Consider the following 115343-nt stretch of genomic DNA (forward strand, 5'->3'; position numbering starts at 1 on the left):
TCAGGGCCTTTCAACAAACAGTGTCCCGCCGCTGCATGGGGCAGGGCGGGACAACAAGGGCTGAACGAACCCTGCAGCGTGCGTTCAGCGCGTGCGACGCGTCATCACCAGCCGATAGAGCGCGAGCAGTACGATCGCGCCGACAGTGGCGGCGATGTAGCTGTTGAGCGTATTGGTCAGGTCGACCCCGACCGACGGTGCGGCGAACCCGGCGAGCAACGCGCCGGCGATACCGATCAGAATGGTGACGATGATACCACCCGGGTCCTTGCCCGGCATGATCAGCTTGCCAAGGACGCCGGCCACAAGGCCGATGAGGATCCATTCGAGAATGTTGTCCGGCATGTTTCCTTCCTCCAGTCGCCTCCGTCCCCGATCAGGCTGGAGCCAGCGACAGCCGGAGATTGCCCGATGGGCGCCCCGCTGAATACCCCCATTTGGGCGCGACTCCGCCTTGCGCCGAGTGGTCAAAACGGGCATCTGGCGCGCACTGTAAAACTGCCCTTGAGGCAAGTGACTTATTCAGATAATACAGCGCGACGGGGAGTGCCCGCGTCGACCTTTGGGTCGGGGGTGAAAGAGGTCGCGCATGAATTACGAGGCTCGGATGTTCGGTGGGGAAGAACGGCTCGCTCTGACGGGTGAGGGAGAGAAAAGGTCGCGCCGCAAATGGTGGATCATCGCCGCTGTGATCGCGCTGGTCGTGATCGTGGCCGCGTGGGTCGCATTCGCCTCGGGCGGGGCTGGCGACAAGGCTGATCCGGCCAAGGCTGGCGCCGCCAATGGCGGACAGGGCGGCGACCGTCAGTTGCCGACGGTCACCGTCGCGATTCCGGGCCGCAACACCATCGCCAGCGTGATCACCGGCACTGGCTCGCTCGCCGCGCGCCGTGAGATGCCGGTCGGCGTCGCGGGCGAAGGCGGTATGGTCACCCGCGTGCTCGTCGAGCCGGGCGACTGGGTCGCTGCGGGGCAGGTGCTCGCCACCGTCGACCGTTCGGTGCAGAGCCAGACCGCCCAGTCGCAGGCCGCCAGCATCCGCGTCGCGCAGGCTGATCTCAGCATCGCGCAGGCCGAGCTCGATCGCTCGCAGCAACTGCTCTCACGCGGCTTCGTGTCCAAGGCGGACATCGATCGCAAGACCGCCACCCGCGACGCCGCCGCCGCCCGCGTGCGCGTTGCCCAGTCGCAGCTGTCGGAAACGCAGGCGCGCAACCGCCGCCTCGATATCCGCTCGCCCGCAGCAGGCCTCGTCCTCACCCGCTCGGTCGAGCCGGGTCAGATCATCAGCTCGGGCTCGGGCGCGCTGTTCCGCGTCGCCCAGGGCGGCCAGATGGAGCTGCGCACGCAGCTGAGCGAAGCCGACCTCCACCGCATCCCCGCCGGCGCCCGCGCCGAGGTGAATCCGGTCGGGATGGACGAAGTGTTCACCGGCGAAGTGTGGCAGGTGTCGCCGATCATCGACCCACAGACCCGTCAGGGCATCGCCCGCATCGCGCTGTCGTTTGACAAGGCGCTGCGCCCGGGCGGCTTTGCCTCGGCGCGGATCATGGCCGGCGGCGCGGTCGCCCCGCTGCTCCCGCAGTCGGCGATCCAGAGCGACGCCAAGGGCAATTTCGTATATATCCTCAATGCGAAGAACGAGGCGGAGCGTCGCGGCGTGACCACGGGTGAGGTGTCCGATGCGGGCGTCGCGATCACCAGCGGCCTTGCCGGAAGCGAGCGTGTGGTGATCACCGCCGGCGCCTTCCTCAACCCGGGTCAAAAGGTTATTCCCAACCTCACCACCCTGAAGCGGTAAAGGCACGGATATGCGCAACATCTCCGCCTGGTCGATCCGGAACCCGGTTCCGCCGATCGTCCTGTTCATCGCGCTGACCATTGCGGGCTTTGTCAGCTTCGCGCGGATGGACGTGAACAACGATCCGGACATCGACTTCCCGATCGCGATCGTCGTCATCAGCCAGCCGGGTGCGGCGCCGACCGAGCTGGAGACCCAGGTCACCCAGCGCGTTGAGTCGGCGGTGCGCGCGCTGCAGGGCATCGACCAGATCGAATCGAACGTGACCGAAGGTCAGTCGACTACGGTTATTCAGCTCGACATCGGTACCCCGATCGACCGCGCGGTTCAGGACGTCCGCGAGGCGGTGAACCAGGTCCGTGGCGATCTGCCCGACGGGATTCTCGAGCCGCAGGTGTTCCGCGCCAACACCACCGACAACGACATTGCCAGCTTCACCGCGATCACCACCGACATGACGGTGGAAGAGCTGAGCTGGTATGTCGACAATGCGGTGGCCAAGGAGCTGTTGTCGGTTCCCGGCCTGACCGCGGTCGACCGCATCGGTGGCGTCAATCGTGAGATCCGGATCGTCCTCGATCCGACCAAGGTCCAGTCCTACGGCCTGACCGCGAGCCAGGTGAACCAGCAGCTGCGTCAGGTGAACCTGAACGCTGCGGGCGGTCGCGCCGAGATTTCGGGCACCGAACAATCGGTGCGCGTGCTCGGCAACGCCGCCAACGCCTATCAGCTTGGCCAGACCCAGATCGCGATCGGCGGCGGACGCACCGTGCGCCTCGCCGACATCGCCGATGTCCGCGACGCCTATGCCGAAGTGCGCAACTCGGCCGAGTGGAACGGCAAGCAGGTGCTCGCCTTCGACATCAAGCGCGGCAAGGGCGCCTCCGACGTCTCGGTGTTCGCCGAGGCGCAGGAGAAGCTCAAGGAGCTTCAGACCCGCAATCCAAAGGTCCAGTTTGAGGTGTTGTTCAACAACACCAAATACGCAAAGGACCAGTATGAATCGGCGCTGTGGGCGCTGATCGAGGGTGCGGCGCTCGCCGTGGTCGTCGTGTTCCTGTTCCTGCGCGACTGGCGCGCGACGCTGATCTCCGCGCTCGCGATTCCGCTCTCGGCGATTCCGACCTTCTTCTTCATGGAGCTGCTCGGCTTCAACCTCAACCAGATGACGCTGCTCGCGCTCAGTCTGGTGGCGGGCGTGCTGGTCGATGACGCGATCGTGGAGATCGAAAACATCGTCCGACACATGCGCATGGGCAAGACCGCCTATCAGGCATCGATCGACGCGGCGGACGAAATCGGCGTCGCGGTGGTCGCGACCACCATGTCGATCGTCGCGGTGTTCCTGCCGGTCGGCATGATGCCGGGCATTGCGGGTCAGTTCTTCAAGAATTTCGGCCTGACCGTGGTCGCGGCGGTGCTGATGAGCCTTGCCGTCGCGCGTCTGCTCACGCCGATGATCGCCGCCTATTTCCTGAAGGCCAAGGGGCACGCCACGCATGGCGAAGGCTGGCTGATGGACCAGTATATGAAGGTGCTGCACTGGACGCTGCGCCATCGCTGGTCGGCGGTGGTCGGTTATCTGGCGTCGCTGGGCCTGACGCTGGTCATGTTTATGACGCTGCCGCAGACCTTCCAGCCCAATCAGGATCAGGACGCGGTCACCGCCAGCATCGAAATGGTGCCCGGCACCACGCTCGAACAAACCAAGCTGGTGGTCGACCGTGTGCGCGATCTGCTGGCCAAGCAGGAGGGCGTCGAGAACACCTATTCCCGCGCCTTCGTCGGCAATGGTCGCGTCACCGCGATGCTGGCGGACGAGCGGTCGTTCAAGAGCGACGAGTTCGAACGGCGGCTGACTCCTGAACTGGCGAAGATTGCCGATGCACGCGTGTCGTTCCGCAACCAGCAGGGCTGGGGCGGGTCGGGCCGTGCGCTGACGATCACGCTTGGCGGCGAAGATCCCGCGCTGCTCCAGGCGACGGCGCAGAAGATCGTCGAGGAGATGGAGGGGCTCAAGACGATCGTCGCGCCGCGCGTTTCGGGCGACCTCAAACGGCCTGAAATCGTGATCCGCCCGCGCATGGACCTGGCGGCCGACATGGGCGTCACCACTGCGGCGCTGTCGAGCGCGATCCGCATCGCAACGCTGGGCGATATTGACCAGAACAGTGCGCGCTTCTCGCTTTCGGACCGCCAGATTCCGATCCGCGTGGCGTTGGATGAGGATGCCCGGACCAAACTGTCGACGATCCAGAACCTGCCGGTTCAGACGCAGGCGGGCGGTTCGGTCCCGCTCAGCCTCGTCGCCGATATCGGATTTGGCGCAGGCCCGACGCGCATCGACCGCATCAACAAGCAGCGCCGCATCATGATCGGTGCCGACCTCGCCCCCGGCGTGGTCAGCGGCGACGCCATGAAGCAGATCGACGCGCTGCCCACGATGAAGAATCTGCCGCTCGGCGTCGGCAAGCTGACCGTCGGTCAGGCCAAGTGGCAGGCCGAGATGATCCAGAACTTCATCGTCGCGGTGATCGCGGGCGTGTTCCTGGTCTTCGCGGTGCTGGTGCTGCTGTATCGCCGCTTCATGTCGCCGCTGGTCAACATGGGCTCGCTGCTCAACGCGCCGCTCGGCGGACTGTTGCTGCTGTGGCTGGTTGGCTCTGCAATCTCGATGCCGGTCTATATCGGCATCCTGATGCTGCTCGGCATCGTCGCGAAGAACTCGATCCTGCTGATCGACTTCGCGCTCGAGGAGATGGAAAAGGGCGTCGACAAGCTGACCGCCATCGCGGACGCAGGGCACAAGCGCGCCCAGCCGATCGTGATGACCACGGTGGCGATGGTCGCCGGTATGGTCCCGACCGCGATCTCGCTGACGGGCGACAGCTCGTGGCGTTCGCCGATGGGCATCACCGTGATCGGCGGTCTGGTCGTCTCGACCGTCCTGACGCTGCTGATCGTGCCTGCGCTGTTCAGCCTGGCGATCGGGGTCGAGCGGTGGATGGGGCCGCGCCTGCGCCGTCGTCTCCTGACCTACACCCCCGGCGACGAGAACGGACCGCAGGATCCGGCGGCGATCGGCCAGCAGCCCGCAGGGCGTATCGGCCAGCGCGGAACCGAAGGCCCCGAGCCTGCCGAGTGAACTAAAAGACGGCACGCGGATTGTTCCGGCTATGAACCCGGCAATCCGCGTGCTTTCTGGTCCAGTGATTCGCGACCGTGACCCCGTTCCGCCCGGCCTGAGGCGCATGCGTGTTGTTGCCACCGGCTTGTTGGTGGCAATGGCGTGCGTCTATTTCATCGCCCGCGGCTATGAGCCCGACTACAGCGTCGCGGGCTTCATTCGCGCCTTTGCCGAAGCGGCGATGGTCGGTGGCCTGGCCGACTGGTTCGCGGTCACGGCGCTGTTCCGTCACCCGCTGGGCCTGCCGATTCCGCACACCGCGATCATTCCGCGCAACAAGGAGCGGATCGCGACTTCGCTCGCCAATTTCCTGCGCGACAATTTCCTGATTCCCCGGGTGGTCGCACGGCGGATGCGGTCGATCGATGTCGCGGGCGCAGCGGGCCGCTGGCTCGCCCAGCCGCCCGAAAGCTCGGGGCGCCTGCGCCGTGGCGCATCGCGCATGGCCGCGTCGCTGCTCGAATCGCTCGACAAGGATCAGCTCGGAGGCCTGATCAAGGGCGCGGTCGCCAGCCGTCTGCGCCAGACCGACATCGCGCCGCTGCTCGGCCAGGCGCTGGGTGCAGCGATTGCCGAGGGACGGCACCTCCCGCTGATGGATTCGATGCTGCGCTGGCTGGCCAAGATCATCGACCAGAATGAGGCGCTGATCCGCAAGATGGTGCATGAGCGCGCCGGTTCGATCATGCGCTGGACTGGCCTCGACGAGACACTCGCCAATGCGATCATCGACGGGCTGTATAAGCTGGTGTCCGACGTCGCCGAGGACCCCGGCCACCCGCTGCGCGCCAAGGTGGAGGAGGGGCTGGAAAAGCTCGCCTTCGACCTGCAGTTCGACATCCCGACGCGGCTGAAGGTCGAGGAATTCAAGGCCGACATGCTCGACAATCCGGCGCTTGCCCGCTGGATCGAGGGGATGTGGGAACAGGCGCGCGGCGCGCTGCTGCGGGTTGCGCGCGACCCGGATGCTGCGCTGGCAGGCAAGCTCGGCGACGCGCTGCGCCAGCTTGGGGCAACGCTGCAAAGCGACCCGCGCCTAGCCCATATGATCAACCGTTTCGTCCGCCGCGCCGCCGTCGGCACCGCCGCCGATTATGGCGACGGCATCGTCCGGCTGGTGTCGGACACGGTGCGCGGCTGGGACGCGCGCACGATCACCGGGCGGCTCGAGAATGCGGTGGGCAAGGATCTGCAGTATATCCGCATCAATGGGACTTTGGTTGGTGGCCTGGTGGGGCTGACGCTGCACACGTTGCATACGGTGTTGTGAGCCTCACCTCCGTTTGCCCTGAGCTTGTCGAAGGGCGATCTCCCGTCCCACCAAACGCGGGACTGGTGCTTCGACAAGCTCAGCACAAACGGCGTGAGGTCATCCGCCGTGATTGGGCGATGCTTTAATCGAAGCGATGGCAGCCTTCTTCTTCTTTTGGCTCGCGCACCAGAAGGCAGAAGAAGACCCTCCCCAACCCCTCCCGCAAGCGGGAGTGGCTAAGAAGACGCTTCACCCCTCCCAGTCCAGCACCGGCCACCCCTTGACCGCCGCCAGCTTGCGCAGCGGCCCGTGCGCGTTGACCGCGAACGGCTCGTCGGCCCATTCCAGCACCGGCGCGTCGGAGACATGATCGCTGTAGAAGCGTACGCGGATTTCGTCGCGCGCCAGACCCTCACGCGCCATCCACGCTTCAATCAGCCGCAATTTGGCCGGGCCATAGCAATTCTCGCCCTCAAGCCCCGCCAGCACATTGCCTTGCGGATCGCGCCGCGCGGCGGTGGCGATCACCGTTCCGATGAGCAGCCGCGCGGCGATCGCTCCGGCGTAATAGCCATGGCTCGCAGTCGCCAGCACCGGCTCCCACCCTGCCGCGCGATCCGCTTCGACGCGCGCACGCGCATCGGCGAACAGGTTGGTCGCGGCCATATCGTCGGCAAAGGTCTCGGCCACCGCCGTCAGTTCGGCCGGCGGGATCGCGCGGCCGATCATCAGGCGATGGGTGATTTCCTTGAGCCGCGCCCGGTCGATCGCCTTGGCGAGATAGGCAAGGCTCGCGAGTCCCGCGAGCGGTAGCAGGGCCAGCCGCCAGGGCGCGCGTGCCTTCGCCGCATGGATCAGAAACGGCGTCCACGTCGCACGCTGCGTGATCGTCTTGTCCATGTCGTAAATGGCGAGCCGGCGCATCGGAACCTTTCGTCGCAGTCCGGAATTGGTCCAGACCAAGTCTTACCCTCTACCTACAGGTGCTTGCCGTTCCAGTCCGAATCAACGATGGATGGCAGCGATGAACGCGCCAGCCGACTTCCAGCACGACGCGGCCGAAGGGACGCTGCGGTTCAGCGGCAATTTGTCGCTGCGCAATATCGACGATCTGCCGAGCCGGCTCGGTGCGGTCGAGGGTGAGGTGCGTCGGCTCGACATGCGCGGGATCGACCGGATCGATACGGTCGGCGCCTGGCTGATCCATCGCTTCGCGCGCGACCATGATGCGCAGGTGACCGGGCTCGACCCCAATCAGCAATTGCTGTTCGACCACGTCGCCGCCGCCGACCATCCGATCGAGGCGCCGCCCAAGCCGATGGGCGCCTTCGCCCAGCTGCTTGCCGAAATCGGCGAAGCGGTGGTTCAGGCGATCAAGACCATGTACGGCCTGCTCGGCTTCATGGGCGCGACCGCAGTGGCGGCGGCGCGCGTGATCGCCAACCCGCGCCGCTTCCGCTATCACGCGACTGTTCATCGTTTTGAAGTGGTCGGCGTCTCTGCGCTCGGCATCATCGGGTTGATGAGCTTCCTGATCGGCATCGTCATCGCGCAACAGGGCGCAGTGCAGCTGCGCCAGTTCGGTGCTGAGGTGTTTACGATCAACCTCGTCGGGCGGATCACCTTGCGTGAACTCGGCATCCTGATGACCGCGATCATGGTCGCGGGCCGCTCGGGATCGGCCTTTGCGGCCCAGCTCGGCACGATGAAGCTGACCGAAGAGATTGACGCGATGCGCACCATCGGGGTCAACCCAATGGAGGCGCTAGTGCTGCCGCGCGTGATCGCTGCAGTACTGATGCTCCCGTTGCTCGGCTTCTACGCCTCGCTGCTCGGGATGATCGGGGGCGGCCTGTTGTGCTGGATCGCGCTCGATATTCCGCCGATCACCTTCGTTCAGCGGCTCCGCGAAGTGGTGCCGATCACCGACCTCTATGTCGGCCTCGTCAAGGCGCCGGTGTTCGGCGCGATCATCGCCATCGCCGGCTGCTATCAGGGGATGCAGGTCGAGAGCGACGCCGAACAGGTCGGCCTGCGCACCACCACTGCGGTGGTTCAGGCGATCTTCCTCGTCATCGTGCTCGACGCGTTCTTTGCGGTGTTCTTCACCGAAGTGGGGTGGAACTGATGACCGCCCCCATTTTCGACGGCGAAGAGGCGGTGATCCGCATCCGTGGCCTGCGCAACAGCTTCGGCGATCAAGTGGTGCACGAGAATCTCGATCTCGATGTGCGGCCGGGCGAGATTCTGGGCGTGGTTGGCGGATCGGGCACCGGCAAATCGGTGCTGATGCGATCGATCATCGGCCTGCAACCGCCCGATGCGGGCGAGGTCCATGTGTTCGGCGAATCGGTGATCGACGCCGATGAGCGTCAGGCGATCGAGATCCGCCGCCGCTGGGGCGTGTTGTTTCAGGGCGGCGCGCTGTTTTCGACCCTGACCGTGGCCGAGAATGTTCAGGTTCCGCTCAAGGAATTCTACCCCCAGCTCGACCCGCAATTGCTGGCGGAGATCGCTGCGTACAAGGTGGTGATGACCGGTCTGCCGCCCGAAGCGGGCCCCAAATACCCGTCCGAACTGTCGGGCGGTATGAAGAAGCGCGCCGGCCTGTCACGCAGCCTGGCGCTCGATCCCGAACTGCTGTTCCTCGACGAGCCGACCGCCGGGCTCGACCCGATCGGCGCGGCGGCGTTCGATGAACTGACGCGCTCGCTCCAGCAGACGCTGGGCCTGACCGTCTTCCTCATCACCCACGACCTCGATACGCTCTATGCGATTTGCGATCGGGTCGCGGTGCTCGCGGACAAGCGCGTGATCGCGGTGGGAACAATCGACGAGCTGCTCGCTTTGGATCATCCGTGGATCCAGGACTATTTCAACGGCCCGCGGGGCCGCGCGGCGGTGGCCAGTGCGGAACGGGCCGTCGCCAAGGGGGGCGAGAGGGACTGAATGGAAACGCGTTCAAACCATGTGCTGGTCGGCGCCGTCGTGCTGATCCTGCTCGCCGTGCTGGCGCTGTTCACCGTCTGGCTCGCCCGCGTGAATACGACCAGCGAGAAGGAATATGACATCTTCTTCAAACAGGCGGTCGACGGGCTGAACAAGGGCTCGCAGGTCGCCTTTTCCGGCGTCCCCGCCGGGCAGGTCAAGGAAATCGGCCTGTTCAAGCCCGACCCCAGCCTGGTGCGCGTGCGCATCGCAGTGAACAGCGATGTGCCTATCCTTCAGGGCACGACCGCGACCATCCAGGGCGTCGGCTTTACCGGGGTCAGCCAGATCCAGCTCGACGGCGCGGTCAAGGGCGCGCCGCCGATCGTGTGCCCCGATGCCAATCCGCGCAGCGTCTGCCCGCTCGGCGTCCCGGTGATCCCGACCAAACAGGGTGGCCTCGGCGCACTGCTCAACTCGGCGCCGCGCCTGCTCGAACGGCTTTCGACGCTGACCGAGCGGCTGACCGAATTGCTGTCCGACCGCAACCAGTCGTCGATCAGCGGCATCCTCGCCAATACCGAGAAGCTGACCGGCGAACTCGCCAAGGGCGCGCCGGACATGCGCGCGACGCTCGCCGAACTGCGCATCACGGTGCAGAAGGCGGGCACCGCCGCCGAGCAGATCGGTACCCTCGCCAGCACCACCGATCGCGTCGTGGGTCAGGAAATCTCGCCGGCGATGAAGGATTTGCGCGGTGCGATTGCCTCGGCCGACAAGAGCATGAAGGCGCTCGAGCGCACGCTGGGCAAGGCCGATGGCGGAATCGATGAGGTCACGACCAAGACGATTCCCGAGATCAATCAGCTGGTTCAGGACCTGCGCCAGATGACCGCGGCGCTCGCCTCGGTCGCGGAGAAAATCGACCGCGAGGGCGCCGGATCGCTGATCGGATCGCCCAAGTTGCCCGACTACGAACCCAAGAAGAAGTGAGCCCGATGATGCGCAAGCTCCTCCTCGCCCCCGTTCTGCTTGCCGCGCTGCCCTTGGGCGGCTGCATCAAGTTCGGTGCCGAGCCGCCGCCCTCGCTGCTCAAGCTCGAGGCGGACGCGGCGATGCCGACCGGACAGACGGTCAGCTCCGCGACGGTGCGCTCGATCACGATCACGGTCCCGTCGGTGCCGCAGGAACTGGCCGTGACCCGCGTGCCGGTGCGCAGCAGCGACACTGCGGTCGCCTATCTCAAGGACGCACAATGGGTCGAAGCGCCCAACCGCATGTTCGCGCGCGTGCTCGGCGATACGATTTCGGTGCGCACCGGGCGCGTGGTGCTGGGTCTGCGCCAGTCGCTGTCGGACCCCGGCGCGCGGCTCGGCGGCGAGCTGCGTCAGTTCGGCGTCGATGCCGACAGCAATGCGGCGGTGGTGGTTTATGAGGCGACACTGGTGCGCGACCGTCCCGCCGCTGCCGATGGCATTCGCCCGGCGATGACGTTCGAAAAGCGCCGCTTTGAAGCGCGCGTGCCGCTGGCGGAGCTGACCCCTGCCGCCGCCGGTGCCGGCCTCAATCAGGCCACGAATCAGGTGGCAGGCGAGGTCGCCGACTGGGTCGGGAAATAGGCTTTATTCCGCCCGGCGCACCGGCGGCATGACATTGCAGATGTCTGCGCCGCCCGAGGGCAGGTTGAAGAAGGGCGGCTGGCGATTCTCGCGCGCCTTGATCCATGCGGCGAAGCGGGCGTTGTCGGCGGCGCGAACCTGAAAGCGCGGGCGTTGGGCCTCGGGCAGTGCGCTGGCGAGGCGGCCACTGGTAAAGGCGACATGCTGGCTCGCCTCCTTGTAGAGGCCAAGCCCGCCTTCGGTGCCGCGCGGCAGCGCCGAAAGATGCTCGATCCCCTCGAGCACCCGCCCGACGATCGCGATATTGCGGTCGAGATGGCGCGGGCCGTGGCCGATCACTGCGTACAGATCGCCGCCACTCCCCGTGCTCGGCGCCAGATCGCGCGCGACGCCGACCATGCCATAGCAATGCGGAATCCACGCGACCGTGCCGTTGGTCGCCAGCGGCCAGCCATCGGCGCTGTGCCCGGTCGCGCTCGAATAAGGATCGGTGCGGGTCAGCCGCGTCACCGCGTCGAATTTCGGCCAGTCATATTCGGCGGGCGGCTGCGCGATCACCCCTTCGGGTAGCGGCTTCTTCTCGGTCGGGTCGCCCCATTGCACGACATAATTGTCGTGGACGCGATAGACGCTGGCTGCATCCCACCAGCCCGCCGCGGCGAGCGTGCGGATATTGGCGACATGCACCGGCGCGTAACGCGGGGCGAGGCGGATCACGACCCGCTTGCCCTCGCCCAGCGTCATCACCAGCAACTCGTCCGCCGGAATATCGCGCCAGTCACCGGGCAATGGATCGGACGGAAGCGGGGCGGGGGCGGCGGCCGGTGCAGCGGCCTGAAGGGCAAGCGCGAGGGAGAGGGTCAGCATGGCCCCAAGCTGTCACGCCGCGCGCGCCCGCGCAACGCGCTTGCGCAGCGCCCGGCAAATCTCTACGCAGCGCGCTTCCAGCGATTGCGGAGCGGTGGCCGAGTGGTCGAAGGCGCTCGCCTGGAAAGTGAGTATACGCCAAAAGCGTATCGAGGGTTCGAATCCCTCCCGCTCCGCCAGATGCCATTGAAATCGTTATATTTTTTCCGATTTCTTTGGCTCTGCCCTATCATCTGCCCTAACAGGTAATCACCCACCCATCGCCGACTTGAATGTTCGCGGGTTCTCCTGCACGAAATTGAGGATCGCGCGGCCACCGGCCGGGGTCTGCAGTGCGGCCTCGATCGCGGCGGCCGAGTCGAACACGTTCACGACGCGGGTCTCACCGCTGCCGTTTCCACCGTCGTGATAGCGAGGTCGCGAATCGGCCCGCGTCAGCACTTCCTCGTCACGTCGCAGAATCGCAGGCACCTCGTCGGGTGCGAGGCCGGCGATGCCGCCGGTGTGATAGCGCGCGGCATCCTTGAACGAACCGAGGTCTGCCGCGCGCTGGGCGTTCGCGACATCGACGATGCCGCCGTTGTGGAAACGGCTCGCAGCGAATCCGGCAATGCCACCGCCGGCTCCACCACTGCTGGAGCTTGCGCCCCCTCCGGCCGCACTGACTGCGTTGAAGGCCGCCTGCTGACTGATCATCTGTGCGATCTGCCTCGGGAAGTCGGCGGCGAACTGGAGGAACGCGTCCTTCAGCGACTTGAAGACGTTCTTCCCTTCGGCGATGTCCTTGGCGAACCGGTCGAACGCGCTGGCGGCACCGTTCGCGATCGACTCATTGATCTGCTTCCCGGCCATCAGGAACTGGCGGCCGGTATCGCCGACCGTGATTTGGATGCCCTTCAGCTTCGCAATAGCAGCCTCGGCTTCCGGGCCGCCCATGGCCGACCAGAACGCAATCGCCTTACTGATCGCCTGGTCGAGCGCGGTGTTGACGCCGCCCAGTTCTTCTTCGAGCATCCCGGCGAGGTTGGTATTGCCGCCGCGCTGCGCCGCATCGATCTGCTCCTGCAGCGCCCGACGCTGCTTGACCAAACGATCGACCGGCGCCGTTGCCGCCTCACGCTGCACCCGGGCGCGCGCCGCGGCGCCCTTGGTCGCTTCATTCGAGTTCGACCTGCTGCCGGATTGCCTCGGCCTGTGCGTTGTTGAACCGGACCTGATCCTTAGCCGCCTTGTCGCGTGCAGCGGCGATCGCGCGCTGCACTTCACCCTCGCGCTCGTCATCGATCAGTGCCTCGCCAATGAGGCCGCGCTGCTGGTCGGCGATCTCGGTGTTCAATTCCCCGGAACGTGAATTACTCTCCACGAACTTCGAAGGGGTATTCGAAGCGCTTTGCGACGGACTTCGCAACAACCGTAGCGCGCAAGTCCAGGGCCCGTGCTACTCGGGAAAGCTCAAGATGCTCTGCGATCTTGTCGCGCTCTACAAGGAGCGCGGTTCTGCTCGGGCACAGCAAGATCGAGAACACGATCCGCTTTCTGGGTGTCGACGTAGAGGATGCGCTCACGCTCGCCGAGCGAACCGAAATCTGACTATCGAGGCGGCTGTCGGGCATCGCCCGATGGCCGCTATTGGTGGGCGCGGAGCGCCTCAGGCTCGACGGAAACTGGGTGGGAAGCCGAAAGACCGCTTTCGACCATCGTCATGGCCAGTGACGCCTTTGAGCAATCGGAACGTCTAGGTGCTACTGCGCAGCAGCTTGATCTTGACGATTCCATAGCGATCGGAGGGCAGCAGCCTCAAACGCTCATCGCCGTTCAATACTTGGCCAGGCACCCATCTGCCGTCCTGGTAAGCGCCTTCCTCGACGTGCGAGATTTCCACCTCGCCCTTCCGGTCGGCCAACGCGAAGTCGATGTCGACATCACGACCGACCAGTACGAGTTCGTTTTCGCTCAACCGCACGATCAGTCCAGAAGGGCGCATGTCAGTCATGTCCGGTGCAAGCGGCGAATCGGTTTGGGCTTGTTTGATCCGGCGATCGACGGGGGGCGGAACCCCCATATCGACCAGCTTCTTCTGCAGCGTTTCGTACGCACCGCGCAGCGTCACGCGAACGTTGCCAAGGTTCAGCGTCTCGGTGGTGCCGGGTTCAAGGACGAAACCGTGAAGCGTCCCGCGCGCCTGCGCTTCGGCGATGAGAGGCAGCATCCCGCCCAATACGCGATAGGCATCGGCAATCTGGTTGGTGGCGACGCCGTCCTCGATCCCGAATGGCGCGAACCCCATGCCCCGGAAACGCCCGACCGTTTCAAACAGGTTGCCAACGACGAAGCGGGCTTCGGGCACGAATAACGGGTTAGTTGCGGTCGCATAGCGCGAGGCCCATCCGCGAAAGTCGTCGACATAGACGTCGGGCGAGACCCAATCGAGGTGCCGGCCAGCTGCGGCCCATACATCGAACACGCGTGGCACCGGTCCGCCGGACGGATAGTTGCCCGCTTGATCTTGTTCACGCTGCGGCCCGAGCCATGCGTTCGCGTACATCGGCAGCGCGTACTCTGCTTTCCCCGCAGCCGCGACCGAATCGACAAAGCGCGCGACGTGCCACGCCATGAATACTTCGTCGGCCTGCCAGTCCGCGCCGAATACCTCGGCCCAGCTACCCGCGGTCCGATACCCGCGCGCGGCCCATAGTCGTTCGAGGGTCGGCGCAAGCCTTCCCTGGTGCTGGCGCAGCCGGTCCATCAGCGCTGCCGGAACTGGGCCTCGCCAGGCGCGCTCCGCCGCCGCTGATCGGTCGCGGCTGTCGCCGAGAAGGCCGGATTCATTCTCCACTTGCATCGCGATCACGCGGCGATCGAGATCGACTTGGCCAAGGTGGGTCATGACAGCTGCAAAAGCACGTGCGTCCGACTGACGTATCGCGTCGCTGAACACACTCAGCACGACACCGCCAGCCCGCCCACGAGCAGGCGATGCGGGGTCCACTTGAACGCGCGGGAAGCGCTTGCGATCTGCGCGAACCCATTCAGGCGCGTATGTCGATTTGGCATTTTTCATCGTGCCGAACCAAAGGAAGACGACACGCATATCATGCTCGCGCGCCTGACTCAGATGGTCATCGATCAGGCTGAAGTCGAAACGCCCTTCGTTCGGTTCGATCTGCTCCCAGTAGATAGGGATGATCGCCGTATTCAGGTGTTGTGCGACAAGCTTCGGCCAAACGGTTCGCATATGACTGATGCTCGAAGCGGCGGAATTGTGAACCTCGCCAGCTAGCGCGATGTGTGGTTTCCCATCGACCATCAGTTGGATGGCTTTGCCGTTACGCGCCAGCGAAGGAACGGGACGCTGCTGCGCGATGGCAGGGCCAGCGATAACCCCGACGACTGCTGCAATCGTGCAGAGCAGCAACCATGCTCGCACGATCAAACGCCGTTGATGGTATGGCATTCGTCCCCCTCCGAAGTGTCCATATAAGAATGTAAATTCTAATAAATGAATGACGCAGCAATTGCATCAATTATCCGCTCAGCTCTCCAGTCGGCCGTGATCGGTCGTGAGCACCGCGCACTACGGACGAAATACCGCTGTTTGCATTTGAGGGCGTCAGTCGGAGGGCCGCTCTGGGGTCGGCACCTGAATGGCAGGAAATCGCGGCGGTTGCGGAAAAGCCGCCCTTCAGGTGCCGATCGAGGTGGTGTGTGCGGCCTTCTCGCAGGTGCCGTGGATGGTCGCCGGATTGACCCGCCTCGCGCTGATGCATGAACGCCTTGCGCGCGAACTGGCCCCCCGGCTCGGCCTGTTGATCCAGGAGCCGCCATTCCCGCTCCCGGTGAAGCGGGAGATGATGCAGTTGCACAGCGCCCTAAAGATGGACCTCGGCCTCGCCTCGCTGTGCGAACGGCTTCAGGCGGTCGCGCGGGCGGGCGAGCAGACATTGCGTACTGTGGAGACGTAGAGGTTCGAGAACCCGCCATTCCGGTGTTCTGGTCGGAGGTGGTGCCCCTTACCGCAGTCCCGGGGATCGATGCCCATGGCGCATGGAGACACTCCCGCCCGTCATCGGCGCACCGGGATACCTCTCAGCCTTCATACTGCAGATAGGCGAGCGCCATGGTCGAAAGTTCCGACTTGAGCGTGGCCCAGATCGCGTCGTCAGCCGATTCAGCGGTCGATCCCAGGCCGAATTGGCGGGCGGCCGTGGCGAACACGATGCGGAACACCGAATGGGCGGCGCGCTCGGGATCCTTGGAGCGGATTTCGTCGCGGAACGTCAGGATCGCCTTGGCCGAAAGATCGGCCGAGCGCTGCGCGGTCTCACGCCCGGGGGCCGAAACGGCGGGGTCGATCGACGCGCGCTGCATGATCGTGCGCAGCAGTTGCGAATGGGTCGAGAGGAAATTGCTGTATCCATCCACATAGCGCGGCAGAAATTGGGCAAGCGAGCTGGATTCGCTGAGGAGCCCGGCGATCATCTCGCCCTCCTTCTCGACGATCGACTGCAACTCCTCCGCGATCACGGCGTGGAGCAGCCGGTCCTTGCTCTCGAAACGCAGATAGATCGAACCGATCGATACCGCGCCGCGCTCGCTCACGTCCTGCAGCGTGAATTCCTCGCTCCCCCGTTCGAGCATGAGCGCCTTGGTCGCATCGAGCATGCGGCGAAATGAAGCAAGGCTGCGTCCCTGGCGGGGCTTACGGCTCAGCGCGCTGGCGGCGAGGGCCTCGGTAGGCGACGGAGCGGCACTTGACATGCGGGTCATAAGGGATATCAAAATACGAACGTCAATTCTAATTTAGACAACAGCGAAAATTCTGATTCGCGGGGGAGAGGTCATGCGGTTCTCGGTTTTTCTCAATGCTCGTTCGATGCGTCCCGAGGACGACCGCGCGTTGATGCACGATCTGGAGCGGCACGCGACGCTTGCCCGCGATCTGAACTTCGACGCGGTGTTCATGCCCGACCACCATTTCAACGGGTACATGCCGCTGGCGAGCGACAGCTTCATCTTCGCCGCCTATCTGGCGGCCAAGCTGCCCGAACTGCATTTCGGCTTTTCAGTGGTGTCGGTTCCGCTGCACCATCCGGTCCGTTTCGTTGAGCGGATCAACCTGCTCGATCAGCTCACCGACGGGAAACTGCTCGTCGGGGTCGGTAGCGGCACGACGCCGGAGGAGATGATCGGCTTTGGCGTCAACTACAAGGACGCCGGTGCGGTTGCCGAACGCAACCTGGCGCTGGCCGAGCAACTCTGGGCCAAGCGCATGGAGGATCCGGCAGTCGAGATCGACAATGGCCCGCATCAGGGGCGGGTACTGCAGCGGATCGCGCCGGCGGCCTATACCCGAGGCCATGCGCGGCTGATGCCCGTGGCGCTCAAGGAATCGAGCGCACGTCGCGCTGCGACCCATGGCTGGCCAGCCTTCATCCCGGCCTTTACGCCGCCCCAGATCGGCGGGACCGAGCCGTTCGTCCATGTGAAGAAGTATTTCGACACCTATCGCGCGATGTTGGACGATGCGGGTCACGACGCGGCGACGATCGCGTCGGCGCTTGACTGGACCACGCACACCTATCAGGCGGTGCATGTCGCGGAGACCGACGAACAGGCGCGCGACGAGTTGATGGTGATCCTGCGCCACTATCAGGATGCGATCGAGCGCGAGGCGGAGTTCAATGCACGCGCCGAGTCGGACGATGCCAATCGCAAGACCGATCGCACGCCCAACGCGCTGACCGATGACTGGATCGGAACCTGGTGCCTCTATGGATCGCCCGAGACGGTGATCGAGCATCTCAAGCCCTATGAGCAGTTGGGCATCGGCAACATCCTGTGCGGGACCCTGACCGGCCCGCTGACCGAAGAGCGGATGCGGCTCGGTAATCAGACGCTCGACCTGTTGTCGCGCAAGGTGATGCCGGCATTCGGTGGCGGTCGTCGCGCATGACGCATGTCGTGGGAATCGGTGGCACGCTGCGCGAGGGGTCATCCAGCGAGCGGCTGGTGCGGGCAACGCTCGACCGCTGCGTGGCGCGCGGGGCCTCGGCACAGATGTTCGACGGGCCGTTTCTGGCGCAGCTGCCTCATTATGACCCCGCCGCCCCGGTCCGCGGCGCGGCGGAGCGCGACCTGGTCGAAGCGGTCCGCGCCGCCGATGCGCTGGTGATCGCATCACCGGGTTATCACGGTGGTATTTCCGGGTTGGTGAAAAATGCGATCGATCTGCTTGAAGAACTGGCGCGGGATGCCCGGCCCTATTTCGATGGACGGCCGGTAGGATTGATCGTGTCGGCGGCGGGGTGGCAGGCTACGGGCGTGACGCTGACCGCGCTGCGCGGTGTGGTGCATGCGATGCGGGGTTGGCCGACGCCGCTCGGCATCGCGGTCAACTCGGTCGAACAGCGTCCGTTCGACGGATCGGGCGCGCTCGCCGATCCCGCGATCGCGGCGCAGATCGACATGCTTGCGGCCCAGTTGGTGGCACCAGTGGGAGCGCTTGCCCGCGCTTGACTCGGGTTTCAAATGAATTAGAATACCAATTCTACTTAAATCCAGATGCGGGAGAACCCGCGCTGAAGTGAGGGAGGGGATATGATGCGTAAGCTCATGTTGAAGTCGTGCCTGTTTGCCGGTGCTGCCATGATTGCAGGGTCACCTGCACTGGCGCAGACATCGCAGGCCGAAGAAGAAGAAATCGTCGTTACCGCGCAGAACCGGGTCGAGAACGTCCAGGACGTGCCGATCGCCATTCAGGTAGTTTCGGGTGAAACCCTTGAGAAGGCGGGCATCTCCGACTTCAGCGGCATCCAGCAGGTCGCCCCTGCGGTGCAGATCGTTCAGGACACCAATCTGACGCGCGTGACCGTCCGTGGCGTCGGCACCAACGACAATGCCGAAACACAGGACACGTCGATCGCGGTCAATATCGACGGCGAGTATATCAACCGGCCGACGGTCCTGAACGCGGGCCTGTTCGACCTCGCCCGGGTCGAGGTGCTGCGCGGGCCGCAGGGCACGCTGTATGGCCGGAACGCCACCGGCGGCGCGATCAACTTCATCACCCGCAAGCCGGGCAAGGAACTGGGCTTCAACCTCACGGCATCCTACGGCAATTTCGATCATTTGTTGGTGCAGGGCGGGATCGATCTCCCGTTCGGCGATATCGGCGGCATTCGCGTTGCGGGGACCTATTCGAAGCGGGATGGGTATTTCTCGCATCCCAACCTCACCATCAGCACGGGTGACGACTATACCCGTGGCGGCCGTGTCAGCCTGGTCCTTCGCCCGACCGATGCGCTCACGATCGACGCCGCTGTCGAGCATGTGGCGTCAGACCGCCATCTGGCGGCACAGGCTTTTGCCAACTTCAATTCGGGCCTGGGCTATAACGCAGCCAACGCACCGGGTGCGACGTGCAACCAGAATGGCTTTGTCCGCGTGGGTGCGGATACCCGCCTGGTCGTCTGCATTCCGCAGAACACCAACGCGCTCGCCGCGGTCGATCGGGGCAACTACCTCGCACCGGCGCGTAGCCCGAGCATTCAGGAGCAGCGGACGACGGCTATTCGCGGGCGCGTTTCCTATGATTTCGGCGGTGCTGCCCTGACCTATACGGGTGGCTATCGTACGACGGACGAGAGCTTCGACGCCGGGCTCGCTCCGGCCTACACTTTCAAGAACTTTGCCAACGATGTGGACACGCAGAGCCATGAGCTGCGGATCAATGGCGGCAAGGCCGGCGGTATCCAGTGGCAGGCTGGCGCGTTCCACTTCAAGGAAGAGCTTGATATCGAACGCGGCCTGTTCAACGGCCCGCCGTTCCTGCCGGCGTTCCTGCTGGGCGCCAATGGCGGCTACATCAACTATTTCGACCGTCAGGTAAGCAGCTCGAGCTGGGCCGTGTTCGCCCAGACCGACATTCCGATCACCGAGACGCTCACCGCAGTCGTCGGCGGACGGTACACGTGGGACGATCGCAGCGCGGTGTTCAACGTCTATGGCAGCGGTATCGCCAACCCCACCTCGCCGCTGAACAACACCGGCCCGGTTCGGATCACGGCGGCACCGCTGTCGGTACAGCGGCCGAGCGCGAGCGCGGAGAAGTTCACCTGGCTGGCCGGGCTCAACTACCAGCCCGACGCCGACACGCTCGTCTATGCCAAGGTGTCGACGGGCTTCAAGGCCGGTGGCTTCGACTCCGTTGGATCGTACGCTCCGGAGAGCAACACCGCCTATGAAGCCGGTATCAAGCGCAGCTTCGGCGGCGGCGGGGCAAACTTCGTCAACCTCTCCGGCTTCTATTACGACTATAAGGACCTGCAGGCATCGGTGCTGCTCGACAACTCGATCGGCGGCCAGGTGTTCAACGCCGGCAAGGCGCGGATCTGGGGCATCGAACTCGACGCATCGTTCAAGGTGCTTGAGAACGGCCGCTTCACTGCCAGCGTGAACTATCTCGACTCGAAATATCAGGACTTCCTGGCTTCGTACGCGGTGTTCTGCGCCTCCTCGACCTTGCCCAGCGGCTGCATCACTGGCCTTGGCGACATCGATAGCAATGCGACGGCGGCGCCGATCGTGCAGCCCAACCTGGCTGGCAATCGTCCGCCGCAGTCGCCGCGCTGGGTGATCGCTGCAGGCTATGAGCATCGCTTCGATCTGGGCGGCTCCGGTAGCATTACGCCGAGCGTCTTCTCGCGCTACAAGAGCTCGTACTTCGTCGACATCTTCAACTATAATGACTCGCGCCAGAAGGCGTTCTTCCAGACCGATGCCAACATCGAGTGGCGCTCTGCGGACGACAAGTTCGGGGTGCAGGCATTCGTCCGCAATCTCGAAGACAACCAGCCACTGACCTATGCGGGCTTCACCGCTGCGGGCAACGACGACATCTATGTCTGGCAATTCGGCACGCCGCGTACCTACGGCGTCCGGCTCAGCCTCGACTTCTGATACAACCCTCCTGGGGGCGACCGGAAACGGTCGCCCCTTCCTTTTCAAGGACGTGTCGTGACGCTTTCCCCTTGTGGCGAACGGATCGTCGCCGACCTGCATGACCTGACGGTGACGTCCCTTGGCGCCTGAGATGCAGCGAGGCGGGGCGCGCCTCTCGCTTACCGAGCGGCTGAGCTATGGCGCGGGCGATTTCGGCTTCAGCCTCGCCTACAACATGGCGGGCGCGTTCCTACTGTTCTACTACACCAATGTGGCGATGCTGCCTGCGGCCGCGGTGGGGACGATTTTCCTCGCCGCGCGGCTGCTCGATGCGGTCATCGACATCTTCGTGGGCATTGCCGTTGACAAGACGCGCACGCGCTGGGGGCGTACGCGACCCTATTTCCTGTTCACCGCCATTCCCTATGCGCTGGTGTTCATTCTCGTCTTCACCGTGCCCGACTGGTCGCAGAATGCGAAGCTGATCTACGCTTTCCTGACCTTCAAGGCGCTCGGCATCCTGATGTCGCTGGGGTCGATCCCCTATACCGCGCTGATGCCGATGATGACGACCGATACCGGCGAGCGACTGAAGCTCGGTGGGATGCGGTCGATCGGCACGTCGATCTCGGTCATCCTCGGTACCGCCGCGACGATGCCTTTGGTCGGGATGTTCGGCGGCGGCGATATGCAGCGCGGATTTCTCGCCACCGCGATCCTGTTCGCTGGCCTGTCGCTGATCGCGCTGTTCCTGCTCTTCCGCAATTGCAAGGAACGGTACGAAGATCATGCCTCGCCCAGCTTCGCGGTCCTGCCCGCAATCGGGGAGATGCTGCGCAACCGCGCCTGGCTGGTGTGCTTCGGCTTTACCTTGCTCTATTTCGTGCGGTTCGGGACGATGATCTCGCTCACCGCCTTCTTTGCGATCGATGTGCTCGGGCATCCCTGGATGATCTCGATCCTGCTGCCCGCCATTTCGGGCACATTGCTGATCGCCGCCTTCATCGCGCCGCCGATCCTCGCGCGTACCGGTATCCGCAAAGGGTGCTTTGCCGCCTGCCTGATCGCGGTCGCGCTGTTTCTCTTGCTGCCGCTGACCGAGGCGAGCCCGCCGGCGTTCCTCGCGCTCTACATCGCTGCGTCGGTCGTCACCTCTGTCACCATCACCGGAATCTTCACCATGGCGGCGGAGACGGTCGATTATCACGAGGGACGCTTCGGCACGCGCAATGAAGGCCTGTTGTCGGCCGGGATCAGCCTGGCGACCAAGGTCGGCATGGCGCTCGGATCGGCGGCCATCGCCTATTCGCTGGGTGCGGCGGGCTATGTCCCGACCGCCGTAAGCGACGCCGCGCGCGAGACGATCCGCTGGTCCTATTATGGCTGGCCGGTCGTGCTGCTCGCGCTGCAGGCGCTGGTCGTGCTTGCCTGGCCGATGGAGCGCGCGCGCCGGCCTGCCACCGCCTGACCGTCCCGGAGACCTATCGATGCGTGTCACGATGGCCTTGTTCTGCACCGCCCTGATCGCCGCCGCCGCATTCGCACAGACCGCGCCGGTCGCCGACATCCCGGTGACGGTGGATAATGTCCCCTATGCCCCGCCCGAGACGGTGCAGCGGGTCGCGACGCCCCTCAATCCGAAGGATGCCCGGCTCAAGGTGCTGATCATCAGCGGCCAGAACAGCTATGAGCATGACTGGACCGGCGTGAACAACCGGCTGCGTACCCAGCTCAAAGACACCGGTCGCTTCGACGTCCGCGTGACCGAGGATTTCGACCACGGCACGCTGGCGATGCTCAAGAAGTACGACGTCGTCATCCTCAACTATTCCAGCCGCTGGAACTATGGCGACAAGGATCAGCACATCTGGTCCGGCGGGGCGTTCAACGCGCTCTACACCTATGTTGCCGAGGGTGGTGGGCTGGTCGCCTATCACTCGTCCTTCACCTGGGGGCGGGACATCCCCGAATATCGACGCCTGGTCGGCGCGGTGATGGTGCCCGGGGTCAGCCGGCGCTCGCCGCCCGACGCATTCAGCATCGAACTGGTCGATCGCGAGCATCCGATCACCAAGGGGCTGCGCCGCTATCACTGGAACTTCATGGAGGACAAATACACCAACATGGTGTTCGATCCTGCCGCCAAGGTGCGCGTGCTGGCGACTGCGATTGACGATCCGGCGGATTACGATCCCGAGCGCGCCGGGCCGAAATACGACCCGAAGGCCTACTCTGCCGAAAACCTCGCCAAGATGCAGAATATGGGCAGGCCGAACCCGCAGATCTGGGTGCAGGACTATGGTAAGGGTCGCGTCTTCTCGATCACGCTGGGCCATGGGCCGGACACGATCCAGTATGACGGCTTCAGGACGCTCTTCGCGCGCGGCACCGAATGGGCGGCGACGGGGAAGGTGACGATCAAGCCTTATGACAAGGCAGCGAATTTCACACATCCATAACGGGATCGCTGGAGCGCATACGCGCGCGCCCGCAGCTTGCCGAGCTTTCTAGGAAACAGTGCATGGATCGAATCTCGCGACGCAATCTGTTCGGCAGTGCCGGAGCGGCGATGCTGGCCCCCGCGATCGCCACGTCCGCTCCGCTTGCCACGCGCGGCGATCGGGGCGTCGGGTTTGAAGGGCAGCGGTGCGCGGATCGTGGCGACGGCACCTTTCTGAACCCGATCTTGGCCGGCTCCTATCCCGATCCGTCGATCCTGCGCGATGGCGAGGATTATTATCTTACCTTTTCCTCGTTCGAGGCTGATCCGGGCCTGATGATCTGGCATTCGCGCGATCTGGTGAATTGGCGGCCCTTTTCCGTCGCGTTGCCCGCGCCGCTGGGATCGGTCTTTGCGGTGGACCTGATCAAGCATCAGGGTCGCTACTACATCTATATCCCCTTCATCCCGACCGCCTGGTCGACCAGCGTGCGCGGAAGCGCGGCGATCTACGTCATCCATGCCGATCGGATCGATGGGCCGTGGAGCGCACCCGTCGATACCGGCATTCGCGGCTACATCGACCCGGGCCACGCCGTCGGCGAAGATGGGCGCCGCTACCTGTTCCTGTCTGCGGGTCACCGGGTTGCGCTGTCCGACGACGGGCTCAAGGCAGTCGGGCCGGTCGAGAAGGTTTATGACGGCTGGCGCTATCCCGATGACTGGGTGGTCGAAGCCTATGCGCTCGAGGGGCCAAAGATCTTCCGCCGCAGGGACTATTTCTATCTGGTCAGCGCCGTCGGGGGAACGGCGGGTCCGCCGACCGGCCATATGGTCATCGCCGCACGATCGCGGTCGATCCACGGCCCCTGGGAAAACTGTCCGCACAATCCGATCGTGCGCACCAAATCCGCGACCGAAGCATGGTGGTCGCGTGGCCATGCCAGCCTGGTGCAGGGGCCGGCGAATGACTGGTGGATGGTATATCACGGGTTCGAACACGGTTTTCGCACGTTGGGGCGGCAGACCTTGCTCGATCGCGTGGAATGGACCCCGGATGGCTGGCTTCGCGCCGTGGGGGGTGATTTGTCGCGACCAATGGCCAAGCCCCGCGGGGGCCGTGCCCAGCCGCACGGCCTGCCCCGCTCCGATGATTTCAGTGTGTCCGCGCTCGGCACCCGCTGGACCTTCCACGCGCCGCAGAAGGACGAGGCAAAGCGCGCCGCCTTCGGTCCCGATGGACTGTTGCTCACAGCGCGGGGAAGCGGTCCGCATGACGGGTCGCCGCTGACGGGCGGCGCTGGTGATCGCAGCTATGAGGTGCAGGTCGATGTCGAGCTGGAGGGTACGGCGACGGGAGGGCTGCTGCTGTTCCTGTCGAGCCGACTCTTTCTGGGCATCGCCATCGATGGCGATCGCATGATCACCTATGGCGGCGGAGGGCAGCATCATTGGCGGGAAAAGGTGCCGCCCGCTCGGCGCATGTATCTGCGGCTCGAAAACCGCGAGCATATCGTCACCTTTCACTACAGCCTCGATGGGAAGAACTGGATCCGGCACGGATTGCGGCTGGAAAGCTCGGGCTATAACCTCAACACATCGGTGCCCGGACAGGGCGAAAGCCTGCGACCGGCGCTGTTCGCGTCGGGCGATGGCGCGGTCCGGTTCCGCAATTACCGGTACCGCGCCATCTGACGGTCAGCAGGAGAAGGTCTCCGCTAAGGTCCGATGCGGCTCGGGCGGACGCGCTTCGAGGGCTTGGGGCACATGCACGGCTTTTAACACTGGAAGGGGCGTCACGGCCGGGATCGACGGCTGCTTCAGAACTGTCGTCCCATTGTCTCCTCTGGCTCGGCGCGATGCGAGCGCGCCGCGAGGATGATCAGCAGTGCCAGCCCCGCCAGCAAGGCGTTCTGGGGCAGCGCGGCGCTTTCCCCGCGCGCGATATGGACCAGTGCGGCGCACGCCTGATTGAGGATGGCATAGAGCGCGACACCAGCAGCGACCCGGCCCCGCGCGGGCCGGATCGCACCGAAGATCAACAGCAGCGCAGCGGCCAACAGTTCGCTGAGCCCGACCGCGCGTCCTAGCAAATCGGGCAGGGCGGTTGTCCAGGCATGGTGCTGCTCAAGCACGGCGCGCTCGGCAAAGCTTTTGAAATAGCCGAAGAATCCGAATGCGGTGGCCAGCAGCAGCGCAGCACTACGTGCGAGAATTCGACGCCCGGACGCCATGACTATCGATCCCCTCACACTTTCGAACTTGACCCGTACGGCCGTTTATAGAATGAAGGTTCTAATTAAGAAGTGCGGTGGCTGCAAGCGCCGCGCCGAAGATGAGAGCGGCCATGCCGCACGCAAAAAAGCGAGAGGGTCGATGGGTACGATCAAGCGGGGTGTGAGCCTCTACAGCTATCAGAACGAGACGTTTCAGGGCAAAATGACCCTGGAAGACTGTATCCGGACCAGCGCCGAATTCGGCGCGAACGGGATCGAGATCATCGGTGAGCAGAGCTTCTGGGGCTGGCCTGAGGTCGGGGTCGAGGATGCCGCGATCGAGAACTGGCACCAGCTGATCGCCAAATATGACTGCGTGCCGAGCGTGGACGGCGAGAAGATCGCGCGCGAGGATGTGCGCTTCTCGGTCCGCGGCAAGATCTACACGCTCGACGAGATGGAAACCGTCTATAACGACCGCTGGAATTTCGGCGAGAAGGCGCGGATCATCGCGCTGAAGCCTGGCGGCCTCGCGCCAGGCAACCATCGGATCGAGTTCGCCGTGCGGATGCGCGTGTCCTATCTGCCCTTCGTCCCGACGACCAAGGACAGCAAGGAACTGGCGCTTGCCGCCTGACCCCATGCGGGCGGTGGCGGCATCGCGCCCCGCCGCCCGCCTGCCGTGCGTCCGCGCGCGGCGCAACGGATTGAATTCATGACAGATCTGACTCTCGATCAGGCCGCTTCGCTGACTGCTGGTGGTGCCATGTGGTCGTCGGTGGCGATCCCCGGAGCGGGGATCCCAAGCTTCACGATGAGCGACGGCCCGATGGGCATCGCGAGCGGCAAGGTCGACGAGCGCGACATTGCGCGCCTGTCACCCTGCGCCACCGCGCTAGGGGCGAGCTGGGACGTCGATCTTGCGCGGCGCATCGGCGCGCTGGTTGGGCAGGAGGCGGTCGGGCGCGGTGTCGATGCGGTGCTCGCCCCCAACATCAATCTGGCGCGCAGTCCGCTGGCCGGGCGCGCGTTCGAATATTTCTCCGAAGACCCGCTGCTGGCCGGAGTCCTCGGCGCGAGCTGGATCGCGGGGCTGCAATCCACCGGCACCGCATCGGTCGCCAAGCATCTCGTCTGCAACGACAGCGAGACCGACCGCGACACGGTCGATGTCCGCGTCGACGAACGGACGTTGCGGGAAGTCTATCTGCTGCCGTTCGAATTCGCGGCGGAGGCCGGGTGCGCGGGCATGCTCGCCGCCTATAACCGCGTGAATGGATTGCACTGCGCCGAGCAGCATCATGTGCTGACGACAGTGGTGAAGGGCGAGTGGGGCTATCGCGGCGCGATCATGAGCGACTGGTTCGGGACGCATTCGACCGAGCCGACGCTCAACGCCGGTCTCGACCTCGAAATGCCCGGTCCCGCGCGCTTTCTGGGCGCAAAGTCGGCAGCAGCGGTGGAGACGGGGCAGGTCCAACGCGCGCGGATCGACGATGCCGCGGCGCGGGTCGCCGGACTCGCGCGTCGCGCGACCGGCACGAAACAGTCGCCGCTGAGCGATGCCGATATCGACGCGCTGCTGGTCGAGGCGGCGGCAGCGGGCTTTGTCCTGATGCGCAATGAAGGTGATCTGCTCCCGCTTTCGCCCGAGTCGATCGGCACGCTGGCGGTGATAGGCCCCAATGCTGCGGCACCCTGTTTCCAGGGCGGTACCTTCGCGAAGATTTCGGTCTCGCCCGATCTCGCATCACCGGTCGATGCGATCCGCAGGCGTTTTGGCGGCGCCCGCGAGATCCTGTTCGAGCCGGGCGTCGATCCCGCGCCGCGCCTGCCGGGCATGCCGGTGCGCCCCGCGCGCGATCTGGGCGATGGCGCGACGCGCGGCATGACGGTTGAGTATTTCGAGAGTCGCGATTGCAGCGGCACCCCGCTGTCGCGCGAGACGCGCGACACCAATTCGCTGGTGTGGTTCGTCGGCGTGCATGAACAGGCGCGCTTTGCGGCAGGCGGATCGATCCGTGCGAGCGGCGTGTTCACGCCGACCCGCGACGGCGTCCACCGCTTCCATCTCGGTGCCACCGGCGTCTCGCGGATGCGGGTTGACGGTGAAGAGATTGTTGCGACGACCGAATGCCCGCCGGGTGACGTGATGGGCGTGCTCAAGGCCGGGGATTCGGTGATCGCCGAACGCGCGCTGACCGCCGGAAAGCCGGTGGAGGTCGTGGTCGAATTCAGCTTCGACCCCGCGCGCGTCCACGGCCTGTGGTACGGCATCCGCGCGCCGGGCAGCCGCGAGGAACTGCTCGCCGCCGCGGAAGCCGCCGCGCGGCGCGCCGATGCGGTGGTGCTGATGGTCGGCGAAACGTCTGACTCCAGCGTGGAGAGTAAGGATCGGTCCGACACGAAGCTTGCCGTCGACCAGATCGAGCTGATCGAGCGGGTGACCGCAGCCAATCCGCGCACCGTCATCGTCGCCAATGTCGGCCATGCCTTCGACACCGCGTGGGAAGAGCGCGCCGCTGCGCTGATCAGCGCCTGGTATCCGGGTGAGGGTTTTGCCGAGGCGATCGCTCAGGTGCTCGCCGGCGATCGCGAGCCGGGCGGTCGAATGCCGGTGGTGATTGCGCGCGATGAGGGCGACTATCCCGGCTATGGGCTGAAGCCTGATGCCGATGGGCAATTGCCGTATCGCGACGGGGTCCGCTTCGGCCATCGCGGCATCATCGCAGCCGGGCTGCGCGCACGGCATACGCTGGGTGCGGGCATGGGCTATGCCCGGTTCGCGTGGAGCGATGCGGCGGTCGAGGATGGCGCGATTGTCGTCACCGTGCGCAACATCGCCGAACGCGCCGGGAGCGATGTGGTCCAGCTGTATCGCAATACGCCCGAGGTTGCGCTGGTCGGCTTTGCCAAGGTCATGCTGCAACCTGGCGAATCGCAACGCGTGCGCATTCCGCTGGTCCGGCGTCGATTCCAGCACTGGGGCGACGGCGGGTGGGCCGATATCGGCGATGCGGTGGCGGTTCGCGTTGCGCGGACAGCCGAAGACGCCGGGTTGGCGCTGACGGTGGACGTCGCCGCGATAGCTGTCACCGGTCTGTAGCGGGAGAGGGCGAATGCGGCTGCGGATGGGGATGATCGGCGGCGGGCCGGGGGCGTTTATCGGCCCGATCCACCGTATCGCGGCCGAGTTGGACCGCGAGATCGAGCTGGTCGCGGGCGTGTTCAGCAGCGACCCCGGCCGCTCGCGCGCCGCTGCGACCGACTACCGCATTGATTCCGAACGCGCCTATCCCGACCTCGCCGCGATGTTTGCAGGTGAAGCCGCGCGTCCGGACGGGATCGATTTCGTCTCGATCGTCAGCCCCAACTATCACCATCTGCCCGCCGCGCGCGCCGCGCTCGCGGCGGGCGTCGCGGTGATGAGCGACAAGCCGATGACCGCATCGCTGGTCGAGGCACGTGAGCTGGCCGATCTCGTGACGCAGGCGGGCCGGCCCTATGGGCTGACCTACACCTATTCGGGCTATCCTTTGGTGCGCGAGGCGCGGGCGCGGGTTGCCGCTGGCGCGATCGGCGCGGTGCGCAAGGTGGTGGTGGAATATCCGCAAGGCTGGCTCGCCGGTCCCGCCGAGGGAAAACAGGCCGAATGGCGCGTCGATCCGGCGCGCTCGGGCGCGGGCGGATGCATCGGCGATATCGGGGTTCACGCCTTCCAGCTGGCCGAGTTCGTCACCGGGCTGCGCGTCACGCGCCTGCTCGCCGATCTGGCGGCGGTGGTGCCGGGACGTGCGCTCGATGACGATTGCGCGATCCTGCTGCGCTTCGACACTGGCGCGCGCGGCGTGCTCCTCGCTTCGCAGATCGAGGTGGGGGAGCTTAATGGGCTGTGCATCCGGGTCTATGGCGACAAGGGCGGTCTGGTGTGGCGGCAGGAGACGCCCAACGATCTGACGCTGCACGGCATTGACGGGCGGACCGAGATCGTCCGCGCCGGCGATGCCTCGCTCGGCGCCGATGCGCGCGCGCGGACGCGTACGCCAGGCGGGCACCCCGAGGGGTATCTGGAGGCGTTCGCCAATCTCTATCGCGACTTTGCCGGCCTGTTGCGCGGCGCTGATGCGCCGCTGCTGCCGGGCATCGCGGACGGCGTGCGCGGCATGGCGTTTATCGAGACCGCGGTGGCGGCCAGCCGCGATGAGGCGGGCTGGGTCGACCTGACGATTTGAGGAGCGTGCGATGAAGACGATCAAAGGTCCGGGCATCTTCCTCGCGCAATTCGCGGGCGATGCCGCGCCGTTCAACTCGCTCGACAGCATCGCGGCGTGGGTCGCGTCGCTGGGCTACAAGGGCATCCAGATTCCGAGCTGGGACAAGCGCCTGTTCGACCTCGACCGCGCGGCCGAGAGCCAGGATTATTGCGACGAAGTGGCGGGCATGGCCGCGTCGCACGGCCTCGCCATCACCGAGCTGTCGACGCATCTTCAGGGGCAGCTGGTCGCGGTCCACCCGGCCTATGACGCGCAGTTCGACGGCTTTGCGCCCGAGCAGGTGCGCGGCAATCCGGTCGCGCGCCAGTCATGGGCGGTGGATCAGGTCAGGAAGGCGGCGACCGCCAGCCGCCGGCTGGGCCTCACGGCGCATGCCAGTTTCTCGGGCGCGCTCGCCTGGCCCTATGTCTATCCCTGGCCGCAGCGCCCCGCCGGGCTGGTCGAGGATGCGTTCGACGAACTGGCGCGCCGGTGGAAACCGATCCTCGACCATTTTGACGGCGAAGGCGTCGATATCGGCTACGAGATCCACCCGGGGGAGGATCTGCACGATGGCGTGACGTTCGAGATGTTTCTCGAGCGGGTCGGCAACCATCCGCGTGCCAACATCCTCTACGATCCCAGCCATTTCGTGCTGCAACAGCTCGATTATCTGGCGTTCATCGACATCTATCATGACCGCATCAAATGCTTCCACGTCAAGGACGCCGAGTTCCGGCCGACTGGGCGGGCAGGGGTCTATGGCGGGTATCAAAGCTGGGTCGATCGCCCCGGCCGGTTCCGCTCGCTCGGCGACGGGCAAGTCGATTTTGGCGGCATCTTCGCCAAGATGGCGGCGAACGATTTTGCCGGCTGGGCCGTGCTCGAATGGGAGTGCGCGCTCAAGCATCCCGAACAGGGCGCAGCTGAAGGCGCGCCGTTCATCGACCGGCACATCATTCGGGTGACCGATCATGCGTTCGATGACTTCGCCGCGGGCGGGGCGGATCGCGCGCTGAACAAGCGCATCATGGGGATCAGCTGATGACGGTGGCCGAGCGCGCAGGGACCTTGCCGCCGCTCGGCTGGCCGACCCGGTTCGCCTTCATGGCGTGCGCCATGCCGGAGCTGATCAAGAGCTTCGCATGGGACGCCTTCGTCCTGTTCTTCTATGCTCAGGTCGTCGGGCTCGACGGCATGTTGCTGGGTGCCGCGCTGGCGATCATCCTCGTCTTCGATGCGGTCGCCGATCCCTATATCGGCGCGCTGTCCGACCGGATGGACCGCGCCCCGCTTGGGCGCCGGCACACGCTGATGGCTGCCGCGGTGGTGCCGTTCACGGTCGGAATCGCGATGGTGTTCCGCGTGCCCGCAGGTATGGAGCAATGGCAGATATTTGCCTGGTTGCTCGGCTTCGGGCTGCTCGCGCGTGTCGGCATCTCGTTCTGGACCGTGCCCGCCTATGCGATGGGCGGCGAGCTGACGCGCGAAACCGGGGAGCGCAACATCGTCGCGGTGATGCGCAACATGGGCAATCAGCTCGCGATCCTGACTGTTCCCTACGCCGCGTTCGCCTGGTTCTTCGTGCCCGGCGGCGGGTACAGCAAGCCGCAGCTCAACCCGGCGCCCTATCCAGATTTCGGGTTGTTCATCGCCATTTGCGGCGCGGGCCTGATGATCATCGGACTGCTCGGCACGCGCGCGCGGATGCGCGCGGTGGAGGCGCTGGACCGCAGCGTAGCGAGCGAAGCGCCCGAGACGCTGCCGCAATTGTTCCGGCGGCTGGTCGCGGCGATCCGCACCACGCCCAATGTCGGGCTGTTGCTCCTGGTCGCCTTGCTGGTGCTGTTCACCAATTCCGTGGTGAATCAGCTGACGCTGCACCTCGCCACCTATTTCTGGCAGCTCGACGGAAGCTGGACGCCGCGCCTGCTGATTGCCGGGGTGATCGGGTCTCTCGCCGCCATGTTCCTCGCGCCCGCCTGGATGAAGCTAGTGGGAACGCGGGTAGCGATGATCTCGGGCCTCGCGGTGTTCTTCGTGCTGCAGGCCGGGGCAGTGCTGCTGCCGTTGCTGGCGCTGTCGCCGCTGCCCGCGACCGCCGCGATCGGGGCGTTCGTGTTCGCGTTCCGCGTGCTCGGCGGAGTCGCCTATGGGCTGTATGTCGTGCCGTTCAACACGGTCACCTATGACATTGGCGACGAGCATGAGGCGAATACCGGCAAGCCGCAACAAGGTCTGGTCGCGAGCTTCATGTTCATTGGGCTTCAGGTCGGCAGCGGGCTGGTTGCGCTGTTCGCCGGGTCGTTCCTCGGCATCATCGACTTCCCTGTCGGGCTGCCGGTCGATCAGATGCCGCAGGACAAGGTGCGCGCGCTTGCCTGGTTCGTCACCGCGCTGATCGTCATCGCTGGCGCGGCGATGGCGTGGCTGGTCGGTCGGTTCGACGTGTCGGCGGAAAAGCAGGCGGCGATTCGTGACAAGCTCGCGGCGCTGCGGTCTGGACGCGATTAGTCGAGATCGGCGAAGCCAGCCCCAGCGCCGTAGAAGCGGATCGTCCCGTCGCGTTCCGGCGCAGTGACTCCGACGCACAGCTGCACCCCAAAGCGCAGCGGCAGCAGGGGGTCGAACGCGATCGTCGTCAATCGCCGCGCCGACGACGGATAGTATTGCCGCCATTGCTCGGGCGGGTCGAACGGCACAGCCACGCTATCCGGCTCGGTCTCGCGCTCGGTCAGGGGAATGCGGTCCATCCCGCCATGCTGCAGCACCAGCCAGTGGATGCGTGCGCCATCGGTGACCTCCCACATCAGTGAGACCTCGGCCAGCGCCTGTTGCCGCCCATCGCGCAGGATCGAGGTGGGCAAAGGAAAGTGGAACCACGCCTCACGCCCGGCGCGCAGGCGAAAGCTGGAGAAGAAGCCGCGATGCCAGCCGAACCCGTCCGACCAGTCCGCGCCATCGACCGGCGCGAAATAGTCGGTTCCGCGCTCCTGCGGAACGGCGGCGGCGGCGGGGAGCCAGATGCGGTTGGCAATCACGCCCATGTCGGGGCATTCCCCTCGAGCCATTTGATCGAGCAGCCCGCGCTCGGCCGCTGCGGCTGGGGCGGAGGATCGTCAGCCAGCAGCGCGTCGGCGGCACGGCGCATGTCCTCGCCGGTCACGGGCAGGTCGGTGCGTAGTGGCGGAAGGCCCGGCACGGGCGGGCGATTGATCTTGGGTCGGCTGGCATCGAACTGGCCCGCGTAAAACAGGCGCAGGTCGGAATCGAACATGAAGAAGTCCGGCGTGCAGATCGCTTCGTAGGCGATCGCGACCTGCTGGTCCGCGTCATGGAGATAGGGGAAGGGGAAGCCGCGCTCCGCTGCGAACAGCTTCATATGGTCGTAATCGTCCTCAGGAAACTCGACGATATCGTTGGACGAGATCGCGACCACGCCGATGCCGCGCGCCTGATACTCGCGCGCAAAGTCCACGAAAGCGTCGATCACGTGCAGCACGAACGGGCAATGGTTGCAGATAAAGGCGACGATCAGCCCGTTGGGACCGGCGACATCGGCCAGCCGGACCGTTCGCCCTTCAGTATCCGGCAGTGCGAAATCGGGCGCGGGCGTACCCAGCTCCATCATGCGCGATAGTCTGAGCATCCGACACCTCTCCGCTAGAAATAGAATATCCATTCTGATATCAGGCGGAATCGGAGCCGGCAAGAACCGGCGCGGAGAGGGTGGAGCATGAGTCAGGCGGGCTGGACGCGGCGCGAATTCGGCGGAGGTGTGGCGTTGCTCGCCGCGGTCGTGGGGATGCCTGCGGTCGTTGCGACATTGTCGAAACAGGACGATGCCGACGCACCGAGCGACCGCCAGCGCACGATGATCCGCGACGTCAGCCAGCTGGTTATCCCGCGCACGGCTACCCCGGGCGCGGGGGACGTGGGGGTGGGGGATTTCGTGATCCTCGCGCTCGCCCATGGCCTCGACAAGAGCCGTGCACCGCTCGTGCGCGATACGGCTTCGGCAGCCGCCAGCGGGTACCTGCGTAGCGACGGCAGCCTGCGCCACCTCGACTGGCTGGAAGCCGAACTCGATCGTGCGGCGAATGGTGACTGGATGGGCAAGCCCGAGCCGCGCCGAGCCGCGATCCTGACGCGGCTGGACGCCGACGCGTATGCCGCGAAGGATCATCCGTGGAAGACGGTGAAGGGGCTGATCCTGACCGGCTACTACACCTCGCAAACCGGCGGCGCGCAGGAGCTGCGCTACGAACTGACGCCGGGACGCTTCGAGCCCGCAGTAGCCGCCAAGCCAGGCGAGCGCGCCTATTCCAGCGATTGGACCGCGGTGGATTTCGGCTGATGGTGGACAATATGCAATTCGACGCGATCGTGGTCGGCTCCGGCATCACCGGCGGCTGGGCGGCCAAGGAACTGACCGAGGCGGGGCTCAAGGTTCTGATGCTGGAGCGTGGGCCGATGATCGCGCACCAGACCGGATATGTGAACGAAACCAAGGCACCGTGGGACATGCCGTTCCGCGGCATCGGCGATGCCGAGAAATATGCGCGCGACTATCCGGTGCAGCGCGGCAACCGCCATTTCACCGAATTCACTGAGCCGCATTTCGTCAACGATGCCGAAAACCCTTATGCGACGGAAGACGGCACCGCGTTCAACTGGTTTCGCAGCTATAATCTGGGCGGGCGGTCGCTGACCTGGGGGCGGCAATCCTATCGCTGGTCGGACTATGACTTCGACGCCAACCGGCGTGATGGCAAAGGCACCGACTGGCCGATCCGCTATGCCGACCTTGCCCCGTGGTATGACAAGGTCGAGGAGTTTATCGGCGTTTCCGGCGCGGCCGAGGGGCTGGCGCAGCTCCCCGACGGGCGCTTTCAGCCGCCGATGGCGCTGAACGTCGTCGAACAGGCGGTGCGCGAGAAAATCTCCGCGCGCTGGCCCGAGCGGCGGCTGACCATCGGACGCACCGCCAATCTGACTGAGGCCAAGGACGGGCGCGGCGAATGCCAGCGCCGGTCGATCTGCGCCCGCGGCTGTTCCTATGGCGCCTATTTCTCGACCCAGTCCTCCACGCTGCCCGCGGCGCAAAAGACCGGCAACCTGACCCTGGTCACCGACGCGGTGGTCGAGAAGATCGACTATGACCCCGCGACGCGCCGCGTCACCGGCGTGCGCTGGATCGACGGCAAGACGCGCGCGCGCGGGCAGGCAACCGCGCGGATGGTGTTCCTCAATGCCGGGGCGTTCAACTCGGTGCATCTGCTGCTCAATTCGGGCAGCGACGCAATGCCGAACGGCCTCGCCAACGCCAGCGGCGTACTCGGCACGCACATCATGGACCACGCCAGCACCCTGTCGGCGATCGCGCTGTTCCCGGGCTTCGAGCAATGGACCACCTTCGGCAATCGCCCGACCGGCATCGTCATCCCGCGCTTCCGCAATCTCGACGCGATCGACGGAGCGGGGCACAATCGCGGTTTCTCATTCCAGGGTGGGGCGCTGCAATCAGGCTGGACGCGCGGCAAGCGCGAGGCAGGTATCGGCGCAGCGTACAAGGAGGCGCTGCAGCCGCCCGGCATGTGGCGGATGGTGCTGGTCGCCTTTGCCGATTGCGTGCCGCGCGCATCGAACCGGATCACGCTCGACTCCAAGCGCACCGACGCCAATGGCCTTCCGATCCTCAAGATCGAATTCGCGTTCGGCGCGGAAGAACATGCCGCGCTGGCGCAGGCCAAAGCGGACGCCGCCGAGATGCTGGGCCATGCCGGCGGCAAGGTCATCATGGGCTTCGACCGCCCCAATCCGGGCGGGAGCGCGATCCACGAGATGGGCGGGGCGCGGATGGGCGCGGACCCGGCGACATCGGTGCTCAACAAATGGAGCCAGGCGCACGACGTCGCCAATCTGTTCGTCACCGATGGCGCGCAGATGAGCTCCTCGGCCTGCCAGAACCCGTCGCTCACCTATATGGCGCTGACGGCGCGCGCGGCAGGGCATGCCGTCGAGCTGTTGAAGGAGGGGGCGATCTAAGGCACCCCCTCAGGCCTCACTTCGGATCGAGCATCCCGATGCTGCCGAGCCAGCGGTGGAAAGTCTCGATCCAGCCTTCCGATGCGGTGCCCTCACGACCGAGCCCGAAGCCATGGCCGCCATTGGCGATCAGGTGGAACTCGATCGGCTTGCCGGCAGCACGATAGCTGTCGAGCAGCGGCAGGCCCGTTTCGCGGGTCAGCAGGAAATCGTCCGCCGCGATCGTGACGAACATTGGCGGTGCGTTCGCGGGTACGCGCATCGCCGCCATGTTGGGATAGATCGGCGCGGCAAAGGCCGGCATCGACGCGCCGCTCTGTTCGATCACCGTGCGCGTCAGGAAGCCACCGGCGGAGAAGCCCATGAATCCGATCCGCTTCGGGTCCACGCCATAGCGCGCGGCGTTGTCGCGGACATGCGCCAGCGCGGCGAGCCCGTCGGCAAGCGATTCGGGCGGGGTGTCCTTGGGCGGGGCGAAGCCGACGCTTTCGCCCCCGATCATGCGGTTGAATTTGTCCTGCCACTCCGCATTGTCGCGCGGGGTGGGCAGCACGCGATATTTGAGGACGAAGGCGGCGATGCCGTGATTGGCGAGCCAGCGCGCCACCTGCCACCCCTCGGCATCCATCGACAGACCGAGGAAACCGCCGCCGGGCGCGACGATCACCGCGGCGCCGGTCGATGGGCCGGCGGGCAGCACCGGGGTCAGCGTGGCGTGCGAGACGTTGCGCACCCCGATCGACCCGTTCTGAGTCATCCATTGCTCGCGATCCGGCGCGTCCTTCGGCGCAGTCGGCAGCGTAACCGCGCCCGGTTGGAGCGGTGCTTCGATCACGTCGTAGCGGAAGCGCGGCGGCTCCTGCGCGGTGGCCGGCGAGAGGGCGAGGAGCGCGGCAATGGCGCTCAGACAAGCGCGGATCATCGCAAGTCTCATGCTGCAGCGGGCTGAAGCGTCGGGCGGCGGTCGACCACCAGCCAGACGACGACTGCCCCGACGATCCCGACGATCCCCGCGACCAGGAACGCGGCCTGCATCGAACCCACCTGCGCGCGCACCAGGCTGACCAGCAGCGGCGAGACGAACTGGCCGAAGAAGAAGCAGGCGGTCCACAAGCCCATGCCGCGTCCGCGATGGGCATAGGGCAGCTTGCGCTGTGCCCAGGCGATCAGCGTGACCACCCCCATGCCCGCGCCCGTCTGTTGCACCATCATGCCGAGGATCATCATCCGCCAGTCGCTGGCGAGGCCGATGATGGCGAGGCCGGTGCCGAGCGTGGCGAGCAGCGCGAAGAGCTGAGCGCGCGAGCTGACCTGCCAGCGGCCGAGCAGCCAGAACACGCCCGCGCCGACCAGGATGAACAGGCTGGGCAATGCCGTGATCCGACCGATCTTGCCCGGATCCTTGACCCCCAGCTCCTGCCAGACCAGTCCACCATTGATGATGAAGACATAATAGAGGACCGAAACGAACAGGGTCACGCTGCCGATCGTTGCGAGGACGCTCCAGGGGATGCCGCCATCGGCGGTCTCGCCCTCGACGCGCGCGGGTGCGACCTCGCGCTGCGGCTCGTACATGTAGCGCAGCATGGCGAGGAAGATCGGGAACGCGACCAGATAGAGCAGGAAGATGCCGTTCCAGCGCCACGCGGTCAGCGCCCCGGCAAAGAAGATCATCACCGACGACAGCGCCGGGCCGATCAAGCCCTGCATCGTCAGCCAGTTGCGGCGGCTCTTTTCGTCCCAATAATCCGCGATCAGCGTGTTGAGCGTCGTCAGGATCGCGGCCTCACTCAGGCCGAGCAACAGGCGTGAGGCATAGATGGCGTCGAGCGATTCGAGCAGGAACGGTGCGGAGCCGAAGATCCCGTAGAGCAGGGTCGATCCGAGCAGCAGGCGACGGCGCCCGAAGCGATCGACCATCAGGCCGACGAACAGCGCGGTGATCGCAATGGTCAGGCCGGGGGCCGACACCATCGCCGGCACCTTCCAGCTGGCATTGGGGTCTGCACCGAAATGCGCGATCATCGCCGGCACCGCCGGGAACATCGACACGATTGCCATGATCGGCAGGAACCCCGCGATGATGACGGTGAACCCTTGGGCGGGCCCGGGCACCCGCGACGAGTCTGACTTGTGCAACGCCTTCACTCCCCTCCGGACGGACGCGCGACCACATCCGCCACCTCAACATCGCGGTCGTGAATCGCCGCATTGGCTTGACGCTAAGCGAAACACGCTCATAATAGAAGCATCATTTTAATTAGGGCTGTGCCGGGGGCGCGCGCCCGAAATTTCCGGGGCGGCAGTCATATGGACCGAGGGGCAGGCACGCCGCAGGATGGCGGCGCGGCACAGCAGTTGACGGATCGTCAGCGCATGCTCGCCTTCATCACGGTGCTGATAGCCTTCGTGCTCGAAGTCGCCGATACGACCATCGTCAACACCGCCTTGCCCGAGATCCGCCGCGCGCTGGATGCCTCGTCGGCGGCGATGCAGTGGATCGTCGCGGGCTATTTGCTCGTGCTGGGTGCGCTGTTGCTGCTCGGCGGACGGCTGGGCGATGCGTTCGGCTATCGCCGCATGTTCCTGATCGGGGTTGCGGGCTTCATCGCCACGTCGGCCCTGTGCGGGCTGGCGCAAACGCCCGAGCAGCTGGTCATCGGCCGCCTGCTCCAGGGGGCCGCCGGCGCGATGATGGGGCCGCAGGTGATGGCGATTGTGCAGACGCTGTTTTCCCCGCTCGAACGCGTTGCGCGGCTCGCCTGGTTCGGCGTGATCGGGGGGCTCGCCGCGATCCTGGGACCGATCCTGGGAGGCTTGCTGATCGAATGGAACTGGTTTGGCCTTGGCTGGCGGCTGATCTTCCTGATCAACCTGCCGATCGGGTTGATCGCGCTGTGGCTGGGGTTGCGGACGATTCCGCAGCGGGACGCCGGACGCCCGCTGCAGATCGACCTGTTTGGTGCGGCGCTGTTTGCGGCGGGCTTTGCGGCGCTGCTATTCGCGCTGATCGACGGGTCGGAGCGGGGCTGGCCGGCTTGGGCGATTCCGTGCGCGCTCGTCGGAGTCGCCTTGGTCATTGTGGGCTGGATTCGGGCGTTGGCGCGGCGGCGCGCGGGGCTGGCGGCGATCATCGAACCCGCGCTGTTTCGCCTGATCACCTTCCGATGGGGACTGGTCGCGGTGCTGGCCTTCTCGGCGGGCGCGGCGGGCTTCCTGCTGGTGCTCGCGGTCGCGTTGCAACAGGGGTTGGGCAAGTCGCCGCTCGATACCGCGCTCGCGCATGTACCTTTTGGTCTCGGGGTGATGGCGGGCATCAGCTTTATCGGGAAAAAGTATCTGCCGCGCCTCGGTCGCTGGCTGCTGATCGGTGGCGCGCTGGTGATGATGACGGGTGCCAGCGGTGCCTTGACGCTGATCGCGGGCGGAACCGGCGGCGGTGTCGGATTCTTTGCGCTGCTTGCGCTGGCAGGGGTCGGCATGGGGATGCTGGCCGGGCCACTGCCCCCGGTCGTGGTCGCCGATGTCGACCGCGCGTTCGCGGGGACGGCCAGCGCGACGCTGCGCACCGCGCAGCAGCTGGGCGGCGCGATCGGCATTGCGGTGATCGGCTCTGCCTATTTCGCGGCTGCGGCCCGGACGGGTGGCGCGCTTGCGGGCTTGCCGGTGGCAGGCGCGCTATTCATCGCGCTGCTCCTGATCGCCATCCTCGCGGCGTGGCGATTGCCGGCGGATATCTTCGGGGTGCGCGGCGGCCAGGTCCGCTGATCGACAGTGCCGAGTTTGATCATTCGGACGGGAACGCGAACGCGGATTGCCGCGATCCGCGGGTAGTCCGGTCCGGCAGACGATTGAAATACCGGCGCCGTGCCGTCCATCGCGCGCGCGATCGCAAAGCTGCTCAGTGGTGCGCCACCCGCAACCCTCAGCCGGGCAGATAAATCGTCTTCAGCTCGAGATAGTTCTGCAGCCCTTCCAGTCCGCCTTCTCGACCGATGCCGGACTGTTTGAATCCCCCGAACGGCATCTCGATATCGACGGCCATGCCGTTGATGGCGAGCGAACCCGCGTCGACCCGCCGCGCGATCGCCAATGCGCGGTCCTCGTCGGCCGAATAGATTGCGCCGTGGAGGCCATAATCGGTGGCGTTCGCCTGCGCGACGAGCTCGGCTTCGTCGTCATAGCGGATGAGCGAGACCACCGGACCGAAGATCTCCTCCCGCGCGATTGTCATATCCTGGGTGACATCGGCAAAGACGGTCGGCTCGAAATACCACCCGCGATTCTGGGCGGGCGGGCGCCCGCCGCCGGTCACCAGCCTTGCACCTTCCGCGATTCCCTGCGCGACATAGCCTTCGACCCGGTCGCGCTGGCGCGAAAGGCTGAGCGGTCCCATCTGCACACCGTCTTCAAAGGGATTGCCGACATTCACCTTCCGCACCGCCGACACATAGCCGTCGAGCACTTCGTCGTAGCGCGCGGTCGGCACGAGCACGCGGGTCAGCGAAAAGCACACCTGCCCGGTGATCGGCATCGAATAGGGGACTAGCGTGGTCAGCACCTTCGACAAATCGGCATCGTCGAGAATGATCGCGGCTGACTTTCCACCCAGCTCCAGGCTGAAGCGTGTCAGACGCGCCGCGCAGGCCGATGCGATCGCCTTGCCCGCGACGGTCGACCCCGTGAAGCTGACCTTGTCGATCCCGGGATGGCGGACGAGATAGTCGCCGATCTCCCGCCCGCCCTGGATCATGTTGAACACCCCGTCCGGCAAACCCGCGCCCGCGATGCATTCCGCCAGGATATGCGCGTCGATCGGCGTCTCCGGCGACGGCTTGACGACGAAGGTGCAGCCCGCTGCCAACCCCGCCGCTACCTTGTAGCACAACAGGACCAGCGGCGCGTTCCACGGCGTGATCGCGGCGCACACGCCCGCGGGCTCGCTGATCACCTGCACCCGGCCACCCGAAGAGCGCGTCCGCCGGTCGACAAACGGGTAGCTGGCCGCGAGGTCGCCGTAAAAGTCGAACAGTCCCGGCACCTGGCGCGCGGCATTGCGGGTAAATCCGAGGACGGCGCCAACCTGTCCGGTCCACGCGTCGGCCAGTTCGGGAAGTCGTTCGGCGAGTAACGCCGCCACCCGCTTCAGCGCCGCGCCGCGGTCTGCCGGTGCCATACGCGGCCATGGGCCGTGGTCGAACGCCTGTCGCGCGGCAGCCACCGCCCGATCGACCTCCCCATGGGTGGCTTCCGCATGGCGCATCAACAGCTCCTCGCTGTGCGGCGCGATCACGTCGAGCGTAGCCGGCTGCGCGCTTTCGTGCCACGCGCCATCGATGAAGAACGGCGCGGTGGCGCGCGCTTCGATACCCGCCAATGTTGCTCTCAGCGCTTCCATCCGGCTTCACTCCACAACTTGTTATCGCACGGCGCTCGGCCGCATCCGGCACGCCTATTGTGACACATGGCGGTGATGCAAGCAGCTCTGGCCCCGCACTAACCATATAAAATCATATACTTATGCAATTCAGTTCGCTCGCGCCAAAGCGGTCGAGCGCGGCCGGACATGGCGGGGGGAGGGCGAAGCCGCTACCCCATCAGGCTAATGTCGCGACGTTGGGCCTGAGCCGGTGGCTGCGCGGCTGTCTTACCAAGACCGGGAGAGGACGTGCCATGGTCGATCGTCGTCATCTGCTCATCGGAAGCGCCGCCCTGCCCATTTCCGGCATGGCCTCCGCGCGGCCAGCAAGTCCCCAAACCGCGCCCGTTGCGCCCCGCCATCCCGCCGCCGCCGAGGGGCGCGCGACCACGGACCCGGACGGAACCACGACCGCGACGCTGGTCAATTTTGCCACGACACTGCGCTATGAGGATCTGCCGCCCGCGGTGATCGATGCCGCGAAACGCTGCATGGTCGATGCGCTGGGCTGCGGGGTCGCCGGTTGGGAGAGCAACAAGGGCCGCCTCGCGGCGACCGCGATGGCCCGGCTCGGCGGAGCTGGCGAGGCGCAGCTATGGGGCGGCAAGGCACGCCTCGCGACCACCAACGCCGCGTTCGCCAATGCCGAGCTGATGAACGGCCTGGATTACGACGCGATCCCCCATATTCCGCCGGTGATGGTTCCCGCATTGATGGCATTGGCGGAAGCCCGCCGCACGTCCGGGCGCGACTTCATTCTGGCGCTGGTCATCGCCTATGAGCTGGCCGCGCGGCTGAGTTCGGCCACCAGCCCGATGGGCGCCGCGATCCTCGAGACGGGCGCGACGCCGGAGGTGTTCGCGATCAATCAGGAATCGATGCTTGCCGCGGCCGCCGGCGCGGCGCGACTGCTGGGATTGCCGGCAGCGGCAACGGCGAATGCGATCGGGCTGGCTGGCTATTACTGCCCGCCGCAGGCCGCGCATGACTGGGAAACGGGCAGCCCCAAATCGAACGTCAAATACACGCCGGTCGGCTGGGTGAACCAGGGTGCGGTGACGGCGGCGCTGCTTGCCGAAAGTGGCTTCACCGGAAATCCCCGCGTGCTGGACGGTCCGGCGGGCTTCGCGCGCTTTTATGGCTTCAGCAAATGGGACATCCCCGCCGCGACGCGCGGGCTGGGCGAGCGCTGGACGATCGTCAACGCCGATTACAAGCCTTATGCCTGCTGCCGCTACATCCATAGCCGCATGGACGCGCTGCTCGCCCTGCTGGCGCGCGAGCGGATCGACCCTGCGTCGATCGAGCGGATAGAGTCCTGGGGAGCGCCCTTCGCCGCCAACCCGGACCCGATGAACGTGCGCACGCAAGAGGATGCGCAGTTCAGCGTACCTTACATGCTGGCCCTGGTTGCGCTCGGTCGCCCGCTCGACGCGCGCTGCCAGTCGGCCGAGCAGCTTGCCGACCCTGCAGTCAAGGCAATGATGGACCGGATCCAATGGTCCACGCATCCGCGCACGGTGGACACCAAGCGCGCCGATCCGCGCAGCTTCATTGCCAGCGTCGAAGTGACCGCCTCCGGGCAGCGCTACACGCATGAGGTCATGTATGTGCGCGGCATGGGGTCGGTGCCCGAGATGCGCCTCGACGATGCGGCGCTCGACGCGAAGTTCATCGCCAATGCGCGCACCCGGATGTCGGCGGCGGCGGCGCGACGCGCGCTTGATGCGGTGCGCTCGCTCGACCGTGCGACCGACATGGCGGCGGTCGGGCGCCTGTTCGCAGGCTGAACGCGGCGCGTGCACTGCCGGGTAAAGCCGCATGCGTCCCTACATAAACGCCTGGCGTGCGCGTCGCCTATCAGGACGCTCAGGGAATGCCCGCGAAGGGCACCGATTCAGGAGGGGAGAGACAAATGAACCGCTCAACGCATTCGATCAGCCGACTCATGCGCAGCGCCACGACGACCGCCGCCATCGCGCTGAGCCTCGCCTTCCCGGCGATCGCTTCGGCGCAGGAGGATGCGAAGGCCGGAGAGGCTGACGCAAAGGCCGCCGACGAAGTCGTCGTGACCGCCAGCCGCGTTCAGCGCGACGGCTTCACCGCGCCGACCCCCACCACCATCGTCGGCACCGAAGCGCTCGAAGCCCGCGGTGCGACCAACGTCGCGACCGTCCTCAACGAAATTCCCGCTTTCAAGGCGTCCCAGTCGCCGACCACGACCGGCGTGCGCGCGGCGTTTGCCGGCTCCTATTTCGCCGATCTGCGTGGCCTTGGCCCGTCGCGCACGCTCGTGCTGGTCGATGGCAACCGGTTCGTGCCGCAGATCGTGACCGGGATCGGCACCTATCAGGTCGATCTCAACCAGGTTCCGGCGCTGCTGTTGGAGCGGGCAGAGGTCGTGACGGGCGGTGCATCGGCACAATGGGGCTCCGACGCGGTCGCCGGCGTCGTCAACCTGATCCTGCGCAAGGATTTCGAAGGCCTGCGTGCCGAGGCACAGGCCGGTGTATCCGAACAGGGCGACAATGCCGAATATCGCATCGGTGCGGTCGGCGGCCTGAAGCTGGGCGAGCGCGGGCACATCACTGTTGCGTTCGATCATGTCACCAATGACGGCATGGGCGATGTGTTCACCCGCGACTGGGGCCGACTGGGCTATGGCCTAGTCGCCAATCCCAGCCGCGCTACCAACGGCCTCGCCCAGCAGCTGCTGTTGCCGGACGTGCGTTATTCTACCATGACCAACGGTGGCCTGATCAACAGCACGACGGGGCCGGCGGCGCAGTTGCGCGGCATCTACATCAATCCAGACGGGTCGATCGGACGTTTCCAGTACGGCAATTTCGTCGGGTCCAGCTTCATGCAAGGTGGCGGCAGCAACGCCGGCATCAACTTCAACACCGGCGTCTCGGTCGCGCCAAAGGTCCGCCGCTGGACCGGCTATGGCCGCGCCAGCTATGAGGTGGCGGACGATTTCACCGTCTATGCCGAGGCATCCTATGCCGATACGGTCGGGCGCGGACAGACGCTGCCCCCGCGTAACGAACAGGCGACGCCGATCGTCATTTCGACGCAGAATCCTTTCATCCCGGCCGCACTGCGGGCCGAAATCGACCGGCTCAACGCGCTGCCCGCGAACGCCGCCAACCAGATCACCAGCTTCAACCTAGGCCGCAACAGCGTCGATATCGGCTATCAGCGCACTCGGGTCGAGGTCGAGACGAAGCGCGGCGTCATCGGGTTCGACGCGCGCCTGGGCGGATCGTGGAAGCTGAACGGCGCGGCTACCTATGGCGAAAACCTCTACACCCAGCGGGTTTACGGCAACCGGATCCAGTCCAATTTCCGCTTTGCTGCGGATGTGGTCCAGACCGCCAATGGCCCGGCCTGTCGTGCGGTGGTCGCCGGAAATGCGGCCGCGGCTGGGTGTGTCCCGCTCAACGTCTTCGGCGAGGGGGCGCCCTCCGCGGCGGCAATCGCTTATGTCACCGGGACGACCCTCACCCAGACCTTCTACAAGCAGTTCGCCACCAACCTGAACCTGTCCGGTGAGCCGTTCAGCACCTGGGCGGGGCCGGTCTCGGTCGCGCTGGGGGCCGAATACCGCCGCGAAGACCAGAATACTTCGGTCGATGCGATTGCCGAAGCAGCCGGGTATGAAAGCTCGAACGCACGTGCGCTGCGCGGCAGCTTCAACGTCAAGGAAGCGTATCTCGAGGCGGTCGTGCCACTGGCACGCGACCTACCCTTGCTGCGCTCGCTCGATCTGCAGGGCGCGGTGCGCTTCACCGATTACAGCTCCAGCGGCGGCGTGACGACATGGAAGCTCGGCGGAACTTGGGAACCGATTGAAGGGCTGATGGTGCGTGGGACCTTGTCCCGCGACATCCGCGCGCCCAACATTTTCGAGCTGTTCACGCCTGCCGTCACCACGGTGCAGACCCGTAACTTCTCCACCGGTGTCGCTGGCGGTCCGACCGGGCAGGTGGCAACGGCCAATCTGGTGCGCGGCAATGCCGGGCTTCAGGCCGAAAAGTCGGAGACCCAGACGCTAGGCGTGTCCTATGCCCCGCCGTTCATCCCCGGGCTGAAGCTGTCGGTCGATTATTTCGACATTCGCGTCGACGACGCGATCGCGTTCATCGACGCCAATCTGGTCATCAACTTCTGCACCGGAACGACGCCGACGCCGGATCATGCCTATTATTGCTCGTTCATCACCCGCTCGCCGGCCGGCGGCGCCACGGTCTATACGGTGGACAATCCGTATCTGAACCTGGGCTATATCGAGCGCAGGGGCTTCGACTTCGAGGCATCGTACCGACTGCCGCTCGACAAGCTGTCGGGCAAGCTGGGCGGGGCGCTCACCGCGCGCTTCTCGGGCACGCTCTACGACAAGTTCGGCGAGGATATCACCGGGACCGGCTTCATCGAGCGCGCCGGCGACGTCATCGGCACCCCGCGCTTCCTGACCAACAGCTCGCTGACCTATGATGACGCGCTTCTGACGCTTCAGCTGCAGATGCGCACGATCAGCAAGGCCAACTACAACAATCTGTTCGTCGAGGGGGTGCAGATCAACGATAACGACGTGCCCGCGCGCCAGTATTTCAACTTGTCGGCAACCATCCGCGCGACCGATCGCTTCGAATTCTTCGGCGTCGTCAACAACCTCACCGATCGCGATCCGCCGCTGATCCCGCAGAATTTCGGCTACCCCACCGTGCCGGCATTCTATGACATGATCGGGCGCAGCTATCGCTTCGGCGCGCGCGTACGGTTCTGACAAGGAGGATGGTGATGAACGATCCCAATGCACCTGGCGCTCTGCCAATCTCCCGCCGCGCGCTCGCCCGCGCGGCGATGGGGGGGGCCGCCGCCCTTGCGCTCCCGGTGAAGGCCGCGGCGCTCCCGCGTCTCGGCGGCGCGCCTGTGGTGGGCTTTCACGCCGACGCGCCCTGGCTCGATCCGACCGGGCGCGACAAGCCTTACCAACCGCCCACCGCGACCGGTCGCTTCGCGCCGGACACGGAAAGTCTGATGCGGCTGGGCCACTTCTTCTGACGGATCGCCGTCCCTGTCGGGCCGGCTAGGAGTTCACCATGGTTGATTTTTCCAAGATGAAGGCGGCGCAGGGCTTCTTTGCCCCGCAACGCTTTGAGGCCGATGTCCTCGACTGCGAAACGTCGGGATCGATCCCGACCGAACTCGACGGCGCTTTTGTCCGCCTGGGCGGCGAATGGTATTACCCGCCGAAGTTCGACAATGACGCAATCCTCAACAGCGATGGTCATATCAGCAGCTTCCGGTTCAAGAACGGCCGGGTCAGCTACAAGAGCCGGTTCGTGCGCACCCCGCGGTTCGAGGCGAACCTGAAGGCAGGCGGCCAGCAGTTCGGCTATTACCGCAACCCCTATACCGACGACCCCGCCGTGCAGGGGCTCGACCGGACCGTCGCCAACACGACGCCCTTCGCCTTTGCCGGGCGTCTGATGGCACTTAAGGAAGACGGGCTGCCTCACCTGATCGACCCCAACACGCTGGCGACAGTCGGCCGCTGGAACTTCGGCGGCAAGTATAAGGGGCCGCATTTCACCGCACATCCCAAGGTCGATTCCGACACCGGCGAGATGATCGCCTATGGCAATGAGGCGAACGGGCTGGCCGGCGACGAGGTCTATGTCGCGACGATCGACAAAAAGGGCCGCGTGACCCACGATACCCGCTTCACGGTGCCCTATGTCAGCATCATGCACGACATCGCGCTGACCGAGAAGCACATCATCTTCCCGTTCGCCGGCTATGTCACCAGTTCGGAAAGGCTGAAGGCCGGCAAGATCCACTGGGGCTGGGACAACAGCAAGGAAAGCTACATCGGCATCCTTCCGCGCGGCGCGGAGGGCAAGGACATTCGCTGGTTCCGCGGACCGCTGCGATGCATGATGCACACGTTCCACGCGCGCACTGTCGGAGACAAGGTGATCATGGAAGCGCCGTTCTACGACGGCAATTTCTTCCCGTTCTTCACCAATGTCGACAACAGCCCCTGGGACCGCACCAAAGCCAAGGGCTATCTCCGCCGCCTGACGTTCGACCTTTCGTCCAAGCATGACGGGTGGACCGAGGAAATCCTGTTCCCGACGCCGATCATGGACATCGGCGCGATCGACCGTCGCTATCTCACCCGGGACCAGCGTTATGTCTTCACCGGCTTCACGGACTTGTCCAAGCCGTTCAACGTCGCGCAGGGCGGTAACCTGCAAGGACGTGTGACGAACTGCTATGGTCGGTTCGACGTCAAGGCGGGCCAGATGGTGTCGATGTTTGCCGGCGAAACGCACAGCCTCGCCGAAGCGTGTTTCATCCCGCGCAAGGGCGGCGACGAAGGGTCGGGCTGGTTGATCGGCGTCGCGTCGAACTTTGCCGAAATGCGGTCCGAGCTGCTCATCGCGGATGCCGAGCGTCTGGCCGACGGGCCGATTGGGCGGGTGCTGCTGCCTTTCCGCGCCGCGCCACAGGTCCATGGCACCTGGGTCGAAAACGGCGAGTTGCCGTTCGCCTGAAAAAGGGGGAAAGGGGCCGCGGCGACACCCGTGTCGCCGCGGCCCCTTTTTGCCATTCGTTCTACTGAACGGTTGTGATCGGCATCCCGCCGTGAATGGCGCGATAGTCCCGCGGGCTCTCGCCATAGGCCAGTTTAAAGACCCGGCTGAAATAGGCGAGGCTGCTAAAACCGCACGCATAGGCGATATCGGTCACTGACTGCTCGGCCTTGTCCGGATCGGTCAGATCGCGCCGGCACGCCTCCAGCCTGCGCTGAAGGATATGCTCGGATAGCGTGCACCCGCTATCGAGAAAGATCTTGTGCAAGTAGCGCTTCGAACAATTCAGACCCCGCGCCACCGTGTCGATCGACAGATCGTAGCGGCGCAGATGGAGATCGAGATATCCCTCGATCCGTTCGCGCATCACCTCGCGGCTCGAGCGGCGCGCTTCGTGGCTGCCATGTTCGAGCAGCGCAAGCCGTGCGAGCCGCGCGATCATCACCCCGATATCGCCCTCGCTACAAGCGCGGCCATTATCGGACGCTGCAGTGGTCAACGCCGACCGCAGCATGCTCGAATAGCCGCTCGCACCGGAGTAGAGGCGCAGCGAGTAGGGCGTGAGATCGGCGAGGTTCAGATCCTCGGCGCGAACCAGCACGGCGGACTGGCGCGTCAGTTCGGTCGAATGAAACTTGAACGGCCGCGTCATGTCGTAGAGCGTCCAGTCGCCCGGCTTCAGCGCCACCTTCTTATCGCGCTGCTCCAAGAAAATCGTTCCCTCATGCTGGACGACGAGCTTGAACAGGCGGCGGTCATCGCCGCGCGCCTGCTGGTGATTGCGGCTCAGCGCATGTGCGGGTGCGGTAACACGGGCGACGGTAAATTCGCCGACGTGGCGCATGGTCGTCGAAGCCCGAAACTGCTCGTCGGCCGGTTTGATGTCGAAGTCGCCGACGCTCGCCCAAATATGTTCGCGCCAATAGGCTGCTCTCTCGGCCTTGCGCACGACATCTGTCGAGTGTTCCCTCAGCCCCGCCATCGTGCATCCCCCTCGACAATGCACCCTGCTGCTTTGGCCGGGTGCTTGAGGTCCATTATGAAGACCCGGAGGGGTATCCTGTCAATAAAATTGTAATCGCAATTTTACTTTGCTCGGTGCGTGGCTAGCCAAATGACCATGCGCTGCTGGATGGGTCGAATGCGCTGCGACGATTTAGGTTCAGCCGCTTGAGCGGACCGGCGGACATCCACGTTTCATTGCCAGCGCCGCACCGATGCCAGGCCGGTCACACCGGTCAAATGAAAGGGAGAGATATGAAAATCACCGCTGTCGCAAGCATCGCCTTCGCGCTTTGCATCGCCACCCCGGCAGCCGCGCAGGTCAGCCCGGAGGAATACGCCGTAGCGCGGGCCGAGATCGTCAATCTTTCCAGCCGGCTGATGATCGCGTTCGACGCGCTGGACGCCGACACCTACGCCGACTGCTTTGCCAGGGATGCGACGCTGAACTGGATCGGCGGCGTCGAAAACGGCCGTGAGTCGATCCGTAAGGCATTGACCGCATGGCGTGTGCGGATGAGCGACAGCAACATCGCACCGGACGCCACCTCGCGGCAGCGCACGCACCATTTCGTGCTGAACCACAACGTCACGATCGACAAGGGCGGCAAGACGGGGAAGGGCATTGTTTACTGGTTCGCCCTGACCAATCGCACGCCGCAGAAGGACGTGCAGCCGCTCTATTTCGGCCACGTCGTCGAATATTACGTCAAGGAAGACGGCAAGTGGCTGTATTCCAAGCGTGAAGTCTATAACGAATCGCTGTCCAACCGCTCGGTCTATTATCCCGAACTGGGCGAGATCGACCCGCGCAAGCCCAAGCCCTGAAACACTGCGCCGCCCCGGTATGACCCGGGGTGGAACGCGTCACTTCTTGGGATATTTCGCCTCGCGATTGCGGATCACGTCGGGGTTCTGGGTGTAGGGCGATCGCATATTATAGGGCGTTGCGATGAACACGGCCTCTACCCCCGTGATCATCCCGTCCTCCAGCTTGAAACTTTCGAGCAGGCCCCAGCTGTGCGGTTCCCGGAAGATGGAGCGCGCCGGCGTACCATCGGTCAGCGTATACTGATCCAGCACGCCCTTGTGGTCGATGAACCCCCGCGCCATCACGATGCAGCGATATTCGTCGACAAGGAAATGATCGCGGTCCCGCACGCGCTCGTTGAACAGATAGCGGCCCGATTTGAATCCCTTCTCGATCTCGGGGAAGTTAAGCCCGTTTTCTGTCCGCGTCGCATCGGGTGAAAACCGCGTTCCGCGGATCTCGCCATTATTGTTTTCCAACGTCTCGAAATAGCCGTCGGCGAGGCGGACCAGTTCCGCACGCGGTCGGCATTTCGCTTTCGGCACTGCCTTGTCGAGATGTGGCGAACGCTGGAACTTGTCGAAATCGGCGATTGGCGTCGGCGGTGCCGACAGGTTGCGCTTGGTCGAGATCAGATGTTCGATCTCGGTAATCTGCTCGCCTTCGACCTTCAGCCGCACGGCGAGATAGCCGGGCGTGTCGTTTTGGACGATCCGCGTGTAGATGCCGACGTTGCCCGTGGTCGGATCGGACAGCGTGAGTGCCGGGCCGACCTCCTGGGTGACCGTGTCCCAGGTCGCGTCTGGGAACGGCATTTCGACGAAATTCTCAACAAAGCGCACCCGGCGCGAGATCGGAGCCTTGGACGGATCATGCGCCAGAAAGGCGGCACGATACTGGTCGCCGATCTTTTCGAGGCACACGCGATCGCATCCGGCACCGGCGTCGCGGTGCTGCGCGGACGGTGCTCCGGTCAGACTCGCCATCGCAAGGGGCACCAGTACGGCCTTCAGCATCAAATTCATTGCTCTCTCCTTATGATTTCTTCGCTGTCGGATGCATCGCGGCGTAAGGCTGTCGCCGCTTCCTCAAGCGCCGAGCAGCGGTGCCATCTTCCGTCGCGCCAGTGCATTGGGATCATACGCAAGACGCGTCTCGCGATCGAACAGCATCGTCGCCCGTGATTTGGCATCGTAGCGCGGCCAGTGCGGGAGGTCGGTCCCGTTGGGGTCGCCGGTCGCGGCAAAGCGTACCCAAGCCTCGCTCATCTCGCGCGCCAGCCGCACCGGCGTATCGCCCGGCCCGAGCAGCGCTCGACCCGCCTCCGGCGTGTTGAACAGGAGTGAGCTTTCGAGTGTGTGTAGCGCGCCAAGCTTGCCGCCCAGGGCTGGGCTCTGCAGGTCTAGCCGATAGGCATAGGTCGTTCCGCCAGCATGAGCGTGCCGATCGGCCTGCGCCGTGACGGGCAGCGCGAGCGAATAGTCGGAAAATGCCTGGAGATAGCGCCGTGCCGCTGTCGCATTCGGATAGGCGCGCGCATAGCTGCGCAGCAGCTGATCCGTGCGACCGCCTGCAAAGGTGCGGACGCGGTCGCGATAGCCGGCGTCGTTAAGCGTGAAGGCTTCGGGATCATTGCCCCAGAAGAAGCTCATCTCCTGCGCGTTGCAGCCGATCAGCATCGCGACATCAGTCGCACCCGCCGCCGCCTTGGGCGAGAAGGGATGATGCGGCAGCCATTTCGGATCAATGACCGGGGCGAAGCAGGGCAGGTCGATAAAGCGGCTGGGCTTCATGGCCTTGGCTACGCTGTGATACCCGGCCAGCAACCTGGCCATGGGCAACTTGGCGAGATCCGCGGCGTTGGCCGACGTCAGGCCCACTTCGCGGAGCAACCTTTCGGTCACGGCCGCTGCTGCATCGCGCTCCATAAAGCGCAGGCCGGGCCCGCTTTGCACCCCGGCGCGCTTGAACAGGCCGCGTGCCGGGGGGCTGGCCATCAGGAAGCTGGTCTTCATGCCGCCGCCGGACGTGCCGAACACCATGACGCGTTCGGGATCGCCACCGAACGCCGCGATATTGTCGCGAATCCAGCGCAGCGCTGCGACGATATCGAGCATCCCGACATTGCCTGCTTCGGCAAATTCGCCGCCGGCCAGATCACCGAGATGCGTATATCCAAAGGCGTTAAGGCGGTGATTGAGGCTGACGACGACGGCGTCACCCCGTCCGGCGATTCCGCTGCCGTCCGTCGTGGACCCTGTTCCGCCGTAGAAGAACCCGCCGTGCAACCACACCATCACCGGCCGCTTGCGACCGTCGTTCAGCGCAGACGTCCAGACGTTGAGAAACAGACAGTCTTCGTTCTCCGGCAGCGGAGCCGGCGCCTTCGCGCCGGCCGGACGCGGGAGCTGGGCGAGGATGACATAGGGTGGGCCGGGTGGCGGGTTGGCATTGGTCTGGGGCGCGCTGGCCCCCGGTGCCAGCGCGTCGCGAATCCCGCTCCACGGTTCCGACGCACGCGGCGGCTGGAACCGGTCGGCGACGGCGTAGCGGATGCCGCGAAACACCATGCAATTTGCCAGTCGCTGACCGCGCAGCCGTCCATGACTGGTTACTGCAATCGGTTCACTCGACTGCGCCAAGGCCTGTCCTGCCATCAGCAGGACGCCTGACGCGCTCGCCGCAGCAAGCAGACTACGTCGCGTAGGGTGGAGAGAAATGTCGCCGGGCATAGGAATATCATCGCCATCATGGGTGCTCGTTTGCGCCATTATGTGCGGCGTGAAACCGAAAGGGTTGTCGCAGCGCGCCCCAGCATTCGACCGGTCGAGCACAATCGGGCGCATCTGCGATATCCACGGCGCGCTTGCGACGCGGCGGCAGGGCTATGCGCTTTCTGAGCTTGATCTTTTGGCGAAGTTCCGTATCGGGGGAATTACAAAATAGCGGGATCAAGCCCGCCAGGCATACGAGTGCGTGACGCACCACGGGGCCGTGGAATGGGAAGGGATCCTATGTCTGCGGCGTATCAATTATCCTCCTGTATCGAATGGCAGTTTGCCGACGCTGGCGAACTCGATGCGCGCGTGCGGGCGGCCAAGGCGGCCGGCTTTGCTCTGGCCGAATTTCACCTGTGGCGCGATAAGCCGATCGACGCACTCGCCGCCGCGCTTAATGAAACCGGCGTGCGGCTGAGCAGCCTGTGCGTCGATCCGCGCCGCTCGATCGTCGACCCGGCCGAACGCGAGGCGATGGTCACCGCCGTGCGCGAGACGATTGCCGCGACCGCGATCCTCGGCAAGCCAAACCTGATCGTCGCCTCCGGCTTCCGGGTCGAGGGCATGAGCGAGGAAGAGCATTTCGCCAATGCCGTCACCGCCCTGCGCGCCGCGGCGGATGCGGCCGAGGAGGCGGGCGTCATGCTGCTGCTCGAACCGCTTAACACGCAGCTGTTCGCGACCATGTATCTCGTCAGCACCAAGCTCAGCCTCGATCTGGTCGAAGCGGTGGGCAGCCCGAACCTGCGCCTGCTATACGATGTCTGGCACAGCGCCGTGATGGGCGAGGATATGGCGGAGGTGCTGGCGGGGCGCATCCAGCTCGTCGCGCATGTGCAGGTCGCCGACATGCCCGACCGCAACGAGCCTGGCACCGGCAGCCTGGACTGGGCCCGGGTTACACGCACGCTGCGCGACCTTGGCTACGCGGGCGCGATCGGCCTTGAGTATTTCCCCACCATGCCGATGGGCGAGTCGCTGGCCTTGTCGCAGCGGATGCTCGCCGACTGACGCCCGCCGGGCCGAGCTTCCAACCGCCGTCGCCGACGGCGCATCATTGAGATGGATGACGCGATGAACCTCGATCGGATTGCGATCAGCCTGGACCTGATCAACCGCCACTATCAGGAGCCGAACCGCAATCGGTTCGAGAGCCGGTATTTCTGGGAAGAACTCTATCCACTGATCCGCGCGAGCGGGTTTGGCGCGATCGAGATCCCCTATGAGCCGGTATGGCAGTTCGGCGGGCGCAGCGGCGTTCCGATGAACCGCTATTGCATCAACACGAAATATGAGTCGGCCGCCAACTATCGGGCAGTGCTGGCCAACAGCGGCATCGAACAGGTGACGGGCGTGACGTTCGATCCCAATTTGTTCATGCGGAACGACAATCTCGACTTCTATTTTGGCGCGAGCGGGCATTTCGCGGGCGAGGCGCTTGCCCACGCCGCCGATCTGGGGGCGGACTATTTCGCGATCAGCCCGTCGCCCTATTACGGGCGCGTCGCGCACTATCACCCCGATCTCGAGGCGAAGCGCGCGACCTTTACCGAGCGGACCCTCCAGTTGCTGGGCGGCCTTGCGGAAAAGGCTGACGCGGCGGGCGTCGCGCTGGTGCTGCGCAATGAATATTGGAGCCTGTTTCGCGGCGAACAGGTCCTGCCATTGCTCGACGCGCTGCCCGAAGGCGTGAAGCTCGATGTCGATGTGGCGAGCCTGACGATCGCCGGTGTCGATCCGGCGGCGTTCATCGAAGCACAGCAGAGCCGCATCGGCTGTGTGCACCTGACCGACACCCAGTTCGTCGATCCGGGCGATGTGTGGAAAAGCGCGAACCCGGAATTCCCGGAACATCGCGCGACGCAGGTGTTCCGCGACCCGGGCACCGGCAATGTCGATCTGGGCGGCGTCGTTCAGCTGCTCGATCGTCTTGGCTATGCCGGCCCGGTCGTGTGCAGCGCCCGCCAGACGCGCGATCCCTTCCGCGCGCTGCTGCGCACCCGCGCGCTTCTTAACAAACTACAGAACTAAGCCGGACGGAGCCTTCGCCATGCCCAATATCCGCTACGCCAACATGTGCCACTGGAAGAGCATTCCATATCGGCAGATCGACAATTTTCGCGAATTTTATTATGAGGATAAGACCAATACCGCCTATTATTCCGATTGGGACACGATCCTGAAATACCAGTCGGCGCTGGGTTTCGACGGGATCGAGATCGCGCCCTGGGATCTGGCGGATATCCTGCCGCTGTTCGGCTCGCCCGAAAACTTTACAGCCTTTGCGAAGGAGCGCGGGGTCGAGGTGATCGGCATGTTCCATGGCGCCCATGCCTCACACGACGCGGGACATTTCGACGAAGTCGTGCGCGCGGGCCGCGAGGCGGTGGACACGATCGTCAAGTTCGGCGGCACGTACATGAACACCTGTCCGACGCAGAATTATTGCGGCACCGGCCCATTGAGCCGCGACGAGGTTCAGCAATGTGCGAACGTGATGAACGAGATCGGTCGCTATGCCACCGATCACGGCGTCAAGATCGGCCTGCACAATGAGTTTTTCTGCGCGATCAATATCGAGAATCACCGCGAGCTGATCGAATCGACCGACCCAAAGCTGGTGCATTATTGCATCGACACGGCCCAGATTTCGATCATGGGCGAAGACCTTCTGACCTTCTATAATGACTATCATGACCGGATCAGCACGTTCCACCTGAAGGATACCGGCTCCGCGCGCCAACCCGACAGTGTCCGATACGCGCGCGATCCCGAGATTGCCGACGATGGCACGCGCTGGTTCTGGGAGCCGGGGCTGGGTGAACTCGATCTCAAGGGACTGTACCGGCTGCTCAAGCAGCACGCGTTCAAGGGCTGGATGTCGATCGAGTATGACGGCTCGCCCGATCTCCTCGCCTCCATGGCGCTGACCCGCTACCACCTCGATAAGGAATTGCGCCCGATATACGATTGAGGAGTGGTCGCCGCGCCGCGAGAACAGGGGTCGGTGGCGGGAGCGGGGGCGTGCGTTGGTCGGCATAGTAGTGCCGAGGCGATCAGCCAGCCTGCGGGTAGTCGAAGCCCTTCTCGATGATGATCTCCGCGATTTTCTCGCGGCTGATCCGGATGAACTCACTCGCGTCCTCGACCGACGGGATCACACTGTCGAACCGCGAGGCCAGGTCAAAGATCGAGCGGACATCCTCCTTGTGGCGGCTGATCGAGTGAAATATCCGGTCCATCTCTGCCGACAGGTTACGGTAGATCGCTTGGAGCGGAGGATTGCGAGTGGCCTCTGCAAGCAGATCAAAGCGGTGCCGGGAGAGCCGTATCCAGTCTTCCGGGTTGAGTTTGGCTTTCCCGACTGCCCGCCTATGCTCTTGCTGGATGGCAGCTAAAGCAGTCGCTTGCTCCGGAGTCATCCGTTCCTGGGCCAGTTGGATGATCAACGGCGACACAGCGCTCCAGACTGTGAAAAAGTCATCCACCGACTTCAGTGTAAGCCCTGCCACGCGGTAGCCGCGGCGGGGGATCGTTTCGACGAGACCATCGTGGTTCAGGCGATCCAATGCCTCACGCACGGGCATCGCTCCGAAACCAGTCTCCTCTGATATCTCCCGCTCGGTGAAGCGCATTCGGGGTGGCATTTTCAACGACACGATCCGTTGCCGAAGAAGGGCATATGCCTGGTCCGAGAGCGACTGTTTTTGCGTACTGCGCTCTGTCATCAAGCTGCTCCAAATCGGCGCCGTGCCGTCGCAACCCATGCCTCCGCCAGAGCGCACTGACAAGATCGCGACGCTTGACCGGAACAGCGTCTGCGTGCAACCGTGATATATCACGAGAGGTTCGGTGTTGCTGACAGTCCTTGTTTGCACGCCTCGAAGATTTGGGAGGGGGCGAAATGCCAAGGTCGAAAAAGATTCTGATTGTTGGCGCGGGTATCGGCGGCCTTTGCACAGGGGTGGCGCTTGCCCGGATCGGTGTCGAGGTCGACATCATCGATATCAAGCCGGACAATTCGGTGCCCGGCGTCGGATGGGGTCTGCGGACCAATGGGCTGCGGGCTCTGCGTGAGATCGGGCTGCTCGAACCCACGCTGGCCCTAGGTTTTCCGACGCCGCCGCTGTCCTATTACGACCGGAATGGTCGCCATGTCGTCGATATTCCATATGGCCGCCAGTTCGACGGCATACCGAACAACGTCCAATTGCCGCGCCTGGGCTTTCTGGAGATGGCCAGTGCTCATGCACTGGGGGTCGGATGCACGATCAGGATGGCGACGACGGCGGTCGACATCGAGCAGGATGCCGACGGCGTCACGGTGGAGCTGAGCGACGGATCGCTGCACCGATATGATCTCGTGCTCGGCTTTGACGGCATCAATTCGAGCATTCGGCGCTATTTGTTCGGCGAGAAGTACGTGCCCACGCCCAGCGGTGGCGTGGCCTGGCGAGCTCCCGTACGCGCCCCGGACACGCTGAAGGGGGCCGTTTTCTGCCACGGTTTCGGCGGTAAGGTTGGGTTCGTGCCGCTCGCTGGTGGCATGATGTACGTGATCGTCACGCATCACGAGTCAGGTCGTCCGCGCCACGATCCCGCCGCTTTCCCCGAACTCATGTATCAAAAAGCGCGGGAGATGATGGGCGATTCCGTGTTCATGGCGGACGAGATCGAATCGCTGCGCACCGCCGCCAACGTCGCCTACACGCCGCTTGATACCGTCATGGTTCCATATCCGTGGCATCGGGGGCGGGTGATGATCATGGGCGACGCCGCGCATGCCATGACGCCCTATCTGGGATCGGGTGCCGCGATGGCGATCGAGGACGGCGTGGTCTTTGCGCAACTCCTGCAGAGCGGTGACACGCTCTACGACGTGCAGACCAAGTTCATGGCCCGGCGGTACCCGCGCGTGAAAACCGTGTGGGATATCTCGCTGCAGATGATGCACGAGGAATTCGACTCCGCGACCCCCGAGGCTCTCGACCGCCGTCTCGCGCACCTCGTGAATGAGGAGCCGGCCGCGCTCGATTATGTCCACCGCATTCTGGAAAGCGACTACTGATGACTAGAGATCGTATTGCGAAGCTGGCCGTCAATGCGGGCGCTTCGTTGGGCCCCATGCGCAAGCTTCACGGCACGACGGGCATCCCCGCACCGGCAGCAGGCGCAGACAGCGTGCCCGACATTCTGGATGTCTGGAAAGCCGCGCATGTGACGCTGGTCCGGTCGTACGACTGGGTGTCGCGGCTCGACACGGTCGACAACCCCACGAGCCTGTTCCCCGACTGGTCGGCCGACCCCAGCGACCCGGCGAGCTATAATTTCGCCGACACCGATGCATGGGTCGGGCAGGTGCGTTCGCTCGGCGCGGATATCATGTTCACCATTGCCAGCGAGATTCCGGGGAACAAGCAGCCGGTCCGTGACCTCGCGAAATACGAGCAAGTCGTCGAGAATATCGTGCGCCATTATGTATGCGGGTGGGGCAATGGGTTCGAAAACGCCATCACGCGTTGGGAATTCGGGGATCAGCCCGATTTCGGGAACCTGCACTTCTCCGGCACGCCCGAGCAATTTTATCAAATGTATGCGGCCGCTGCGCGCGCGGTGAAGCGTGTCGACCCCGGCCTTCAGTTCGGCGGCCCGTGCATCGCATTTCCGTTGAACGAAGGTCCGTTTCGCGAAGGCTTACTGGACTTCATCAAACAACAGTCGCTGCCTTTGGATTTCCTGTCCTGGATGTGGTATGGCGACAACTCGCGTGATCCGCTCGATTTCCGCACGATTGCGGCAGAGGTGCGTGCGGTCGCCGACAAGCACGGGTTCAGCGATGCCAAGCTGATGCTCTCCTACTGGAGCATGACGGGCATCCCGACGGCGAAGTTCGAAGACGCCGACAATGCCGCTTTCATCGCGGCGGCCGCCGTCTACATGCAGGACTCCGCGGTTGATCAAGCGATCTTCTTTCGCGCCGATACCGGGGCTGATTTCCACTATAAGTTTAGGGATCCCGCTGGGATCTTCGAACCCGATGGCGGTGAGAATGCGCGGACCAGCGCGTTTCGCCTCGTCGGGCAAACCTTGGCCAAGACGGATCGTCTCGCCGTTGCGGGTGGAGACGAGAACGGATTTACGGCGCTGGCGGGTCAGACCGCGGACGGCGACACGGTTCGCATCTTGATCGCGAACTACGCCATCCCGGACTCCTACCTCATCGCCCGTGATCGCGACGTGTTCGAATTCCAGGTGCCAATCGGCACCGAACGCGTGAACATGTCGTTGAACGTTCCGCCCAGGCGCGTTGACGCCGGGAGCGCGGGATATACCGGTTATACGCTGGAGGTCAGCGATCTCCCCTGGGGCCAGGGCCGCTACAAGGTGGTCCGGTATCGCGCAGACGCACAGCATAAGGGCGACATGCTGGGATCGTACGAAGGCGAGGGTGCCAGCGCCACCATCGAGAGCAGCCTGCCGGCACCCGGCGTGGAGCTGATCGAGATCACGCGCATCCCGTCATAGGACGAAGCAAGGCGCGTCGAAGCAGCGTCCGCTTTTGAGGGTTTGGAAGAGGGGCGGGCACCATGGCGCGGATCTGGTCATGGTGCCCGCCCCGTCCCTATGTCACGCGACGGTCAGCGTTTTCGCGTCCGAATTGATCGACGGGAACGGCATGTATGAGACGCGCAGCCGCTGGAGGAGTTCCAGCTTGTGCTCTCCCGGTGTAAGCCCGCCACTGCGCGCGACGGTGATCGTTGCCGACGCGCCGAACGGCCAGCGCCGGTCAAACGCGGTTTCCATTTCGTAGAGGCTGAGCGGACCATTGCCCTCATCGAAGCGGATCGCTTCGCGCGGGATCGCTTCACCGTCGACGGTCACGTCCAGCGCTTCCACCATCGACAGGCCAAGGCCGCGATAATAGCCGAGCTTCGCCTCGAACGCGAAACCGCTCGGCGCGTCAGTCGGGCCGACATTGCGCAGACTGTCGTCCACGATCAGATACTTGTCGAACATCAGCGGGCTCCCTCGGCTTGTGCAATAAGTCGTTCGAACATGCGGTGCTGCCGCCGCACCTGCTCGCGGCTGTCGACCGCCTGGACATCCTGGATCCAGCGGTTGCCCTCATATTCGCTCGAGAGGTAGCCGTCCCACCCTCCGGCGATCAGCTCCGGGATCACTTCGTCATAGGCGTGGGTCGGGTCGCGGTCATCCTCCGTCATCTCGTAGAACTTTGCCTGGATATGGCGGAAATAGGGGATGTAGTCGCGGATCCGCTTCGGATTGGCGAACGGCTGATGACGCAGGATTTCGGCCATACGTACTTCAGCCGGATTGCCCTTCATCTTCACGGCCACCTCATAGATCGTATACTCGGCCATGATCTTCTGCTCGTGCTGGTCGACGATGAACTGCGCGACCTCCGGGCGGGCGCCCTGGCGAATGAACCGGTCGCGATAGACCGGCGGGTAGTGCTTCATGAAAATGCCCATGTCGGGCAGCAGGCCGAGATGCTTGGTGCCAAGCCGGTCCGCAACCTCGACGGTGCGCAGGATCCAGGCATGTTCCATGTGCCAGGGCGCATGCACCTCCACACCCATGTGCACGTCGAGCTCCTCTGCATAGGGCACGCACCGCTCGAGGATGTCGGGACGGACGAAGACCAGTACGCGCATGTTGCGGATGCCGAGCCGGTTGCAGAGCACGAGGTCGCGGCGAATAGAGGCGACCTGCTCGTCATCTGTCATCAACCGGTCCTTGCGGGCCTTGGTATCCAGGAACATGTCGTAGCAGGTGAGTTCGGTCCCATGCTTGGCCATCAGTTCCTTCCACCAGGCAACCTGGCGGTCGTCGATGTTCGGGAAGCTCGGCATGTTCTGTTCGGGGAGGATTTCGATCCCCTTCGCGCCGATCGACGCGGCGAACGCGACGCAGTCCTCGATCGTCATCTGTCCCAGGAACATCTCTTCCTGGAAGCTGTACAGGCTGACGCCCCGTTTCACTCTGGCAGCCATCTCATCTCACTCCACTGATATATTATTGCTCAAGGTCGGCTTGGCGAGCCGAAGCTGCAGTCGGCGTCCGTCACGTCGCCGGCATTCGCGCGGCGCAAGTGCGGTCGCCGTGCTGCGTAGCGGTCCAACCACGCACCGAAACGGCGAGCCTGTTCGATCGTCCATGATGCAACGGTCTGCCTCTCCTGGTCGGCGCGCCACGACAATCGGCCATTTCCGCCGAAGCAAACCATCGGCAACGCGCGTATGAGCCGAAACTAGTATCACCATTCTGATTTTGTCAAATTATCGTTGTGCGCGCTCCATCGCCGCCTTCGGCGCTCACACGCCGCACAGCACTCCGGTCACATCGGATCCGAAGGTCTGCACCCTCACATCCGGAATTGAACTGAATGCACTAATATATTACAGAGCCCGCCGATCGATATTGGGGAGAGGCCGAGATGTGGAACTTGGCGGCGTATTGGCGCGGACTTCCATTAAAACCGCAGGGCATCGTCGTCGTCCTAGCCGGCTTCCTGCCGATGCTCGCCATTGTCGCGATGGGCCCGGCAGTGCCCACGCTCATCGCGCATTTTGCGAACGACCCCGACGCCCGTGCGCAGGTTCCGGCGCTGATCGGGGCGCCAGGATTGACCATGGCCATCCTTGCTCCCTTCAGCGGGCTGCTGGTCGACAAATTCGGGCGCAGGCAATTGCTACTGGTGGCGACCGGGTTCTACGCCGTGTTCGGCACAGTCCCTCTGCTCCTCGAAAGCCTTGACCAGATTTACGTATCCCGCCTGCTGCTCGGCATCTCTGAGGCCGTCATCCTCACCGTCGTGAACACCCTGATTGCAGACTATTGGGACGACAAGGGCCGCAAGAACTGGCTGTTCCTCCAAAGCCTGATCGGCCCCGTGTTTGGGGGGCTCGTCGGGCTGAGCGTTGGGGAGGCGAGCAAGCTGCAGTGGAACGCGGTCTTTTTCATCTACCTGGCCGCCATCCCCATCTGGGCGGCAATGATGGTGTGGTTGTTCGAACCCAAGAAAGTGGGGGTTGACGAACCATCCGCCGAGCAGGCCGTCGCGAAGACGGCCTTTCCGTGGCGGAGTGCGGCTCTCACGTCACTCGTCACATTCTTTGCTGCGATGCTTTATTACGTGTTCATCATCAACGGCGCCCTTGCATTCGCCGAGGTCGGTGTGACGGAGCCCGATCGCTATGCGCAGCTGATCGTCGTGCCGACTCTGTTCTTTCTGGTCGGCGCGGTCCTGTTCCGTGTCCTCGCTAACCGCAGCTATGCGCTCCAGCTTGGGGTATTCTTCGCGCTGCTGGGGGCAGGGCTGGCGGCGATCGGTCTGGCTGAAACCCCTAGTGCAATGGCAGCTGGCGTCATCGTCCAGCAGACGGCGGCTGGCATGGCGGTACCGACATTGCTGGCATGGACTCACTCGAAGTTCGACTTTGCGCATCGCGGTCGGGCCATGGGCATCTGGACCGCTGCATTCTTCCTTGCGCAGTCACAGTCTCCCAGGCTCGTCCACGTTCTCGATCAGTCCACGGGATCAATGCAGGGCGCGTTCCTGACCGCTGGAATCATTGGGATTGTGGCGGGCGCGGTGGGGGTTGCGATCGCGCTAGCCTTGCGCAGGCCCACCCAAGCACTTGCGTCGGAGTAATTGCGGTACCGCCGACGCGCGGGTCTTCGCGTTCTTTGCACCCGACGGATAAAAGGGGCGCAAAACGAACAAATGCAGGCGCGCTTACGCAAACCGAACCCCAATTTTCTGGGGCACCGGCGGGGGCACGCCCTTCAAGAGACGAGTGTCTACTTAAATATATACAAAGAGTTAGCTGACTGGTTCGAATCCCTCCCGCTCCGCCACTTTGGGCCTTTTTGGGTCGCGTTCCCCCGAAAAATCGCTAAAAATGTCCGGAAATCGGCGGTTTTCTTGTTCCGCTGGGTCCCGCTCTGTCCGACTGTTTCCCGATCGAAGTGCGGGGAAAATGTGGGGTAAAATGGAGTAGGATGCGATGGGGAGACGCACTGCGCCCAAGATCCGCTCGTTGACCGAGCCCGGAAAATATTCCGACGGCGACGCCTTTTCCCCCAGATCGATGGCAAAAGTCAGCGCGGTGGCTCTTGCGCATTCAGGTGAACAAGATTCGGCGGGATATCGGGCTTGGTTCGTTGAAGCCAGTGTCGCCTGCCGATGTGCGCCATCCGACTAGTGCCAATCGCCTTCGCTTCGAGAGGTGCCAGTCCGCCTTCAGGCATCGGAACGCGGAACGGCGGGGCGGCATCCATTCGGGTCAACCGCCGCCTCGCCGCGAAGCCATGTCGGTCAGTGACCGGCACTGGTGTCGATCGGTCCCTTCGGACGGGGCGCCAGCCAGATCAGCGCGGCGGCAAAGCCGAAGCAGGCCGCCACGACCCAGAACACGTCGAGCGTCGCCAGCATCACACTTTGGCTTTCGACGATCCGAGCCAGGCTGGCGGCTGCTCCCTGTGCGGATTGACCTGCAGCGACGAACGTGTCGATCGCATCGCTGCCGTTCGTCATTGCTCCAACGATTTCGGACTGGTTGCTACGTGTGGCGTCTGACCAGATCGTTTGCACGATCGACGTCGCGAAGGCCCCGGCCATGGTGCGCATGAAGTTTGAAATGCCGGAGGCTGTCGCTTGCTCATGCGGCTCGACCGTGGAGATCGCAAGGCCGGTGATCGGCACAAAGAACATCACCATGAACGGACCAGTCAACAATGTGGGCCAGGCCATTTGCAGGAATGTGACTTCTGCGGTGAAAGTGGTGCGCCAAAGATTGGCCGCGCCCAAGCCCATAATGCCGACAAAGATCACGAGCCGGGGATCGAACTTCTCAGTCGCCTTGCCGACCAGCGGCGCAGAGACGATCGCAAGAATGCCCATGATTCCCGTGGCCATCCCCGCCCAGGTGGCGGTGTAGCCCATGTTCTGCTGCAGCCACAGCGGCAGGATAACGATGACGGCAGAGAATGCGGCAAAGCCGGCGGCGTAAGTCGCTGCCGCTACCGCGAAACCGCGGTGCCGGAATACGCGCAGATTGATGATCGGATTTTCCTCGGTCAGTTCCCAGATCAGGAACGCCACAAATCCGATTGCCGCAGTCACCGCCATCCAGAACACCATCGGAGAGGCGAACCAGTCGTGATTTCGCCCTTCGTCGAGCACGATCTGCAGCGATGCGACCCACACAATGAGAAGCCCAAGCCCGACCTTGTCGATCCGCACCTTTTCCACGGTGTCGCGTCGGCCCCGCAGGAAGAACATCGTCGCCAGTCCGCCGACGATCGCGAGCGGAACGTTGATCAGGAAGATCCAGTGCCAGCTCCACGTGTCGCAGATGACGCCGCCGAGGATCGGCCCGGCAACTGGCGCAATGAGCGTGGTCATCGCCCAGATGACGGTTGCCAGCGTCGCCTTTTCGCGCGGAAAAATGCGCAGCAGCAGCAATTGGGAGAGCGGCATGATAAGCCCTCCGAACAGCCCCAGCAGGATGCGCATGCCGATCAGCATGCCAAGCGAGGCCGACAGGCCACACAGCAGCGACAGCGCACCGAACGCCAGGTAACAGGTGATGAACACGCGTTGCGCGCCGAAGCGGCCAGAAAGCCAGCCCGTCAGCGGGACGGTGATCGCTTCTGCTACTGCATAAGACGTGATCACCCAGGTTCCCTCGGACGATGACACGCCGAGCGAACCTGCGATATGGGGGATTGAGACGTTGGCGATCGTCGTATCCAGCACGACGAGGAAGTTCGCCGCGGCGATCGCCATCGCCGCCATGATCAGCTTTGCGCCGGTCAGAGGCCGGAAATCGTCGGAGCTGCTAGCTGGGGCACTGGCCATGGCGGTGCTTCCTCGCCGATCAGTTTGTGAGTTCGATTTCGGCTGTCATCGACAGACCAACCTGAAGCGGGTGCTGTGCCAGCTGCTTCGGATCGAGGGCGATGCGCACCGGCAAGCGTTGCACCACCTTGATCCAGTTGCCGGTCGCGTTTTGTGACGGGACGAGCGCGAAGGCCGATCCGGTACCGCCGGCGAAGCCGACGACCGTGCCATCATAGACCACGTCGTTGCCGAACAGGTCGGAAGTCAGTTTGACGCGCTGGCCAGACCTGACGTCAGCCAGTTGCACTTCCTTGAAGTTGGCATCGACATAGGCGGCTTGGAGCGGCACCACCGACATCAGCGCCTGACCGGGCTGGACGAGCTGGCCAACCTGAACCTTCCGCTGCGAGACCACGCCATCAACCGGTGCGCGCAGCACGGTTCGTGCGAGATTGACCCTGGCCTGGTCGAGCTCTGCGCGCGCCGCCAGCACTTCCGGATTGTTGTCGATTCCCGCATTGGAAATCAGCACCTTGTTCGCATCGCGATCTCCGATCGCACTTTCGCGATTGGCAAGGGCCTGAGCACGGGCAGCTTGCGCCGCTCTCACATCGGCATTGGCCGCCGCGAAGGCGTTACGCGCGCTGGTCACTTCTTCAGCAGATACCGATCCGGATTGGACCAGCGCCTCGCGGCGCCGGAGATCGACGCGGGCCTTTTCGAGATTGGCCTGTGCGCTTGCCAGCTGCGCGTCCGCGCGCGCCTGATCGGCCCTGCGCGATGCGATCTGGGCGGTGAGACCGCTGTCGGTTGCCATCAGCCCGCGCACCTTGCGTTCGGTCAGCGCAAGCTGGGCCTCGGCCTGAGCCACAGCCAGCTTGGCATCCGTGTCGTCAAGCTGGACAAGAATGTCGCCTGCCTTGACGCGCTGCGCTTCGTCGACAAGCACTTTTGCTACCGGGGCGCCGACTAGCGGTGTTATCTGGGCGATGTTGGCCCCAACATAGGCATTGTCGGTCTCGACATAGTTCGAGGCGACGAATTCCTGATAGGCATAGGCGCCACCGCCAATCACGAGGATGGCGGCGCCAAGACCGATGAACAGTTTCTTGCGGCGCTCCGAATTGCTCTGGTGGGTCACGGCTTCTTGCGCTTCGGTGAGGGGTTCAAGAGTGGTCATGGATTTTTCCTTCAGGATCGGAAGCCGCCGCCGAGCGCGCGGATCATTGCAACATCGAGGGAGAAGGCGCGGGTTTGCAGCGTGGCAACCGCGCGGCGCGCCGCGATCAGGGAGTCCTCGGCATTGAGGACGTCGAGGTAGGTGCCGAGGCCGCCGCGATAGCGATTGTTGGCCACGCTCCAGGCCGCTGCGGCCGCGCTTTCGGCAGCTTCGGCCCGGTCGAGGCGTTGCGACAGTGCGCGCTGGCTCGTCGCTGCGTCGGCGACCTCGTGCAGGGCCTGGATCAGGGTCGCGTCATATTGTGCGACCGCCTCCTGATAATCGGCTTCGGCGCCGCGATACTGGGCACGCAGGCGTCCGCCATCGAGGATCGGAAGGCTCACGGCCGGAGCGATCGAGCCCATGTCCGATCCCGAGGCAAAAACCTTGCCGATGTCGAGCGCCTGGAAGCCGATCAGCCCGGTCAGATTGATGCTTGGATAAAACGCAGCCCGGGCCTGATCGATTCGGCTTTGGCCTGCTTCGGCTCGCTCACGCGCCGCAATCAAGTCCGGCCGCCGACCAATCAGCTCGGCAGGAATGTTGGCCGGCAGGCCCGCCGCTGCCGTATCAAGATTGAGCGTTGGACGGGTGATCGAAAGGCCGCGGTCGGGGCCGGCTCCAAGCAGTGCTGCAAGGCGGTTGCGGGTAAGCGCGATACTCTCGTCGAGGCTGGCGAGTTCACCTTGCTGACCCGCAAGCGCCGAGGCAGCGCGCTGCACAGCTCCCTGATTTTCGAGACCCTGTCGCTGGCGTTCAGCCATGAGATCGCGGGTCTTGGTCCGCACCTGCAGGGCTTCTGCAGCGGCATCGCGCTCAGCATATTGGCTCGCCAGATCCGCATAGGTACTGGCGATGCTGGCGGACACTGCAAGGCGCGTTGCGGCGGCTTCTGCCGCCGCCGCGGCGGCATCGGATTTGGCCGCCGCCAGCGCCGCCCGGTTTTTGCCCCAAAAATCGAGATCCCACGAAAGGCTCAGCGAAGCCTGGCCGTAGTCGGGCCAGCCACGGGGCGTAAATGCCGGCGGGCTGATGTAGTTCTCGCTCTGCTGGGTCAGGCCCGCCTCGCCCACGGCGGAAAGCGAAGGCGAAAGCGTGCTGCGGGCCTGACCAGCGATCGCAGCCGCTTTGGCAAACCGCGCTTCCGCGACGCGCAGATCCGTCGCGCCCGAAAGTCCTTCCGCGATCAGTTGGTCGAGCTGGGGGTCCCCATAGGTCTTCCACCATCCGTCCGAAGGCCAGGCTTCGGTTGTCGCGGACCCCAGACTCCGGCTCGCGGCGAAGTTGCCGGGCGTTGATATCGCCGCAAGATCAGCCTTGCGCGGGGGAAGCGCGCAGCCGGCGAGAAGCAGCGATACTGCCGCTGCAGTCAGGCCAACTGTCCGGGCAAGATACGCGCCTCCGGGCTTGGAAGGATGTGAACGGTATGGCTCTGTCGGAGGTTGGGGCGGGGAGAAGGGCATGAACAACTCCAGAACTTAACTGAACCGTTCAGTATGGTTTTAGGGTTGCGCGGTCAATTTAAAAATGTACACCTTGGTCTGGTTAAGGAGAGCTCAATGCGTGTCAGGACGGATGAGAAGCGGGACGCCATCCTCGCAGTGGCCAAGGACGTGTTTCGCGAGGATGGGTACGAGCGAGCCTCGATGGCGATGATCTCGGCTCGCGTTGGCGGCTCCAAGGCCACGCTCTACAGCTATTTCAAATCCAAGGACGAGCTCTTCGCCGCAGCGATGACCGAAGCGATGGAAGCGCAGGGCGACGAGATGATCCGTGGCCTCGACCCGGAAAACCCGGATCTGGCAGCCGTTTTGACGCGGTTCGGGCGCGCCTACCTGCGATTGCTAACTTCGCCGGATGCACTGGCGATCATGCGGGTCGCAGTGTCGGAGGGCAGCAACAGCTCGCTTGGAGGTGATCTGTATGCGCGCGGACCGGGGCGCGGATTGGACATGGTAACTCTCTATATGACCGAGCTGATCGGGAAGGGCGTAATCAGACAATGCAACCCGCGGATTGCCGCAGCCCATCTTTTGCAGATGATGGAAGCCGGCATCGTTCAGCCACAATTGTTTGGCGCACCAATCGAGATGGACGAAGAGGAAGTGATCGGCACGACGGTGGAGGCTTTTATCCGCGCCTACGGCACCCCGCGCGGCTGAAACAATCGGAATGAGGGAGGAGTGACCTGTTCCCCTGAAACCCGGCCAGTTTGAGCTGGGCCGTAAACTCATAAGCGGCGGGGCCAGACGGGGCGGGTGCCTCGCTGCCGATGAACATCTTGCCGACGGCCACGCCATGCACGGATAAACGACCACGTTCAGCGCGATGGTTGGACGGCTTAAAATGGGTGCAAAGCCAACGCTGGCGCCGGATCGCCAATCGGCGGCTTCTGGGCCGCTTGCGGCCTATCCGCTTTCAGGCGCTAGTTGTATGAATGCGGACATCTGTTTCGGCTGCTCGCGCCGTTGAAGGTGCCATTTCTCGATCAGCACGGTGCGCGGGCCGGACTCGGACGGTGATAGGGTTGTGCGATGCCAGCCTTTGCCAGCCTCAGCATCACCAGTGCTTCGTACGAACCTTACTGCATCCTTGCGAGCCGATGGCATTGAGCTAAAGCGTGTCGGTCCCGATTGACCAATCTGTGAACGGAATTCGATACGTGCCCGTTACCGTGAATGCGTTCGAGGACCTGGTCCCGCATCGCCAAATTGCGGACTTCATGGGTTCAGTCATGGTTGAGCAGTTGCTCGATCTCGCGATCGCCCGCGCGGATGACTTTGCTCCGACATCGGTCGGAAACGGTGGAGGCGGCACCGTCAGTCCGGATATCCGCGCGTCGCTGTTGCTGCGCGATCTGGGCGAATTGCGTTCCGAACTCGAAACCCGGTTCGCGGCCGTTCTGGACGATACCGTGCGCGAACTGCGTCTGTCCGATATTGCGCTGCACAGCCTGGAGCTCGAACTGGTCGCGCATAATGAAGGGGCGTTTTACAGCGAGCATATCGATACGTTCACGGCGCGACCCGACGCGCAATCGGATCGGGCGCTTACCGGTGTCTATTATTTCCACCGCAATCCCAAGGGGTTCGATGGCGGCGAATTGCGTCTGCACGCGATTGCCCCGGCGGCGGATCGCACCAGGTCGTTCACCGACATCGCACCCACCTGCGATACGTTCATCCTGTTCCCGTCCTGGGTTCCGCACGAAGTCAGACGAGTGTCGTGCCCGTCGGGAGCCTTTGCCGACAGTCGTTTCGCACTGAATTGCTGGTACCGCAGCGCGCGATAGACCTAAGGCATGATGATGCGCGCCCCGATCCCATTCATCCGCAACCCCGTCAGCGACGTTCGCGTGGTTGAGTCCGATTCAGACGGTGCAGCGCGGATCATCATCAGCGCCTATTCGGTGGTGAACGGCTTTACCGAAGCGGTGCTCGAACGTGCTGGCGAACCCGCCTTTGCGGCGGCGCTGGACATCGCGGCGGATCAGGGCGCACTCGATCGCCTTTCGCCGGAACTGGCGCTTGCGCTGTGGGCGAGCGGCCTGATCGTGCTGCCGGCGGAAGTGGCGCACGGCTTCGCGCCGGCCCGCTTCGCGGCCGCATCGGGCGATTTCGCGCGCGATGGTTTCGCCCTCCTGACCGACTGCCTCACCCCCGCAATCGTCGACATCCTGGCGCGCCACTACCGCGCGGCAATCGAGAACGGGGCGGTCGGAATGTCGGACGGACAGGTCGATCGGTGGCAGCTGCATAACGATCCCGCCGGGCGGGTAGTGCAGCGGGCGCTGCTTCCGGCGGTGGCGGCGCTTGTCGGGGTGCCGGTCAAGCCCAGCTACTGCTACGCCTCGCTCTATCGCCAAGGCGCCGTCTTGCCGGTCCATACCGATCGGCTGCAATGCGAATATACCTTGTCCGTACTGATCGACCATCACCCCGCACCGACGAACGGTGTTTCGCCCTGGGCGATCCAGATTTACCCCCACCCGGACGCCGAGCCGATCGACTGTTTCCAGAGTTTGGGCGGCGGCATCCTGTTCCGCGGGCGCGACTTGCCGCATGGCCGCAAGCAATTGCCGGCGGACGAGACCTGCTGGACGCTGCTGCTCCACTATGTGAACGCCGATTTTGCCGGGGCGCTCGATTGAGCGGTCGCCGACGGCGCGCGGAAGCGCTGGTCCGCAGGCTGGTCGGGAGCGGCTTTCCGTTCATGCCGTGGCCGGGCGACCACCCCGTGCGACGTCTGCGCCACCAGATCCGGCGTGCCATGTTCGCGCGTCATCCGTTCTGGCGGCGCGCGCCACTGAAAACCATCATGACGCTCGGCTGGCCGCTGGGTGCGGTGTGGGAGACCGGGCATCAGTTGGTCCGGATGCCCGTCGCCGATCGCCCGACGCGCGCATCGGGCTGGATATCGCGCGGCGCGGATATGCTGGCCCAGGCCTGGTCCAACAATGTGCCGCCGCGCAACTATGTCGCCTACCGCCTGCATGACCCGCGTCGCCGAGACCGGATCGCGCGCAACCTCTACGAACCGGAGCTAGCGGTGGTGACGGCCCATCTCAACCGACTGGCCGGTGCGGTTGGCGACGATGTGCAGGACAAGGCGCGGTTCGCCGAGCTCTGCCGCGCCCATGGCCTGCCGTGTATCCCGACGCTCGCGGTATTCCGCAACGGCAGCCAGTGCGTGCCATCATCCCCCTTTCTGCCCGACGCGCCCGATTTGTGGGTCAAGGATCTGGCGGGCAGCCGCGGGTCGGGCGCGGCACGATGGCGGCGAGAGGGTGCCGCGTATCGCCACGCCTGGAACGGCGCATCATGCAGCCCCGCAGCGCTGGTGGCGCAATGGGCGCAAGCCGATTGCATCGTTCAGCCCTGTCTCGAGAACCATCCTTCGCTTGCTCCTCTGTCGGATGGATCGCTGGTCGTGTTTCGGATCATCACCGGGATCGATTGTGCCGGGTGCGTGACCGTCGTCGATGCGATGGCACAACTGCCTTATGGCGGTCCGGCGGGGAGGCAGATTTTTGCGGCGGTCGGAGAAGCGGGCGACCTGCGCAACCCCCGGCTACGCGGCCGTCATCCGATTGCCGATCATCCCGATACCGGTGCGGTTCTGGCGGGAGCGGTTGTGCCATTCTGGCGAGACGCGATCGATCTGGTCGTTCGCGCCCATGGCAGCGTCCCGGAATTCGCCCGTTTCATCTTCCTGGGTTGGGACGTCGCAATCACGGATGACGGGCCGCTGCTGATCGAAACGAACCATGGCTGGGGCGAATTCAACCATCAGCTGGGCGACGGTGTGCCCCTTGGCGACACGGCGCTGACCGGAATCGCGCTGGAGCATCTGGAGGGTGGGTCGCGATGCGGCTGATCGCCGGCTTCCTTCATCTTGACGGCCGTCCCGCCGACTCGTCCCGGCTGCACGCCATGGCGGCGGCGATGACCGAAGCAGGGCTTAGTCCCCAGGTCGAGATGCAGGTCGATGGCCCGGTCGCGCTGCTGACGCTGGATTTCGGCCCCGCACCACAAGGCGAGGGTGCACCGGTGCGCGATCATGGGGTGATCCTGGCCGCCGATGCACGGTTAGATGAACCCGATACGATCCGCAGCGAGGCCGGACTGGGGACCTTGCTTGCTGAGCGGGGAGCGGCGGGGCTTGGCGTACTGGCGGGCGACTTCGCGTTGGCCGCGTGGAACCGGCGCGAGCGCAGCTTGCTCTGCGCGCGCGATGCGTTCGGTGTCCGCCCCTTCTTCTTCGCCCACCGCCCCGGTGATCTGTTCGTGTTCGCCTCTCTGCCACGCGGGGTCTACGCGTCAGGGTTGCTCGCGCGCTCGGTCAACCCGGATTTCCTGGTCGGTGAATTGCTGTTCCAGTTCGATGGGCCGGAGCGGTCGCTGTTTCAGGGCGTCCAGCGACTGGCCCCCGGCAGCTGGCTGGAATTGACACCCGATGGCCCTGTCCGCTCGGGGCGGCATTGGTCGCTCGACCCGGCGTCGGTCGGATCGCTTCGCATCAATCCTGTCGATGCTGCGGCGGAGATGTCGCGATTGATGGCGGCGGCCGTCCATCGCCGCCTGCCAGCGACGGGGCCGGTTGCGGCGCATCTTAGCGGCGGCCTCGATTCCTCGGCAATCGCCATCATCGCGGCGCGGGCGCTGCGTCCAGCCGGACGCCGACTTCTCGCCTATTCGCACACCCCCAAACCCTTTGGCGACTATCGCTTTGGCGGCGATGGCGCGTACCTCGCGCCGGTGTTGCAGCAAGAGCCGGACATCGACTGGCACCCGATACGCACGGTCGATTCGGCGGCGTTTGCCCTGCCGATGATGGATCGGGATCAGCTCTTCCCGGCAGACCCCTCCTATCGCGATAGCCAAACCCTGTCTCACGCGAGCCGAAACGGCGCTTGCGTGTTGCTGTCAGGGTGGGGGGGCGATGAAGCGGCTAGCTATGGCTGGCGCGGTGTGCTGGCGGAGGCGCTGGTGGCGGGGCATTGGGTCTATCTTGCGTCGGAGTTGCGGGCGCTGGGATCGGTTGGGGCGGTTTGGGGCGCACTGTCGCCGTTCCTGTTGCCCGATGGCTTGCGGAGTTTATCCGAGCGCGCACTGGGCAGGGCAAATCCCGCGCCTGGCATCGCCGAGCTGGCCGCCGAACTGCTGCGGCCCGAACCGCTTGCCGATCGGTGCCTGACGCCGCCTGTGAGGCGCGGACAGGCGCGGCAGATCAGACTTTCGCTGCTGAGCGGTCACGGATTGACGCGCCGGGCGGAGCATTGGGCGATCCTCGCCGCCCGCCACGGCATGAGCGTCAGCTTCCCGATGCTGGATCGCCGCCTTGTCGAATTCGCCCTGTCGCTGCCCAGCACGCTGTTCGTGCGCGAGGGCTGGTCACGACGGGTATTCCGCGATGCGACGGCGGGAATCCTGCCGGAGCCGCTCCGTTGGAAACGGACAAAGCTCGATCTGGTGGTCGAGGATCCGGTCCATGTCGCCGCGCAACGCCTGCCGCTGACCGAGCGGCTTGCGCTGTGGCGGCAGCATGACGCGATCACCGACCTGTTCGACCTGGACGCTGTCGCGGCGCGGCTGGAGGCGCTGCCCCCGGCGGAAGACCTGGCGCGTACCATCGATGCGGGCCAAGGCGACTGGACCGCCATCGACCAGGCCGGCAGCCTGACCCGCGCCTTTCGGGTCATGTCCTATCTGGAGCAGCACGGTTGAGCGGCGGTGAATCCGCGCCTCAGGCTTTGGCTGCCTCACCCGCCGCAGTCACCAGGCCGCGTTCGCGCAGCGCGGCGAGAAAGTCTGCAACATGCTCACGTGCCGTATCGGCATCGACGTCATATTCAGCGGTCAGGGCCGCCACCAGCTTTTCTGCGCTTACCGGCTGAGCCAGCAACTCCCAGATGCGGCTGCCGACATCGTTGAGGTTGAAATATTTTCCCTCTGCCGCGCTCATCATCAGCAGTTCGTCGCCGACCGCAGCGGACAGTAGTCCCTCGGTGCGGCGCGTCAGCGCGATCCCTGCTTCTTCAGTCATGTCGAGTCCTTCTCGTTCCCATCGATAGCCGGAGCGCCTGCTACCGGCTTTTCCTGCGGATTCACAGATATCCGAATTGCGCCATCACCGGGCCGTGCGCCGCCTCGATCGCGGCGGAATGTTCGCGGGCGAGGAACTCACGCCAGCCCCCGACACGCCCGGCCCGAAAAAAGGGGGCGATCGATTCAGGCCGACGCTCGCGAAAACCCTTCTCTGTCTCCTGCCGCTGCAAGACATTGAAATCGGCCTGAGCAACCGCGCGCGCGAGTTGTTCGGATGTCGCCTCCAACCCAAGGAACGCGATGGCGCGACCGAAACAGCCCACCGTATCGGCGCGCAGATCCTCATACCGCAGCACATGGACCGGCGCGTCAGCCTGTCCGGTCCAGCTCCGGACATGCCCGCTCCAGTCCAGCAGCGGTTGCGGCACCTGCTCATGGTGCGGCTTGATGCCCCCCATCCGCGTGCTGCTGGACAGGATCTGACGCACCACCGTCGCGATCGGCTTGCCGGTGTGAAAGGCCGGCGATACCGCCACATCGCGCGGATCGCGCAGGATATAGAGCGCCGCACGCGCCGGGCACCCCAGCGCGGGTCGCCCGTCCGGCAGGTGGCAATAGGCATCGTGCAGCTTGATGAAGACGTCCTGATCACCCGCTTCGCGCCAGGCTTCCTCCATCAGCGCCGGTCGCATCCGGTCGCATTCCTCCCGGGTGAGCAGAAAGCTGTCGACCAGCGTCACGTCTTCGATCACCGGCCTGTTCACCAAGCTGTGGGTGGGAAGCTGGAGGTCGTTGATATCTTCCGGACCCGCTCGCCCGCACAGCAGGTTGGACAGCAACATACGCAGCCAGGTGTTGCCGGACTTGGGATAGGACGCCAGCCAGACCGGTCCGGCGGTCACGCCGCCCCCGTCACCGCGTCGATCACCAGCGCCGCGCCCTCATCGAGATACTCAAGCCCCCGCGTGCGATCGAGCCGGAACACCGGGACCCGGTTCAACAGGGCCGCAGTCTGCATGAACAGCAGTGGGTCATTCCCCATGCGGCGGGCCAGGTAGGGACGGTAGATTTCCGCACGCAGCATCGGTGCGGCATCGACCAGTGGCATTCGCTCGATCTGCGGCGGACCGGGCGGGACATTGCGGTCGCGCGACGACAGCAGGACGACCGCAGCAAGCGGCAGTGCGACCTCGACGGGATGGGCCGCGGTTTCCGGCGCAACATGGAATTTGCGCATATGGCTTCGGATCGGTTCACCTTGCCGTTCGGCCAGCGCCAAATGCTCGATCGCGTCGGCCCATAGCCGGTGTTGCCGTCCGTCCGGCCAGACCATCGGCACGCCATCGGGGGCATCGGTACGAATCGCGGCGATGTCGTCGCCCACGAAACCGGCACCGGCCCGGCACAGCGTCGCGGCGAGGGTCGACTTCCCCATCCCGGTCGCCCCGCACAATGCAATGGCACGGCCCTGCCACGCGACTGTGGCGGCGTGCAGCGCCAAGAGCTGGCGCTGATGCAGGATGGCGGCGAACCCGGTCGACAGGATGAACGGTGCTATATCGGCATCGCTGGCCGCCTCAAGCGGTTCGGCCACGATATCCCGTCCGCCTTCGACCATCAGGCGAAGGACGCCGGGAACCTCCAGATAAAAGCGCCGCCCGACCAGACGCCATGTCGGGCCGAGATGGTCGGGCGTTTCCGGATCATCGGGAACCGCACCGACGCGCACCTGCACGTCCGGCTCCGCCGTTGGGGAACGCGGCCATCCTCCGGGCAACGGAAGCGCGGCGGCGACCGAAAGGCCGCAGATCGAATAATAATGCAGGGCGAAGTCCGAGTAGGATCAGGAACCGGTGCCGGGCGACGCTTCGGTCGGGTTCGTGTTCGGCTTGCTTCCGGTCGCGCTGCTGATGCTCTGATCGCGAATCTCAGGCTTGTTCCACGCCTTAATTTCGGGGCGATTCCACGCCTTCTTGTCCGTCGGCTGAGCGTTATCGTCCATCTGATTCATATCGTCCCCGCTGATCGGATAGCAAGCCAACCCCGCCAATCGGCGCACGCCTATCAGCACGAATCGGGTTGGACAAGATACTGGGTCAGGCAGGTCACGCCGGCGCCTCAGCGCCACGTAAGAAAGAGCTTGGCTTCGATCAGCCTCCTCGCCGGCGACAGGGTGATCGAGTCCGAACTGCGCTGATAAACCGCACTTCCACGTGAGCAAGCGCCGGAAGGCAAGGCGGCGCGGGGCGGGGAACGATCTCCTGCTCGTCGGGCAGCTCGGGTTCGCGGCGGTGGACGAGATCGGCTGCAGGAGCCGGCTCCAGATGCCCGGGGTGCGGCCAGTTGGTCCAGTCATGGGCTCGGGTCGGCGCGCGCTCGGACTGAGCCGGCGGACCCTTCAAGATCATCCCGATGGCCAGCCCGCACCGGCGTGATCCGCATCAGACAATGCTCGCAATCACCGCGCAGCACTCCCCAAACGATCCTGCAGCCGCCTTTTCTAAACGGAATAGGGCGCTAAGCGACCGCGCATCGTGCCGCATTGCTCCATCAAATCTCGTGCCGAATGTGGGGTAAAGTGGAGCAGAACGCGATGAGGAAGCTCACTGCGGCCAAGGTCCGCGCGTTGTCCGAGCCCCGTAATACTCCGAGGGCGACGGCCTTTTCCTCCAGGTCGACGGAAAACTCAGCGCGATGACCACGGCCCCTCAAAAATTCGCCGAAAATCCGTTGCCCACAAAACCCGCTTCGGCCAACTATGAGCAAATTTTTGTTCCGGGGGGTACATTGTCTCGCTTGTCTTTTCAGACGTCATTCGGCGTCGCCATTGCTGTCGTCTCGATTCCTGCCAGTTCAGCCATAGCTCAAACGGTCCCCGGCGCGTTGCCGAGCCGTGAGCAGATCGAACTGCCGCGAACCGACGCGCCGGTGCCGCCAGCGGGGGTGACGGTCAAGGACGAGACGCCAGATGCCGCGGGCAATTGCCCGTTCGATGCCGCGATCAGCGTCGAGATCAGCCAGTTGCGCTTCACCCTTCCCGATGGATCGCCACTGCCCAACGAACTTGCCGAATCTCTGGGCGATTTGGTGCCCGCTTCGGGCAAACAGCCGCTGCCCGAACTGTGTCGACTGCGCGATGAAGCCGCAGCACGGCTGTCTGCGCGCGGCTATATCGTCGGGGTGACCATCCCGCCGCAGGAGCTGACGGGCGGCGAGGCACGTCTCGTGGTGATCCCCGCAAGGCTGGTGGACGTGCGGATCACAGGCAATCAGGGGCGCCGCACGGCCGCGATCCTCGCCCGGATCGAACAGCTCAAGGCGATGCCGGTGCTCAACACGCGCCGGGTCGAGAGCATCCTGGTCGCGGCGAACGACGTGCCGGGCACGCAGGTGACGATGGCGCTGCGCAATGCCGGAACCGCGCCGGGCGAAGTCATCGGTGAACTTAACATCGTGTCGACTCCCTTCTCGGTGCTGGCGAACGTACAGAATAGTGGCTCGCGCTCGATCGGGCGCGAAAGCGGCTCGGTGCGCGCGGAGCTGTTCGGGCTTACGGGGATGTCGGACCGCACCTTTATCGGCCTGTCCTCGACCTTCGATACCGATGAGCAGCAGACGGTTCAGGCTGGCCATTATTTCGGGTTCGACAGCGGCCTGACCCTCGGCGCCCGCTTCAGCTACGCCTGGTCGCGGCCCGATATCGGGGCGCTTGATCTTCGCTCACGCTCGCTGATCGGCGGGGTCGACCTGTCGCATCCGCTGCACCGGTCGGTTCGCGGCAACGCCGATCTGGGCGGCGGGTTCGAAGTGATCGAACAGCGCATCAAATTCTACCCCGGTGGCGTGGCCGGCGGCTTGCCGCTGACCCGCGACAAATTGCGCGTCGCCTATCTGCGCCTGTCGGGCAGCAAGCGCGCGCCGCAGTTCAACGGCCCGGATGCCTGGGGCGTGTCCGGCTCGATCGAACTGCGCCAAGGGTTCGATATCTTCGACGCGACCCAGAGCGGCGTGATCACGCCGCAGGGCTATGCCCCGAGCCGGTTCGAGGGCAGCGCCACCGCCACCGTGGTGCGCGGGGGCGTCGGCGCCTTCGTCTCGCTCGGCCGCCTGTTCAGCATATCGACGACGATGCAGGGGCAATGGGCCAGCGGGCCGTTGCTCAGCTTCGAGGAATTCTCCGTCGGCAACCTGACGATCGGCCGGGGCTATGACCCCGGCGTCACTGCGGGCGACAAGGCGATTGGCGTCCGCGTCGAGCCGCGCGTGCAGCTCCCGGTCCGCTCGCGCATCGGCGTCCAGGCATTTGGCTTCTTCGACGCCGTCCGCATCTGGAACGACGATGTCTTCACCACCGAGCGCGATCGTCAGCTGCAATCGTGGGGCGGCGGCATGCGCGCGACGCTCCCGGGCCTGATGTCGCTCGAGGCCGTCTATGCCCGGCCCGACGATCCCGAGCTGAACGTGCCGGGAGCGCGCCGCGCGTCCGACCGGCTGCTGCTCTCGCTTACCGCCCAATTTGCTCCGCGCCGTTGAGTTTCAGGAGGCATCGCATGACCAAGTCCATCCGCCTGCGCACCGCACTGTCCGCCACCACCATCCTCGCCGCCGGCCTGATCGTCGCGGCGGCACCCGCCCGCGCCCAGAATCTGCCCGACACCGGCAATGTCACCGCAGTGACAAGCGGCCTCAGCGGCGGCGCGCCGGGCTCGACCAACCCGACCTTCACCACCACCGGCGACACGTCGGGCCCCCAGACGCTTCAGATCGATTTGAAGGATAACCGTACAATCCTAACTTGGAGCGGCACGGGATTCGACGTTTTGGGTGGCAGCACGGTCAACTTCAAGGATGCGCGCGCGACCAGCGGGGTCAGCGGGCGGACCGATAATATCGCGGTGTTGAACCGGGACATTTCTGGCGGCGCATCCAGCATTTACGGAATTCTCCGCTCCGATCCCAACGTCGCCGTCTATGTAATCAATCGCGCCGGCATCGTCTTGGGGGGGGGGTCTGACAGTGCGAACACTGTGGTCAACACCGGGGCGTTTTTCGCCAGCACGAATGACATCACCAATGATAACGACTTTCTAAACGGAAGCTCAAGTTTGAGGTTCGGCGTAACCGGAGAGTCCGGGGAGATCGAAATATATTCGGGCGCTCGCATACGAACAGCTGCGAACAATGGCGGCTCTGGGGGCCGGATGGGAGACATCGGACTGATCGCACAGAGCATCAGGGCACCGGTGAATGCCGGTCTGGTTGCAAACGGCGGCGATGTCGCGCTGGTTCTTGCAAGTGACGTCACCGTGCAGAATGCACCGGGAAGCCCCCTCTCACTCACGATCCATCGTGGGGCAGTGGGATCCCAGCGAGGATTGACGCTGAGGGGGGAGATCACGGGACGAAATGTGACCGTGGCGACTTCGCATATTCAGAATGGCTTTGGGGCAAACATCACACTTGGCGCGACCATTGTGGCCACCGGTGCGAGCGTAACGGACCGGGGCGTTGTTCTCACGGCGGGAGCTAGCGCGCCTGGCGTAACGATGGCGACAGAACCTTCCAACGTCCAGGGTGCGCCAATCGGAATGTCCGGCGGCCTCATACTCGACTCACCAACATCGATCTCGTCCACCAAGTCCACAATTCTCAGCGCTGTCGGTGACGTGACGCTGTTTACCGACCTGAACTTGGCCGGATCGTTGCTCATACGGGCCGCCGACGTGCGCGGTTCCGGCATGGCCAGCGCCAAGGATATTCGGATCGACGCGACTCTCCTTAGCGGCCCTCGCTTCAGGACGACTGAGGGAGACATGATACTGAACCTCGGCACAGGGGGTGGGAACATTGCGGCCGCCGAAATTGCCGGAAACCTGACCGTGGACAGCCTAGGAGGGATCACGCTCGGTGGCCCGTACTCCAATGGCGTTTCCACTACCACCGGTTCCGTGACCGTCGGAGGAAGCGTATCAATCACATCCCTGGGAATTGGGGGAACCGCTTTGGAGGCTGGTGGCGATGTCTCGCTGACCTCCAAAATAGATATGATTTATGGCACACATATCGGTATAAGTCGGGTCGCGAGCGAAACCGGTTCGATCACGATGCGCGCATCCGGCCGTATCTCAGCCGAAAGTATCACCGGCGCTGACCTTGACTTGCGGGCGGCCGGCGACATCCAGGTGGACAAGCTCGTCGGCAAGAATATTGCTGTTGTAGCCGGGGGCAAAATATTCCTTCGCGAGGATATTTTTGCAGACGGCAATTTGTCCGTCAGCGGAAATGGAGTGTTCCTAGGTCAGGATATGGGCCGCACGATCAACCAGAATGCAACTGGAGCGATCACGATCAACGCCGGAACGGGTTTGATTGATGGGGCAGCGAATCTTTCCGTACTTGCCAATAGCGATGGAGTCGGGGCTGAGGCATTGACCTTGATCTCCACAGCGGGTCTCTCGTTCAACGCAACATCTGCGCTCCTTGCTGGTCCAAATCGGCAATCAGATATCTACATTCGTACAAACGCCTCTGCTTTTGACTACGATATCACTTTAGGGAAGGTTGCCGCCCGTAGCCTTTTTGGCGCTTATGGGTCAGCTGAGTTCACCGGCGGTCTCACCCGCAACTCGCGCATCTGGTTTGTGGGGCCATCGACATTCACTAATTCATTGTCGCTCGACGGACACACCGTCTGGGTCGACAACATCCAGATCACAAACGGTGACCTCAGTTTGCGTTCCCGCGAAGCGGTCGGCGTGGTCCGGGGCCCGACAAGTGCATCGGGGGATATTCTTATTCGGTCGGATGCAACCACGGGGGGGATGTATATCCTCTCAACCGGGCGATTGACGGCAAGCAACGTGATTCTGTCGACTCCGTGGTCGTTTTCAAATCAGGCTGGTAGCAACGCGATTAACGCAAGTTCGCGCTGGATCGTTTATGCACGCAGCCCAGGCATCAGTTCTTTCGGCAATTTGGATAGCGGAAATACGGCGCTCTGGGGGGCTACGATCGAATCGCGAGCACCCGATTTGGTCACCGGTTCTCGCTATGTATTTTCTGAGCAGCCAACGCTAACCTTCTCGACCGTCAATTTTTCGAAAATCTATGGCACCGATCTGACGGGGTCGACGCAGATTCCATATACGGTTTCCGGCTTTCGCCCGGGCGTGGCCGGCGCCTTTCTCGGGGACAGTGCAGCGACCGCGTTTTCGGGTAACCCGCTGATCCAGTCAGCTGGCTATGCCGAGCGCGCCAGCGTCGCGGGGGGGGCTTACACGCAGACGATTGCACTGGGATCGCTCCAGAGTGACTCGGGCTACCGCTTTGCATTTGCTTCCGGAGGTCGGGTCACCGTGACGCCCAAGACGGTCACTGGTAGCATTGTTGCAGACAACAAAACCTACAATGGAAACACCACAGGCTCCGGATCGGTTTCGCTGGTAGGCGTCTTGGCAGGCGACAGCGTGGGCACCTCGGGCTCTGTGTTTACCTTCGCCGACAAAAATGCCGGTACCGGCAAGACGGTGAACGTGACCGGCACCACGCTGAACGGCGCGGACAGCGGCAACTATACGCTGACCATCCCCGCCTCCGCTCTGGCCGATATCCTCAAAAAGGCGATCACCGGCACGATCACCGCCGACAGCAAGACCTATGACGGCACCACTGCCGGCACCGGCAGCGTCGCGCTCAACGGCGTGATCGCAGGCGATGCAGTCGGGACCACCGGCTCGGTCTTCACCTTCGCCGACAAGAACGCGGGCGCGAGCAAGACGGTGACCGTCACCGGCACCACCTTGAACGGGGTGGACGGCGGGAATTATACGCTGACGCTCCCCGCATCGGCGCTCGCCGACATCCTGCAAAAGGCGCTGACCGCAACGGTCACCGTCAATGGCAAGACCTATGACGGCACTGCCGCAGCTACCGGCACAGTCGCGCTCAACGGTGTCGTTTCAGGCGACAATGTTGGGACGACCGGATCGGTCTTCACCTTTGCTGACAAGAACGCCGGCATCGGCAGGACCGTCAACGTCACCGGCACCACCCTGAACGGCGCCGACAGCGGCAACTACACGCTGACGGTTCCAGCCTCCGCGCTGGCCGACATCCTGCAGAAAGCGCTGACCGCCAACGTCACCGCCAACGGAAAGACCTATGACGGCACGACGACCGCCACGGGCAGCGTCGCTTTGTCCGGCGTTGTGGCGGGGGACTCGGTCAGCACTGGTGGGATCACCTTCACCTTCGGCGACAAGAATGCCGGTGCTGGTAAGGCGGTCGCAGTCGGCGGCGCCGTGTCGGGCGCTGATGCCGCCAACTATACGGTCAGCCTGCCGGCAACGGTGCTCGCCGACATTATCAAGAAATCGCTGACCGCCACGGTCACCGCCAATGGCAAGACCTATGACGGCACGACCGCCGGAACCGGTTCGGTTGCGCTGAACGGCGTCGTCAGCGGCGATGTGGTCAGCACCGGCGGGATTACCTTCACCTTTGCCGACAAGAATGCCGGTACGGGCAAGGCCGTTGCCGTTGGTGGCGCCCTGTCGGGTGCGGATGCGGGCAACTACACCGTCAACCTCCCCGCATCGGCGCTCGCCGACATCCTGAAAAAGGCACTGAGCGCCACGATTACGATCAACGGCAAGACCTATGATGGGACCACTGCTGCCACCGGATCGGTCGCGCTCAACGGCGTTGTGGCGGGCGACACCGTCGGTACGAGCGGTACGGCGTTTGCGTTTACAGACAAGAATGCGGGTACCGGCAAGACTGTCAACGTTTCTGGAACCACCCTCACTGGCACCGATAGCGGCAACTATACGCTGACCATCCCCGCCAGCGTGCTGGCCGATATAGCAAAGCGCGGGCTGAGCCTGAGCGCGGACGACAAGGAGAAATATAGCCGCGATCCGGATCCTGCGCTGACTTACACGATTACACTCGGCTCGCTCGTCGCGGGGGACCAGTTGTCCGGTGCGCTCACGCGGGCTGACGGTGAAACGCCGGGCAAATATGCAATCAACCAAGGCAGTCTGTCAGCGGGCGACAACTATACTCTGACCTTCACGCCGGGCACGTTGACGATCTCGGTCGATCCGGCAACCAACCAGCCGCAGGCGCTGCGCACGCTTCCCCTGCCATCGGGGATTCAAGCGCCGCCGACCGGCGGGTCGACCGTGAATGTCGATGCGGAAGCGCTCTGCGCCGATGATAGCAGCTGCGTGGCAAACTAGGGCAAAGTTGTGCCACGACCATCCCTGACCGGACTATGCCTCCGGTCGGGGATGGAACGCGTCGTTCCGAGGTCCTGAAAGACCTGCCATCTGCCTTGCGCGGGAAAGGGTGATTGGTGCATGCGCCGCAAATCAAAGTCGCGCGCTCAGCAAGACAGTGGCAGGGTTCAGGCGCCATACCGTACGGCTTATGTCTGGATTGGCGCGCAAATCGGACGTGCATCTTGTCGAACTAGATCATGAATTCTCAAGTTGAAGGCGCCTTCATCAGCAAGGGCGAGGGAAATGGCGCTGTATCCGTCAAGATCTCGTCCTCTAATCAGGGCATGCTCTGGTAATTTCAAAATTTGCAGAGACTCAAGTATCCCGCGGGGCGCAGGTGCGCCGCCCGCGCAGGGGACTACGTCCGGCACGGTCGAGGGCTATGCCTCTTCGGTGTTCGAAACGATCACGCCCCGGCTCGTTCTCAGTGCCACATCTCCCAATGCGACGTGGAATGGCAATCTGACCCGGTGCGGCGCGGCGGCAGGGATATCAGGAAAGCGGATCTGCCTTCCTGAATCAGATCACGGCGGCGGTCGCGACGTTCTGCCGCGCGTACGGCACCGAAGCAGGGACCTGACGCGCGCCGGGCATCGCGCATGTTCCATATTTGTTCGATCCGCGCTAGAGCAGGTGCATGTCCGAACCGAGCGTCCGAAAGATCATCCATATCGACATGGATGCCTTTTTCGCATCGGTCGAACAGCGCGACGCGCCGGAGCTGCGCGGGAAGCCGGTTGCGGTCGGCTCGCCCGCGGCGCGGGGCGTCGTCGCCGCGGCGAGCTATGAGGCGCGCGCATTCGGCGTGCGCTCCGCCCTGCCATCGGTGACGGCGCTGCGGCGCTGTCCCGAACTGATCTTCGTGCGGCCGCGGTTCGAAGTCTATCGCGCCGTCTCCGCCCAGATCCACGCGATCTTCGCCGACTATACCGACCTGATCCAGCCGCTCTCGCTCGACGAGGCCTATCTCGATGTGACCGACGATCGCCGGGGGCTGCAGACGGCCTGGGCGACGGCGAAGGAAATCCGCGCGCGCATCCATGAAGAGACGGGGCTGACCGCCTCGGCCGGCATCTCGTACAACAAGTTCCTCGCCAAGCTCGCGTCGGACCATCGCAAGCCCAACGGACAGTTCGCGGTGACGCCGGACATGGGCGCCGCCTGGGTCGAGCAGCTGCCGGTCGCCAAGTTCCACGGCGTCGGCCCGGTGACCGCCGCCAAGATGAAGCGCCTCGGCATCGAAACCGGTGCCGACCTCAAGGCGCAATCGATCGCGGTGCTGGCGCGTCATTTCGGCAGCGCCGCCGACTGGTATTACGGCATCGCGCGCGGGATCGACGCGCGCCCGGTGAACCCCAGCCGCGAGCGCAAGTCTTCCGGCTCGGAAACGACCTTCAACCGCGACCTCACCGATCCGGCGGAGATCGAGGCCGGTGTCCTCAAAATGGCCGATGATGTCGCCGCATGGTGCGCCAAGCGTCAGCAGTTCGGCCGGACCGTCACCGTCAAGGCGAAGTTCGCCGATTTCCGGCAGGTGACCCGCAGCCGCACCCAGCCGCAGTCGGTGCGCGACCCGGCAGACCTGCGCGCGACCGCGATCGACCTGATCCGCTCGCTCTATCCGCTCGACATCGGCATCCGCCTGGTCGGGGTGACGGTGTCGAATTTCGAAAATAGCGACGCGGCGATGCCCCTGTTCACCAGCGCGCCGGACGCGGAATAGCCGCGCGCGAGGGCTTCGCCCCACGCCTCACCCGGTCCCAAACAAGTCGCTTACCGGGGTGCCCTTCTCAGTCATGAAAAGATATTCACACTCGTGATAGTGAATATTGACAGGACCTCTGCCCCGCGACATATTCGCTCCAGCAAATCGACGCATGATCGATGGCATCGAGGAGAGGTAAGGATGAGGGCAAGGCTTCTGGCGACCGCATGTGCGGTTGCGGTGTTCACGGTTCCGATGTCCGCTGCGGCGCAGGACACCCCGGCGCGCGACGAGACGACCGCCGACAGCGCCCAGGAAGTGGTCGTCACCGCGACCCGCCGCGCCGAGCGCATCCAGGACGTTCCGCTCAGCATCAGCGCCTTTCAGCAGGAAGAACTGACCGAGAAGGGGATCGTCGGATTCGAGGGGATTGCCCGCGAAACCCCGGGCGTCGTGCTCAACCGCCCGACCCAGAATTTCAACAATTTCACCGCACGCGGCATCGCCACCAACGGCTATAACGCGAACCTGCAAAGCTCGGTCGCGGTCTATGTCGACGAGCTGCCGATCTCGACCATCGGCAACACCACCGTGGTCGACCCGACGCTGTTCGACGTTGAGCGGGTCGAGTTCCTGCGCGGGCCGCAGGGGACGCTGTTCGGCTCCGGCTCGCTGTCCGGCGCGATGCGCATCCTGACCAAGAGCCCCAATCTCAGCTCCTTCGACATGGCCGGGCAGGTCGATCTCGGCCTCACCGGTTCGGACAGCGTGCGCCAGCGCTACAATGTGATGGTCAACCTGCCGATCGTCAGCGACACGCTCGCGGTCCGCGCGGTCGGCTTCTACCGCAACGAAGACGGCTATCTCGACAATGTCGGCACCGGCGTCGAGAATTCGAACAAGCTGGTCAACTGGGGCGGGCGCGTCATCGCGCTGTGGAAGCCGAACGACCGGCTGTCGGTGCGGGTGATGGGCTCCTACGAGGACAGCGATCCCAAGGACAGCTCGCTCACCAGCCCGTCGCTGGGGCGTGAAAAGCGCGTGTCGGACCAGCCCGACCGCTTCACCGGCAAGCAGACGATCATCAACGGCACGGTCGAATATGAGTTCGACTTCGCCCGGCTGACCAGCTCGTCGACCTATTCGGACTTCGACCAGCGCTTCTATGTCGATCTTGCCGGTACCTTCGCGCCCGGCTCCTTCCCCGGCGCACCGATCGCGTTCGGGCTCGACGCCGACGCCTATGACAAGGTGTTCGTGCAGGAGACGCGGCTGGTGTCCTCGCTCGATGGCCCGTTCGAATTCACCATCGGCGGATTCTATATGAACCGCCGCCGCGACGTGGATTATTTCTACCGATCGAACCCGCAATTCCTCGCGGCGCGCGGCCTGGCCGGACTCCCGGATCAGTATTTCCAGAAGCTCTATACGTACCAGAAGAGCGACGAGCTCGCCGGCTTTGGCGAACTGACCTACCGCTTCTCGCCCAAATTCTGGCTGACCGGCGGGATGCGCTATGGTCGCACCTCGGCGCAGGGCTTCACCGAAGCGGGCGGTTATCTCGCATCCGCGTTTGGGTTCACCTATTACGACTATGCGCTGCTGGGCATTCCGGTGACGTTCAATACCTTCACCCCCTACGCCGCCGTCACTGGCGTCAAGGCGACCGGGTCCGCCCCGTCATGGAAGGCCAGCGCAACGTGGAAGCCGAGTGAATCGCTCACCACCTACGCCACCTTCTCGACCGGCTTCCGCGCGCCAATCGTCAATGCCCGTGCGGGTTCCGTCAGCCTGACCGACGCGAACGACATCATCATCCCCTATGGCGCGGAATCGGACGATCTCAAAAGCTATGAGGTCGGCGCAAAGGCGCGCTGGCTCGATGGGCGCGTGTCGGTCAACGCCGCGCTCTACCTGATCGACTGGAGCAACATCCAGGCCCAGGCCAACCGCCGGTCGGACTCGGTTCAGTTCGCCACCAATATCGGCGCGGCGCGCAGCAAGGGGTTTGAGGTCGAGATCGGCGTAATCCCCGCCAAGGACGTCTTCATCGGCCTGAACGCCGCGTATAACGACTCCAAGATCACGAAGCTGTCGGCGACCGAGGCGACGGTCTCGGGCGCGGTGCTGGGCCATCGCCTGTCGGCCCCGCGGCTTCAGGGCGCGGCGTACATCTCCTACGGCTTCGACCTTGGCACCGCGCGCGGCAGCTTTGCGGTCAACGCGCAATATGTGGGATCGTACAACAGCTCGTTCCCCAACACGCCGGGCAACCCGAACCTGCGCCTGTCGACCTTTGGCCAGACCGATGAATATGTGAACGTGAACCTCAATCTCGGGGTCAAGAAGGGGTCGCTCTCGGCCGCGCTCTATCTTGAGAACGTGTTCGACGATCACTCGATCACCTATATCCACCCCGAGGCGTTTCTGGTGAGCCGCTTCGGCACGCTGCGCCCGCGCACCGTGGGGATCCGTCTTGGCTACGGCCTCTGATGCGATGACGGCCGGCGGCAAGGCCGGCCGTCCGTCACCTGCGAACCGGCCCTGGTTCGTGCTGGTCACGCTCACCTTCGTCTACATCCTCAACTTCCTCGACCGGCAGCTGATCGGCATTCTCGCCAAGCCGATTCAGGATTCGCTGGGGGTGAGCGACACCCAGCTCGGGCTGATCGGCGGCCTCTATTTCGCGATGTTCTATTGCTTCATCGCGATCCCCGTCGGCTGGTTCGCCGACCGCACCAGCCGCGTCGGCGTGCTCAGCCTCGCCTGCGCGATCTGGAGCGGCGCGACCGTCGCGTGCGGCATGGCGGCCAACTATACCCAGCTGGTGATCGCGCGCATGACCGTCGGGTTCGGCGAGGCGGGCGGCGTGCCGCCATCCTATGCGATCATCACCGACACCTATCCTCCGGGCAAGCGCGCGGCGGCGCTCGGCATCTTTAATCTTGGTCCCGCGATCGGTGCCGCCGCCGGAGTCGCGTTTGGCGCGGCGATCGCTGAACATTATGGCTGGCGGCTGCCCTTCATCATCGTCGGCGCGGTCGGCGTGGTCACCGCGCTGTTCGTGTGGCTGACGATCCGTGAACCGCAAAAGGGCGCGATGGACGGCGCACGGGCGGCGGGCGCATCGGACAAGGCGCCGTTCTGGCCCACCGTCGGCGCATTCCTGTCCAACCCGGTGCTGATGCTCGCGGCACTGGGCAGCGGCGCGACCCAGTTCGTCACTTACGGCCTCGGCAATTTCGCAGTCCTCTATCTGATGCGCGAGAAGGGCATGGTGCTCGGCGATGTCGCGGTCTGGTACGCGCTCGTCCTGCTGATCGGCATGGGCGGCGGCATGGTCATTTCCGGCCGGGTGATCGACGCGATGACGCGCAAGGCCCGCAGCGGCTATGCGGTCGCTCCGGCCGTATCGCTCGCCATCGCGATGCCCTTCTATATCGGCTTCGTCTGGGCACCCGCCTGGCCGCTCGCACTGGCGCTGCTCGCGGTGGTGATGGTGTTCAACTATTTCTACCTCTCGGCCTCGGTCGCGTTGGTGCAGGAAGAGGTGAAGCCCAATCAACGCGTGCTGTCGGGCGCGCTGCTGCTGCTCATCATGAACTTTATCGGCCTTGGCCTTGGCCCGACCTGGGTCGGCTTTGCCAGCGACTGGTTCAAGGCGCAGGGCGATATGCAGAGCCTGCAGAGCGCGCTCTACACGCTCACGCCCTTCTACCTGATCGCGATCGGCCTGTTCGTTGCGCTCGCGCGGCGGCTCAAGCGGGAAGGGGCGGCGGCATGAAGTGGCTGATCGCATTCCTCGCGTTCGCCTTGGGCAGCCCCGCGATCGCCCAGGCACCACAGGTCACCGCTCCGGCCGGCACGGTCGAGGGCGTGCAGCAGGGCGGCGTCCGCATCTTCCGCGGCATCCCCTATGCACAAGCCCCGGTCGGCCCGCTGCGCTGGAAACCGCCGGTCGCGGCGGCGGACTGGCAGGGGGTGCGCAAGGCGACCGCGTTCGGCCCCGCCTGCGTCCAACCGCGCAACCGCAATGCCGGCATCTACACCAACCCGCTCGACACGGTCAGCGAGGATTGCCTGACGCTCAACATCTGGGCGCCTCCGGGCGGTAAGGATCTGCCCGTGTTCGTGTGGATTCACGGCGGCGCGCTGGTCGCGGGCTACAGCCACGAAACCATGTATGACGGCGCACGGCTGGCGCAGCGCGGCAACATGATCGTCGTGTCGATCAACTATCGGCTCGGCATCCTCGGCTATCTCGCGCATCCCGAACTGAGCGCGGAATCGCAGGACGGCGTGTCGGGCAATTACGGCCTGCTCGATCAGATCGCGGCGCTGAACTGGGTTCAGCGCAATATCGCGGCATTCGGCGGAAATGCCGGCAACGTCACCATCGCGGGCGAATCCGCCGGCGCGCTCAGCGTCATGTACCTGATGGCCAGCCCGCGCCCGCAGGGCCTGTTCCACAAGGCGGTCGCGCAGAGCGCATACATGATCACCACGCCCGAGCTGAAACAGGGCAAGCACGGCCTGCCCTCGGCCGAAACGGCGGGCAGCCAGATCATGGCCGCAGTCGGCGCGAGCGACCTCGCCGGATTGCGCGCAATGGACGCCGAAAAGCTGACCGTGGACGCCGCGACCAAGGGCTATGGCCCCTGGGCCACCGTCGATGGCACGACCCTGACGCGCCAGCTGGTCGCGACGTGGGACCATGGCGAACAGGCCAAGGTGCCGGTGCTCGCCGGGTTCAATTCGGGCGAAATCCGCTCGCTCCCCGTCCTGCTCCCGCCCGCGCCCGCCAATGCCGAGGCATATGAGGCAGCGATCCGCGCACGCTATGGCGACCTCGCCGACCCGTTCCTGCGGCTATATCCCGCGAGCAACATCAAGGAAGCGATGCTCGCGAACACCCGCGACGCGCTCTACGGCTGGACCTCCACCCGGCTCGCGATCGGGCAGACCGCGATCGGCCAGAGCGCCTATCTCTATCTGTTCGATCACGGTTACCCCGCCGCTGCGGAGTACGGCCTGCACGCCTTCCACGCCGCCGAAATCCCCTATGTCTTCGGCACCGCCAGCCGCACGCCGCCCTATTGGCCGAAGGTCCCCGATGACGTGACCAACCGTCGCCTGTCGGATGCGATGCTGGGCTATTGGGCGAGCTTCGCGCGCTCGGGCACGCCGGTCGCGGACGGGCAACCGGCCTGGGAAGCCTATGGCAAGGCCGCCAATTACATGGCGTTCGCGGGCAAGCCGCTTCCCGGCACGCGGCTGATGCCGGGCATGTTCGCGCTGCACGAAGCGGCGGTATGTCGCCGCCGCGCGGCAGGCGATCAGCCATGGAACTGGAACACCGGCGTCGCCTCGCCGGTCCTCAACAAGGCGACGGGTTGCCGATGATCGACGGAAGCATGCAGGATTATCCGCTGACGCTGGACAAGTTCCTGCACCACGCCGCCAAATGGCACGCCGGTGCCGAGGTGATCACCGCGCGCGAAGGCGGCGGGATCGAGCGGATCGGCTATGCCGCGCTTCGGACACGCGCGCTCGCCATCTCGTCGCTGCTGGGCGGCTTCGGGGTACGACAGGGTGCGCGGGTCGCGACGCTCGCATGGAACAGCCAGGCGCATGTCGAGGCATGGTACGCGATCATGGGCATGGGCGCGGTCTGCCACACGCTCAACCCGCGCCTCACCGCGCAGCAACTCGCCGACATGGTCGTGCAGTCGGGGGCAGAGCTGCTGATCGTCAGCGCCGACCTCCAGCCGCTCGCGCGTGCGATTGTCGAGCGGGTGCCGGGTCTGTCGCTGATGCTGGTGATCGACGGTGCACCAGATGCTGAGTCAGCGACATGCGCCGTCACCGCGCTCGAACCGCTGATCGCAACCGCGCCCGGCGGCACAGTGTGGGGCGACTTCCCCGAGACCGCACCATGCGGCCTGTGCTTCACCTCCGGCACCACCGGCGCGCCCAAGGGCGTCACCTACACCCACCGCGCCAGCTTCCTCCACACGCTGCGCTGCCTGCAGGCCGATGTCATGGCGATCCGTGCCAGCGACAGCGTGCTGGTAGTCGTGCCGATGTTCCACGCCAACGCCTGGGGCCTGCCCTTCGCGCTCCCCGCAGCGGGCGGGCGACTGGTGCTGCCCGGACGCCACACCGACGGGGCCAGCCTCGCCCGGCTGATCGCGGCGGCTGACGTGACAATCGGCGTCGCGGTCCCGACCGTGTGGCTGGGCGTCGCCGAGCATCTCGAGGCGACCGGTGAGACTCTGCCCAGCCTTCAGCGGATCATCGTCGGCGGCTCCCCGCTCGCGCCCGCGCTGATGGAGCGGATCGAACGCGTGCTCGGCGTGACCGTGCAGACCAGCTGGGGGATGACCGAGCTCTCGCCCTCCGGCACCGTCGCCCCACCGCACGATCCGCAGCGGACGGCGGCGGTCTCCGGGCGGCCCGCGATCGGCGTCGATCTGTTGCTGACCGATGCGGACGGCGTGCCGCTGGCTCAACAGCGCGATACCGAAGGCCATCTGCGCGTGCGCGGCGCTGCGGTGGTCGATCGCTATTTCGGCCATGACGCACCCGCCACCGACGCCGATGGTTGGTTCGCGACAGGCGACCTCGCGCGCATCGACGCGCACGGCAACCTCATCATCACCGGCCGCGCCAAGGATCTGATCAAGTCCGGCGGCGAGTGGATCAACCCGGCGGAGATCGAGGCGGTGGTCGGCGCACTGCCACAGGTATCGCTCGCCGCGGTGATCGGCCGCCAGGACGCGAAATGGGGCGAACGCCCGCTGCTGCTGGTCGAGATGCAGGACGATGCGCTCAGCGATGACGAGCTGCTCGCGCCCCTGCGCGGTCGTGTCGCATCCTGGTGGATTCCCGACGCGATCGTCCGCCTTCCCGCGATGCCGCTCGCCCCGACGGGCAAAATCGACAAGAATAGCTTGCGGTCTCAATATGGAAGCGCTTGAGACCTTGTTCGACCCGGCGTGCGGCGATGCGATCGCGTCCGGGCAACAGGGGAATGAACGCCCAGTGCCAGAACAGACGCCCGAAAAGCCCAAGCCCCGCCGCCGCTCGACCAAGGCCGAACAGCGCGCCGACACGATGGAGCAGATGCTCGACGAGGCGGAATATCTGTTCTCGAAGCACGGGCTGCACGGCGTCACGCTCAAGGACGTGGCCAAGCGCGTCGGCGTCCACCACACGCTGCTCAACTATTATTTCGAGGACAAAAAGAAGCTGTTCGACGCGGTCTTCGCCCGCCGCGCGGTGGTGACCAGCGAAAAGCGGCTCAAGGCATTGAACGATTACGACGCCGCAACCGGTGGCAAGCCGACGCTGGAAGGCGCGCTCCATGCGTTTCTCGACACCGATCTCGACCTGTATATCGAGGGCGGCGAGGGCTGGAAGAATTACGGCGCGCTCGGCGCACTCGTCGCGAACACGCCCGAATGGGGCGCCGACCTGATGGACGCGCATTTCGACCCGGTCGTGCTGCGCCTGATCGAGCTGCTCAAAAAGGCGCTGCCCGATTGCGCGGAAGAAGACATTTTCTGGGGCTATCACTTCGTCACCGGCGCGCTGATGGTCACGCTCGCGCGCACCGGCCGCATCGACAAGCTGTCGGGCGGGCTGTGCCGGTCGAACGACTTCGCGGCGATCAAGGACCGCATGGCCGTGTTCATGGCCGCGGGCTTCCGCCAGATTTGCGATAGCGGCGGGCGCGGCCGGCCCGACTAGCGGTGCCGCGTCGTATCGCCTAACTACAGCCAAGACATTCACTCACGCGTTAGCGAATTCATGGGAGATCATTTGATGGCGCTCGAAGGACGGATTGCAATCGTCACCGGTGCAGGCGGTGGCCTCGGCCGCGCGCACGCGCTGTATCTCGCGGGCAAGGGCGCGCGCGTGGTCGTCAACGACCTCAGCGAAGACGCGGCGCAGCGCGTCGCCACCGAAATCGGGGCGCAGGGCGGCAAGGCGCTCGCGCTCGCCGGATCGGTCACCGATGAATGGGCGGTCTCCAACATCGTCGCCTCGACGATGGACGCGTGGGGCCGGGTCGATATCCTCGTCAACAATGCCGGCATCCTGCGCGACAAGAGCTTCGCCAAGATGAGCATGGACGAATTCCGCCTCGTCGTGGACGTCCACCTGATGGGTGCCGCGATTGCTAGCAAGGCGGTGTGGGAGATCATGCGCGGCCAGAACTATGGCCGCATCGTCATGACGACCTCGTCCTCGGGTCTCTACGGCAATTTCGGTCAGGCCAACTATGGTGCTGCCAAAATGGCGCTGGTCGGCCTGATGCAGACGCTCGCGATCGAGGGCGAGAAATACGGCATTCGTGTCAACTGCCTTGCCCCGACCGCGGCGACGGGGATGACCGAGGGCGTGCTGTCGGAGGCCAGCCTCGCCGCGCTCGACCCCGCATTGGTCAGCCCGGGCCTGCTCGCACTGGTGGGTGCGGACGCGCCGACCCGCGCGATCCTGTGCGCCGGCGCCGGGCATTTCGCGACCGCCAATGTCACGCTGACCGAAGGCGTTCAGATTGGCAGCGGCGCCGATGCAGGCGAGCAACTCGCCGCGCGCTGGGCGCAGGCGGCGGATCGCACGGGCGAGATCGTCCCGGCCTATGGCTTCACTCAGGCCGAGCGTGAGCTGGAAGCCGCCGGGGTCAACGCGCCAGCGGTGGCGGTCGCGCGCTGAATCGGCGGTCTTGCCGACCCCGGATAGCGCCAGATTGACCCAGCCGGGACGCGGCGTTCCGCTTGCCGATGTCCCGCCCACCGCCCCACGCCGCCTGTGCGATCGGGGCGGGGGAGGGGCGCCTTGGTCACCCCTTGATCGTCACCATCGCGACCGGCTTGTCCTTGGTCGTCGGGTTGGACGCGTTGCCCTTGGGCGGCTTCTCCGCCTTGGGTTTGCGGACTTCGCGGTTCGACTTCTTCTGGCTCTTGGCCATGACCTGTTCCTTCGCGGGCATAGCGCCCGGGGAACAGCCTAGGCGCTGTGCAGCGCGCTGGCTTGCGAATTCGCGTTGCGATCCCGGGTCAGTGGATCGCGCGCTCGGTCAGCAGCGTCGCCTTGCCGTCGGCCCATGCGATCTCCATCGCGGGGTCCTTGGGCTTCCCTGGCGCGAACAGCTCATACAGGATTCGCCCGTCCTCGACCTGTCGGCTCTCGATCACCCGTTCGGGCGTAAAGGCGTCGGCGGTGGCAGCAGCGGCGGCGCGGACCGGGGCAGGGGCCGCTTCCCATGCGATGTCACGCTGCACCTCGACCGCCTTCAGCGAGCCGTCGGGCTGCACGAGCATGTCGATCTCGACCTCACTGCCGTCCGGCCGCGTGCCTTCGACATCGTAATAAGTCCGCCCGTCGCGGTCCTTGCGCTCGGCTTCCGCGATCCGCATCCCCGGCACCGTCACCTCCGCCAGTTCGGCGACGCCCGTCGGCAATTCAGTCGCCGCGACGTTGCTGATCGCCGTCTCCGGCCCCTCGGCCAGCACGCCATTTGCGGGCGCGGCATCGTTACCGGCAGGCGAGCATGCGGCGAGCGCAATCAGGGGCAGGGCTAGCAAGCGCATCGCGTCACTCCGACAGATGTTACCGGTGTCATAGTGCGCGCCTCCGGCAACTGGCGCAAGGTCAGGCAGTGACGATCCGCCCGTCGATCGCCCCCGCCTCGCGCCGCCGCGCGTCAAATCGCTGCCACGCGCGCTCATGAAAGAAGAATGCGACCGCGTTGATGCACGGCTCGATCAGCGCGATCCCGCCAGCGAGGGCAATCGAGCCGGTAAAGGCATAGGCGACGCTGAACCCGACCGTCAGGTGGATCGACAGATAGGTGAACGTCTTGGTCAGATCGCGCGACATGGGCGGCATCCTGTGAAGCAATGCCGCCCATATGGTGGTTGGGGAAATCGATCTGAAACGCGAAGAAACGGCCTCAGTGATCGCCCCGCTCGATCAGCGGCTGTTTTCCATGCGCGCATCGTCGGCGTCATCGATCGCGTCGGCCTTGGCCTCGCCCGCCTCTTCGACATTGTCGGCCTGCTGCTCCAGCGCCTCTTCCATCGTCTCGTTGGGGGCCATGTCGGCCTGTTCCTCGAGATTGTCGGCCATCGCCTCGGCATTGGCCTCGACATTATCCGCCGCGCGGTCGTCTGCGCCGCCGCAAGCGGCCAGTGCGAACAGCCCGGCGCCAGCCAGCGCCGCCTTGAACATCGATTTCATGCAAATTCCTCCTGTTGATGCCGCGCATCAATGAGCGGAGGGCGAAGCGGTTCCACGCGAACCGCAGACGCGGCCCCGCAACCTTCAGTTCGGATTGGGGAAAATGGTGCTGCCGGTGAGGATTGAACTCACGACCTCAGCCTTACCAAGGATGCGCTCTACCACTGAGCTACGGCAGCACTCGGCGCGGGCGGAAGGTCCGTTCCACGCTGGGAGGCGGCCCTTTCGCGCGGGAGCGGGCCATTGTCAAGGCGCAGTGGCCCGGTTTATCGCGCGATCATGACCGATGCCGACAAAAAGGCCCGCCTCGCCGCTGCGCTCCGCGAAAATCTGCGTAAGCGCAAGGCACAGGCACGCGAGGCGGCGGAACAGCCCGCCCCGCCAACCCCCGATCCTAACGCGCCGCGATAGGTCGGCACTTGGCGTCGAGCCACGCGCGCTCGTCGGGCGACAGCTGCGGGCCGAGGATTTCCAGCACGCGCGCATGATAGGCGTCGAGCCAGCGGCGTTCGTCCTCGGTCAGCAACCCCGGCTCGATCAGGCTGCGCTCGATCGGGGCGAAGGTCAGCGTCTCGAACCCCAGCATCACCGATTCGGCACCGGGAATGTCCTTCTCGACCACCAGCACCAGATTCTCGATGCGGATGCCGAACTCGCCCGCCTTGTAATACCCCGGCTCGTTCGACAGGAACATGCCCGCGCGCAGCGGTTCGGCCGGGCCGCCGCCGGGATAGTTGGGCGCGGCGATCCGCTGCGGCCCCTCATGCACCGACAGATAGGCGCCGACGCCATGTCCGGTGCCATGGCCATAGTCGCAGCCGACTTCCCATAGCGGGCGGCGCGCGAAGGCGTCGATCTGGCCGCCGGTCGTGCCTGCCGGGAACACCGCCGTGGCAATCGCGATATGGCCCTTGAGCACGCGGGTGAAGCGGTCGCGCATCTCCTGCGTCGGCTCGCCCACCGGGATCACGCGGGTCACATCGGTGGTGCCATCCTCATATTGCCCGCCCGAATCGACGAGGTAGAGGTGGCCATTCTCGATCGGCAGGCTCGACTCGTCGGTCACCTTGTAATGCGGGATCGCGCCATTGGGGCCGGTGCCCGAGATCGTGTCGAAGCTCAGGTCGCGCAGCACGCCGGTTTCCTCGCGGAACGCCTGCAGCCGGTCGGCGGCGGACATCTCGGTCACCCCGCCCTTGGGCATTTCCGCCTCGGCCCATTTGAGGAAGCGGGCCAGCGCCGCGCCGTCGCGCGCCTGCGCCGCCTTGTGCCCGGAAATCTCGGCGTCGTTCTTGATCGCCTTGGCCAGCACCACCGGATCGCGCGTCGCCAGAATCGTCGCGCCGCCCGCATCCAGCGCATCGAAGATCGCCGAGACCGAACCCGCCGGGTCGGCAGCCACCCGCTTGCCCGCAAACTGCTCCAGCGCCGGCGCAAAGGCCGCGCGGTCATGCACCCGCACGGCATTGCCCAGATGCTGGGCGACGTCGTCTCCGACCTTGTCCTGCGCGACGAACAGGTCGGCGGTGCCGTCGGCGTTGACGATGGCATAGGCGAGCGCGACCGGCGTGTGGCTGACATCCGCCCCGCGCACGTTGAACGTCCACGCGATCGAATCGAGCGCGGAGAGCACGACGGCGTCCGCCTTGCGCTCGGCCAGCCAGTCGGCGATCTCGGCCCGCTTGCTCGCGCTGGTCCGTCCGGCGGCATCGTCGCGCTGCACGATCAGCTTGGCGTCGGACGGCGCCGGCTGGTCGTCCCACACCGCGTCGATCGGGTTGCGGCTGACCGCGACCAGTTCCGCCCCGCGCTCGGCCAGCGCCTTGCGCGCCTCCTCGACCCAGCCGCGCGTGTGCAGCCACGGGTCGTACCCGATCCGCCCGCCCTGCGGCGCATGGTCGCGCAGCCAGTCGGCAATGCTGACCTGCGGGACCGGGACATACTCCCAGTTCGCCCCATCGACCTGCTGGCGTACCTGAATCGTGTAGCGCCCATCGGTAAAGATCGCGGCCGCCTCGGGCAGCACCACCGCGCTCCCCGCGCTCCCCTGGAACCCGGTCAGCCACGACAGCCGCTGCGCATAGCCGCCGACATATTCGCTCATATGCTCATCGGTCAGCGGCACGACGAACCCGTCGAGCTGATCGCGGTTGAGCTGTTCGCGCAGGGCCTGAAGGCGGGCGGCGTGGGTCGACATGGGAACGGTCCTCGAACTGCTGGGGCTACGGCGTTGGCCCCCATATGGGGAGCGCACGCCGCGCCGTTAAGCCGCTCTGGTGGCCCAAGCGACACGGGTTGAAAAGGGGGGCATCCTAATCCTCCCGGCGCCGCAGGCGACGGAGGGGAAGGACGGCTGTGTCCTTGCGGCTCTTGCACATCGCTTCCCCCCCCCTCCGTCAGCTTCGCTGCCACCTCCCCCTGGCGGGGGAGGATAGATGCAAGTTAACGCGCCTCCGTCCTGTCCCATGGCGATACGCGCCCAAATCGGGGGCTGGTCAGGCGCGGCGCGATGCACGATCTTGCGGCGATGCCTTGGAGGAGACTGATGCGCGCAGGCGGATGGATGATGCGGACGGGGATCGTGGCGGCGCTCTGCGTCGGTGCGATGGCGACGGCTGCGCTCATCCCCGCGCCCGAACCGGCCCGCAGCACCGCGCCGGCTAAGGCCGCGCCTGCGCCCAAGCCGCGTGTCGCACCGGTCGCCGCCCCAGCACCGGTACCCGCCGCCGCACTCCCGCCAGCCGCCCCGGCGCTGGAGGCGATGACCGTCAAGCGCATCCTCGACATCCCCGGCCCGATCAGCTTCGGCACCTATTACTGGAACACCGATGGCGTCCCCGCCGACGGCGCGCTGGTGATCACGGTGGATCTGGAAGCGCAGACGATGTCGGTATTCCGCGACGGCTATGAAATCGGCGCGACCGCGATCCTCTACGGCATGGACGAAAAGCCGACCCCGCTCGGCGTGCACGAGATCAAGCAGAAAAAGGTCCACCACATCTCGAACCTCTACGGCGCACCGATGCCGTACATGATGCGCTTGACCTGGGACGGCGTCGCGATCCACGGGTCGGAGGTCGAGGAGGGGCGCGCCACGCATGGCTGCATCGGCGTCCCCACCGCGTTCGCCAAGCTCGTATTCGCGCAGGCCAAGCTCGGCGACAAGGTGATCATCACGCGCGGCAAGCGCCTCGGCATGGGCGGCGTCGTCACGCCGGAGTGACCGGGGTCACTCCTTGATCGTCACCGCCTCCCCGACCTTCGCCGCCGCGATCTGCGCCGGGGTAAAGGGAAACCGCACCCATTGCTTGGCTGAATACATCCGCGTCTGATCGCCATACCAGGGCGATTGCGGGTCGGGCGACTGCGAGTAGGACAGGATCGTGTCCGCGACCGGCCCCGCGTCATCGAACCCGACGACCTGCACATAGCTCGACCCATGCCGCGGTGTGACCCCGCCTTGCGCCGGGACCATCATCTGCACGTTGAGCACGCCCAGTGCGCCATCGCCGCCATGGATCGGGATGCGATCGGTGATCCGCTGCGCAAAGGCGACATCGCCCCAGCGCGCATCGAGCGCGATCCCCGCCTTGGTCACCTCTTCCGCCGCAGCCTTGAGCGCCGCGATCAGCTTGTCGCCGGTCTCGCCACTGGTCACCAGATCGCGCGGGGTGTGGATTGGGTCCTTGGCATCGAACGGCACCGCCCACAAACCGGGCAGACGCGCGACCTTCATCCAGAACCGGTCGAACAGCCACGCCCCCCGGCTATCGAGCTCGAACCGCCCATCCCATTTGGCCAGCGCCGCGCAGGCATCGGCCACTTCAGCCTTGCCCGCGCACAGCGCCAGCAGCGGTTTAAACGCCAGTTCGCCCGCATGACTCTTATTGGCAAAGGTTATCGCCTTGGCGCGCGCGTGATCGACCTTGCCGCCCGCGATCAGCGCGCGGGTTTCGATGAACCCCGACCGGGTGCGCAAGGAAACCGCCTTCTCTGCCTCGCCCAATATCGGCGATAGCACCCGGTGCGGATGGTCGGCATTGCTCAGCCAATAGCTGTCATTCATGTTGGCCACGTAATCGCGCCGCGCCTGCACCGCCTGATCGCTGGCGGGCATCAGCCCCGCCACCGCCGTCCCCGCCGCCGCATCCCACGCACAGGCCGATTTCGATCCGTCGAGCAGGATCGCGGTGCGCGCCACCACCGGCGACAGCGGCGTCGCGCACGCCTTGGCCTTCTCCGCCGACACGTTGGGCACGGCGGTCACATCGGCGTGCAGCGCGTCGCCATGCCGGTCGGCGACGATCGTATTGACCCACGGAATGCCGAGCGTCTCCGTGACCGCCGCGCGCACCTCGCCGACGTTCCGCGCCGTCGCGATCCGTACCCAGGTACCGATGCCGCGCTGGTTCGCCGCATTGGCGTCGCGCATCGCGAAAGCGGTCGCCTTGCTCCAGTTCGCCATCGCCTGCGGAATCACGATCACCGCCCCGAACCGAGTCGAGTAGAGCGTGCGCGTGACCGGCGCTGCGCCATCGGGCATCGGTACGGTGACGGTCTTCGCGCCCATCTTCTCCGACTTGCCGTCGACCAGATAGGCGGTCGGGTCATTGGGATCGAGCGCCAGCTGATACAGCGTAAAATGCCGCGCGGCGGTCACCGTATGCGTCCAGGCAATGTCCCTGTTGAAGCCCAAAGTAGGGAAGGGCGACCCCGCAATCCCGACCCCCGCCGTGTCCATCTTGCCCGGAATCGTGACATGCATCTGCCAAAACCGGCTCGGCCCGGCCCAGGGGAAATGCGGGTTGCCGATCACCATCCCCTTGCCATTGGCGGTGACATCACCCCCGAATGCCCAGCCATTGCTGGCGACCTCAAACTTTGCCGGATCGGGCATCGCCGCGCGCGTCTTCGTCGGCGGCTCGACCCCCGGCGGCACCGCATTGGCGATTGCTGGCGCAAAGTTGAGCGAACTGGCGAGCAGCATCTGCTTCTCGTTCAGCCGCAGCATGTCGTCGGCGGTGATCGCCCGCACCCACGCCTTGCCGCGACACTCGGCCGGGACCCGCTCCGGCCCCAGATCCTTGAGATAGCGATTATACCCCGCGACCCAGCCTGCGGTCAGCGCCAGCGCCGCCGCCCCCTGCGCCTTCGCCCCGCGCCGCAGGGCTGGCACATCGATCGCCGAGCGGAAGAACAGGTCCGACGACAGATTGTCGACGCTCTGGAACCCCAATGTCGCGCTGCCCTTCGCCCCGAAATGCAGCGACCGCTCACCCGCCACCGTCGCGAACTCCTCGGCGATCATGCACAGATTATCCTGCGCATAGGCATAGCCCACGCCATAACCCGCCCCGCGCCAGTCCTTCGCGACGATATGCGGGATGCCATGCGTGGTGCGGGTGATCGTCGCCCCATAGCGCTGCGCCTGCGCCGCGCCGCTCCATGCCAGCGCCACGCCCGCAGCCGCCAACAGCATCGCCTTGCCCATTCGATCCTCCCAAATTTTCGACCAGCCTAGCGCCGCTTCCGTTCACGGCAACCGTTTGCGCCAACCATCCGCTGCGCTAGACGGGCGCGATGAGCCAGACCACGCCCCCCGTCGCCGCCACCCGCCCTTTCAGCTACGAACGCCATGGCGTGACGATCGATGACCCCTGGGCCTGGCTGCGCGACCCCGGCTATCCCGAGGTCAAGGATCCCGACGTGCTCGCCTATCTCGAGGCCGAAAACACCTATCTGGAAGGCGTGATGGAGCCGCTGAAGCCGCTCGCCGAAACGCTGTTTCAGGAGATGCGCGGGCGGATCAAGGAGGATGACGCGACGGTCCCGCAAAAGGACGGTGCCTATCTCTACTGGACCGATCACGAGACCGGCGGCGAATATCGCCGCTGGTGGCGCAAGCCCGTGGCCGGCGGTGACGCCGAACTGATCCTGGACGAACCGAAACTGGCCGAGGGCAAGGAGTATTTCGTCCTCGGCGGCTTCTCGATCAGCCCCGATGACCGCTATCTCGCCTATGCCTTTGACGATAACGGCTCGGAGCGGTTCGAGGTGCGGGTCAAGGACCTCACCACCGGCGACCTCCTCCCCGATATGATCCCCGGCGTCCTCTCCGATCTCTTCTGGACCTCGGACTCGCGCGGCTTCCTCTACGGCGTCGCCAACGATCAGTGGCGCACCGACAATGCCCGTTGGCACAAACTCGGCGATCCGGTCGAAAGCGACATCGAACTCTATCACGAGGATGACGAAGGCTATCGCGTCGGCGTGGGCGAAACCCAGTCGCGCCGCTTTCTCGTCATCTCGACCGGCGACCATGTGACGAGCGAAATCCGCCTGCTCCCGGCCGACAACCCACTCGCCGACCCGATTCTCGTCGCCCCGCGCCAGACCGGCCGCGAGTACGATGTCGAGGAGCATGACGGCACGCTCTTCATCCACACCAACGACACCCACACCAACTGGCGCCTCGTCACCGCCAGCCTCGACGCGCCGGGCGAGTGGCACGAACGGATCGCGCCGTCCGAAACCTTCTACATGACCGGCGTCACCACCTTCGCCGACTATTTCGTGGTCGAGGGGCGCGAGGCCGGCCTCGATCAGATCGAGATCCACCAGTATGAAGGCGGCCCAGAAGCAGACGGCGCCAAGCGCATCGCCTTCCCGGAGGCAAGCTATGTCGCCAGCCTCGGTGACAACCCCGAATATGCGATGGCAAAGCTGCGCATCGGCTATGAATCGATGGTCACGCCCGGCACCGTCTATGATTACGACGTCGCGACCGGCGAACTGGAGACGCTCAAGGTCCAGATCATCCCCTCGGGCTATGACGCTTCGAAATACGCGACCGAACGGCTGCACATCGCCGCGCGCGACGGCACCGATATCCCGTGTTCGATCGTGTACCCGAAGGACTTCCCGCTCGACGGGACGGGGAAGGTCTATCTCTATGCCTATGGCGCGTACGGCTATGCCATCCCGCCCGGCTTCTCGACCGCGCGCATGTCGTTCCTCGACCGCGGCGTCGCCTTTGCCATCGCGCATATCCGTGGCGGCGATGATCTCGGCCAGCAATGGTATCTCGACGGCAAGCTGGAAAAGCGCACCAACACCTTCAACGATTTCGTCGACGTGGCGAAGGGCCTGATCGACCGCGGCTATACGCACAAGGGCGGCATCGCCATCGCCGGGCGCAGCGCGGGCGGGGAACTGATGGGCGCGGTGGTCAACTCCGACCCGGACCTGTGGGCGGTGGTCGTCGCCGATGTCCCCTTCGTCGACGTGCTCAACACCATGCTCGACGACAGCCTGCCGCTCACCCCCGGCGAATGGCCCGAATGGGGCAACCCGATCACCGACAAGGCGGCGTTCGACCTGATCCGCGGCTACAGCCCCTACGACAACGTCAAGCCACAGGGTTACCCGCCACTGTTCATCTCGGGCGGCCTCAACGACCCCCGGGTCACCTATTGGGAACCCGCCAAATGGGCGGCCAAGCTGCGCGCGACCAAGACCGACGACAACGTCCTGGTCCTCAAGACCAATATGGGCGCAGGGCATGGCGGCAAGTCGGGCCGATGGGAGAGCCTGCGCGAGGCGGCGGACGAAAACGCCTTCATCCTGTGGCAGCTCGGGCTGGCGAACGCGTAAGAAAGGTCATGACCTGTCCATGACGATTGGATAGCATCGCGGTCGAGGAGAACGACCAATGTTGGGCCTGACGATCGCGACGCTGCTCATGCCGGCCCAGGTCGGCGAATTCGGCGCGCGCCAACAGGATATGCAAAAGGCATCGGCTCGCACTGCCGCGATCGAACTCGCCAACTACGCCGATTGCGTCGTCGTCGATCGATCCGGGGCCGACGCAGTGGATCGGTTTCTCCGTGAGTATCCTGAAGACAATACGGCATCAGCGTCAGGTCGATCCGCGACCAACCTCAATTGCATGAATGAATCGGCGCGGCGCTATCCCTCGACCGTGACGCTGAGCATGACCTGGGGCTCGTTCCGCGACGCGCTTTACCCGGCGCTCTACCGGCGCGATTTCGGGCGCAGCGGCCCACCCGCCGGTATTGCTGCGCTCGAACCGCTGGCGCTCGCACCCGAATTCGACCGCGACCCCGCCACCCTCCCGGCGGACTATCGCCCGCGCCGCGCACTCGGCGACTGCGTGTCGCGTCAGGCACCTCAGGAAACGCACGCGCTGCTCTCCGTCGTGCCCCACAGCAAGGCCGAGGATGCCGCAATTGCCGCGCTCAGCCTGCCCCTGGCCAAGTGCCTGCCCAAGGGCGAGACATTCCGCCTCAACCGCGCCACCCTCCGCGCGGTGATCGGGGAGGCGATGTACAAGCTCGCCTCGGCAGCACGGGCCGGGGCAGGGCGGACCCAGCCCTGACCTCCCTCCATTTCGGCGGGACTCCCCGCCGTAGCGGACGCGTCGCTTAAGGAATTGGTGAGCCGCGCCGCCTACCCTCGCGCCCGATGGACGCGAGACGATGAAACACCCGCTGGACCTGCACCGTCGCCGACATCGGCGCACCGGCTTCGGGCGCAACGAGCTGGCGGGGATGCTGCTCGTCGGTATCGTCGGCGGGCTCGCCTGGGCAATGCTCCCTGCCGCCGCCCCCGCGCCCACGGCACCAGCCCCCGCACCCCGCACCGCCTTCGGCTTTTGCCATAGCGGCGGCGGCACCAACTGCGTGGTCGATGGCGACACGTTCCGCTTGGCGGGGGACAAGATCCGCATCGCCGATATCGACACCCCCGAAACCCACCCTGCGCGCTGCCCGGAGGAAGCCCGGCTCGGCGCAGCGGCGACGCAACGGCTTCACGCGCTGCTCAACAGCGGCGCGCTCACCCTGCACCCGATCGACCGCGACACCGACCGCTATGGCCGCAAGCTGCGCCGCGTCGAAGTGAATGGCCGCGGCGTCGGCGATACGCTGGTGGCCGAAGGGCTGGCACGCCCGTATCGCGGGCGACGCATGGGGTGGTGCGACCAGAGCTGAACGCTGATCACGGCTTGCGCCGCGCGCTCGCAATGCTCCGCAACGCCTCGATCCGCGCCTGCAACCCTGCGCGCTCGGATTCGCTCAGCCCGTCGCGGGCATAGCGGTCCTCCAGCGCCGCAATCCGGCGGCTCTCGCGGCGCAGCTCCCGCGCCTCCTTGCGCGACACTTTCTCGGCATCGCGCGCATCGCGGATCGACCGGTCCACCTGATGCAGGTCGCGCGCCACCCCGGGCAGCACCGGGCGCGGCGCGGGCCAGCCGGCATTGCTCCCCGACGGATCGCGGATCTGCGCCGCTGCGGGGGCGGCGATCATGAGCGTGGCGATCAGCAACCGGTGCATCGAACGTCTCCTCGGCACCATCATCCCGCCACCCACCTGTCGCGTCGCTGAACCGGTCGCGTAACGATGTCGCGAAACCGTCACCAAATTCTCCTCGCTTCGTCATCGAAATCGCGTCGCCGTGCAACAGATCGGGAGCAGGGGGCGTGCACCACAAACTACGTCCACCAGGGGAAATCGATCATGGCATCGCGCCTTTCCGGCGTCGCATTCGCGGCGCTGCTCACCACCGTGTCCGGCACCGCGCTCGCGCAGGAAGCGCCCGCATCGCGCGCGGCGGTTGAGGACGAAAATGGCGACATCATCGTCACCGCGCAGAAAACTGAACAGCGCGCGGTGGACGTGCCGATCACGATCAGCGCGAACAGCGGTGAGCGGATGCGGGAGCTCGGCGTGCAGGATCTGGACGAGCTGTCCAACTATGTCCCCGGCCTCAACGTGCAGGAGCAGAGCGCGAACAACCCCGGCATCGTGATCCGTGGCATCACCTCGGACTCGGGTTCGGCGCAGCAGGGGCCGCGCGTCTCGCTTTACTATAACGGCGTCGACATCTCGCGCTCGCGCGGTTCGTATCAGGCGATCTACGATCTCGAGCGCGTCGAAGTGATCAAGGGGCCACAGGCAACCCTGTTCGGCACCGCCTCGACGATCGGCGCGATCAGCATCATCTCGGCGCGCCCTGAAGCGGGCTTCTCGGGCCAGCTGACCGCCAGCTACGGCAATTTCGACGCCTGGCGCGTCGCCGGTTTCGTCAATGCCGGCAGCGACGTGTTCGGTGGCCGAATCGCGTTCGAAGTGAAGAAGCGCGACGGCTATGTCGAAAACCTCGCCGCCAATCAGGATGATCTCTATGCGCAGGACCAGCTCGGCGTGCGCGGTTCGCTGCGCTTCGAGCCGAGCGACGCGTTCCGTGCCGACCTGATCCTCACCTATGACCAGCAGCGCAACAGCGGCACCCCGTTCATCTCGCGCGCGCTGCCGACCGTCGCCGGCCCCGGCAACCCGTTCGGCGTCGCGCATCTCGGCGGTTCGCCGGTCTCGCTTCAGGCGCTGGGCAAGGACAAGCTGGGTCTCGACCGCGAAGTCTATGACGCCAACCTCACGCTGGCATGGGACATCACCGATCGCTGGTCGCTGACTTTGGTCAATGGCTATCGTGAGTTCGACAGCCTCGAAGTGTTCGACGCCGACGGCTCGGCCGCCTGGTATCTGGAGTTCGCCGAATTCGCCAAGGGCTGGCAGGCGAGCCAGGAAAGCCGCTTTGCCTATACCGGCGCCAAGTTCCGCGGCTCGTTCGGCTTCAACGTGTTCGTTGAGGACAGCTTCCAGAACGTCCCCTTCTCGTCGGAAGAAGGCACGTTCCTGCAGTGCGCGGCGAACATCATCCCCGGCCTTGGCTGCATCAACGCGGCGGGCGTAGTGACGGCGGCACAGGCGACGTCGATCGCCACCGGTGGCCTCGCCACCACCATCCCCTACAGCTCGGTGTTCGAGAATCAGGGGCGCAACAACAGCTACTCGGTGTTCGCAGACGGCACCTGGATCCCGTTCGAACAGCTTGAGCTGACGGCGGGCGTGCGCTGGCTCACCGAAACCCGCCGCTCGGGCTATTTCGCCCGCGTGCCGCGTTCGGTGCTCAGCGGCGGCGCGTCGCTGATCCCGGGTCAGGTCGATACCGCCGGCCGCACGCTCCACGCCGAAGACAGCTTCGACGCCGTGCTCCCGCGCTTCAACGTCCTGTTCCGCGCGACCGACGACATCAACGTCTTCGCCACCGTGTCGAAGGGGCGCCGCTCGCCGGTGGTCCAGCTGTCGGCGCGTTCCACCCCCGCCGGCCCGGTCGAAAACCTCAACCTCGTCGCCGAGGAAAAGGTGTGGAACTATGAAGCCGGGCTCAAGGGCCGCGTCGGCCCGGTCTCGGGGACGCTCGGCGTCTATTATCAGAAGTATGACGGCTTCCAGGTCAGCGTGATCCAGCCCGACGGCACCACCCGCACCGAAAGCGCTGGCAAGGCGAGCAACTTCGGGGTCGAGGCCGAAATCAGCGTCCGCGCAACCCCGTGGCTGACGCTGTTCGCCAATGGCGCGTACATCAATGCCAAGATCGAAGAGGGCAATTCGGTCACCCCGGCCTTCTCCGGCGCACGCTTCCGGCTTCAGCCCGAAGTACAGGCCGCAGGCGGCTTCACGCTGAACACCGAATTGGGCGGCGTCCGCGTCTTCGCCACCCCGACCGTCACCTATCGTTCGCAGATCTTCTTTGAGATCCCGAACAATCCGCTGATCAGCCAGCCGGGCGTCACCCTGTTCAACGCCCGCGCCGGCATGGCGTTCGCCGACAACCGTTATGAGCTGGCGGTGTTCGGTCGCAACCTGACGGACGAGGATTATCTGCTCGACGCGGGCAACACCGGCGGTGGCTTCGGCATCCCGACCTTCATTCCGGCCGAGCCGCGCTTCTACGGCATCGAGCTGACCGCGCGATTCTGATCGCCGTCCCTGAAAAAGCCCCTCCCGCTTGCGGGAGGGGTGCGGGAGGGTCTTCTTCTTCTTCGTTTTCGCATCCCCGTCCGGCTTGCCGGGCGGGGATCGCTACATCTGGTGGCGTCCCGGAGTCAGAAAGCTGTGGATGACTTGCCCCGCGAAAAAAAACCTGCGTTCGCACGTCGTTCTCTTGCATTCTGAAAAGGCGAGGAAGGTCCGCGCGTCGCGCCTCGCTTGCCCCCCGTCGGGTGCCATGAGCCGAGTCATATCAGCGACGAACCGAGTCGCTTAACTGTCATTTACGGTATTGCCTCCCGCGCCGGATTGGCACAATCTCTTGTGGTCACTAAGGGGGACAAACCCAAGCACTGGTGGAGCACCGCTCGCGATCCTATATCGCGGGGTGTGCTGCTGTTGCCTAGGCGGGGCGGATGGACATGTTTTGTTCTCTTCGTTCCGGATGCTAAGATGCTTGGATCGGTAACGCCCCCCGAGTCGTGACATTGGACGTGGCAGGGGACGACCGATGGACTTCAGAGAAAGCCAGGAAACGAGCGTGAGTGAAACCGTGACCGATACCACCGAAATGCTCGTCGAGCCCAAAACCCCGGCTGCTGCCGCCGCGCCTGAAAAGGCTGTGACGGCGAAGAAGAGGCTCGATTCGAAGACCATCGCTCCGCGCATCTATCCGGTCGAGGTCGATCATTCGCGCGACGCGCTGCTGACCGAATTCGGCAAGGACACGCTGCGCGACCGCTATCTGCTGCCCGGTGAGAATTTCCAGGACCTGTTCGTCCGCGTCGCCTCGGCTTACGCGGATGACGCCGCGCACGCCCAGCGCATCTACGACTATATCTCGCGCCTGTGGTTCATGCCCGCCACCCCTGTGCTGTCGAACGGCGGCACCGGTCGCGGTCTCCCGATCAGCTGCTTCCTCAATTCCGTGCCCGACAGCCTCAACGGCATCGTCGACACTTGGAACGAGAATGTCTGGCTCGCCTCGCGCGGCGGCGGCATCGGCACCTATTGGGGCAATGTCCGCGGCATCGGTGAGCCGGTCGGCCTCAACGGCAAGACCTCGGGCATCATCCCGTTCGTCCGCGTGATGGATTCGCTGACCCTCGCGATCAGCCAGGGCAGCCTGCGTCGCGGTTCGGCCGCCTGCTATCTCGACATCAGCCACCCGGAGATCGAGGAGTTCCTCGAAATCCGCAAGCCGTCGGGTGACTTCAACCGCAAGGCGCTGAACCTCCACCACGGCGTCCTCATCCCCGACGCCTTCATGGAAGCGGTGCGCAGCGGCGCCGACTGGGACCTCAAATCGCCCAAGGACGGCAGCGTCCGCGCCACCGTCAACGCCCGCGCGCTGTTCCAGAAGCTGGTCGAAACCCGCCTCGCGACCGGTGAGCCGTACATCGTGTTCGCCGATCACGTGAACAACAACATGCCCAAGCATCACCGCGATCTGGGCCTCAAGGTCTCGACCTCGAACCTGTGCAGCGAGATCACCCTCCCCACCGGCAAGGATCACCTCGGCAACGACCGCACCGCGGTCTGCTGCCTCTCCTCGCTCAACCTCGAAACCTGGGATGCGTGGAAGAACGAAAAGGGCTTTATCGAGGACGTCATGCGCTTCCTCGACAACGTCCTTCAGGACTATATCGACCGCGCCGAGCCGGGCATGGAAAAGGCCGCCTATTCGGCCGCCCGCGAACGCAGCGTCGGCCTTGGCGTGATGGGCTTCCACAGCTTCCTTCAGGCACGCGGCCTGCCCTTCGAGGGCGCGATGGCCAAGACCTGGAACAGCAAGATCTTCAAGCACATCAAGGGTCAGGTCGACGAAGCCTCGATGCAGCTCGCGGTCGAACGTGGCCCGTGCCCCGACGCCGCCGACATGGGTGTGATAGAGCGCTTTTCCTGCAAGATGGCGATCGCCCCGACCGCGTCGATCAGCATCATCTGCGGCGGTACCTCGGCGTGCATCGAACCGATCCCGGCCAACATCTACACCCACAAGACGCTGTCGGGCAGCTTCTCGGTCAAGAATCCGTATCTCGAAAAGATCCTGATCGAAAAATCGAAGAACAGCGAAGCGGTGTGGAACTCGATCCTCGAGCGCGGCGGCAGCGTCCAGCATCTCGACTTCCTCTCGCAGGAGGAAAAGGACTGCTACAAGACCAGCTTCGAGATCGATCAGCGCTGGCTGCTCGAACTCGCCGGGGACCGCACGCCCTATATCGATCAGGCCCAGTCGCTGAACCTGTTCATCCCGGCCGATGTCGAAAAGTGGGACCTGCTGATGCTCCACTTCCGCGCATGGGAACTCGGCATCAAGTCGCTCTACTATCTCCGCAGCAAATCGGTGCAGCGCGCCGGCTTTGCTGGCGGCGTGGAAGCCGACAACACGATCGACGCGCCGCAGTTCAACCTGGACGAATCGACCGATTACGACGAATGTCTGGCGTGTCAGTGAGGTGGCGGAGCTAGCGCGCCTCTGTCGTCCGGCTGCCCCCTCCCGCCTTGCGGGAAGGGGGGCTGGACGCGACCGGCGGCGCCCGCCGGTCGCGGCGGCCTCAGATGTCGCTCTCTTCTTCCTGGAAGGCGAGCGCGTTGGCGGCAGTGGCCGACAGCCGCACCTTTTCGCCCTCGACCTCGGCCACCAGGCCGAGCGGGAGGAAGTGGTGATGCCCCTCATGGCTGCCCATGCCGCTGTCCTTGCGGGTCAGCTTGATGCGGTGATGTTCGACCTTGTCGACGGTTCCGACATGGACGCCGTCGGCGCCGATGACTTCCATATGCTCGCGGACGTTGCTGGCATGTCCCATAATCGCGTTCCTTTGGTTGACGTAACCGCCCAACGCCTAGCGCCGCCGCAGGATGCAGGAGATGCGCAATGATCCGGATAGGTAATGCCCTCGCCATCGCCAGCCTCGCCCTGCTCGCCGCCTGCGCGCAGCAGGTCGGCACCGCGGTCGAGCCCACGGCGCCCGGCTTCCTGCTCGGCCTGTGGCACGGCTTCATCTTCCCGGTCGCCTGGGTGCTCTCGCTGTTCGTCCCCGACGTCGCGGTCTATGCCGTGCCCAACAATGGCGGCTGGTATGATTTTGGCTATTTCCTCGGCATCTGCGTGTTCGGCGTCGGCGCCAATCGCGGGAAAAAGGTGATCATCAAGGAACGCGTTATCGTGCGCGATCGCGGCGGTACGGTGATCGACCAGTGACGCGTGCGCTCGCCCTCAATATCCCTCAGGAAGCGGTCTGGCCTACGCTGATCGGTGCGGGGCTGCTGCTGGTGGCGCTCGCCGAACCGGTGATCACCCGCGTGCGGCTCCGGTTCCATGCCTACCGGCTGTCGGCGCGGCTCCGGCGCGGGCATGACAGCTATTTCGAGGAACTCCGTGAGCTGCAGGCATGGCAGCCCGAAGGCGCGACCGCCTTCAGCATCGGCCTGGTCGGCAAGGCGCTGCTGCTCGCGCTTGGTGGTGGCGCCTATGCCTATGTCCTGTTCCATCCGAACTCCGACGCGCTGGTGCCGCCGTTCATGCTCGCCGTCGCGGTGGTCGCCATGGGTGGCGCGCTGTGGCAGGGCTTTACCATCTGGCGCGATGCTCAGCCCGATCCGCGCGCACAGATCATGTCGCCTGCACCGGGAGACGCGGCGGAGCGCGACCGCCGCATAGCGCTGTGGGGCCGGATCGGCCGCACCGTCGGGCTGGCGGCACTATCTCTGGTCGCCGCACTCGCGGCTGGTGAAAAGTCGCTGGAGCTACTTCGGTGACCCGCGCGCTCGCCATTCAGGCCGGGATCGGCATCGCGTCGGGCGTAGCGGGCCTCACCCTGCTGCGCCGCCGCGCCGCCTCGCCTGAGGGCACCTATGCCCTGCGCATCGCCGGCACGATGCTGGTCGCGCTCTGCCTGTTCCTCACCGGCTTTGCGCTGGTGGCCAGTGTGGTGGGTGGGGCATGAGTATCCTACTGACAGTTCAGGCAATAACCGCCGTTGCCTCTGGTTTGTCTGCGCATATGCAGACTTATCCAGAGCACTCCCGACGCCTTGAAGAAGAGGGGGTGGTCAGACTTGTCTTTAAGGTGAGCGAAAAAGGTCGAGTCATTTCTTGTAGAGTTGAAATTAGTAGCGGATTTCCTCGGCTTGATAGCGCGGCTTGCGATCAACTTCAGAGTGTCTTGAAAAAAACTGGTAAAGTAGATGCTGCGCGAGATGGTTTCGAGAGATTCATAGATATCAACTGGGCGCTGGAACCGCCTGACCCCAGGGCGGCCGCTCGCTCCGCGCGTCTTTTTCCAGAGCGATTGGATAAATCACGCAATGTTCACATTGCACCAGCCGGTTTACTGTCGTCAGGTCAAAGAGTTAACATCGGACTTCATCTGAATATTGATTCAAGCGGAATTGTTGAATCTTGCTCCGTAAGATGGGGTTCTGGTTCGAAAGAACTCGATGACCAAGCATGTATTGCTGCCAGAGAATGGCGGTATAAGCCGGTTTACAAAAAGGGTGTCGCTGTAAGAAGCTTTACTCTTGAGAATTTCTTTTGGGCGGCTCCGGACGCCCGGATAGCTCACATAATTAAGGACTAACCCCATGCCTCTTCTCGAAGCCCGCAAGACCTACAAGCCGTTCGAATACCCCTGGGCGTTCGACTTCTGGAAGCGTCAGCAGCAGATCCACTGGCTCCCCGAAGAGGTGCCGCTGGGTGAGGATTGCCGCGACTGGGCGCAAAAGCTCACCGACCACGAACGCAATCTGCTCACGCAGATCTTCCGCTTCTTCACCCAGGCGGATGTCGAGGTGCAGGATTGCTACCACGAAAAATACGGCCGCGTGTTCAAGCCGACCGAGATCAAGATGATGCTCGCCTCCTTCTCCAACATGGAGACGGTGCACATCGCGGCGTACAGCCACCTGCTCGACACGATCGGCATGCCCGAAAGCGAGTACGGCATGTTCCTCGAATATAGCGAGATGAAGGACAAGCACGACTATCTTCAGCGCTTCACCGTCGACACCGACGAGGATATCGCGCGCACCCTCGCCATGTTCGGCGGGTTTACCGAGGGGCTTCAGCTGTTCGCATCGTTCGCGATGCTGATGAACTTCCCGCGCTTCAACAAGATGAAAGGCATGGGCCAGATCGTCAGCTGGTCGGTGCGCGACGAATCGCTGCACTGCGAAGGCATCACCCGCCTGTTCCACGCCTTCTGCAAGGAACGCGACTGCCTGACCAAGGCGGTGAAGGACGACATCATGGACGTCTGCCAGACGACCGTGCGGCTTGAGGATGCGTTCATCGACCTGGCGTTCGAACAGGGCCCGGTCCCCGGCATGACGCCCAAGGAAATCAAGAAGTACATCCGCTACATCGCCGACTGGCGCCTGAACCAGCTCGGCCTCAAGCCGATCTACATGATCGACGAACACCCGCTCCCCTGGCTCGCCCCGCTGCTCAACGGCGTCGAACACGCCAACTTCTTCGAACAGCGCGCGACCGAATATTCGAAGGGGGCGACCAAGGGCAATTGGAACGAAGTGTGGGATTCGTTCGACAAGCGCCAGAAGGCAAAGGCCGGGCCGGCAGCGAACGAGGATGCCGCTGAGGGCGGGTTGTTTGATGCGGCTGGGGTCGCGGCGGAGTAGAAGGTAAGTAGCCTCACAGCGTTCGTCGCCATTGAGACAGGGTTTGCCGGGGCGTGGTCCGCCCTTGTGACTCTGTCCACGGCGGCTTTCGGGCAGCTCGAAGGCGTTTTCGACGCCGCTCTTTCGCCAGCGCGCGCAGTGCAGAAATGGTTGTCGATGCTGGGTCGGGGAGCGGGGCGGGCGCGGCGTCCAGGCCGGGTGCGCTCGCGCATCGGCCTGCTGCTGTGGATAGGCGGGGCGCCAGCCAATTTGCCGTATCGATTGTGAACTCAGAGCACGCTCGCCCGTGCTCCATGCGCGCAAGCCCCGTAGCTTCGCGCCTGCGCACCGGTGAGCCCTGGCACAAGCCCGGTAACGCGTTGTCTGTGCCACACAGCGCCCCTTCCCCCGCCGAATCAATTCGCCTAACCGGATCAACATGCTGGCGGGGCTGATCTTTGCGACGGAGGATGCGGGCGATCGCGCGGGGGTGCTCGCCGCGACGCTTCCGTTCGGGGGGATGACCCTGCTCGAATATCAGGCGCGGCTGCTGATCGGGGCGGGCGCGGGGCATATTCTGGTCGCGGTCAGCCGGGTCACGCCAGCGCTGCTCGGCGCGGTCAGCCGCGCGGCCAAGCGCGGGGTGCCGGTCGATATCGTGCGATCGGCGGCGGAAGCGGCGGCGCGGGTCCATCCGCTCGCGCATGTCGTGGTGGTCGCCGATGGGCTGGTCACCACCGACGATGTGATCGACAAGATGGCGGGCGAGGGCAAGGACGCGATCCTGGTGACGCAGGACCCGGCGGCGTCGCTCGAGCGGATCGATGCGCGCAATTGCTGGGCGGGTGTCGCGCACACCCCGGCGCGGCGGATCAAGGACATTGCCGACTTCCCGCCCGATTATGATTTCCAGTCGACGCTGCTGCGCGCGATCGTGCAGGCGGGGGCGGAGCAGGTGCCGCTGTCGGCGAGTGCGGTGCGCGCCGGCCATGGCGTCGAGCGCGAGGGCGCGGCGCTGGCGAGCCGCAGCAATGCGGTGCTGGCGGCGCTGACCGAGCGGCGGACGAGCTGGGCCGACCGCCATGTGTTCACCCGCGTCGCGCGGTTGGTGCTGCCCAAGGTGGTCGAGCGAGGCATTCCCGCCTGGCTGTTGATGGCGGGCGGCGCGCTGACCGGGGCGGGCGCGACCGCGCTGATCGCGCTCGGCTATGGCTGGGGCGCGGCAATCGCGATCCCGGGTGTCGCGGCACTGGCGACCGGGGCGGCGCTGTCGGCGCTGCGCGGCGAAGAGAAAAGCGCGCTGATGCAGGAGGCGCTGATCGGCGCGATCGTCGGTGCGGTCGTGGGCGCGCTGGGGTTGCTCGAAATGCGCCTCGACCAGACGCTCGACGGCGTGATCCTTGCGCTGGTGACGATCGCTGCGACCGCGATTGCCGAGCGCAGCCAGGCGGTGATCCGCCGCTGGTGGGGCAGTCCGGCCGCGTATCTGCTGCTCGTCACCCCCTTTGCGATGGCGGGTCGGGTGAGCTGGGGACTGGCGGCGATTGCGATCTACGCTTTCGTTACGCTGGCGGCGGCGGTTGAGAGCAAGCGGGAAAAGCCTTAGGGCGACCTTAACCGCATTCCGCTATCCGGAGATCATGTCCGACCCGAATGTCGACATGAGTGACGGCGTTACCAATCGGGGCGCCCGCACGTTGCTCGCGCATGCTGCGAGTGCGGACGCTGCCGCTTACCGCGGGCTGGCGACGGCGATCGACGACTTTTTCCTTCCCGAATCGCACCGGCTGGATGAGCGCACGCGAGTCGGGCTGGGTCGCCTGCTGCGCGCACTGGTCGATACCGTCGAGGGTGAGATTCGCGATCACGGCGTACGCCAGTTGCATGTGCAGGGCGAGACCGCGCTGGCCGATGCGCTGGCCGAGGCCGATGGGGTCTTTTCGGCATTGTGCGATTCGGGCCTGTTACGCGACAGCGAGCTGATGGCGGAGCTGATCGCACAGGTGCGGCAGGAGATGCTGGCGAGCAGCATGCCGGTGCAGGCGCATGACGACCCCGAACGGCCGAGCCTGATCAACCGATTCGTCCAGCATCCCGACCGGGTGCTGGCGCAGAGTGCGATGGGCGTGCTGATCGCCGAGAGCCGGCGCCGCAGCCTGTCCGAAACCGGGCCGTTGCCGCAGACCGATCTGCCCGCCGAACTGCATCACAAGCTGGTGTGGTGGGTCGCCGCCGCGTTGCGTGCGCGGGTGGCTGAAGCGGACACTGTAACACTCGACCGCGTGCTGGCAGAGGCGGCGCAACGCAGCCTGACCGCGCATGATGAGGGCGACCGGGTCGAGGCCGCGGTGATGCGCCTTGCCGCTGCTATCGACGCGCAGCCGGACGAGCTGCCCGAATTGCTGAATGAAGCGCTGGGGGACCGGCGGGTGACGCTGTTCGCTGGCCTGCTCGCGCATGCGCTGGGGGTGGAATATCCCGTGGCGCGCAGCCTCGCGCTCGATGCGGGCAGCGGGCGGCTCTGGGTTGCATTGCGCGCGTTGGAGCTGGATCGGGGGGCGATTGCACGGCTTGGCCTTGCGCTGACCGAGGCCGATCCGCGCCGCGATATCGAGGCGTTTGCCGAGACGCTCGACGCGATCATGACGGTGGATGTGGAGGAAGCGCGCGCTGCGCTGGCCGGCCTGCGGCTGCCGGCCGACTATCGCGCTGCGGTGCAGGCATTGGGGCGCGCGGCATGAACGCGATGGACCCGCATATTCCGATCGCGATCGGTCGGGTTGGCCGCGATGGCCGGCTGCTCGATGCCGAGCCGCGCCTGTCCGACCTCAATGCCCGCGCCGGCGGCAAGCAGGGCGAGCCGCTGGCGGTGCCGCAGATCGCGTCGATCGCGCGGCTGGCGCTGCGGCTGGGCATCGCGATTTCGCGCAACATCGTTGCCGCGGATGGCGAGGACGATATCGACCTGTGGGTCCGCGCCGAGCCCGATAGTGATGGCGTGCGGCTGGAGGTCAGCGGATGGCGTCCGCGCGCGGCGTGGCGGGCGGCGGAGGATGAGCGGCGCGAGGATGATTTCCTGCGGGCCGACGCCGACTGGGTTTGGGAATGCGATGCGGCGATGCGCCTGACGCACCTCTCGCTCGAGGCGGGTGTGCGCTACGGGTTCGATGCTGGCAAGATGCTGGGCCAGCCGCTGACCTTGCTGTTCGCGCTGGAGGCGGATGACGAGGGCGTGCTGCCGATCCTGACCGCTGCGGCGGAGCAGGGGCGGTTCGAGGGGCAGGTCGCGGAATTGCGCGGCACCGGTCGTCGCGTGCGGCTGTCTGCCAGCCCGCGCGTCGATGCGCAGACGCGCTTCGCTGGCTTTACTGGCGCGGCCGAGATGATCGATCCGGCGGAGGGTGCGGAGACGCATCCGCCCGCAGCGCCGGCCGTGTTCACCAGCGAGTTTGGCCAGCGGCTCGACCGTGCGTTGCGCAAGCCATTGAGCCGGATCATCGCCAATGCCGACAGCATCAGCGCGCAGCTCGAAGGGCCGCTGCGCACCGATTATGCCGAATATGCCGGCGACATCGCCAATGCCGGGCGGCATCTGCTGTCGCTGGTCGATGACCTGGCCGATCTGACTGCGGTCGAGCGCGACGATTTCGAGGTTGAGGCCGAACCAATCGACCTGGCCGATATCGCGCGCCGCGCCGCCGGGCTGCTCGCGGTGCGCGCGAGCGAGGCCGATGTCCGCATCGACAAGCCCAAGGCGGACGAGCGCCTGCCCGCGACCGGCGAGTTCCGCCGCGTGCTGCAGATCATGGTCAACCTGATCGGCAATGCGCTGCGC

96 protein-coding genes and 2 tRNA genes (1 of these 98 only partly in view) are annotated in these 115343 nt (G+C 64.9%); 63 read left to right on the forward strand and 35 right to left on the reverse strand.

All coding sequences use genetic code 11. The features are described from left to right. Positions 1-84: 84 nt before the first annotated feature. The gene (locus tag VGN66_RS03010; RefSeq protein WP_327517355.1) at positions 85-345 is read right to left on the reverse strand and encodes a GlsB/YeaQ/YmgE family stress response membrane protein; all 261 of its coding nucleotides are present in this window, start codon (positions 343-345) and stop codon (positions 85-87) included. 244 nt (positions 346-589) lie between these two features. On the opposite strand from VGN66_RS03010, the gene VGN66_RS03015 reads away from it, so the two are divergent. From VGN66_RS03015 to VGN66_RS03025, 3 genes are all read left to right on the forward strand, one after another. After that, positions 590-1801 carry an efflux RND transporter periplasmic adaptor subunit gene (locus VGN66_RS03015; protein ID WP_327517356.1) on the forward strand — a complete coding sequence of 404 codons (1212 nt, stop codon included), beginning with the start codon at positions 590-592 and terminating at the stop codon, positions 1799-1801. 10 nt (positions 1802-1811) lie between these two features. Next, entirely contained in the window at positions 1812-4946 is a 3135-nt protein-coding gene (locus tag VGN66_RS03020) for an efflux RND transporter permease subunit (protein WP_327517357.1), read from the forward strand. Between the two features lie 106 nt (positions 4947-5052). After that, positions 5053-6258: a DUF445 domain-containing protein gene (locus VGN66_RS03025; protein ID WP_327517358.1), complete on the forward strand. Its 1206-nt coding sequence runs from the start codon at positions 5053-5055 to the stop codon at positions 6256-6258. Positions 6259-6489: 231 nt separating this feature from the next. Here VGN66_RS03025 and VGN66_RS03030 read toward each other — a convergent pair whose 3' ends face one another. Beyond that, positions 6490-7164: an HAD-IB family phosphatase gene (locus VGN66_RS03030; protein ID WP_327517359.1), complete on the reverse strand. Its 675-nt coding sequence runs from the start codon at positions 7162-7164 to the stop codon at positions 6490-6492. A 100-nt stretch (positions 7165-7264) separates the two neighbouring features. Between VGN66_RS03030 and VGN66_RS03035 the strand changes: the two genes are divergently transcribed. Genes VGN66_RS03035 through VGN66_RS03050 form a run of 4 tightly spaced genes read left to right on the forward strand, consistent with a single transcriptional unit; the run spans position 7265 to position 10787 of the window. Then, a complete protein-coding gene (locus VGN66_RS03035) occupies positions 7265-8368 on the forward strand; it encodes an ABC transporter permease (protein ID WP_327517360.1) in 1104 nt (367 codons plus the stop codon). Next, entirely contained in the window at positions 8368-9189 is an 822-nt protein-coding gene (locus VGN66_RS03040; RefSeq protein ID WP_224922150.1) for an ABC transporter ATP-binding protein, read from the forward strand. Before VGN66_RS03035 ends, VGN66_RS03040 begins: the two co-directional genes overlap by 1 nt. Then, complete coding sequence (locus VGN66_RS03045) at positions 9190-10161, forward strand: MlaD family protein (protein ID WP_224922151.1); 972 nt, start codon at positions 9190-9192, stop codon at positions 10159-10161. A gap of 8 nt (positions 10162-10169) precedes the next feature. Continuing rightward, on the forward strand, positions 10170-10787 hold the full coding sequence (locus VGN66_RS03050; protein ID WP_327517361.1) for an ABC-type transport auxiliary lipoprotein family protein: 618 nt from the start codon (positions 10170-10172) through the stop codon (positions 10785-10787). A gap of 3 nt (positions 10788-10790) precedes the next feature. On the opposite strand, the gene VGN66_RS03055 is transcribed toward VGN66_RS03050, so the two are convergent. Further along, positions 10791-11654, reverse strand: a complete 864-nt coding sequence (locus VGN66_RS03055; RefSeq protein ID WP_327517362.1) for a peptidylprolyl isomerase — start codon at positions 11652-11654, stop codon at positions 10791-10793. 88 nt (positions 11655-11742) lie between these two features. On the opposite strand from VGN66_RS03055, the gene VGN66_RS03060 reads away from it, so the two are divergent. After that, positions 11743-11833, forward strand: a tRNA-Ser gene (locus VGN66_RS03060). Positions 11834-11903: 70 nt separating this feature from the next. Here VGN66_RS03060 and VGN66_RS03065 read toward each other — a convergent pair. The 3 genes from VGN66_RS03065 to VGN66_RS03075 all read right to left on the reverse strand — a co-directional run bounded on the left by VGN66_RS03065 (position 11904) and on the right by VGN66_RS03075 (position 15108). Then, on the reverse strand, positions 11904-12779 hold the full coding sequence (locus tag VGN66_RS03065; RefSeq protein ID WP_327517363.1) for a hypothetical protein: 876 nt from the start codon (positions 12777-12779) through the stop codon (positions 11904-11906). Between the two features lie 31 nt (positions 12780-12810). Next, entirely contained in the window at positions 12811-12990 is a 180-nt protein-coding gene (locus tag VGN66_RS03070) for a hypothetical protein (protein ID WP_327517364.1), read from the reverse strand. A 399-nt stretch (positions 12991-13389) separates the two neighbouring features. Continuing rightward, entirely contained in the window at positions 13390-15108 is a 1719-nt protein-coding gene (locus VGN66_RS03075; RefSeq protein WP_327517365.1) for a DUF5597 domain-containing protein, read from the reverse strand. 190 nt (positions 15109-15298) lie between these two features. On the opposite strand from VGN66_RS03075, the gene VGN66_RS03080 reads away from it, so the two are divergent. Then, complete coding sequence (locus tag VGN66_RS03080; RefSeq protein ID WP_327517366.1) at positions 15299-15616, forward strand: hypothetical protein; 318 nt, start codon at positions 15299-15301, stop codon at positions 15614-15616. Between the two features lie 124 nt (positions 15617-15740). On the opposite strand, the gene VGN66_RS03085 is transcribed toward VGN66_RS03080, so the two are convergent. Continuing rightward, the gene (locus tag VGN66_RS03085; RefSeq protein WP_327517367.1) at positions 15741-16412 is read right to left on the reverse strand and encodes a TetR/AcrR family transcriptional regulator; all 672 of its coding nucleotides are present in this window, start codon (positions 16410-16412) and stop codon (positions 15741-15743) included. 82 nt (positions 16413-16494) lie between these two features. Here VGN66_RS03085 and VGN66_RS03090 point away from each other — a divergent pair, with 82 nt between their 5' ends. From VGN66_RS03090 to VGN66_RS03115, 6 genes are all read left to right on the forward strand, one after another. Next, the gene (locus VGN66_RS03090; RefSeq protein ID WP_327517368.1) at positions 16495-17607 is read left to right on the forward strand and encodes an LLM class flavin-dependent oxidoreductase; all 1113 of its coding nucleotides are present in this window, start codon (positions 16495-16497) and stop codon (positions 17605-17607) included. After that, complete coding sequence (locus VGN66_RS03095) at positions 17604-18170, forward strand: NADPH-dependent FMN reductase (RefSeq protein WP_327517369.1); 567 nt, start codon at positions 17604-17606, stop codon at positions 18168-18170. Before VGN66_RS03090 ends, VGN66_RS03095 begins: the two co-directional genes overlap by 4 nt. 84 nt (positions 18171-18254) lie before the next feature. Then, the gene (locus tag VGN66_RS03100; RefSeq protein ID WP_327517370.1) at positions 18255-20612 is read left to right on the forward strand and encodes a TonB-dependent receptor; all 2358 of its coding nucleotides are present in this window, start codon (positions 18255-18257) and stop codon (positions 20610-20612) included. 133 nt (positions 20613-20745) lie between these two features. Then, a complete protein-coding gene (locus tag VGN66_RS03105; RefSeq protein ID WP_327517371.1) occupies positions 20746-22062 on the forward strand; it encodes a glycoside-pentoside-hexuronide (GPH):cation symporter in 1317 nt (438 codons plus the stop codon). A 19-nt stretch (positions 22063-22081) separates the two neighbouring features. Further along, entirely contained in the window at positions 22082-23053 is a 972-nt protein-coding gene (locus VGN66_RS03110) for a ThuA domain-containing protein (RefSeq protein WP_327517372.1), read from the forward strand. Positions 23054-23115: 62 nt separating this feature from the next. Further along, positions 23116-24729, forward strand: a complete 1614-nt coding sequence (locus VGN66_RS03115; protein ID WP_327517373.1) for a family 43 glycosylhydrolase — start codon at positions 23116-23118, stop codon at positions 24727-24729. Between the two features lie 125 nt (positions 24730-24854). On the opposite strand, the gene VGN66_RS03120 is transcribed toward VGN66_RS03115, so the two are convergent. Next, entirely contained in the window at positions 24855-25268 is a 414-nt protein-coding gene (locus VGN66_RS03120; RefSeq protein WP_327517374.1) for a DoxX family protein, read from the reverse strand. 142 nt (positions 25269-25410) lie between these two features. On the opposite strand from VGN66_RS03120, the gene VGN66_RS03125 reads away from it, so the two are divergent. The 5 genes from VGN66_RS03125 to VGN66_RS03145 all read left to right on the forward strand — a co-directional run bounded on the left by VGN66_RS03125 (position 25411) and on the right by VGN66_RS03145 (position 32017). Then, positions 25411-25887, forward strand: a complete 477-nt coding sequence (locus VGN66_RS03125; protein ID WP_327517375.1) for a C-glycoside deglycosidase beta subunit domain-containing protein — start codon at positions 25411-25413, stop codon at positions 25885-25887. A 78-nt stretch (positions 25888-25965) separates the two neighbouring features. Beyond that, the gene (locus VGN66_RS03130) at positions 25966-28356 is read left to right on the forward strand and encodes a glycoside hydrolase family 3 protein (RefSeq protein ID WP_327517376.1); all 2391 of its coding nucleotides are present in this window, start codon (positions 25966-25968) and stop codon (positions 28354-28356) included. A gap of 13 nt (positions 28357-28369) precedes the next feature. Further along, positions 28370-29482 (forward strand): Gfo/Idh/MocA family oxidoreductase, encoded by a 1113-nt coding sequence (locus VGN66_RS03135; protein WP_327517377.1) that lies wholly within the window; start codon positions 28370-28372, stop codon positions 29480-29482. 10 nt (positions 29483-29492) lie between these two features. Then, a complete protein-coding gene (locus VGN66_RS03140) occupies positions 29493-30548 on the forward strand; it encodes a sugar phosphate isomerase/epimerase (RefSeq protein ID WP_327517378.1) in 1056 nt (351 codons plus the stop codon). Further along, positions 30548-32017, forward strand: a complete 1470-nt coding sequence (locus VGN66_RS03145) for an MFS transporter (protein ID WP_327517379.1) — start codon at positions 30548-30550, stop codon at positions 32015-32017. Before VGN66_RS03140 ends, VGN66_RS03145 begins: the two co-directional genes overlap by 1 nt. On the opposite strand, the gene VGN66_RS03150 is transcribed toward VGN66_RS03145, so the two are convergent. Then, on the reverse strand, positions 32014-32550 hold the full coding sequence (locus tag VGN66_RS03150) for a hypothetical protein (RefSeq protein ID WP_327517380.1): 537 nt from the start codon (positions 32548-32550) through the stop codon (positions 32014-32016). The genes VGN66_RS03145 and VGN66_RS03150 overlap by 4 nt on opposite strands. Next, complete coding sequence (locus VGN66_RS03155; protein WP_327517381.1) at positions 32541-33152, reverse strand: thioredoxin family protein; 612 nt, start codon at positions 33150-33152, stop codon at positions 32541-32543. Before VGN66_RS03155 ends, VGN66_RS03150 begins: the two co-directional genes overlap by 10 nt. 87 nt (positions 33153-33239) lie before the next feature. Here VGN66_RS03155 and VGN66_RS03160 point away from each other — a divergent pair, with 87 nt between their 5' ends. Together VGN66_RS03160 and VGN66_RS03165 are read left to right on the forward strand one after the other, a co-directional pair. Next, a complete protein-coding gene (locus tag VGN66_RS03160) occupies positions 33240-33860 on the forward strand; it encodes a gluconate 2-dehydrogenase subunit 3 family protein (protein ID WP_327517382.1) in 621 nt (206 codons plus the stop codon). Positions 33861-33871: 11 nt separating this feature from the next. After that, positions 33872-35551, forward strand: a complete 1680-nt coding sequence (locus tag VGN66_RS03165; protein WP_327517574.1) for a GMC family oxidoreductase — start codon at positions 33872-33874, stop codon at positions 35549-35551. A 16-nt stretch (positions 35552-35567) separates the two neighbouring features. Here VGN66_RS03165 and VGN66_RS03170 read toward each other — a convergent pair whose 3' ends face one another. Then, complete coding sequence (locus VGN66_RS03170) at positions 35568-36473, reverse strand: alpha/beta hydrolase (RefSeq protein ID WP_327517383.1); 906 nt, start codon at positions 36471-36473, stop codon at positions 35568-35570. A gap of 8 nt (positions 36474-36481) precedes the next feature. Beyond that, on the reverse strand, positions 36482-37699 hold the full coding sequence (locus VGN66_RS03175; RefSeq protein WP_414713172.1) for an MFS transporter: 1218 nt from the start codon (positions 37697-37699) through the stop codon (positions 36482-36484). 162 nt (positions 37700-37861) lie between these two features. Between VGN66_RS03175 and VGN66_RS03180 the strand changes: the two genes are divergently transcribed. Further along, on the forward strand, positions 37862-39319 hold the full coding sequence (locus VGN66_RS03180) for an MFS transporter (RefSeq protein WP_327517385.1): 1458 nt from the start codon (positions 37862-37864) through the stop codon (positions 39317-39319). A gap of 157 nt (positions 39320-39476) precedes the next feature. On the opposite strand, the gene VGN66_RS03185 is transcribed toward VGN66_RS03180, so the two are convergent. Then, positions 39477-40949, reverse strand: a complete 1473-nt coding sequence (locus VGN66_RS03185; protein WP_327517386.1) for an aldehyde dehydrogenase — start codon at positions 40947-40949, stop codon at positions 39477-39479. Positions 40950-41224: 275 nt separating this feature from the next. Between VGN66_RS03185 and VGN66_RS03190 the strand changes: the two genes are divergently transcribed. The 4 genes from VGN66_RS03190 to VGN66_RS03205 all read left to right on the forward strand — a co-directional run bounded on the left by VGN66_RS03190 (position 41225) and on the right by VGN66_RS03205 (position 47536). Next, positions 41225-42760, forward strand: coding sequence for an MmgE/PrpD family protein (locus VGN66_RS03190; protein WP_327517387.1), 1536 nt, complete (start codon positions 41225-41227; stop codon positions 42758-42760). 125 nt (positions 42761-42885) lie between these two features. Further along, entirely contained in the window at positions 42886-45759 is a 2874-nt protein-coding gene (locus VGN66_RS03195) for a TonB-dependent receptor plug domain-containing protein (RefSeq protein WP_327517388.1), read from the forward strand. A 14-nt stretch (positions 45760-45773) separates the two neighbouring features. Continuing rightward, complete coding sequence (locus tag VGN66_RS03200; RefSeq protein WP_327517389.1) at positions 45774-46037, forward strand: hypothetical protein; 264 nt, start codon at positions 45774-45776, stop codon at positions 46035-46037. Between the two features lie 38 nt (positions 46038-46075). Continuing rightward, positions 46076-47536, forward strand: coding sequence for a carotenoid oxygenase family protein (locus VGN66_RS03205; protein ID WP_327517390.1), 1461 nt, complete (start codon positions 46076-46078; stop codon positions 47534-47536). Positions 47537-47597: 61 nt separating this feature from the next. Here VGN66_RS03205 and VGN66_RS03210 read toward each other — a convergent pair whose 3' ends face one another. Then, positions 47598-48557 (reverse strand): helix-turn-helix domain-containing protein, encoded by a 960-nt coding sequence (locus tag VGN66_RS03210; protein WP_327517391.1) that lies wholly within the window; start codon positions 48555-48557, stop codon positions 47598-47600. Positions 48558-48832: 275 nt separating this feature from the next. On the opposite strand from VGN66_RS03210, the gene VGN66_RS03215 reads away from it, so the two are divergent. Continuing rightward, complete coding sequence (locus VGN66_RS03215; protein WP_327517392.1) at positions 48833-49405, forward strand: nuclear transport factor 2 family protein; 573 nt, start codon at positions 48833-48835, stop codon at positions 49403-49405. Positions 49406-49444: 39 nt separating this feature from the next. Here the strand turns inward: VGN66_RS03215 and VGN66_RS03220 are convergent, their stop codons facing one another. Together VGN66_RS03220 and VGN66_RS03225 are read right to left on the reverse strand one after the other, a co-directional pair. Next, a complete protein-coding gene (locus tag VGN66_RS03220; protein WP_327517393.1) occupies positions 49445-50413 on the reverse strand; it encodes a hypothetical protein in 969 nt (322 codons plus the stop codon). 63 nt (positions 50414-50476) lie between these two features. After that, positions 50477-52045 (reverse strand): carboxylesterase/lipase family protein, encoded by a 1569-nt coding sequence (locus VGN66_RS03225; protein WP_327517394.1) that lies wholly within the window; start codon positions 52043-52045, stop codon positions 50477-50479. A 357-nt stretch (positions 52046-52402) separates the two neighbouring features. Between VGN66_RS03225 and VGN66_RS03230 the strand changes: the two genes are divergently transcribed. The 3 genes from VGN66_RS03230 (at position 52403) to VGN66_RS03240 (ending at position 55139) form a co-directional block, all read left to right on the forward strand. Continuing rightward, on the forward strand, positions 52403-53176 hold the full coding sequence (locus tag VGN66_RS03230; protein ID WP_327517395.1) for a sugar phosphate isomerase/epimerase family protein: 774 nt from the start codon (positions 52403-52405) through the stop codon (positions 53174-53176). Positions 53177-53239: 63 nt separating this feature from the next. Continuing rightward, positions 53240-54196 (forward strand): sugar phosphate isomerase/epimerase, encoded by a 957-nt coding sequence (locus VGN66_RS03235; protein ID WP_327517396.1) that lies wholly within the window; start codon positions 53240-53242, stop codon positions 54194-54196. 19 nt (positions 54197-54215) lie between these two features. Continuing rightward, on the forward strand, positions 54216-55139 hold the full coding sequence (locus VGN66_RS03240) for a sugar phosphate isomerase/epimerase (protein WP_327517397.1): 924 nt from the start codon (positions 54216-54218) through the stop codon (positions 55137-55139). Between the two features lie 82 nt (positions 55140-55221). Here VGN66_RS03240 and VGN66_RS03245 read toward each other — a convergent pair whose 3' ends face one another. Beyond that, positions 55222-55893: a GntR family transcriptional regulator gene (locus VGN66_RS03245; protein WP_327517398.1), complete on the reverse strand. Its 672-nt coding sequence runs from the start codon at positions 55891-55893 to the stop codon at positions 55222-55224. A 176-nt stretch (positions 55894-56069) separates the two neighbouring features. Here VGN66_RS03245 and VGN66_RS03250 point away from each other — a divergent pair, with 176 nt between their 5' ends. Both VGN66_RS03250 and VGN66_RS03255 read left to right on the forward strand, forming a co-directional pair. Continuing rightward, entirely contained in the window at positions 56070-57233 is a 1164-nt protein-coding gene (locus tag VGN66_RS03250; protein WP_327517400.1) for an FAD-dependent monooxygenase, read from the forward strand. Positions 57234-57289: 56 nt separating this feature from the next. Then, entirely contained in the window at positions 57290-58690 is a 1401-nt protein-coding gene (locus VGN66_RS03255; protein WP_327517401.1) for a GH39 family glycosyl hydrolase, read from the forward strand. A 102-nt stretch (positions 58691-58792) separates the two neighbouring features. On the opposite strand, the gene VGN66_RS03260 is transcribed toward VGN66_RS03255, so the two are convergent. Together VGN66_RS03260 and VGN66_RS03265 are read right to left on the reverse strand one after the other, a co-directional pair. Beyond that, entirely contained in the window at positions 58793-59182 is a 390-nt protein-coding gene (locus VGN66_RS03260) for a C-glycoside deglycosidase beta subunit domain-containing protein (protein ID WP_327517402.1), read from the reverse strand. Next, positions 59182-60168, reverse strand: a complete 987-nt coding sequence (locus VGN66_RS03265; RefSeq protein WP_327517403.1) for a sugar phosphate isomerase/epimerase family protein — start codon at positions 60166-60168, stop codon at positions 59182-59184. The genes VGN66_RS03260 and VGN66_RS03265 overlap by 1 nt, the downstream gene beginning before the upstream one ends. A 455-nt stretch (positions 60169-60623) precedes the next feature. Here VGN66_RS03265 and VGN66_RS03270 point away from each other — a divergent pair, with 455 nt between their 5' ends. Continuing rightward, positions 60624-61841 carry an MFS transporter gene (locus tag VGN66_RS03270; protein ID WP_327517404.1) on the forward strand — a complete coding sequence of 406 codons (1218 nt, stop codon included), beginning with the start codon at positions 60624-60626 and terminating at the stop codon, positions 61839-61841. A gap of 666 nt (positions 61842-62507) precedes the next feature. On the opposite strand, the gene VGN66_RS03275 is transcribed toward VGN66_RS03270, so the two are convergent. From VGN66_RS03275 to VGN66_RS03285, 3 genes are read right to left on the reverse strand one after another with little or no spacing between them, the layout of a single operon-like run. Continuing rightward, positions 62508-64052 (reverse strand): DHA2 family efflux MFS transporter permease subunit, encoded by a 1545-nt coding sequence (locus tag VGN66_RS03275; RefSeq protein WP_327517405.1) that lies wholly within the window; start codon positions 64050-64052, stop codon positions 62508-62510. Between the two features lie 19 nt (positions 64053-64071). Next, positions 64072-65214 carry an HlyD family efflux transporter periplasmic adaptor subunit gene (locus VGN66_RS03280; protein WP_327517406.1) on the reverse strand — a complete coding sequence of 381 codons (1143 nt, stop codon included), beginning with the start codon at positions 65212-65214 and terminating at the stop codon, positions 64072-64074. Positions 65215-65225: 11 nt separating this feature from the next. After that, the gene (locus tag VGN66_RS03285) at positions 65226-66716 is read right to left on the reverse strand and encodes an efflux transporter outer membrane subunit (protein ID WP_327517407.1); all 1491 of its coding nucleotides are present in this window, start codon (positions 66714-66716) and stop codon (positions 65226-65228) included. Positions 66717-66812: 96 nt separating this feature from the next. On the opposite strand from VGN66_RS03285, the gene VGN66_RS03290 reads away from it, so the two are divergent. The 5 genes from VGN66_RS03290 to VGN66_RS03310 all read left to right on the forward strand — a co-directional run bounded on the left by VGN66_RS03290 (position 66813) and on the right by VGN66_RS03310 (position 72479). Then, a complete protein-coding gene (locus tag VGN66_RS03290) occupies positions 66813-67415 on the forward strand; it encodes a TetR/AcrR family transcriptional regulator (RefSeq protein WP_327517408.1) in 603 nt (200 codons plus the stop codon). Between the two features lie 458 nt (positions 67416-67873). Beyond that, on the forward strand, positions 67874-68545 hold the full coding sequence (locus VGN66_RS03295; RefSeq protein WP_327517409.1) for a 2OG-Fe(II) oxygenase: 672 nt from the start codon (positions 67874-67876) through the stop codon (positions 68543-68545). Positions 68546-68560: 15 nt separating this feature from the next. Beyond that, positions 68561-69403, forward strand: a complete 843-nt coding sequence (locus VGN66_RS03300) for a hypothetical protein (protein WP_327517410.1) — start codon at positions 68561-68563, stop codon at positions 69401-69403. Beyond that, positions 69400-70629, forward strand: coding sequence for a sugar-transfer associated ATP-grasp domain-containing protein (locus tag VGN66_RS03305; protein WP_327517411.1), 1230 nt, complete (start codon positions 69400-69402; stop codon positions 70627-70629). The genes VGN66_RS03300 and VGN66_RS03305 overlap by 4 nt, the downstream gene beginning before the upstream one ends. After that, the gene (locus tag VGN66_RS03310) at positions 70620-72479 is read left to right on the forward strand and encodes an asparagine synthase-related protein (protein ID WP_327517412.1); all 1860 of its coding nucleotides are present in this window, start codon (positions 70620-70622) and stop codon (positions 72477-72479) included. Before VGN66_RS03305 ends, VGN66_RS03310 begins: the two co-directional genes overlap by 10 nt. A gap of 19 nt (positions 72480-72498) precedes the next feature. Here VGN66_RS03310 and VGN66_RS03315 read toward each other — a convergent pair whose 3' ends face one another. From VGN66_RS03315 to VGN66_RS03330, 4 genes are all read right to left on the reverse strand, one after another. Further along, positions 72499-72798 (reverse strand): PqqD family peptide modification chaperone, encoded by a 300-nt coding sequence (locus VGN66_RS03315; protein WP_327517413.1) that lies wholly within the window; start codon positions 72796-72798, stop codon positions 72499-72501. 61 nt (positions 72799-72859) lie between these two features. Then, entirely contained in the window at positions 72860-73702 is an 843-nt protein-coding gene (locus VGN66_RS03320; protein ID WP_327517414.1) for a sulfotransferase domain-containing protein, read from the reverse strand. Continuing rightward, positions 73699-74535, reverse strand: a complete 837-nt coding sequence (locus VGN66_RS03325; RefSeq protein ID WP_327517415.1) for a hypothetical protein — start codon at positions 74533-74535, stop codon at positions 73699-73701. The genes VGN66_RS03320 and VGN66_RS03325 overlap by 4 nt, the downstream gene beginning before the upstream one ends. 108 nt (positions 74536-74643) lie before the next feature. Beyond that, on the reverse strand, positions 74644-74802 hold the full coding sequence (locus VGN66_RS03330; RefSeq protein ID WP_327517416.1) for a hypothetical protein: 159 nt from the start codon (positions 74800-74802) through the stop codon (positions 74644-74646). Positions 74803-75683: 881 nt separating this feature from the next. Between VGN66_RS03330 and VGN66_RS03335 the strand changes: the two genes are divergently transcribed. The 9 genes from VGN66_RS03335 to VGN66_RS03375 all read left to right on the forward strand — a co-directional run bounded on the left by VGN66_RS03335 (position 75684) and on the right by VGN66_RS03375 (position 92510). Next, positions 75684-77333 (forward strand): ShlB/FhaC/HecB family hemolysin secretion/activation protein, encoded by a 1650-nt coding sequence (locus tag VGN66_RS03335; protein WP_327517417.1) that lies wholly within the window; start codon positions 75684-75686, stop codon positions 77331-77333. A gap of 17 nt (positions 77334-77350) precedes the next feature. After that, positions 77351-82042 carry a YDG domain-containing protein gene (locus tag VGN66_RS03340; protein WP_327517418.1) on the forward strand — a complete coding sequence of 1564 codons (4692 nt, stop codon included), beginning with the start codon at positions 77351-77353 and terminating at the stop codon, positions 82040-82042. Between the two features lie 679 nt (positions 82043-82721). Next, positions 82722-83807 (forward strand): DNA polymerase IV, encoded by a 1086-nt coding sequence (gene dinB, locus VGN66_RS03345; RefSeq protein ID WP_327517419.1) that lies wholly within the window; start codon positions 82722-82724, stop codon positions 83805-83807. A gap of 183 nt (positions 83808-83990) precedes the next feature. Continuing rightward, complete coding sequence (locus tag VGN66_RS03350) at positions 83991-86282, forward strand: TonB-dependent receptor (protein WP_327517420.1); 2292 nt, start codon at positions 83991-83993, stop codon at positions 86280-86282. Further along, positions 86266-87573, forward strand: coding sequence for an MFS transporter (locus tag VGN66_RS03355; RefSeq protein ID WP_327517421.1), 1308 nt, complete (start codon positions 86266-86268; stop codon positions 87571-87573). Before VGN66_RS03350 ends, VGN66_RS03355 begins: the two co-directional genes overlap by 17 nt. Continuing rightward, on the forward strand, positions 87570-89192 hold the full coding sequence (locus VGN66_RS03360; protein WP_327517422.1) for a carboxylesterase/lipase family protein: 1623 nt from the start codon (positions 87570-87572) through the stop codon (positions 89190-89192). Before VGN66_RS03355 ends, VGN66_RS03360 begins: the two co-directional genes overlap by 4 nt. Next, entirely contained in the window at positions 89189-90769 is a 1581-nt protein-coding gene (locus VGN66_RS03365; protein ID WP_327517423.1) for an AMP-binding protein, read from the forward strand. The genes VGN66_RS03360 and VGN66_RS03365 overlap by 4 nt, the downstream gene beginning before the upstream one ends. Beyond that, a complete protein-coding gene (locus VGN66_RS03370; protein WP_327517424.1) occupies positions 90756-91541 on the forward strand; it encodes a TetR/AcrR family transcriptional regulator in 786 nt (261 codons plus the stop codon). Before VGN66_RS03365 ends, VGN66_RS03370 begins: the two co-directional genes overlap by 14 nt. Before the next feature lie 75 nt (positions 91542-91616). Next, a complete protein-coding gene (locus tag VGN66_RS03375; protein ID WP_327517425.1) occupies positions 91617-92510 on the forward strand; it encodes an SDR family NAD(P)-dependent oxidoreductase in 894 nt (297 codons plus the stop codon). 127 nt (positions 92511-92637) lie between these two features. Here the strand turns inward: VGN66_RS03375 and VGN66_RS03380 are convergent, their stop codons facing one another. The 5 genes from VGN66_RS03380 to VGN66_RS03400 form a co-directional block, all read right to left on the reverse strand. Continuing rightward, the gene (locus VGN66_RS03380; RefSeq protein WP_263622528.1) at positions 92638-92766 is read right to left on the reverse strand and encodes a hypothetical protein; all 129 of its coding nucleotides are present in this window, start codon (positions 92764-92766) and stop codon (positions 92638-92640) included. An 88-nt stretch (positions 92767-92854) separates the two neighbouring features. Beyond that, positions 92855-93388 (reverse strand): hypothetical protein, encoded by a 534-nt coding sequence (locus VGN66_RS03385; protein WP_327517426.1) that lies wholly within the window; start codon positions 93386-93388, stop codon positions 92855-92857. Between the two features lie 61 nt (positions 93389-93449). Then, a complete protein-coding gene (locus VGN66_RS03390; RefSeq protein ID WP_327517427.1) occupies positions 93450-93677 on the reverse strand; it encodes a DUF2061 domain-containing protein in 228 nt (75 codons plus the stop codon). Between the two features lie 93 nt (positions 93678-93770). Continuing rightward, complete coding sequence (locus VGN66_RS03395) at positions 93771-94037, reverse strand: hypothetical protein (RefSeq protein WP_327517428.1); 267 nt, start codon at positions 94035-94037, stop codon at positions 93771-93773. 104 nt (positions 94038-94141) lie between these two features. Next, positions 94142-94216, reverse strand: a tRNA-Thr gene (locus tag VGN66_RS03400). A gap of 100 nt (positions 94217-94316) precedes the next feature. On the opposite strand from VGN66_RS03400, the gene VGN66_RS03405 reads away from it, so the two are divergent. After that, a complete protein-coding gene (locus tag VGN66_RS03405) occupies positions 94317-94448 on the forward strand; it encodes a hypothetical protein (RefSeq protein ID WP_327517429.1) in 132 nt (43 codons plus the stop codon). On the opposite strand, the gene VGN66_RS03410 is transcribed toward VGN66_RS03405, so the two are convergent. Beyond that, on the reverse strand, positions 94432-96234 hold the full coding sequence (locus VGN66_RS03410) for an aminopeptidase P family protein (protein WP_327517430.1): 1803 nt from the start codon (positions 96232-96234) through the stop codon (positions 94432-94434). The genes VGN66_RS03405 and VGN66_RS03410 overlap by 17 nt on opposite strands. Positions 96235-96582: 348 nt before the next feature. Here VGN66_RS03410 and VGN66_RS03415 point away from each other — a divergent pair, with 348 nt between their 5' ends. Continuing rightward, positions 96583-97260, forward strand: coding sequence for a L,D-transpeptidase family protein (locus VGN66_RS03415; RefSeq protein WP_327517431.1), 678 nt, complete (start codon positions 96583-96585; stop codon positions 97258-97260). A 6-nt stretch (positions 97261-97266) separates the two neighbouring features. Here the strand turns inward: VGN66_RS03415 and VGN66_RS03420 are convergent, their stop codons facing one another. Further along, positions 97267-99528 carry a penicillin acylase family protein gene (locus tag VGN66_RS03420; RefSeq protein WP_327517432.1) on the reverse strand — a complete coding sequence of 754 codons (2262 nt, stop codon included), beginning with the start codon at positions 99526-99528 and terminating at the stop codon, positions 97267-97269. Between the two features lie 89 nt (positions 99529-99617). Here VGN66_RS03420 and VGN66_RS03425 point away from each other — a divergent pair, with 89 nt between their 5' ends. From VGN66_RS03425 to VGN66_RS03435, 3 genes are all read left to right on the forward strand, one after another. Next, a complete protein-coding gene (locus tag VGN66_RS03425; RefSeq protein WP_327517433.1) occupies positions 99618-101690 on the forward strand; it encodes a S9 family peptidase in 2073 nt (690 codons plus the stop codon). A gap of 58 nt (positions 101691-101748) precedes the next feature. Next, positions 101749-102435, forward strand: a complete 687-nt coding sequence (locus VGN66_RS03430; protein ID WP_327517434.1) for a hypothetical protein — start codon at positions 101749-101751, stop codon at positions 102433-102435. Between the two features lie 100 nt (positions 102436-102535). After that, positions 102536-103048 (forward strand): thermonuclease family protein, encoded by a 513-nt coding sequence (locus VGN66_RS03435; RefSeq protein ID WP_327517435.1) that lies wholly within the window; start codon positions 102536-102538, stop codon positions 103046-103048. Positions 103049-103055: 7 nt separating this feature from the next. Here VGN66_RS03435 and VGN66_RS03440 read toward each other — a convergent pair whose 3' ends face one another. Then, positions 103056-103391 carry a hypothetical protein gene (locus VGN66_RS03440; RefSeq protein WP_327517436.1) on the reverse strand — a complete coding sequence of 112 codons (336 nt, stop codon included), beginning with the start codon at positions 103389-103391 and terminating at the stop codon, positions 103056-103058. Between the two features lie 183 nt (positions 103392-103574). Between VGN66_RS03440 and VGN66_RS03445 the strand changes: the two genes are divergently transcribed. Beyond that, entirely contained in the window at positions 103575-105881 is a 2307-nt protein-coding gene (locus VGN66_RS03445; protein WP_327517437.1) for a TonB-dependent receptor, read from the forward strand. A gap of 520 nt (positions 105882-106401) precedes the next feature. Beyond that, positions 106402-108348 carry a ribonucleoside-diphosphate reductase subunit alpha gene (locus tag VGN66_RS03450; RefSeq protein ID WP_327517438.1) on the forward strand — a complete coding sequence of 649 codons (1947 nt, stop codon included), beginning with the start codon at positions 106402-106404 and terminating at the stop codon, positions 108346-108348. Between the two features lie 100 nt (positions 108349-108448). Here the strand turns inward: VGN66_RS03450 and VGN66_RS03455 are convergent, their stop codons facing one another. Beyond that, positions 108449-108700 carry a DUF2171 domain-containing protein gene (locus VGN66_RS03455; protein WP_327517439.1) on the reverse strand — a complete coding sequence of 84 codons (252 nt, stop codon included), beginning with the start codon at positions 108698-108700 and terminating at the stop codon, positions 108449-108451. Between the two features lie 68 nt (positions 108701-108768). Between VGN66_RS03455 and VGN66_RS03460 the strand changes: the two genes are divergently transcribed. From VGN66_RS03460 to VGN66_RS03495, 8 genes are all read left to right on the forward strand, one after another. Beyond that, a complete protein-coding gene (locus VGN66_RS03460) occupies positions 108769-109095 on the forward strand; it encodes a hypothetical protein (RefSeq protein WP_224922178.1) in 327 nt (108 codons plus the stop codon). Beyond that, positions 109092-109652, forward strand: coding sequence for a hypothetical protein (locus tag VGN66_RS03465; protein ID WP_327517440.1), 561 nt, complete (start codon positions 109092-109094; stop codon positions 109650-109652). The genes VGN66_RS03460 and VGN66_RS03465 overlap by 4 nt, the downstream gene beginning before the upstream one ends. Further along, positions 109649-109840, forward strand: coding sequence for a hypothetical protein (locus VGN66_RS03470; protein ID WP_327517441.1), 192 nt, complete (start codon positions 109649-109651; stop codon positions 109838-109840). Before VGN66_RS03465 ends, VGN66_RS03470 begins: the two co-directional genes overlap by 4 nt. Then, a complete protein-coding gene (locus VGN66_RS03475) occupies positions 109837-110472 on the forward strand; it encodes a TonB family protein (RefSeq protein ID WP_327517442.1) in 636 nt (211 codons plus the stop codon). Before VGN66_RS03470 ends, VGN66_RS03475 begins: the two co-directional genes overlap by 4 nt. 4 nt (positions 110473-110476) lie before the next feature. Next, a complete protein-coding gene (locus tag VGN66_RS03480; protein WP_327517443.1) occupies positions 110477-111529 on the forward strand; it encodes a ribonucleotide-diphosphate reductase subunit beta in 1053 nt (350 codons plus the stop codon). A gap of 418 nt (positions 111530-111947) precedes the next feature. Continuing rightward, positions 111948-113114, forward strand: a complete 1167-nt coding sequence (locus tag VGN66_RS03485; RefSeq protein WP_327517444.1) for a hypothetical protein — start codon at positions 111948-111950, stop codon at positions 113112-113114. A gap of 34 nt (positions 113115-113148) precedes the next feature. Then, on the forward strand, positions 113149-114249 hold the full coding sequence (locus tag VGN66_RS03490; protein ID WP_327517445.1) for a DUF2336 domain-containing protein: 1101 nt from the start codon (positions 113149-113151) through the stop codon (positions 114247-114249). After that, positions 114246-115343, forward strand: partial view of a HAMP domain-containing sensor histidine kinase gene (locus tag VGN66_RS03495; RefSeq protein ID WP_327517446.1) — the 5' portion only. 279 nt of this gene lie beyond the right edge of the window; only the first 1098 of its 1377 coding nucleotides appear in the window; its start codon is at positions 114246-114248; its stop codon lies off the right edge, out of view. Before VGN66_RS03490 ends, VGN66_RS03495 begins: the two co-directional genes overlap by 4 nt.

Source organism: Sphingomonas sp. (genome assembly GCF_035998645.1).
Classification (GTDB): domain Bacteria; phylum Pseudomonadota; class Alphaproteobacteria; order Sphingomonadales; family Sphingomonadaceae; genus Sphingomonas.

What these genes read in the sequence shown, in the direction of transcription:
- VGN66_RS03210 (WP_327517391.1), bottom strand. Translation starts at nt 48,557, where the DNA reads ATGGCGGGGCTGAGGGAACACTCGACAGATGTCGTGCGCAAGGCCGAG.
- VGN66_RS03080 (WP_327517366.1), top strand. Translation starts at nt 15,299, where the DNA reads ATGGCAGGAAATCGCGGCGGTTGCGGAAAAGCCGCCCTTCAGGTGCCG.
- VGN66_RS03240 (WP_327517397.1), top strand. Translation starts at nt 54,216, where the DNA reads ATGCCCAATATCCGCTACGCCAACATGTGCCACTGGAAGAGCATTCCA.
- VGN66_RS03480 (WP_327517443.1), top strand. Translation starts at nt 110,477, where the DNA reads ATGCCTCTTCTCGAAGCCCGCAAGACCTACAAGCCGTTCGAATACCCC.
- VGN66_RS03350 (WP_327517420.1), top strand. Translation starts at nt 83,991, where the DNA reads ATGAGGGCAAGGCTTCTGGCGACCGCATGTGCGGTTGCGGTGTTCACG.
- VGN66_RS03455 (WP_327517439.1), bottom strand. Translation starts at nt 108,700, where the DNA reads ATGGGACATGCCAGCAACGTCCGCGAGCATATGGAAGTCATCGGCGCC.
- VGN66_RS03430 (WP_327517434.1), top strand. Translation starts at nt 101,749, where the DNA reads ATGTTGGGCCTGACGATCGCGACGCTGCTCATGCCGGCCCAGGTCGGC.
- VGN66_RS03055 (WP_327517362.1), bottom strand. Translation starts at nt 11,654, where the DNA reads ATGCTGACCCTCTCCCTCGCGCTTGCCCTTCAGGCCGCTGCACCGGCC.
- VGN66_RS03135 (WP_327517377.1), top strand. Translation starts at nt 28,370, where the DNA reads ATGCGGCTGCGGATGGGGATGATCGGCGGCGGGCCGGGGGCGTTTATC.
- VGN66_RS03475 (WP_327517442.1), top strand. Translation starts at nt 109,837, where the DNA reads ATGAGTATCCTACTGACAGTTCAGGCAATAACCGCCGTTGCCTCTGGT.
- VGN66_RS03140 (WP_327517378.1), top strand. Translation starts at nt 29,493, where the DNA reads ATGAAGACGATCAAAGGTCCGGGCATCTTCCTCGCGCAATTCGCGGGC.
- VGN66_RS03160 (WP_327517382.1), top strand. Translation starts at nt 33,240, where the DNA reads ATGAGTCAGGCGGGCTGGACGCGGCGCGAATTCGGCGGAGGTGTGGCG.
- VGN66_RS03230 (WP_327517395.1), top strand. Translation starts at nt 52,403, where the DNA reads ATGTCTGCGGCGTATCAATTATCCTCCTGTATCGAATGGCAGTTTGCC.
- VGN66_RS03445 (WP_327517437.1), top strand. Translation starts at nt 103,575, where the DNA reads ATGGCATCGCGCCTTTCCGGCGTCGCATTCGCGGCGCTGCTCACCACC.
- VGN66_RS03185 (WP_327517386.1), bottom strand. Translation starts at nt 40,949, where the DNA reads ATGGAAGCGCTGAGAGCAACATTGGCGGGTATCGAAGCGCGCGCCACC.
- VGN66_RS03095 (WP_327517369.1), top strand. Translation starts at nt 17,604, where the DNA reads ATGACGCATGTCGTGGGAATCGGTGGCACGCTGCGCGAGGGGTCATCC.
- VGN66_RS03250 (WP_327517400.1), top strand. Translation starts at nt 56,070, where the DNA reads ATGCCAAGGTCGAAAAAGATTCTGATTGTTGGCGCGGGTATCGGCGGC.
- VGN66_RS03075 (WP_327517365.1), bottom strand. Translation starts at nt 15,108, where the DNA reads ATGCCATACCATCAACGGCGTTTGATCGTGCGAGCATGGTTGCTGCTC.
- VGN66_RS03390 (WP_327517427.1), bottom strand. Translation starts at nt 93,677, where the DNA reads ATGTCGCGCGATCTGACCAAGACGTTCACCTATCTGTCGATCCACCTG.
- VGN66_RS03170 (WP_327517383.1), bottom strand. Translation starts at nt 36,473, where the DNA reads ATGATCCGCGCTTGTCTGAGCGCCATTGCCGCGCTCCTCGCCCTCTCG.
- VGN66_RS03435 (WP_327517435.1), top strand. Translation starts at nt 102,536, where the DNA reads ATGAAACACCCGCTGGACCTGCACCGTCGCCGACATCGGCGCACCGGC.
- VGN66_RS03190 (WP_327517387.1), top strand. Translation starts at nt 41,225, where the DNA reads ATGGTCGATCGTCGTCATCTGCTCATCGGAAGCGCCGCCCTGCCCATT.
- VGN66_RS03340 (WP_327517418.1), top strand. Translation starts at nt 77,351, where the DNA reads ATGACCAAGTCCATCCGCCTGCGCACCGCACTGTCCGCCACCACCATC.
- VGN66_RS03165 (WP_327517574.1), top strand. Translation starts at nt 33,872, where the DNA reads ATGCAATTCGACGCGATCGTGGTCGGCTCCGGCATCACCGGCGGCTGG.
- VGN66_RS03125 (WP_327517375.1), top strand. Translation starts at nt 25,411, where the DNA reads ATGGGTACGATCAAGCGGGGTGTGAGCCTCTACAGCTATCAGAACGAG.
- VGN66_RS03460 (WP_224922178.1), top strand. Translation starts at nt 108,769, where the DNA reads ATGATCCGGATAGGTAATGCCCTCGCCATCGCCAGCCTCGCCCTGCTC.
- VGN66_RS03180 (WP_327517385.1), top strand. Translation starts at nt 37,862, where the DNA reads ATGGACCGAGGGGCAGGCACGCCGCAGGATGGCGGCGCGGCACAGCAG.
- dinB (WP_327517419.1), top strand. Translation starts at nt 82,722, where the DNA reads ATGTCCGAACCGAGCGTCCGAAAGATCATCCATATCGACATGGATGCC.
- VGN66_RS03040 (WP_224922150.1), top strand. Translation starts at nt 8,368, where the DNA reads ATGACCGCCCCCATTTTCGACGGCGAAGAGGCGGTGATCCGCATCCGT.
- VGN66_RS03375 (WP_327517425.1), top strand. Translation starts at nt 91,617, where the DNA reads ATGGCGCTCGAAGGACGGATTGCAATCGTCACCGGTGCAGGCGGTGGC.
- VGN66_RS03280 (WP_327517406.1), bottom strand. Translation starts at nt 65,214, where the DNA reads ATGACCACTCTTGAACCCCTCACCGAAGCGCAAGAAGCCGTGACCCAC.
- VGN66_RS03310 (WP_327517412.1), top strand. Translation starts at nt 70,620, where the DNA reads ATGCGGCTGATCGCCGGCTTCCTTCATCTTGACGGCCGTCCCGCCGAC.
- VGN66_RS03290 (WP_327517408.1), top strand. Translation starts at nt 66,813, where the DNA reads ATGCGTGTCAGGACGGATGAGAAGCGGGACGCCATCCTCGCAGTGGCC.
- VGN66_RS03410 (WP_327517430.1), bottom strand. Translation starts at nt 96,234, where the DNA reads ATGTCGACCCACGCCGCCCGCCTTCAGGCCCTGCGCGAACAGCTCAAC.
- VGN66_RS03035 (WP_327517360.1), top strand. Translation starts at nt 7,265, where the DNA reads ATGAACGCGCCAGCCGACTTCCAGCACGACGCGGCCGAAGGGACGCTG.
- VGN66_RS03115 (WP_327517373.1), top strand. Translation starts at nt 23,116, where the DNA reads ATGGATCGAATCTCGCGACGCAATCTGTTCGGCAGTGCCGGAGCGGCG.
- VGN66_RS03145 (WP_327517379.1), top strand. Translation starts at nt 30,548, where the DNA reads ATGACGGTGGCCGAGCGCGCAGGGACCTTGCCGCCGCTCGGCTGGCCG.
- VGN66_RS03440 (WP_327517436.1), bottom strand. Translation starts at nt 103,391, where the DNA reads ATGCACCGGTTGCTGATCGCCACGCTCATGATCGCCGCCCCCGCAGCG.
- VGN66_RS03015 (WP_327517356.1), top strand. Translation starts at nt 590, where the DNA reads ATGAATTACGAGGCTCGGATGTTCGGTGGGGAAGAACGGCTCGCTCTG.
- VGN66_RS03085 (WP_327517367.1), bottom strand. Translation starts at nt 16,412, where the DNA reads ATGTCAAGTGCCGCTCCGTCGCCTACCGAGGCCCTCGCCGCCAGCGCG.
- VGN66_RS03275 (WP_327517405.1), bottom strand. Translation starts at nt 64,052, where the DNA reads ATGGCCAGTGCCCCAGCTAGCAGCTCCGACGATTTCCGGCCTCTGACC.
- VGN66_RS03260 (WP_327517402.1), bottom strand. Translation starts at nt 59,182, where the DNA reads ATGTTCGACAAGTATCTGATCGTGGACGACAGTCTGCGCAATGTCGGC.
- VGN66_RS03110 (WP_327517372.1), top strand. Translation starts at nt 22,082, where the DNA reads ATGCGTGTCACGATGGCCTTGTTCTGCACCGCCCTGATCGCCGCCGCC.
- VGN66_RS03395 (WP_327517428.1), bottom strand. Translation starts at nt 94,037, where the DNA reads ATGAAATCGATGTTCAAGGCGGCGCTGGCTGGCGCCGGGCTGTTCGCA.
- VGN66_RS03285 (WP_327517407.1), bottom strand. Translation starts at nt 66,716, where the DNA reads ATGCCCTTCTCCCCGCCCCAACCTCCGACAGAGCCATACCGTTCACAT.
- VGN66_RS03385 (WP_327517426.1), bottom strand. Translation starts at nt 93,388, where the DNA reads ATGCGCTTGCTAGCCCTGCCCCTGATTGCGCTCGCCGCATGCTCGCCT.
- VGN66_RS03020 (WP_327517357.1), top strand. Translation starts at nt 1,812, where the DNA reads ATGCGCAACATCTCCGCCTGGTCGATCCGGAACCCGGTTCCGCCGATC.
- VGN66_RS03205 (WP_327517390.1), top strand. Translation starts at nt 46,076, where the DNA reads ATGGTTGATTTTTCCAAGATGAAGGCGGCGCAGGGCTTCTTTGCCCCG.
- VGN66_RS03155 (WP_327517381.1), bottom strand. Translation starts at nt 33,152, where the DNA reads ATGCTCAGACTATCGCGCATGATGGAGCTGGGTACGCCCGCGCCCGAT.
- VGN66_RS03420 (WP_327517432.1), bottom strand. Translation starts at nt 99,528, where the DNA reads ATGGGCAAGGCGATGCTGTTGGCGGCTGCGGGCGTGGCGCTGGCATGG.
- VGN66_RS03235 (WP_327517396.1), top strand. Translation starts at nt 53,240, where the DNA reads ATGAACCTCGATCGGATTGCGATCAGCCTGGACCTGATCAACCGCCAC.
- VGN66_RS03370 (WP_327517424.1), top strand. Translation starts at nt 90,756, where the DNA reads ATGGAAGCGCTTGAGACCTTGTTCGACCCGGCGTGCGGCGATGCGATC.
- VGN66_RS03200 (WP_327517389.1), top strand. Translation starts at nt 45,774, where the DNA reads ATGAACGATCCCAATGCACCTGGCGCTCTGCCAATCTCCCGCCGCGCG.
- VGN66_RS03100 (WP_327517370.1), top strand. Translation starts at nt 18,255, where the DNA reads ATGCGTAAGCTCATGTTGAAGTCGTGCCTGTTTGCCGGTGCTGCCATG.
- VGN66_RS03220 (WP_327517393.1), bottom strand. Translation starts at nt 50,413, where the DNA reads ATGAATTTGATGCTGAAGGCCGTACTGGTGCCCCTTGCGATGGCGAGT.
- VGN66_RS03360 (WP_327517422.1), top strand. Translation starts at nt 87,570, where the DNA reads ATGAAGTGGCTGATCGCATTCCTCGCGTTCGCCTTGGGCAGCCCCGCG.
- VGN66_RS03130 (WP_327517376.1), top strand. Translation starts at nt 25,966, where the DNA reads ATGACAGATCTGACTCTCGATCAGGCCGCTTCGCTGACTGCTGGTGGT.
- VGN66_RS03050 (WP_327517361.1), top strand. Translation starts at nt 10,170, where the DNA reads ATGCGCAAGCTCCTCCTCGCCCCCGTTCTGCTTGCCGCGCTGCCCTTG.
- VGN66_RS03315 (WP_327517413.1), bottom strand. Translation starts at nt 72,798, where the DNA reads ATGACTGAAGAAGCAGGGATCGCGCTGACGCGCCGCACCGAGGGACTA.
- VGN66_RS03195 (WP_327517388.1), top strand. Translation starts at nt 42,886, where the DNA reads ATGAACCGCTCAACGCATTCGATCAGCCGACTCATGCGCAGCGCCACG.
- VGN66_RS03380 (WP_263622528.1), bottom strand. Translation starts at nt 92,766, where the DNA reads ATGGCCAAGAGCCAGAAGAAGTCGAACCGCGAAGTCCGCAAACCCAAG.
- VGN66_RS03485 (WP_327517444.1), top strand. Translation starts at nt 111,948, where the DNA reads ATGCTGGCGGGGCTGATCTTTGCGACGGAGGATGCGGGCGATCGCGCG.
- VGN66_RS03415 (WP_327517431.1), top strand. Translation starts at nt 96,583, where the DNA reads ATGCGCGCAGGCGGATGGATGATGCGGACGGGGATCGTGGCGGCGCTC.
- VGN66_RS03425 (WP_327517433.1), top strand. Translation starts at nt 99,618, where the DNA reads ATGAGCCAGACCACGCCCCCCGTCGCCGCCACCCGCCCTTTCAGCTAC.
- VGN66_RS03030 (WP_327517359.1), bottom strand. Translation starts at nt 7,164, where the DNA reads ATGCGCCGGCTCGCCATTTACGACATGGACAAGACGATCACGCAGCGT.
- VGN66_RS03215 (WP_327517392.1), top strand. Translation starts at nt 48,833, where the DNA reads ATGAAAATCACCGCTGTCGCAAGCATCGCCTTCGCGCTTTGCATCGCC.
- VGN66_RS03270 (WP_327517404.1), top strand. Translation starts at nt 60,624, where the DNA reads ATGTGGAACTTGGCGGCGTATTGGCGCGGACTTCCATTAAAACCGCAG.
- VGN66_RS03225 (WP_327517394.1), bottom strand. Translation starts at nt 52,045, where the DNA reads ATGGCAGGACAGGCCTTGGCGCAGTCGAGTGAACCGATTGCAGTAACC.
- VGN66_RS03255 (WP_327517401.1), top strand. Translation starts at nt 57,290, where the DNA reads ATGCGCAAGCTTCACGGCACGACGGGCATCCCCGCACCGGCAGCAGGC.
- VGN66_RS03025 (WP_327517358.1), top strand. Translation starts at nt 5,053, where the DNA reads ATGCGTGTTGTTGCCACCGGCTTGTTGGTGGCAATGGCGTGCGTCTAT.
- VGN66_RS03490 (WP_327517445.1), top strand. Translation starts at nt 113,149, where the DNA reads ATGTCCGACCCGAATGTCGACATGAGTGACGGCGTTACCAATCGGGGC.
- VGN66_RS03405 (WP_327517429.1), top strand. Translation starts at nt 94,317, where the DNA reads ATGACCGATGCCGACAAAAAGGCCCGCCTCGCCGCTGCGCTCCGCGAA.
- VGN66_RS03300 (WP_327517410.1), top strand. Translation starts at nt 68,561, where the DNA reads ATGCGCGCCCCGATCCCATTCATCCGCAACCCCGTCAGCGACGTTCGC.
- VGN66_RS03010 (WP_327517355.1), bottom strand. Translation starts at nt 345, where the DNA reads ATGCCGGACAACATTCTCGAATGGATCCTCATCGGCCTTGTGGCCGGC.
- VGN66_RS03090 (WP_327517368.1), top strand. Translation starts at nt 16,495, where the DNA reads ATGCGGTTCTCGGTTTTTCTCAATGCTCGTTCGATGCGTCCCGAGGAC.
- VGN66_RS03330 (WP_327517416.1), bottom strand. Translation starts at nt 74,802, where the DNA reads ATGGACGATAACGCTCAGCCGACGGACAAGAAGGCGTGGAATCGCCCC.
- VGN66_RS03120 (WP_327517374.1), bottom strand. Translation starts at nt 25,268, where the DNA reads ATGGCGTCCGGGCGTCGAATTCTCGCACGTAGTGCTGCGCTGCTGCTG.
- VGN66_RS03365 (WP_327517423.1), top strand. Translation starts at nt 89,189, where the DNA reads ATGATCGACGGAAGCATGCAGGATTATCCGCTGACGCTGGACAAGTTC.
- VGN66_RS03450 (WP_327517438.1), top strand. Translation starts at nt 106,402, where the DNA reads ATGGACTTCAGAGAAAGCCAGGAAACGAGCGTGAGTGAAACCGTGACC.
- VGN66_RS03150 (WP_327517380.1), bottom strand. Translation starts at nt 32,550, where the DNA reads ATGGGCGTGATTGCCAACCGCATCTGGCTCCCCGCCGCCGCCGCCGTT.
- VGN66_RS03245 (WP_327517398.1), bottom strand. Translation starts at nt 55,893, where the DNA reads ATGACAGAGCGCAGTACGCAAAAACAGTCGCTCTCGGACCAGGCATAT.
- VGN66_RS03105 (WP_327517371.1), top strand. Translation starts at nt 20,746, where the DNA reads ATGCAGCGAGGCGGGGCGCGCCTCTCGCTTACCGAGCGGCTGAGCTAT.
- VGN66_RS03045 (WP_224922151.1), top strand. Translation starts at nt 9,190, where the DNA reads ATGGAAACGCGTTCAAACCATGTGCTGGTCGGCGCCGTCGTGCTGATC.